This is a genomic window from Polaromonas sp. CG_9.7, assembly GCF_015752205.1.
GTDB lineage: Bacteria > Pseudomonadota > Gammaproteobacteria > Burkholderiales > Burkholderiaceae_C > Polaromonas.
In genome coordinates this window covers 1-110,155 of sequence record NZ_JADOVG010000005.1, presented here as the reverse complement: position 1 = coordinate 110,155, position 110,155 = coordinate 1, and the positions used below count along the sequence as shown (strand labels likewise).

The window sequence follows — 110,155 nt, the reverse complement described above, 5'->3', positions numbered from 1 at the left end:
ACCGACGGCCCCATCAGGCAACCCAGCCCTGTGTAGAACGTCGAGGTCATGGCGCCGTAGGGCACCAGCTTCGGGTCCACCGCTGCCAAACCGCCGCAGACGCCGCTGGTGGTGCCCATCATGCCGCCGAAGATCATCGCCGTACGGGGGTTGTCCAGGCCGATCATTTTGGCAAAGAAGGGCGTGCCGATCATCACCATCACCGACTTCACCAGTCCTGCGGCGATGCTCAGGGCGATCAGCTCGGAACTGGCGCCGATGGCCGCGCCAGTCACCGGTCCCACGATATAGGTCACTGCGCCGGCCCCGATGGTGGTGATGCTGACTGCGTCGGTGTAGCCGAAAGCCATTGCCACGGCACCGCCGACGACAAAAGACAAGACCACGCCCAGTAACAACGAAACAATGCCGCTGACACCGCACTTGCGCATGTCTGTCAGGGTGGCGCCATAAGCGGTTGACACAATGGCGAAGTCGCGCAGCATGGCGCCGCCCAGCAGCCCGACGCCACTCAGCAGCTTGAAGTCAACCACGCCATTCTTGCCGCCGGTCACGACGCCGCCGATGTAGGCCATCAGCAGTCCGAGCATGATGGCCAGGGCCGACCCCTGCAGGTGGCCACGCGTCAGCCGTGCCGACAGCACATACGACACCCACATCGTGACGCCCACGACGGCAAAAGCCGTCAGCAGCCCATTTTTGACCAGCGCGCTGGTCAGGATGTCCAGCGTGCTGGTCATGCCGTTTCTCCTGAACGGTGCTGGCCGGACGGCGGCTGATCTGAGGGTTGCAGTTTGGGCCTGCCGATCCGGTCGACGACCGGTATCAGCGCGAAGCAGATCACCGTTGCCAAAGCACCCGCGATGATTGCCATCGGGCCACCCTTGATCGCGCCAAGCACGTTTTGCTGCGCGGCCATGGCCACCACGATCGGGATGTACATGGCCGTCCAGAAAGCCACGCCTTGGGACGACTGCTGCACGAATCGTCCGGTGTTCTTGAGATGTTCTGAGAAAAACAGCAGCAGGATCATCGCAAAACCGACGCCCCCTACATTTGCCTTGACACCGATTGCCGCGCCCAGCAGGTCGCCGATGAGTACCCCGAGCAAGGTACAGATGGACAGCAGCGCTACCCCGTAGATGATCATGATGCTTGTCTCCTATTACACCGCCAGTATTCGGCCGAATGGTTAGAAACCGGGTCCCGCACAAGCCGGAAGGTTTGCCGCGTTGGTTTCTTGAGTGCGACTTTATCGGCGCCGGCAAGGCAGATCAATTAACGCGCAGGCGTCACGATTTCAGTGGGTGAAACAGTCGGGGGTTAACCCTGAAGTCACGCCAGCAATTGCCGCGACAGTCGGCAGACCGATGCCAGCGCCAGTAAATTCGGGTCGCGCTCGCGGGTGCGCAGGAAATTGAGAGCGATATGCTGGCGCATCAGGAACCTCGGCTGCAGCGGAATCAATTGCACCTTGTTCGGAATCACGTCGCGCACCCGGCCCGGCAGCAGCGTGCAACCAATGCCGCCGCTGACCAGATTCATGAGCGAGAAAATGTCGCCCACCTTCATGGCAATGCTGGGTGTGAAGCCAGCAACCCGAAAGGCTTCTACAAAGCCTGAATAGGTGGCAAAGCCCTCAGTCAGGCTGACAAAGCGCTCGTCAGCGCAGGCGCTGAGGTCTACAGAGTCCAGGTTCGCATAAGGGGAACCGACGGGCGCGGCAAAGTAGATGTCGTCATCGAACAGCGCAATGGATTCAATGTCGGCCTCGCCTTCGGAATCCGCCATCAGGGTTGCATCGACCAGACCCTGCCTGAGCTTTTGCAGCAGGTCCGCATTGGAGCCCAGTATCAGTTCGGTTTGCAACTCCGGCTTGCGCAGCTTGATGCCCATGATGAGCGTAGGCACAGTCTTGATGGTGAGCGAATACAACGAGCCTATCCTGATGCTGCCAGCCGCATAGCCTCCAGCCTGCCGGGTCGAGGTGATACCGTCGGCCATCAGTTTGAGCACGTCGCGTGCTACTTCGGCCAGCGCCTGCGCAGCATCGGTAGGCAAAAGGTTGCGGCCTTCAGGCCGGAAAAGGGTGCAGCGTACCCCTTCTTCGAGTGAGTGAAGCGCACGATGCACGCTGACCGTACTGACATCAAGCCGCTCGGCCGCACGCGTCAGGCTGCCGGTTTCCATGTAAGCCAGCAAAACTTCCAGCTTGCGGAAGGTGATCTCTTCGCTGATTCGTTGGTGCATTCTGGCCTTTCTGTTTTGCATTGTGCCAAACGTGCCGCCAAAACTTCGAAAACAAAGCAGCGCCTGCGCTCAACCGGGCTGTTGATCGGCGAGCTCGAATTACAGGCTGTTCACATCGGTCAGAATTTGATGCCGCCCGGATTGCTGCTGTTGGCAGGTGCCTGTACGGGGCGTAACGCAGGGGTTTTCTTCGCTGTTTTCGGCTCGCTGTTTTCGCCAGAAGGAGGCGATGCCGGCAAGAGCGACTCGGCTACCAACGGCACTGGCCTGGGCAATCGGTAGCTGGGCAGCAGGACCGAAGACTTTGGATAGTCCGCAGCATTTAGGAACTGGGTCCATTCCGCATCGGAAAAACCCTTGAGATGCTGGCCGCCAATGGTCAGAAAGGGCAATAAGGTTTCGCCGCTCAGACGTTGAAGCGCCTCGGTATCGGCGACCGTGATGACCGTTTTTTCATTGAATGGAACGCCCCGACGGGTCAGCAATGAACGGCCTGCGCCGCAGGGCGCGCAGTTTTCGCCGGTGTACAGGACCACCGGGTACTTGAGCACCACCTGGCGAAGTTCGAACGGCAGGCCGGCTGGTGTGTTGTCACCTGCGCCGCCAGATACATTGACTTCGCTGACTCGGGTATTGGGCGCCGACACTGGCGGTGGCCGGTCCGAAAAAATCAGCCTGCCATCCGGCCCGACGATGCGGTAAATCTGCTGCGCCTGCACCTGCAATGAAGACAGGGCGCTGGCTGCCAGCCCCAGCATCAACAGTGCCTTGAATCCGGAAAAACACAATGCGCTTGATTTCATGGTTCCGGTCCAGTTTTTCAAAGTATTTTCAGCATGGGTTTCAAGCCATGCCCTGATGGCGCAGCAAGGCGTCGAGTGAAGGTTCACGGCCTCGAAATGCCTTGAACGACTCCATGGCCGGGCGGCTTCCGCCCGATTCGAGAATCGCCTGGCGGTATTTTCTGCCAGCTTGCACGCTGACGGTTGACTTGTCGTTTCCTGCTTGGTCGTTGGCGGCTGCGGTTTCTTCAAAGGCCGCATAGGCGTCTGCCGACAGTACTTCAGCCCACTTGTAGCTGTAGTAGCCCGCCGCATAGCCGCCTGAAAAGATATGGCTGAAGGTGTGCGCTGTACGGCTGTAGGCTGGCGCAGAAATGACTGCCACTTCGCGGCGCACCTCGCCCAGCAGGCCCATCAGGTCCTCGTCCGGGTTGTGCGAGGTGTGCAGCAGCATGTCGAAGAGCGAAAACTCGACTTGGCGCAATGTCTGCATGCCGCTCTGGAAATTCTTGGCAGCGAGCATCTTGTCGAACAGTGCGCGGGGCAGTGGCTCGCCCGTGTCGACATGCGCCGTCATCTGTTTTAGCACGTCCCATTCCCAGCAGAAGTTTTCCATGAACTGGCTCGGCAACTCGACCGCGTCCCATTCGACGCCGCTGATGCCCGACACGTCGTGCTCGTTGACCTGCGTGAGCATGTGGTGCAAACCATGGCCGAACTCGTGAAACAGCGTGGTCACGTCATCATGCGTCAGCAGCGCGGGCTTGCCGCCGACGCTGTCGGCAAAATTGCACACCAAATGCGCAACAGGCGTTTGCAGCATGCCGGTGTCGGGGCGCAGCCAGCGGGCCCGCACATCGTCCATCCAGGCGCCACCGCGCTTGCCGTTGCGGGCTGGCTGGTCAAGGTAGAACTGGCCGACCAGTTGGCCATCGCGCTCGATGCGGTAAAACGCCACGCCCGGCTTCCACACAGGCGCTGAATCCTCGCGAATCTGCACCTCGAAGAGGGTTTCGACGATCTTGAACAGGCCCGCCAGCACCTTGGGTGCGGTGAAGTACTGCTTGACTTCCTGCTCGCTGAAGGCATAGCGCTCTTCCTTGAGCTTTTCACCAATGTAGGCATAGTCCCAGGCCTGGGGGGCCGACTGGTTCAGTTTCTCAGCCGCAAACCTGCGCAGGTCGGCAATGTCTTTTTCCGCATAGGGACGGGCGCGGCGGGCCAGGTCACGCAGAAAGGTCACGACTTCTTCGGGCGACTTGGCCATCTTGGCCACCACCGAGACCTCGCCGAAATTCTGGTAACCCAACAGCCGTGATTCTTCCTGACGCAAGGCCAGGATTTCCTGCATCACCGCGCTGTTGTCAAACTGGCTGAATTCAGCCGGAGCCTGATCGCTGGCGCGCGTGGTGTAGGCCTTGTAGAGCTTCTCGCGCAGGCTGCTGCTTTCGGCAAATTGCATCACCGGCAGATAGCTTGGCATTTTCAGGCTGAGCCGATAGCCGGCCTTGCCCTCGGCTTCAGCCTGCGCCTTGGCGGTTTGCAACACGTCTTCTGGAATGCCTTCCACTTCATCATCGGTGGCGTAGTAAGCAAACGCATCCGTAGCGTCAAGCGAGTTTTCACTGAATTTCTGGCTGAGTTCGGCCTGGCGCTCCTGAATAAGCGCGAATCGTTCCTTGGCCGCACCCGTCAGTTCGGCGCCCGAAAGCACAAAGTTTCGGATGGCATTCTTGTGTGCCTGGCGCTGCTCGTCATTCAGGCTGCCCGCGTCGATGGCCTTGTACTTGGCATACAGGCGTTCGTCAGCGCCCAGGCGCGTCCAGAATTCGGTGACGCGGGGCAGGGCGGCATTGTAGGCGGCACGCAACTCAGGTGTGTCCGCCACGCCGTTCAGGTGACTAACGGCGCCCCAGGCACGGCCAAGGTTTTCTGTGGCCACATCAAGCACGCCGGCAATACCACTCCACGTCGCCGGAAAGTCATCTGCCGTGACCTGCTCCAGCGCCGTTTCGGCTTTGGCAAGCAAATCGTCCATCGCCGGGCCGACATGCTCGGGCAGGATCTGGTCAAACAGGGGAAGGTCAGAGAAGTCAAGAAGTGGATTTTTCATCATATTTAACTGTGGGCGGCTGGGGTAAATCTAAAGGCCGCAAGTTTTTTTATACATGAAAAAGCAAAAACCGACCAGCGAAGTCGCAAGGTCGGTTCAGGGCTTGGAGAAAGTTCAGTCTTGTGACCGTTTCTTGACGCTGACTTGCTGGCGGGGCTTGGCGCGCTTGACGCTGCCGCCCGGTGTGAGGCGCTGGTTGCCCAGCACCCGCAGGGTCTTGACTTCTGGCCGCTGGCCATAGCGCGAACTGTTCTTCAGCACTTTCACGTCGCGCGGGCCGGCCATGCGGTCTTCGCTGACCTTTTTCTCTTTCTCGGGAACCGGCCGCCAGAACACCAGCAACTTGCCGATGTGCTGGATGGGCGCAGCGTCAAGTTCTTCAGCCAGCGAGCGGAACATGTCTTCGCGGCCTGCACGGTCGTCGGACTGGACCCGTACCTTGATCAGGCCATGGGCACTCAAGGCGGCGTCGATTTCCTTTTTTACATTGTCGGTCAGGCCGTCGGAGCCAATCATCACGACGGCATTGAGATGGTGCGCTTCAGCGCGGTGGTCTTTGCGCTGGGCAGGGGTAAGTTGTATTTGAGCCATGCGCAATTATCGGCGGTGTCGGGAAGACGACAATAGGCCGCATGAAAGTAAATGCCAAGTCAGACCACAAACTCCTCCCGAAATCGACCTCCAAGGTCGCCACCAAGGGTGATGCAAAAGGTAAAAAAGTCAACAAGGCGTGGCTACACGACCATATCAACGACCCCTATGTGAAGCAGGCCCGCAAGGAAGGCTATCGCGCCCGCGCTGCTTTCAAGCTCAAGGAAATGGACGAAACGCTGGGATTGGTCAAGCCCGGCGACTGCGTCGTCGACCTGGGCAGCACGCCGGGCGCGTGGAGTCAGTATGTCCGGCGCAAGCTCTCGCCAACCGGCGCCGCAGCGGGAGCGCTCAATGGCCGCATCATCGCGCTGGACTTGTTGCCCATGGAACCCATTGAAGGCGTGGCCTTTATACAGGGCGACTTCCGCGAACCCGACGTGCTGGAAAAACTGGAGCAAGCGTTGCGCTCAGAGCAGGGCGCTGTCAAGGTGGACCTGGTGATTTCGGATATGGCGCCCAATCTGTCCGGCATTGAGTCGGTGGATGCGGCGCGCATCGCCCATCTGGTCGAACTGGCGGTGGAATTTGCCCAGTCCCGCATGAAGCCGGACGGCTCACTGGTCGTCAAACTGTTTCACGGCAGCGGTTATGACGATCTTGTCAAGCTGTTTCAGGCCAGTTTCAAGGTGGTCAAGCGCATGAAGCCCAAGGCTTCGCGTTCAAATTCTTCTGAAACCTTCTTGATTGGCAAGGGTCTGAAAAATATGACATGAGGATGAAATTACGTTCGTAACGCTGAAATATCCGGTTAAATCCGTGTTCTGCACAGGGATGCAAAGCCTTAATCGCCGGTCTGGCCTCTTGAAACGCCTAAAATGAGTCTCATGTGCGATGCAATCGGTTTTGGATTCATATATCGGAGCAGTCCTTGAATAATCAGTGGTTTTCTAAAGTAGCAATCTGGCTTGTCATTGCTATGGTGCTTTTCACCGTGTTCAAGCAATTCGACACACGCGCCGGCACCGGCTCCAATTACTTGGGTTACTCCGAGTTTCTTGAAGAGGTGCGTGGCAAGCGCATCAGGACGGCAACTATCGCCGAAGGTCAGGGAGGCACTGAAATCGCCGCCACAACCATCGATGACCGCAAAATCCGCACTACGGCCACCTACCTTGACCGTGGCTTGATTGGCGATTTGATCGCCAACGATGTGAAGTTTGACGTCAAGGCGCGCGAAGAAAGCTCCTTGCTGATGACGCTCCTCGTCAGTTGGGGTCCCATGCTGCTGCTGATCGGGGTGTGGGTGTACTTCATGCGACAAATGCAAGGCGGCGGCAAGGGCGGGGCCTTCAGTTTTGGTAAATCCAAGGCACGCATGCTGGATGAATCCACCAACACCGTGACATTTGCTGACGTGGCAGGCTGCGACGAGGCAAAGGAAGAAGTCAAGGAGGTGGTCGATTTCCTGAAGGATCCGGCCAAGTTCCAGAAACTAGGCGGTCGCATTCCCCGTGGTTTGCTTTTGGTTGGCCCTCCGGGCACTGGTAAAACCTTGCTCGCCAAGGGTATTGCCGGTGAAGCCAAGGTTCCGTTTTTCTCGATTTCCGGTTCCGACTTCGTTGAGATGTTCGTTGGCGTGGGCGCCGCCCGGGTTCGCGACATGTTTGACAATGCCAAGAAAAATGCGCCTTGCATCATCTTCATTGACGAGATTGACGCCGTTGGCCGCCAGCGTGGTGCCGGTGTCGGTGGTGGCAATGATGAGCGCGAGCAGACCTTGAACCAGATGCTGGTTGAGATGGATGGTTTTGAAACCAATGTAGGTGTGATCGTCGTGGCGGCCACCAACCGCCCCGATATTCTGGACGCTGCCTTGCTCCGTCCCGGTCGTTTTGACCGCCAGGTGTATGTCACGCTGCCCGACATTCGCGGCCGCGAACAGATCCTTAATGTCCACATGCGCAAAGTCCCGCTGGGACAGGACGTGAATGCCAGTGTGATTGCCCGCGGTACCCCTGGCATGTCGGGGGCCGATCTGGCCAACCTGTGCAACGAAGCGGCTTTGATGGCCGCGCGTCGCAGTGCCCGCACTGTGGAGATGCAGGACTTTGAAAAAGCCAAGGACAAGATCCTGATGGGTCCCGAGCGCAAGAGCATGGTTATGCCTGAGGAAGAGCGTCGAAATACGGCTTACCATGAGTCTGGCCATGCTTTGCTCGGCAAAATGCTGCCAAAGTGCGATCCAGTCCATAAGGTCACCATTATTCCGCGTGGCCGCGCCCTGGGGGTCACAATGAGTCTCCCGGCGCAGGATCGCTACAGCTACGACCGCGAATACATGCTGAGCCAGATCAGCATGCTGTTCGGTGGCCGTATCGCTGAAGAAGTGTTCATGAACCAGATGACCACTGGCGCCAGCAACGATTTCGAGCGGGCTACCGGATTGGCAAGGGACATGGTGACGCGCTACGGTATGACCGATGCGCTCGGCCCCATGGTTTATGCGGAGAACGAAGGCGAAGTGTTTTTGGGCCGTTCTGTGACCAAGACCAACAACATGAGTGAAGCCACGCTGCAAAAAGTCGATAACGAAGTGCGCCGCATCATTGATCAGCAATACAGCTTGGCGCGCAAAATCATCGAAGACAACAAGGACAAGATGCACGCGATGGCCAAGGCTTTGCTGGAATGGGAAACCATCGACGTTGAGCAGATGGACGATATCATGGCCGGCAAGGAGCCGCGTCCTCCCAAAGACTGGACGCCACGCAATCCTTCCGTTGGCAGCGGGGGCTCTGGCCCGAGTGGTGGCAGTCCAGCGGTTACAACTGACCCGGCCCCTAACGCCGCCTGATCTAGACCCTTCAGTTCGCCAGATATTCTGAAAACCGGGGCCAGTCCCCGGTTTTTCTTTGGGCCTGTTGTTATCGTTATGCCCCATTTAATCGTTCAATCCGTAGTCACCCGCAAGGACCTTTCGTGATCTGGCAAACCGCGCGTTTTCAGTTGGACCTGTCGCAACCTCGCGTCATGGGCATTGTCAATGTCACGCCAGATTCATTTTCTGACGGCGCAAACTATTCCTTTGCTACTGATAATTTGTCGGTCGTGTTGGCCCATTGCGAAAAGTTGGTTCGGGATGGCGCGGACCTGTTGGACATCGGCGGCGAATCCACGCGTCCTGGCGCCTTGCCAGTGCCGCTGGAGCAGGAACTGGCCCGTGTGCTGCCGGTGGTTCGCCATGCCGTCACGCTGGGCGTGCCGGTTTCAGTGGACACCTACAAGCCCGAAGTCATGCGCGCCGTGCTCGATCTTGGGGCCGACATCATCAATGACATCTGGGCGCTTCGTCAGCCAGGAGCTCTTGAAGCTGTGGCGGCGCATGCGTCTTGTGGTGTCTGCCTGATGCACATGCATCGCGAGCCGCAAACCATGCAGGCAACGCCCATGCAGGGTGACGTGGTTCCTCAGGTTTTCTTGTTTCTGAAGGAGGCAGCACAAACCTTGCAAACGCTCGGGGTCGAAAAATCCCGTATCGTGCTGGATCCGGGCATTGGTTTTGGAAAAACAGTGGAGCAGAATTTTGTCCTGCTGGCACGCCAGCATGAATTGCTGGCAGCCGGCTATCCGCTGCTCGCGGGTTGGTCACGTAAATCATCGCTGGCCGCGGTCTGTGATGATCTGGCAACAGCTTCACCTCAGGGGCGCATGATTCCAAGCGTAGCCGCCGCCTTGCTCTCCATTGAACGCGGCGCACATATCGTGCGAGTTCATGACGTGCGGGAAACCGTGCAAGTATTGAAAGTCTGGAAAGCTGCCAGCCCATAGGACAATGCGCTTGGCACATGACGCATGATTGTTGCAGTGCACAAAAAATGGCAGTCGTTTGGTCCAAGCTCAAAAGACGGCCATAAAATCAGTGCCAAGTCGTGCTCTTAATGGGCTGAATACTGCACCACAACGTCAATAAACCACAACACCCATGACAAGAAAATACTTTGGCACCGATGGCATCCGCGGCACGGTCGGACAGGCGCCCATCACGCCTGATTTCGTACTTCGTCTCGCCCATGCAGTAGGACGCGTACTGCGCAGAACCGAAACGCGCCCGACTGTGCTGATCGGCAAGGACACCCGGATTTCAGGCTACATGCTGGAAAGTGCGCTGGAGTCCGGTTTCAATTCCGCTGGTGTTGACGTGGTGCTGCTTGGGCCCTTGCCAACGCCCGGTGTCGCCTACCTGACGCGGGCGCAACGTGCCAGCCTGGGCGTGGTGATCAGTGCCAGCCACAACCCCTTTGCCGACAACGGCATCAAGTTTTTCAGCGCCCACGGTACCAAGCTCAATGACGAATGGGAGTCCGCGGTGGAAGCCGCACTTGATGAGCCGCCGGTCTGGGCAGATTCAGCGTCATTGGGAAAAACCCGTCGGCTTGACGATGCTGCCGGACGCTACATTGAATTTTGCAAAAGCACTTTTGCCCACGACTTGACGCTCAAAGGCTTGAAGATTGTGGTCGACGGCGCACACGGGGCGGCCTACCACATTGCCCCCATGGTGTTTCATGAATTAGGTGCCGAGGTGATTGCCATCGGCTGCGCGCCCGATGGCCTGAACATCAACGATGGTTTCGGTGCAACCCATCCAGACGCACTGGTGGCTGCGGTGCTCGCCAATAAGGCTGACTACGGCATTGCACTCGACGGCGATGCTGACCGGCTGCAGGTAGTCGATGCCGAAGGCCGTCTTTTCAACGGCGACGAAGTGCTGTTTCTGATGGTTAACGAGCGTCTTGCGCGCGGCGAAAAAGTTCCGGGCACTGTCGGTACCCTGATGACCAATATGGCTGTGGAATTGGCGTTAAAAGCCAAAGGTCTGGAATTTGTGCGTGCCAAGGTTGGCGACCGCTATGTGCTTGAAGAACTTGAAAAGCGTGGCTGGCTGCTAGGCGGCGAGGGTTCCGGCCATTTGCTGGCACTGGACAAGCACACCACCGGCGATGGCCTGATCAGCGCACTTCAGGTGCTGCAGGCCTGCGTGCGCAGCCAGCAGACGCTTTCTGAACTGCTGTCCGATGTGGTACTGTTCCCGCAGACCCTGATCAATGTGCGGCTCAAGCCTGGTCAGAATTGGAAAGACAGTGCAGAACTGGCGACGCACACTGAAGCGGTACGGGTTGAACTGGGCGATACCGGTCGTATCCTGATCCGGGCCAGTGGCACAGAACCGTTGCTGCGTGTGATGGTGGAAGCACGCGATGCCGAGCAAGCCAGGGCTTGTGCTGAGCGGGTCGCCAACACAATACGGTCTTGAGCCGGATTGCGAGGAGAAATTTTAAGAAAAGAATGATTTCTCGCAATGCCATCAACAAGCTATAGCTATTAAATAAATAGCAATTTTCAAAGTGGTAACGGGGAATCAGAAACAGATTCCTGACAGTTAAATCGTCATTTCTCCTTCAATACCGCAATCAGCGGACACTTCACCCGACCGCTTGTAGTGCGGCAACGCTCGACAATCGTTTTCAGAGCCTCCTCGATTCTTTGCAAATCGGCAAGCCGCACTCGCACGTCTGTCAGTTTATGCTCGGCCTTCTCGCGCGCTTCGGCGCACTGTGACCCATCCTCAAGTTGGAGCAAGTCTGCGATCTCATCCAGACTGAAACCCAATCGCTGGGCGGACTTGATGAAGCGCACGCGGGCCAGAGCTGCGCTGCTGTAACGACGAATACCACCCAATGGACGGTCAGGCTCCAGCATCAGACCTTTGCGCTGGTAGAAGCGGATCGTCTCTACATTGACGCCGGCGGCATCGGCCAGGACGCCGATGGTGCGTGTTTTGGATGGTTCATTCATGGTGCTTGACTCCGTACTTGAGTACGGAGATAAGCTTACAGCATGAAAAAAGATTTATCAGCTGAATCTTCACGTGATGGCGGGCAAGGTGCGTTGCTGAGCGGCGGTCTGGCGGCCATCCTGGCCTCCACGTGCTGCCTCGGGCCCTTGGTGCTCCTCACGCTTGGTGTATCAGGTGCGTGGATCAGCAACCTGACCTTGCTCGAACCCTATCAGCCGATTTTCATTGGTGCGGCAGTCGTGTCGCTGTACTTCGCGTATCTGCGTATCTGGCGACCCGCAGCAAACTGTGCGCCGGGCCAGGTCTGCGCACTACGGCACATCAACCGCCGCTACAAGGTCTTGTTCTGGGCCGTGGTCATGCTGGTGTTCATTGCACTTGCGTTTCCGCTAGCCGCCCCCTGGTTTTATTGAAACGGCAACATGAAAAAAATATTTACGCTGGTCATGCTGGCCACACTGACCTCGTCTTTGTGGGCAGCCACGCAATCGGTCACGCTATTTATGCCGGACATGAACTGTGCGGCTTGCCCGATCACCGTCAAGATGGCCTTGGGCAAGGTGTCTGGCGTTGGCAAGACGGAGGTGAATTTAGAGCGGCGCGAGGCGAAGGTGACGTTCGACGATGCGAAAACGAACGTCGATGTACTCACCCGTGCCACCAAGAACGCTGGTTATCCCTCGACTGTGGTGGGTGCTGCCAAGTGACCATTGTTATGACGGAATCCACACTGACCTGTCCTGAGTGTGGACATGCCAAGTCCGAGACGATGCCCACCGATGCTTGTCAGTGGTTTTATGAGTGCGAGCAATGCCATGCGGTGCTCAAACCAAAGTCGGGTGACTGTTGTGTCTACTGCTCGTACGGCTCGGTGTCGTGTCCGCCAATTCAAGAGCGCGGCAAAGGCAGTTGTAGCAGCGGTAGCTGATCAGCCCGGTACCCCCGCCGAGTCCACAGCTGACCGTGCTGTTCAGCCAGCGATGGAAGGGCGCTCCCCCATTGCTGCACGCCATCGAAGCAGATGTTCCAGATCTCCTGCGGGTTTGAGCCGGACCACCCGCGCAAAGTCCAGTGCCACCACCGCCGTGATGTCTGCAATGCTGAACTGGTTTGCAGCGATGAAATCGCGCCCAGCCAATTGTTTGTTCAGAGTCAAAAAGAATTGCTCAACCCGGGCCAGACCACGCTGACCCAGTTCAGGAATTTGCGGATAGTCCACCGGACCTGGCAGGGCGCGATTCACCATGGCAGGGCTGCTGTTGCGAAATGCGTCGGCTACTGCCAGCAGGCCTTCAAACTCGACCCGCCACTGCCAGCTGGCGATTTCCGCCTTGTCTTGCGGCGTGCGGCCCATCAATGGTGGCTCAGGGTGAAGCGCTTCAAGGTAAGCGGCAATGGCGGCATTGTCGGTAAGCAATGAGCCTTCTTCTGTTCGCAGCGCAGGCACGGTGCACTGCGGGTTAATCTGGCGGTAAGCCTCGCCCATGTGTTCGGTGCCACGCAGATCGATCTCCACAGTTTCATGAGACATGCCTTTTTCAGCCAAAAAGATCCGGGCGCGGCGCGGGCTGGGTGCGGTGGCGCAGTCGTACAGGGTAATCATGGTTTGTCCTCCGTGGAAGGGGCGACTTTGTCCTGGGTCTGGGTTTCAAAGTCGCTGCCCTCGTGGCGTTCGAACAGCTGGCTTGAAGGCTCCCCCCAGGTTCGGTTGACCTTTCGACCTCGCTGCACGGCGGGACGCAACGCAATCTCGTCAGTCCAGCGCAGCACATGCTTGTACTCCTGCACGCCGAGGAACTCCCCTGCCTCGTAAAGAAGGCCCTTGACCAGCGTGCCGTACCAAGGCCAAACTGCAATGTCAGCGATGGTGTAGTCGTCGCCTGCCAGGAAACGGTGCTTTGCCAGCTGACGGTCCAGCACATCAAGCTGGCGTTTGACTTCCATGGCGAAGCGGTTGATGGGGTATTCAAACTTGGCCGGTGCGTAGGCGTAGAAGTGGCCAAAACCTCCTCCCAGAAAGGGCGCACTGCCCATTTGCCAGAACAGCCAGGACAAGCACTCGGCTCGTGCTGCGCCGCTTGCGGGCAAAAAGGCGCCAAACTTCTCGGCCAGGTACTGCAGGATGGCACCAGACTCGAACACCCGAACCGGTGTTTCACCACTGTGGTCCATCAAGGCCGGAATTTTTGAGTTGGGGTTGGCGCCAACAAAGCCACTGCCAAACTGGTCACCTTCATCGATACGGATCAGCCATGCATCGTACTCGGCGCCGCTGTGTCCAAGTGCCAGCAACTCTTCCAGCATGATCGTTACCTTGACGCCGTTCGGCGTGGCCAGTGAATAAAGCTGCAACGGGTGGCGTCCCAGTGGCCGGTCCTTGTCATGTGTGGCACCCGCCACAGGCCGGTTGATGTTGGCAAACTTGCCGCCGCTTTCTTTGTCCCAGGTCCAGACCTTGGGAGGGATGTACTCGTTTGCACTGGTCATTGGATAGCCTTGGTAACGTCGCGCAATTTGCTGCGCAGGATTTGTATGAAAAGATAATAGTACCAAAATTCTGGTACGATCGGTCCAGAATTTATGAAAAGGTATGCTGACGATGGCACGACAATTGGAGTTTGATCGTGGTGAAGCACTCACCCGGGCTGTTGATGCTTTCTGGAAAATGGGCTATGGGGCATTGCCTGCGCTTGAAATTGCGCAGGCAATGGGCGTTGCAAAGTCATCTTTGTACAACACGTTTGGTTCAAAGAAAAACCTGTTCATTGAATCGTTAAAGCACTATGCCGACGATCAGCGATCGAAGGTTTGTGCCGGCTCCAAAAGTGAAAATGTGGCAGTGCTGCTGCGCCAGATATTGCGAGAGGCAGCGTCCGATAACAACGCGGGGCGAGGCTGCTTGCTGGTGAATACGGCCGCTGAATTCGGGGCACGTGACAGCGAAGTACGTCAACACGTCAAGGCTGGTTTCGACGGGATGAGGGATGCTTTTTCGACCCTCATCCGCGCCGGGCAGGGCGCAGGCCATTTCAACACTGACGTGGACCCGTACCGGTACGCCATCATCCTCGTGACCGGCATTGCAGGCCTGCGCGTTCTTGCTAAAAGCGGATTTTCAGGGGTTGATCTCGATCCAGCTATTGAAAATATGGTGCATGGATTGGCGCTCTAATTTTTTTATTTAATTTGGACTGATCGGTCCAATATTTTTTTCTTTTTCCATTTTTTTAGGAGCTATCAATGCGTAACATTGCAAAACTTTCTCTTTCTCCCACCAGCCTCGAGACCGCGCAAGGCCGGACCAAAGAAGTGCTGGAGGCTGGCAAGAAATCGGCCGGCGGCATTCCCAACATGTACGCTGGAATGGCCAATTCGCCTGCGCTTCTGGACGGTTATCTTCATGGCTATCAACTTTTTCGTGACGAGTCCGGCTTCACCCCTGCTGAACAGGAACTCGTATTCCTGAGCATTGCCCGCGTCAATGAGTGCACCTATTGCGTTGCAGCGCACAGTTTCATAGCGGCTGCTGTTTCCAAGACGCCTGCTCAAGCCGTTCAGGCCGTTCGCGACGATGCGCCATTGGAAGATGCGAAGCTGGCAGCATTGAACCAATTCACGCAGACAATGGTTTCCTCGCGCGGAAAACCAACACCGCAGGAACTGTCGGATTTTTTGAACGCCGGCTATACCGAAAAAAACGTTCTCGACATTATTCTGGCAATTGCAGTCAAGACGATCAGCAATTATTCAAATCACGTGCTGCACACACCGGTTGACGCCATGTTCAAGGCACAAGTCTGGGCACCAAAGGTTTAAACAGGCTTGGCAGTCAAGCCCCGTCCAAGGCGGGTCTTCTTCAATTTGGCATCTTCATCAAGACAGGTGACTGCCAAACCATTGAGCACTCAGGTTGCTGCAGGCAACTTCTCCGCTTACTTGCGCGGGACCGTAGGATCGTGTTTCATCTTGCCCATGAACAGGCGAAGAAAGAACACGCCCATGCCCATCATGAAGACAATGCCGAGGATGCTCATCAAACCGTAGTCAGTTGAAAACAGGTCAGTCAGCAGTTTCATGGCGGTCACTCCCTTTGTTGTTTGGACTATTGCCTGTTAGCTACAGGCTCATGCTGATCCAGGTTAACAGTGGGTGGTTAAGGGCGAATTTCAGAGGCAGAAGGTTAATTTGCTGTGCAGTGCTGGCAAAAAAGCGGCACGGTCAAGCCTATGGCCGCGTGGCTGTGCATCTGATTTCGAATTGCTTTGAAAACGGAATCTGGCCAGAAGGCAAAAATTTCACCGCAACATTGGCGGCGGCCTTCAGCGGCTGCGCTTTCGCTTTATGTATCAAACAGGCCGCCAGCGCAATATTTGCCTGCGCAAGAAGCTATTTAAAACATAGCAAAAGAATCAGGATGGACCCGCTGGAATCAACGTTTAGTGCCCAGTGCCGCCAGCATCATTGGTCTGCTGCCCACCCGCCGCCCAGCGACTGGATCAGCGCCACTGCCGTCGTCTGGCGGTCGGCCATGGCTTGAACCAGTGCGCGGCGGGCGCTCAGTGCCGTGGCTTGGGCGGTGATGACTTCGGTGTAGCTGACCTGGCCGCTGCGGTAGCGGTTCAGCACCTGCTGCTCGACCTGGTCGGCGGATTCCGACGCCTGGCGCCGCAAATCCTGCTGGGTCAGCAGGACGCGGGTGGCCGCCAGTTGGTCTTCCACCCCCTGAAACGCGGTCAGTACGGTTTGCCGGTAACGCGCCACGGCCTGCGCATGCGCCGCTTCGCTGCCTTCGACCCGTGCGGTGGTGGCGCCGGCATTGAACAAGGTCTGCGCTGCCGACAAGCCCAGCGACCAGACACTGGTGGAAGCGCTGAACAGGTCGGCCACGCGGCTGGCGCCGAATCCATACGACGCACCCAGCGGCAGGTTGGGGTAATAGGCGCTTCTCGCAATCCCGATCTGTTCGTTGGCCACGGCCACGCGGCGTTCAGCCGCAGCAATGTCGGGGCGGCGTTGCAGCAGGGTGGATGGCACGCCGGTCGGCACTTCGGGCACCGATGGATTCCACGCGGCCGGCGTGAGCGAAAAATTACCCGGCGCTTCGCCCACCAGCACGGCGATGGCGTGTTCAAGCTGTGCGCGCTGGCGCACCAGCCCGGCATCGTCCGCCTGCGCATTGGCCAGCTGGGTCTGCGATTGCAGCACGTCGGTTTTGGCCGCAATGCCGGCGGCGTAGCGATTTTGGGTGATCTCCAGCGTGCGCCGGAACCCGGTCAGCGTGTTTTCCAGCAACGCTTTTTGTGCATCCACCTGGCGCAGCGTGAGGTAGTTGATCGCCAGTTCGCCTTGTGCCGACAGCCGGGCCGACGCCAGGTCGGCGGCGCTGGCCTGGGCGCTGGCCGAGGCACTGTCCACCGCGCGCTCCAATCGGCCCCAGACATCGGGCTCCCAGCTCGCGCCGATGCTGGCACTGAAGCTGTTGCCGGTGCGCCCGCCGCTGACGCTGGTGGAATTGTTGCCCGAACTGCTGTGCGAGCGGTTGGCGCCGCCATTCAGCGTGACGGAGGGAAACATCGAGGCCCGTTGCTCGCGCACCAGTGAGCGCGCCTTCGCATAAGCGCCCACGGCTGCCGCGACGTTCTGGTTCGACACTTCGACCCGCGCGGCCAGCTGGTCGAGCACCGGGTCGCCAAACAGGGACCACCATGGCCCGCGTTCCAGCGCATCGGCGGGGGCTGCACGCTCCCAGCCTGCAGCTTCCTTGTAGGCGCTGATGTCCGGCGTGGAAGGGCGCCGGTAATCGGGCCCGATGGCGCAGCCGCTGACCGCTAAAACCAGTGCGGCAACCGTCAGCAGATGAAAAGGCAGTTTTGAAGGCATGGGCGACTTGGTGAATTCGTCATTCCGGCCTTTGCGGGAACGAGGGTTGCGGGGCGGGGTGTGACAAGGTGGGCACAGGATTTTTCCATGCGGTTTTCGGTCCGCTGGCCCTCACCCCAGCCCCCTCCCAGAGGGCGCAAGAGGATAAGGCGCCGTATCGGTCATGTCTGCCGGACCGTGCGGATGTCGGCTCAGGTGGCGTTCCGAGGGGCTGCGGTGGCGCAGCTTGTCGAGCAGCACATACACCACCGGCGTGCTCAAGAGCGTCAGCAGCTGGCTGGCAATCAGCCCGCCAATGATGGTGATGCCCAGCGGCCGGCGCAGCTCCGCCCCTTCGCCAAAGCCGATGGCCAGCGGCAGCGCGCCCAGGATGGCGGCCATGGTGGTCATCAGGATGGGCCGGAAACGCAGCAAGCAAGCCTCGCGCACCGCCTGCACGGCTGTCAAGCCGCGCGCGCGTTCGGCGTCCAGCGCAAAGTCGATGATCAAAATGGCGTTTTTCTTGACAATGCCGATCAGCAAAAAGATGCCGATCAACGCGATGATCGACAGGTCCATCTTGAACAGCAGCAGCGCCAGCAGCGCGCCCACGCCAGCCGACGGCAGTGTGGAAATGACCGTCAGCGGGTGGATCAGGCTTTCGTACAGGATGCCGAGCACGATGTAGATCACCACCAGCGCTGCCAGGATCAGCAGCGGTTGTTCATTTTGCGACTGCTGCGCGCTGAGCGCCGTGCCCGAAAAACTGCCGCGCACATTGTTGGGCAGGCCGATCGCCGCCTCCGCTGCCTGGACGGCGGCCTGCGCATCACTGAGCGTGCTGCCGGTGGCCAGGTTGTAGGAAATCGTGGTGGAAAGCTCGCCGTCTTCATGGCTGATTGATGCCGGCGCCGAATTTTCGCTGAAGCTGGCAATCGCCGACAGCGGCACCATGGTGGTGACAGTGGTGCTCAGCGCCTGGCCGGCAGACGGGTCGCGCAGGGCAGGGTTCGCGATGGATGTGCCGGTAAGCGCTGCATTTTTTGCTGGCACATAGATGTCCTTGAGCGCCTCGGGACTGCCGATGTAGCGTGGCGCGACCTGCATGATGACCTTGTACTGGTTCATCTCGCCGTAGATCGTCGCGACCTGCCGCTGGCCGAAGGCGTTGTACAGCGCGTTGTCGACATCGCGCGAACTCACGCCAAGCCGCGCGGCGCTTTCCTTGTCCACGGTGACCATGGTTTCGACGCCGTTTTCTTCCTGGTCGGTGTCCACGTCGGTCAGCGCGGTCGACAGCTTCAACTGGTCGGCCAGCCGCGTTGCCCATCGTTTGAGATCGGCGGTGTTGTCGCTTTTCAGCGTGTACTGGTAGGTGGAATTGCTCTGCCGCCCGCCGCCGCGCAGGTCTTGTACCGGGTTCAGGAACAGCGTGACGCCGGTGACCTGCGCCAGTTTCGGACGCAGCCGCGCAATCACCGCCTGGCCTGACTCGCTGCGCTGCGCCACCGGCTTGAGGTTGATGAACATGAAGCCACCCCCGGCGCGCGAGCCACCGGTAAAACCGACCACGGTGTCGACCGCCGGATCGGCGCGGATGGTGTCCACCAGCTGCTTGAGCTTGCTTTGCATCGCCTGGAAGGAGATGCTGCGGTCAGCGCGTAAAAAGCCGTTGATCTGGCCGGTGTCCTGCTGCGGAAAAAAACCCTTGGGCGCGGCGATGTACAGGTAGACATTCAGCCCGATCACGGCCAGCAGGATCAGCATGACGAGCAATTTGGCCGAAAGCGCCCAGTCCAGTGCGGTTTCATAGCTCTTGAGCAGGCGATTGAAGGCGCTTTCAAAAGCGCGTGCCAAGCGTCCCGGCGGCTTGTTGTCGGCATGCGGCTTGAGCAGCCAGGCGCACATCATCGGCGTGGTGGTGAGCGAGATGACCAGCGAGATCATGACAGCTGCCGACAGCGTGACGGCGAACTCGCGGAACAGCCGGCCGATCTGCCCGCCCATGAACAGCAGCGGAATGAACACCGCCACCAGCGACAGGCTGATCGACAGCACGGTGAATCCGACCTCGCGCGCGCCCAGCAGCGCCGCCTTGAAGCGGTCCATGCCGGCTTCGATGTGGCGGCTGGTGTTTTCCAGCACCACGATGGCGTCATCGACGACAAAGCCGGTGGCAACCGTAAGCGCCATCAGGCTCAGGTTGTTCAGGCTGAAACCCATCAGGTACATCACACCGAAAGTACCCAGCAGCGACACCACGGTGGCGACGGCTGGAATGAAGGTGGCGCGCACGCTGCGCAAAAAGGCGCTGACCACCAGCACCACCAGCGCAATCGAGATCAGCAGCGTGACCTCGATTTCGTGCAGCGAGGCGCGGATCGAGTTGGTGCTGTCGGACGCCACCTGCACATCCACGTCCGGCGGCAATTGCGCCCGCAACTCGGGCAGCAGCGCGCGCACGCCGTCTACCGTGGCAATCACGTTGGCATCGGGCTGGCGCGTGACCAGCACGACGACCGCTGGCTGGCCATTGAACAGGCCCAGCGTGTTGGTGTTTTCCACGCCGTTGCTGACCTCCGCCACGTCGCTCAGGCGAATCGCCGCACCGTTGCGCCAAGCGACGATCAGCCCCCGGTAGTCGGCCGCGCGCAGTCCTCCCAATGCGGTGTTGCCGACAGCATAGATTTGCAGTCGCTGGCCGTTGCCTTCAATCGCGCCGCGCGGCCGGTTGGCGTTGGCCGCCTGCAGTGCGGCACGAACGTCTTCCATGCTGACGCCGTAGCGGTTCAGGGCGAAGGGCAGCAGCTCGACGCGCACGGCGGGCAGCGAGCCGCCGCCGAGTTCGACATCGCCAACACCCGGCACCTGGGCGATTTTTTGCTGCACCAGGCTGGACACCTCGTCGTAGATTTCGCCTGGAGAGCGGTTCTTGGAGGTCAGCGCCAGGATGATGATGGGTGAAGACGCGGGATTGGCCTTGCGGTAGGTCGGGTTGCTGCGCAGCGTGGCAGGCAAGTCGGCGCGCGAGGCGTTGATGGCGGCCTGCACTTCACGGGCGGCCGAGTCGATCTTGCGGTTCAGTTCGAACTGCAGGCTGATGCGGGTCGAGCCTGCGCCGCTGCTGGAGGTCATTTCGTTGACGCCGGCGATCACGCCCAGGCGCCTTTCGAGCGGCGTGGCGACGCTGCTGGCCATGGTGGCGGGGCTGGCGCCGGGCAGGGAGGCGCTGACCGAGATGACGGGAAAATCGACCTGGGGCAGTGGGGAGACGGGCAGGACGAAGAAGGCGCCTATGCCGGCCAGGGCGATGGCGATGGTCAGCAGGACGGTGGCGATGGGGCGCCTGACGAAGGGTTCGGACAGGTTCATGGTGTTGCGCCTGTCGATGGCGTTGCCTTGTTTTCGTGTTGGATTAGCTTGGCTGAGGCCGGCTGGCCGGGGGTTGCCCGGCGGCAACTCACTTTTCTTTGCTTCGCCAAAGAAAAGTAAGCAAAAGAAAGGCGACCCGGCTGTCTGGGTCCCTTCGCTTCGCTACGGGCAACCTGTAATGAGCGACAAAAGCGGGGGTCCGCGCAAACTCGCCTGCGGCTCAAACAGCGCGCGGCCCTGATCCCGCTTTTGCCGCTCATCACAGGCCCAGCCAGAACGGGACTGGCGGGAGCGGATGCGGATGCGGGTGCGGGTGCAAGAACCCGTGTCTGTGCATAAATAGTGCCACTTCCGCACGTAAAGACTGTGCAATTAGCTATCCAATTAATAGCGTCTTGAGCTAAGGGAGGCTGAAATTGCAAAAGTGCCTGTTTCAAATGTCTGTCATTGCGGGCTTGACCCGCAATCCATGGCCCCGAATTCATGGATGCCGGATCAAGCCCGGCATGACATGAAGACATCGGAATTGTCTGCCTCCCCAAAGCCTGAACGCGGTGGCTGTTTGGCTGTTCTGCTGTTCGGATTTCATTTCCCGCCTGTCCCGTTCTGTCTGGGCCTGTGATGACCTGAAAAAACGGGATCAGGGCGGCGCGCTGTTTGAGCGCAACGCAGTGAAGCGAGTTTGCGCCGACCCCCGTTTTTTTGGGGCAGCGCAGGTCGCCCGAAGCGCAGCGCAGGGACCCGGACAGCCGGGTCGCCTTTTCTTTGGTGACTTTATTTTGGCGAAGCAAAAGAAAGTTACTTGCCGCCGGGCAACCCCCGGCCAGCAGGCCCACGCAGCGTAAACCCAGCCTCAAATCAACCCCAAACCAAGCCAAGGACGAAGCCCCAAATCCACTATCAATTAAAGAGCTGCCAGCGCAAGCAGGATATGCGCAAACCGCATAAAAAGCATGAAAATCAGGCAACAGCAGCATCCACCCGCTCCTTGCGCCCAAACCGCCGCCCCAGCCGGTCAAACGCCAGATAGATAACGGGCGTCGTGAACAGCGTCAACACCTGGCTGACGATCAAACCGCCAAAAATCGCCAGTCCCAGCGGCCGCCGCAACTCCGCCCCCTCGCCAAACCCCAGCATCAACGGCACCGCCGCAAACAGCGCCGCCAGCGTCGTCATCAAAATCGGCCGAAAGCGCAGCAGCGCCGCCTGGTGAATCGCCTCCTGCGGCGACTTGCCCTCGTTGCGCTCGGCGTCAATCGCAAAGTCGATCATCATGATGGCGTTCTTTTTTACAATGCCAATCAACAAAATGATGCCGATGATGCCAATCACTCCCAGGGGAGAGCCGCTCAGCATCAGCATCAGCAGCGCCCCCACGCCCGCCGATGGCAGCGTCGAGAGAATCGTCATCGGGTGCACATAGCTTTCATACAGCACGCCCAGCACGATGTACACGCAAACCACCGCCGCCAAAATCAGCCACAACTGGCTGGAAAGCGACGACTGGTAAGCCCCCGCCGCGCCCAAAAACGTCATCGTCACGCTCGACGGCAGGGCGATGTCCCTGGCCGCCTGCCGGATCTCGTCGACCGCCTTGCCGAGCGACACGCCAGGCGCGGTGTCAAAGCCCAGCGTCGTTGCCGGGAACTGGGCGACGTGGGTGATCTGCAGCGGCGCGGGCTGCTCGGAAATGGTGGCAATCGACGCTAGAGGCGTGGTCGTGCCCGCACTGGTTTTCAAAGGCAGGTTGCCCAGCGATGCCGGCGTGGCACGCGCATCCGGCAGCGCTTCGAGAATCACCCGGTACTGGTTGGTTTCGGTGAAGATCGTCGAGACAATGCGCTGGCCAAACGCGTTGTACAGCGCATCGTCAATCACCGAAGCGGAAATGCCCAGGCGCGACGCCGTGTCGCGGTCCACGTTGATGAAAGCCGCCGTGCCCTGCGCGCCGGCGTCCGACACCACATTGCGCAGGCTGGTGGACAGCGCCATGCGCTCGGCCAGCTGGTTGGCCCACTGCACCACCACGGCGTTGCTCGCGCCTTCCATCGACACGCGGAACTGCGTCGGACCGGTCTCGGCGTCAATCGTCAGATCCTGCGTCGGCTGCAGGTACAGCGTCACGCCGGCGACCTGGCTGGCGCGCTGGCGCAGCCGGTCCATGGTTTCCTGCTGGCTGCCGATGCGCTCTTTTTTCAGGTTGATCAGCATGCGGCCGGTGTGCAGCATGGTGTTGTTGGCCGCATCGACGCCGATGAAGGAACTCAGCGCCTCAACGTCCGGGTCCTTCAAAATCTCGCGCGCCGCTGCCTGCTGCAGCTCCGACATGCGCGCATACGACACCGACAGGGCGGTTTCGACGCGCGCCTGCAACTGGCCGGTGTCCTGCGTCGGGAACAGGCCTTTGGGAATCAAGACATACAGCAGCACGGTCAGCACCAAGGTCGCCAGCGCCACCACCAGCGTCGCGCCCTGGTGCCTGAGCACCCAGGTGAGCGACTGGTCGTAGCGGACGATGACGTTGTCAAAGAAGCGCTGAAAGCGTGCGCCGATGGAGTTGTCCTGGCGGTTTTCAACCTTTTTGGGTTCTGCTTTCAGCCAGCGCGCTGACATCATCGGCACCAAAGTCAGCGAAACGACGGCCGAAATCAAGATCGTGATGGCCAGCGTGATGGCGAATTCACGGAACAGCCGGCCGACCACGTCGCCCATGAACAGCAGCGGAATCAGCACGGCAATCAGCGACACGGTCAGCGAGATGATCGTGAAGCCAATCTGCTTCGCGCCCTTGAGCGCGGCGAGCATCGGCTTTTCGCCTTCCTCGATGTAGCGCGAGATGTTCTCGATCATGACGATGGCGTCATCCACCACGAAGCCGGTGGCAATCGTCAATGCCATCAGGCTCAGGTTGTTCAGGCTGTAGCCGAGCAAATACATTGCGCCGCAGGTGCCGATGAGCGAGATCGGCACCGACAGGCTGGCGATCACCGTGGCGCGCAGGTTGTGCAAAAAGGCAAAGATCACCAGCACCACCATCAGCACCGCCAGCAGCAACTCGATCTCGACATGCAGCACCGAAGCCCGGATGCCGGTGGTGCGGTCGCTCAGCACATCGACGCGCATCGAGGTTGGCAGGCCGGCCTGCAACTCGGGCAGGCGCGCCTTGATGGCGTCCACCGTGGCAATCACATTCGCGCCGGGTTGGCGCTGAACATTTAAAATAATAGCGGGAACCATCCGCTGGCCCGGCGTTCCGAGGCAATCTTCCTGATTTTTTAAGGCCGCAGGAGCATTCGGTGTGCAGGCGATGCTGGCCCAGGCGCCCAGCTGGGTGTTCTCGGCGCTTTCGACCACCCGCGCCACGTCGGACACCCGCACCGCCGCGCCGTTGCGGTAGGCAATGATGAGCTTTTGGTAGTCCTGCGCAGCCAGCAACTGGTCATTGGAGTTGATCGAATACGAGCGCGTCGGGCCGTCGATGCTGCCTTTTGCGCCATTGGCGTTGGCGGCGCTGATCGCCGTGCGCAGCGCGTCGAGCCCCAGGCCATACGAGGCCAGCGCCCGGGTGTCGGCCTGGATGCGCACGGCCGGGCGCTGGCCGCCGCTGAGGGCCACCAGCCCGACACCGCTCACCTGGCTGATCTTCAGCGCCAGCCGGGTGTTGACGATGTTCTGCACCTCGGTCAGCGGCAGCGTGTCGGAGGTGATGGCCAGCGTGAGCACCGGCGCATCGGCGGGATTGACCTTGGCATACACCGGCGGCGCCGGCAGGTCGGCCGGCAGCAGCGAGCCGCTGGCGTTGATGGCCGCCTGCACCTGCTGCTCGGCAACGTCCAGTGCCAGCCCCAGTCCGAACTGCAATGTGACGATGGACACGCCCGCCGTGCTGGTCGAGCTCATGCGGGACAGGCCGGCCATCTGGCCCAGCTGGCGCTCCAGCGGCGCGGTGACGGTTTGCGCCATCACTTCGGGGCTGGCGCCGGGGTAGAGCGTCTGGACCTGGATGGTCGGGTAGTCGACCTGCGGCAGCGCCGACAGCGGCAGCAGCCTGAAGCCGACCAGGCCCGCCAGCACGATGGCCAGCATCAAGAGCGCGGTGGCCACCGGCCGCATGATGAAGGGCCGGGACGGGCTCAGCGTCGAGGCGGGCGCGTTGTCGCCAAAGGCGGCCGAAGGCCCAATGTCATCCCGCTGGCCGTCAGGTCCGCCATCGCCGGGGGGAACATCCGGCGCACTGGCTGGCGCGCGCGGGTTCATGCGCCCTCGGCTTGAGACGCGCGGCGGCGGCGTGGTGCGCTGGCCGCGCCCGAAGCCGGCAGGGTCGCTGGCGTTGCTGCATCGCCAGCGGCTGACGCGCCCGGCCGGGCGCCGTCGGCGGGTGCGCCCGGACGCTGTCGCTTGCCGGCACCTGCACCGTTCATGCCCCTGGGGTTGTCGCCGGGCAGCACCACCGGCGCGCCGTCCTTGAGCCGGTCGGCGCCTTCGGTGATGACCTGCTCGCCCGCCTTCAGGCCCGAGGCAATCTGTATCTTGTCGGCCGTGGCCTGGCCGCGCTGGACCGGCCGCAGGCTGACCGTGCGCTCGGCCGCATTCACCACATAGACATAATCGCCGGCATTGCCATGGCGCAGCGCCGCCACCGGCACCGTGACAGCGTTTTCAATGGTTCGCAGCTCCAGTTGCACATTGACGAACTGGCTTGGAAACAGCGCCAGCTGGGCGTTGGCAAAGCGCGCCTTGGCCTTGACCGTGCCGGTCTGCACATCGACCTGGTTGTCCAGCGAGGTGAACACGCCGGTGTCCAGCGCACTGGAGCGTGTCCGGTCAAGCGCCGTGACCTTCATCGACCGGCCGGACACGGCAGACTGCTGCAACTCCCCTGCGCGGTCTTGCGGAACGGCGAATACCACGTCAATCGGGGTGACCTGCGTGATCAGGGCAATGCCGTTGGCGTCGCTGCTGCTGACCACATTGCCGACATCCACCGTGCGCAAGCCGACACGTCCGCTGATGGGCGCGACGACGCGGGCATAGCCCAGGTTGAGCCGGGCGACGCCTTCGTTGGCCTTGTCGATCATCACCGTGCCTTCAAGCTGCCTGACCAGCGCGGCCTGGGTGTCGACTTCCTGCCGCGCAATCGAGTCCTGCTTGAGCAGCGTCTGAAAACGCGTCAGCGTGACGCGGGCGCTGGCCAATTGCGCCTCGTCACGCTGGCGCTGGCCGCTGGCCTGCATCAGCGCCAGCTCGAACTGGCGCGGGTCGATGGTGGCCATCAGCTCGCCTGCGCGCACCATCTGGCCTTCCTTGAACAGCACCTTTTCCATCACCCCTGACACCTGTGGCCGAACCTTGACGGTGGCCTGCGGCGTAACGGTGCCCAGTGCATCCAGAATGACCGGAATAGAGGTGCTTTCGGCGGTCGCCACGCCAACGGTGGTGGCCGGTGCGCCACGCCGCCCGCCTGCCGCACCGGCCTCTGGCGTATCGGGATGCGTCAGGTGCCAGGCCAGCCAGCCAGTGCCGGCCAGCACCGCCACCGCCAGCACGCTGCCAATCAGGCGTGCGCGGCGGCTCATGCGTTTGACGGGAGGGGTGTTGCTGTGGATGGGCGGGGATTCAACACGGGTATCCATCAGCGGTCCTTTTGCATGCGGCGACAAGTCGCTGGCGGCGGTATTTTTATTTCTACAGGAAGGAGGGCGCCCTGTCCGGCCCTGGCGAATGGCCCGGGCGCCTCTGGCAGGTCATGCGCTGGATAATTATCCCTGCAAGCCTCCGGGCGCAGGTGTCGCGCTGGAAATAGGCCGGTAAATGTCCGGTAAAGCAAAAGCTGTAAAAAAGCCGCTCCGCAGTCACCACAGGCGCTTGCCAGGATGGCGGCCGTGCGGTCCTTAAAATCAGGCCTCAGCCATCAGCCAAAGACTGCCCAGTGACCCATTTCACCCAATCGATTTCATCCCGTCTGCATGTCTGCCAGGCCGATTACCGCAATCCGGTCCACGCCGACGCGCTGGTCCATCTGCTCGACGCCTATGCGCAGGACCCGGCCGGTGGCGGCGAAGCCCTGAGCGCGTTTTCCAAGGCCAACCTGGTGAAAGAACTCGCCGCGCGGCCGCAGGCCTTCAGCGTGCTGGCGTTTTCAGGCGATGAGGGCGGTGAGGGCGGTCAGCCCATCGGGCTGGTCAACTGCATCGAAGGCTTTTCGACCTTTGCCTGCCGGCCGCTGGTCAATGTTCACGATGTGGCGGTGCTTGCCAGCCACCGGGGCCAGCGGGTGGGTGAGCAGATGCTGGCATTGGTGGAGGAAATTTCCCGCAAGCGCGGCGCCTGCAAGCTGACGCTCGAAGTGCTGCAGGGCAATGCCAGCGCTGTCCGGCTGTATGAACGCGTTGGCTTTGCCGGCTACCAGCTCGATCCGGCCATGGGGCAGGCGCAGTTTTTTCAGAAGTGGCTGAGCTGAGGGCGCAAAAACAGCCAGCTGCCGTTTGTTTTTGTTCCGAACGCCGGCGCCGCCTGAAAAGATATCCTGCAGTCCAGGCTCAAACCTCGCCTGTGAACTCGCCCCGAGCGGGATAGTTCTTGCTGATGGCAAAGTCCATCGCACCCAGCAAGTCCTGAAACTGTGGCCGGGCAAAAGGCATGGTCTGCACAGCGCCGTAATACAGCGTGCCATCGGGACGCACGATAAACACACCCGGCTCGCTGAACACGGCTGGCTCATCAATGCCGATGGACGTTTTTCCCAGCGAGGCGCTGAGGTACAAACCCCACTCGCGGGCGGCGCGCAGGCTCAAGCCGTAGCCCAGCTTCAACCCGTTGGCGCTGACCTTGGCCGCCATTTGCCCGGCACGGTCTTCGTCGTCGCTGCTGATGGCCACGACCTGCACGCCGCGCGCCGCGAACTCGGGCACCAGGCGTTCCAGTTCCAGCAGGTATTTGGCACAAATAGGGCAATGCAGCCCACGGTAAAACACCAGCAGGTCAAACTTGTCTCCGGGTTGCGCACCCAGCACAAAACGGCCTCCTGTCGTCAAGGCCACGTTGAGGGCCGGCACGGGGTAACGGGGCATAAGGGCTGAACTGCGCATGAAGATTTCCTGGGTTGATGGACGGAAACGGAAAGGAACAGGCATTGTTATGTACCCTGTGCAAAAATTGGTTCATAAAATATTGCCTTGCGTACAAAAATGAATATGCCTGTCAAACCTGACCGCCTTTCGGCCCTGCTGCGTGGCTTGGCACCGCGCGTCGAAATGTCCACCGTATTGCCGCAAAAAGATGGCGCCGCTGATGTGCACTTTGCCGCCTGCGGGGTGCCGATGCTTTATCTGCATGTCATCAGCAACGGCATGGCGCAACTGCTAAGAACGGGCGCAGCACCGGCCACCGCCCTGCAGGCCAGTGCGCCTGCTTTTTTGATTTGCCGTGGTGACCAGGCGCACGACCTCGTGCCGAGGGACGGCAATGCGCAAGCGCCGCTGATATCGGCCAGGGTGTTTCTGGAAGGGCCGGTGGCGCCCTTGCTGCTGGCCGAATTTGTCCAGCCCCGGGCTGTGCCGCTGGCAGCGGAAGAGTCCTTGCTGCAGCATCTGCTGGCGCTGGTGCGCAGCGAGGTGCGCGAGCCGCGCTGCGGCCAGGGGGCGCTGATCAATCGCGTCGGCGAAATTATTTTTATTGCCTTGCTGCGCCATCTGGTGGCACATCCTGCCGCGCATGGCGGCTTGTTTAACGGACTGGCCGATCCGCGCATTGCCAGCGCGCTGGTGGCCATGCACGATGCGCCGCAAAACGACTGGACGCTGCACTCCCTGGCGCAGCACGCAGGCATGTCACGAACTGCGTTTGCCGTGCGCTTTCGGGACACCATGAACAGCCCTCCGGGCAAATACCTGAATACGTTGCGGCTGCAGATTGCACAACGCGCGGTCCAATCGGGCCAGGGCCTCAAGGCGGCGGCCAGTGCCTCGGGTTTTTCCAACGTGTCAGCCTTGTCTCGCGCGCTCTCGAAAGCGCGGACGCTTTCCCGGCCCCGGGCCCAGGCAGACGCATGAAGGAATTGCCGCAAAAAACGCCTTCAGAAGTGAAGCGATTTCAGGCCCGGCGGCATGCTGCCGGGCTTGCAGGCAGGCTTCATGGGTAAAATGCATCGATGCAAAGATTCATTGCCACGCTTTCCACGTTCCGGGTTTCCTACCCTGGCAGCGGGTTGCCGCGTGGCTATTTTTGCTCGGTGACACCGCCCTGAGTCGTCACCCTGGGCGCAAATCGTCCCGATGTTCACCGAGTCAGGCCGCTTTTCGCGGGTCCTGCCTGATTTTCCATTTCCCTTTGACTCACGGTTGTCCGGTCATGCCTGACGCCGCTTTTATCCATTGAAAACAATTTACGCATCCCTCCGCCAAGACTGGTTTTCCAATATCCGGGGCGATTTGCTGGCCGGTCTGGTGGTCGCGCTGGCCCTGATTCCCGAAGCCATCGCCTTTTCCATCATCGCCGGGGTCGATCCCAAGGTCGGCCTGTATGCGTCGTTCAGCATCGCCGTGATCATCGCCTTCACCGGCGGCCGTCCCGGCATGATTTCGGGCGCCACCGGCGCCATGGCGCTGGTGATGGTGCTGCTGGTCAAGCAGCATGGTTTGCAATACCTGCTGGCCGCCACCGTGCTGACCGGTGTGCTGCAGATCGTGGCCGGCTTGCTCAAGCTGGGCGCGCTGATGCGTTTTGTCTCGCGCTCGGTCATCACCGGCTTTGTCAATGCGCTGGCCATTCTGATCTTCATGGCGCAGCTGCCGGAACTCACCAACGTCAGCTGGGTGGTGTATGCAATGACGGCGGCGGGCCTGGCCATCATTTACGGCTTTCCCTACATCACCCGGGCGGTGCCGTCACCGCTGGTCACCATCGTCGTGCTGACCGGCGTGGCCATGCTGCTCAAGCTGGACATTCGTAACGTGGGCGACATGGGCCAGCTGCCCGACAGTCTGCCGGTCTTTTTACTGCCCGATGTGCCTTTGACGCTGGAAACGCTCCAGATCATCTTTCCGTATGCCCTCACGCTGGCGACCGTCGGCTTGCTGGAGTCGATGATGACCGCTTCGATTGTTGACGAGCTGACCGACACCCCCAGCAACAAGAACCGCGAATGCGTCGGGCAGGGCGTCGCAAACATCGCCACCGGTTTCATCGGCGGCATGGCCGGCTGCGCCATGATTGGCCAGTCGGTGATCAACGTGAAATCGGGCGGTCGCGGGCGCCTGTCTGCGCTGGTCTCAGGGCTTGCGCTGCTGGTCCTGATCGTGTTCCTTGGCCCCTGGGTCAAGCAGATTCCGATGGCAGCGCTGGTGGCGGTGATGATCATGGTCAGCATCGGCACCTTCAGCTGGGACTCGATCCGCAACTTGCGCCAGCACCCGCCCAGTTCAACAATCGTGATGATCGCCACCGTGGTCATTACCGTGTCCACGCATGACCTGGCCAAGGGTGTGTTTGTCGGCGTGCTGCTGTCGGGAATTTTCTTTGCACACAAGGTCGGCAAGGTGCTGCGCATCGACCGCCGCCTGGATGCCGAGGGCCGCCTGCGCACCTACAGCGTGGTGGGACAGGTGTTCTTTGCCTCGTCGGAAACCTTCATCAACAGCTTTGATTTCAGGGAAGCGGTGCAAAAAGTTTGCATCGACGTGAGCCGCGCCCACTTCTGGGACATCACGGCGGTCGGCGCGCTGGACAAAGTGGTGCTCAAATTCAAGCGCGAAGGCACCGAGGTGGAGGTGCTCGGCCTTGACAAAGCCAGTACGACGATGATGGACCGCTTTGCGGTTCACGACAAACCCGGTGCTGTTGAAAAACTCATGCACTGACGGCATCATCCACATTAACGGGACAAAAGGAACACTCCATGAACAAGGTTTATGCCTGCATCGACGGTCTGGACAACACCGCTTGCGTGATCGACTGGGCCGCCTGGTCGGCGCAGCGGCTGGGTACACCCCTGGACCTGCTGCATGTGCTGGAGCGCGCCGATCGGCCGCTGCTGAGCGACTTCAGTGGGTCCATCGGGTTGGGCGCGCAGGAGGCGCTGCTTGAAGAACTGAGCGTGCTCGATGCCCAGCGCGCCAAGGTGGCGCTCGAAGCGGGCAAGCGGATGCTGGCCGATGCCCAGACGCGCGCCACGGCGGCCGGCGTGGCGTCCGTTGATGTGCGCCTGCGCCATGGCGAACTGCTCGACAACGTGCTTGAAATGGAGCCGGACGCGCGCCTGTTTGTGCTGGGCGAGCACTACCGTGCCAGCGATACATCGATGATTCACCTTGACCACCATGTTGAGCGCGTGATCCGTTCGGTGAAACGCCCGGTGCTGGTGGTCACGGGGGCACCATTTACGCCGCCCACGCGGGTTGTCATCGCCTTTGACGGCAGCCCGACGTCGCGCACGACTGTCGAGACCGTGGCGCGCAGCCCGATGCTCAAGGGCCTGCCGGTGATTGTGGCGATGGCGGGCGACGACACCATGCAGGCGCAACGCCAGCTTGAGGAAGCCTGTCACTCGCTGGCGACGGCGGGTTTTGAGGCGTCGATAGCGCTGCTGCCCGGCGAGCCGGAAGACGTGCTGCCAGCCTTTGTCAAGGCGCGGGGTGCCTCGCTGCTGGTGATGGGCGCCTATGGCCATTCGCGCATTCGCCAGTTGATCGTCGGCAGCACGACGACCACGCTGCTGCGGCTCAGCGAGGTGCCGGTGCTGATCCTGCGCTGACGAGTGAAAACCTTTTTCCTGTTCCTGGCGACCGCGCTGGCCGAGATCGTCGGCTGCTACCTGCCCTACCTGTGGCTGGTCAGGCAGGCGTCGATCTGGCTGCTGGTTCCGGCGGCTTTCAGCCTGGCGCTGTTCGCCTGGCTGCTGACGCTGCACGAAGCCGCCGCCGGGCGGGTGTATGCCGCGTATGGCGGGGTTTACATCAGCGTGGCGCTGGCCTGGCTGTGGGCGGTGGACGGTGTGCGCCCGACGGCCTGGGACGTGGCCGGCGTCGCCCTGAGCCTGACCGGCATGGGGCTGATCATGTACCAGCCAAAATAAGTTGCCGCACAGGCTCAGGGCAATGCTTTGGCAACCGCCGGCAACTTGAACGCCGCAAAGCCCTGCAGGCCGTTTCAGCAAGCCAGTGGCCGTTCATGCCGGCAATCACAAGCCCAGGCGTATTGCCAGCGCAGCCAGCGTCACCAGCAACACGGGAACGGTCAGCACGATACCGACCTTGAAATAGTAGCCCCAGGTGATGATCGTGCCTTTGCGCGCCAGCACATGCAGCCACAGCAGGGTGGCCAGACTGCCAATCGGGGTGATCTTGGGCCCCAGGTCGCAGCCGATCACATTGGCATACACCATTGCCTCCTTCACCACCCCGGCGGCACTGCTGGCATCGATGGACAAGGCAACCACCAGCACCGTTGGCATGTTGTTCATCACCGAGGACAGCAAAGCCGCCAGCAGGCCGGTGCCGAAGGCCGCGCCCCAAACCCCGCCTTGCGCAAACAGGTTCAGCAACGAAGCGATTTCGCCTGCCAGGCCGGCGTTGCGCAGGCCGTACACCACCAGGTACATGCCCAGGGAAAAAACCACGATCTGCCAGGGTGCGCCCCGCACCACCTTGCGTGTCGAAATGACCTGGCCCCGCCCGGCGACGACCAGCAACACCAGCGCACCGCTTACGGCCACCGCACTGACCGGCACGCCCAGGGGTTCCAGCCCAAAAAAGCCGACCAGCAGCAGCGCCAGCACAACCCAGCCAGCCCTGAAGGTGGTGGCGTCGCGTATAGCGTCTTGCGGCGGTCTGATCTGCGCCGTGTCGTAGCGCACCGGAATGCTGCCCCAGAAGTACCGCATCAGCATTCCCAGGCTGGCGGCAATCGCGGCCAGGTTGACCCAGCCCATGACCGATGCGTAACGGTCAAAGCCGATGTTGAAAAAATCGGCTGAAACAATGTTGACCAGGTTGGACACCACCAGCGGCAGGCTGGCGGTGTCTGCAATGAAACCGGCTGCCATCACGAACGCCAGCGTCGCCCCGGCGCTGAAACCGAGTGCCAGCAGCAGCGAAATCACGATGGGCGTGAGGATCAGTGCCGCGCCGTCATTGGTAAACAGGGCCGACACCGCAGCGCCCAGCAGCACGATCAGCGCAAACAGCAGCCGGCCGTTTCCTTTTCCCCAGCGCGCCACATGCAGCGCGGCCCACTCGAAAAAACCCGATTCGTCGAGCAGCAGGCTGATGATGATGATGGCGATGAAGGTGGCGGTGGCGTTCCAGACGATAAGCCAGACCGTCGTGATGTCGCTCACCTGTACAGCGCCCGTCAGCAGCGCAAGCACTGCCCCGAGCGAGGCGCTCCAGCCAATTCCGAGGCCGCGTGGTTGCCAGATGACAAGAATCAGGGTGAAGATGAAGATGAGCAGGGCAGTGAGCATGTCGGGCAGGTTTTATGAATCTTGTGGCGGGGTTCAGTGCTTGATCAGGACGGGTTCAAATCGCAGGCTTTGCTTTGCAGCAGGATCGTTCGGGTTTTTTTAGTGGGCAGGCTGACCCGCAGGGTCAGCCTTCGGTGCATGAAAAGTATTTGCTATGAAATAAATAGCTGATTAAGCTCGCCGCCATTGCGAAAATGGCTGAAATACCTTGAAAAATCAGCAAACAAGCGCTGTAACGGGGCTGCAAGCCTGGCCTTCGCAGCAATGCTCGGTCAGGTAGGCCAGCAACGCATTCATGTGGCCGATGTCGGCGCGGTAGATCAGGTGGCGGCCGCGCGGCTCGCTGCTGACCAGGCCGGAATGCGCCAGCTCCTTGAGGTGAAACGACAGCGCGCTCGGTGCCACGGCCAGTTGTTCGGCCATCACGCCGGGCGTCAGCCCGCCCGGACCGGCCACCACCAGGGTCCGGAACACCCGCAGGCGCTGTGCCTGTGCCAGTGCGGCCAGCGCCTTGACGGCGGACAACTCGTCGAGAGGTGAAAGTTCAGTCTGTGTAATCGTTTCCATGTTTCAAATATAATTGAACAATTGAAACATTGCAATTTTTCAATTGTGCAAGCGTCTTTTAATTTCAACAGGAGTATCCAAACCATGGCGGACATCACCATTTACCACAATCCGAACTGCGGCACGTCGCGCAATGTGCTGGCGCTGATCCGCAACACCGGCGTTGAGCCTGTGGTCATCGAGTACCTGCAAACGCCCCCGACGCGTGCAAAGCTGCTCGAGCTGATCGCGCAGATGGCGGTTCCCGTCCGTGAAGTGATGCGGCACAAGGAAACGCTGTATGAAGCGCTGACGCTGGCCAACCCGGGCCTTGACGACAACGCGCTCGTCGATGCGATGCTGGCCCACCCCATCCTGATCAACCGGCCCATTGTGGTGACACCGCTGGGCACCCGGCTTTGCCGTCCGTCAGAAGCGGTGCTCGACATCCTGCCGCTGCCACAGCGTGCCGCCTTCCGCAAGGAAGATGGCGAAGTGCTGGTCAATGAACATGGAGAGCGTGTTGCCGGCCGCTAAACCTTTCATCCATGACCTACCGAACATCGACAGCGCACAGTTTGACGCGCCCGCCAGTGTTCTCCTGCAGCCACAAGCCCTCAGCACGCATGCGCCGCGCATTTTGCTGCTCTACGGATCGGTGCGCGAACGTTCCTACAGCCGGCTGCTCAGCGAGGAGGCCGCACGCATACTGAATGCAATGGGTGCCGAAACCCGCACCTTTGACCCGCGCGGCCTGCCGCTGCCCGACGACGTGCCCGATACCCATCCGAAGGTGCAGGAGTTGCGCCAGCTGGCGCAATGGGCCGAAGGCATGGTCTGGACATCGCCTGAACGCCATGGCGCGATGACCGGCGTCATGAAAGCGCAGATCGACTGGATTCCACTGGCAGACGGCGCGATGCGGCCGACGCAGGGCAAGACGCTGGCGGTGATGCAGGTGTCGGGCGGCTCGCAGTCGTTCAATGCCGTCAACCAACTGCGCGTGCTCGGCCGCTGGATGCGCATGCTGACGATTCCCAACCAGTCGTCTGTCGCCAAGGCTTTCCTCGAATTTGACGAGGCCGGTCGCATGAAGCCTTCGAGCTATTACGACCGCGTGGTCGATGTCATGGAAGAACTCGTCAAGTTCACCCTGCTGACCCGGGGCGTGTCGTCGTACCTGACGGACCGCTACAGCGAGCGCTGCGAAAGTGCCGAAGCGCTGTCAAAACGGGTGAACCAGCGTTCGCTCTAGCCAGCACGCCGAAAAATACATCAAATCGACTTCTGTCGCATACTTGGCGAGCGATTGCAGCTCTTGATTCAATAGCGCCCGGTGCGCTGGGTCTGCGCCGTTTCAGCTGTCACGCAACTGCCACAGAACTGACATGGCGACGTCACGCACAGCGCCCAGAATTGCGCCATGACCGCTTGAAGGAGCATGCCATGGCCATCGATCTGAACCTTGCCGGCGAGCCCGGACCCACCGCAGGCCGCTTTGACGGCGTCCCTCCTCACGACCTCGACCGGCAGCGGCTGCGCATTCTTCGCTGCACCGCTCACGCCATGGCCAGCAGCCCCGGCGGTCTGCGCTTCAAGCCGGGCACCCGGCCGTGGCTTGAAGGCCTGCCCTCAGCGCCAGGCAGCGGCCAAGGCCGGCATAAGGGCGCCAGACTGCAGCCTGCCGCGTGTTGAATTGCCGCCTGTTTCAAGCCCCGTCTCCGGGGCTTTTTCACATCCCGCACGCCCCACACCCAGGAGCCGGCCAGGTGTTGTGTGATCGACCGGACAACCAGGAAGACGCCATGAAAGAACTGCCCATTCCAACCTTTGCGTTTTCGCCGGTCGCAACGCCCCAAAGGTCGCTTCATCCGGGCGTTCATGCGCTTGCTCCAGTTCAGCGGCCAGGGAAAATTTTGGTCAGTTGGGCGCGGCACCAGGATGAAGTCCGGGAAGCGCAGCGGTTGAGGTACCAGGTGTTCGCGCTGGAAATGGGTGCAACCCTGCCCAAAACGCTGGCCGGCCACGACGTCGACCTGTTCGATGACTACTGCGAGCATCTGCTGGTGCGCGACGCGGCCAGCGCGCAGGTCATTGGCACGTACCGGGTGCTGACGCCTACCCAGGCCAGGCGCGTCGGCGGCACCTACAGCGACACTGAATTCGACCTGGGGCGGTTGTGGTTTTTGCGCGAGCGCATGGTCGAGCTGGGCCGCAGTTGCGTGCACGCCGACCACCGCCACGGCGGCGTGATTTTGGCGTTGTGGGGCGCGCTGGCCGAGTTCATGGGGCGCAACCGGCTGGACACCATGATGGGCTGCGCCAGCATTCCGATGCAGCACCAGGGCGTTCCGGGTGGGCATGCGGCCGCCAGCATCTGGCGCCAGGTCCGGCAGACGCATCTGGCCGGGATTGAATTCCGGGTCACGCCACGCCTGCCCCTGCCAGTGGAGCATCTGGACGATTCTCTGGTGGTCGAGCCGCCAGCCCTGATCAAGGGTTACCTGCGCCTGGGGGCCCGGGTGCTGGGCTCGCCGGCGTGGGATCCGGACTTCAACTCGGCCGATCTGCCGATGATGATGCGACTCCCAGACCTGCCAGCGCGCTATCTCAGGCATTTTTCCGCCAATGCGGCCGGGACCTGATACCGCTCAGTTCACCATCACCAGTTTGCCTTTGACGGCACGCGAGCCCATGCGCGCATAGGCGGCCTTCAGGTCCGCCATGGGCAGGGTGCCGTCGATCACCGGCTTGATCTTGCCTTGCGCATACCACTGAGCCAGTTCGGCCATTGCGGCTGCGTTGGCCTTGGGCTCGTTCTTGGCAAAACCGCCCCAGAACACACCGACGATGGACGCACCCTTGAGCAGCGTCAGGTTCAGCGGCAGCGCCGGAATGCTGCCTGCCGCGAAGCCGACCACCAGGTAGCGCCCGCGCCAGGCAATCGAGCGAAAGGCCGGCTCGGCCAGGTCGCCGCCCACCGGGTCGTAGATCACGTCAGGGCCTTTGCCGCCGGTCAACAGCTTGAGGGCTTCGCGCAGGTCCTGCGTGCTGTAGTTGATGGTGGCATCGGCGCCGATGGACCGGCACAACTCGCATTTTTCATCGCTTGACGCGGCGGCAATGACACGCGCCCCCAGTGCCTTGGCAATCTGGATGGCCGACGTGCCGACGCCGCCAGCCGCGCCCAGCACCAGCACGGTTTCGCCGGGCTTGAGTTGCGCCCGGTCGGCCAGCGCATGGTGCGAGGTGGCGTAGATCATGATGAAGGCCGCGGCATCGACAAAGGGAAAACCTTCAGGCAGGGGCATGCACTGCGCGGCCAGTGCAATGGTGTGCGTGGCAAAGCCGCCGGTGCCTGACAGGCAGGCGACATGTTGGCCAACCGTGATGTGCGTCACGCCGTCGCCCACGGCCTGCACCACGCCGGCATATTCCGAGCCCGGAACGAAAGGCAGCGGCGGCTTCATCTGGTACTTGTTCTGCACAATCAGCAGGTCGGGGAAATTCAGGCTCGCCGCCTTGATTTCGATCAGCACCTCGCCGGCCTGGGGTTTGGGCGTGGGCAGTTCGGTCCAGGTCAGGGCGTCAACGCCGGTGGGATTTTCACAAAGCCAGGCATGCATGGACAGGTCTCCAGAAATGAAAGGGTAAAAGCCGGGTGGGCGCTGCTTGGGCGGCCCGGCAAAAAGGTCAAGCTGTCATCATAGGCAAACCCGCTGACGGGGCCTTCCTGAAAACCCGCAGGCCCTGTCACGACCGGGACCGTAGAATCAAAGCATGAAAATCCTGATCTGCAACGACGATGGCTACCAGGCCAGCGGAATCGTGGCGCTTTACGAAGCGCTGAAAACCATTGCCGATGTCGAGGTGGTCGCCCCAGAACACAACAACAGCGCCAAATCCAATGCCTTGACCTTGCACACGCCGATGTATGTGCAGACGGCGGCCAACGGCTTTCGCTACGTCAACGGAACGCCCGCCGACTGCGTGCATATTGCCCTGACCGGTTTGCTCGGCTACAGGCCGGACCTGGTGGTGTCGGGCATCAACAACGGCGCCAACATGGGCGACGACACGATTTATTCCGGTACCGTCGGGGCGGCCATGGAAGGCTATCTCTTCGGCATCCCGGCCATCGCCTTTTCACAAACTGAAAAAGGCTGGGCGCACATCGACGTGGCGGCGCTGCAGGCGCGTAATCTGGTCCAGCAGCTCATGCCTTCACTGGAAGCTGTGGCCGAAGGCGCGCAGCCGAGCGTTCCGCCCTGGCTCCTCAATGTGAACATTCCCAACTTGCCCGCCGGGCAGGTCGAGGGCTTCAAGGTCTGCCGGCTGGGGCGCCGCCATGCGGCCGAGCGTGTCATCATGCAGACCAGCCCGCGTGGCGAGACCATGTACTGGATTGGCGGCGCCGGCCAGGCCAAGGAAGCCGGCGAAGGCACTGATTTCCATGCCACCGCGCAGGGCTACGTGTCCATCACGCCCTTGAAGGTGGACCTGACGGACCATGAACGACTGCCTTACTGGGCACAGACAGCGGCCAAGCTGAGCCACAAGCACTGAAAAAGGGATACGCATGAAGTCACCGCTGAAGCCGCCCCTTGATTCCACGGGAAAACTGTCTTCTGCTGGCGTCCGCCCTGCGTTTCCGGTGCAACTTCATCCCGACAGGGATAATCCGTTTGCCGCAAAAAAAGTAGCAATAGCTGCCCGTGCTACGGGCGCTTCAGGCCTTAATGAACTGAGAAGGGCGTTTCAGCCGGGGGCTTCGAGCGGATTGGGGCTCGACTCGGCGGTGCGCGCACGCATGGTTCGCCGCCTGGCCGAGCAGGGTGTGGTTGATGTGCAGGTGCTGGCCGCCATGGGCGCCGTGCACCGGCATCACTTTGTCGATACCGCGCTGGCCAACCTGGCCTACGAGGACACCAGCCTGCCGATCGGCTTGGGCCAGACCATTTCCAAGCCCAACGTGGTGGCGCGCATGCTCGAATTGCTGCAGCAGGGCGTTCATGATGCCAGTGGCAGGCTCGGCCGGGTACTGGAAATTGGCACCGGCTGTGGCTACCAGGCGGCTGTGCTCAGCCACCTGGCGACCGAGGTCTACAGCATGGAGCGCCTGCGCGGCCTGCACGAAAAAGCCCGGGAGAACCTGCGAACCCTGCGCCTGGCCAATGTGCATCTGCTGTTTGGCGACGGCATGAACGGCTTTGCCAAGGGCGCGCCTTACGCCGCCATCATTGCCGCGGCGGGCGGCGAGGCGATCCCGACGGCGTGGACCGAGCAACTTGCCATCGGCGGGCGCCTGGTCGCGCCCCTGCAGGATGCCAGCGGCGCACAGGCATTGGTGGTGATCGACAGGACATCGCAGGGAATTCGCCAGACTTTACTGGAGGCGGTGCACTTTGTCCCTTTAAAATCAGGAGTCGGATGAGCTGGGCTGACATGTCATGCCCGGTGCCAATCAGGCAATGGTTAAAGATGAAGGAATCAATGAGCAACAGCACCTGGTCGTATCGCATGGAATCTTTTCCTGCTTCTGAACCCCCCAAGCGCACCGGCTGGACTTCGCGCCTGGCGCTTCCCTGTGCGGCCGTCGCCGCCTTGCTGCTGGTGGTCGGTTGCGGATCCCGCACGCTGAACAGCGCACCGGTCGAGGACCGTGGAACCGGCATGATGCGGCCGGCCGACGCGGTCAAACCCATGCCCGGTGCCGAGAACGCCGGGAAACCGGGCTACTACGTGGTCAAGCCGGGCGACACCATGATCCGCATCGGCCTGGAAAATGGCCAGAACTGGCGTGATGTGGCCCGCTGGAACAGCCTTGAAAACCCGAACCTGATCGAAGTTGGTCAGGTGCTGCGGGTGGTACCGCCGGTCAGCGAAAGCGCTGCAGTTGTGACCCGGCCGGTTTTGCCGGGAAGCGTGGCCATCACACCGCCCACGACCGCCACGGCTGTGCGACCGGGCTCTGCCGCGCCCACGGGAAGTGACGAGGACATTGACTGGCTCTGGCCAGCGCAAGGAACGCTGGTGGGTGGATTTGACGAAGCCAAGAACAAGGGGCTGGACATTTCAGGCAAGTCTGGCGATCCGGTGGTGGCGTCAGCCGATGGCCGCGTGGTGTATTCGGGCTCTGGTCTGCGCGGCTATGGCAACCTGATCATCCTCAAGCACAACAACACCTTTTTGACAGCCTACGCGCACAACAAGCTGCTTTTGGTCAAGGAAGACCAGACCGTCAAGCGCGGTCAGAAAATTGCCGAAATGGGCAACAGCGACGCTGACAAGGTCAAGCTGCATTTTGAAATCCGCCGCCAGGGCAAGCCGGTCGATCCCGCCAAATACCTGCCAGCGCGCTAAGCCGCTGAAGTCTGAAAAAAGGAATCAAGCCTTGGCCTGGTTCCTTTTTTTGGTTAAATATCCTTCTTGCGCTTGATGCGCCTGCATTATTTGCTATAAAAATATGAGTAAATGGTGGACGGCGATGCGCCGCAGTCTGCCTCAGATGTGCACCAGTTCCTCGCAGCTGTAGCCCTTGAACGCCAGTAAATCGAATCTGTGACCGAACGGATCGGCCAGACCGCCATCCGTCTGCAGTTGCCGCGATGTCCAATAAAGGGATGCTGCAGCCTGAGACAATGCAGGATGACCGAAAAGACGCAAGACCCTCTCATTCAACTGCCTTCCGAGCCCAGGGAATATCCGATTGACCTGCTGACCGTCGAATCGCTCGACATTGAAGCGCAGGGCATCGCCCACCGCGCCGACGGCAAGGTGGTGTTCATCGAAGGCGCACTGCCTTTCGAGGTAGTGACCGCCAATGTATACCGCAAGAAAAGCAGCTTTGAAAAAGCCACGCTGCTGGTGGTGCACCACGAATCGTCCCAGCGCGTGCGTCCGGCCTGTCCGCACTTTGGCATGCACACCGGCGCCTGTGGCGGCTGCAAGATGCAGCACCTGCACATCGGTGCGCAGGTCGCCGTCAAACAACGCGTGCTTGAAGACAACCTGCGTTTCATCGGCAAGCTGAAAGCCGACAACCTGCTCCGGCCGATTGAGGGCCCCGCCTGGCGTTACCGCTACCGTGCGCGCCTGTCGGTGCGCTACGTGCGCAAAAAAGGGACCGCGCTGGTCGGTTTTCATGAGCGCAAGAGCGCCTACGTGGCCGACATGCGCGAATGCCATGTGCTGCCGCAGCATGTGAGCGACATGCTGCTGCCGTTGCGCGGGCTGATCAGCAGCATGGATGCACGCGAAACCATTCCGCAGATCGAACTGGCCTGCGGCGACGATGTGACGGCGATGGTGCTTCGCCACATGGAGCCGCTGAGCAACGGCGACCTGGCGCGGCTGCGCGCCTTTGCCGGCGCGAACCCGGGACTGCAGTGGTGGCTGCAGCCAGGCGGGCTGGACACGGTGAAGCTGCTTGACGAGGTGAGCCTTGAACTCAACTACGGCCTGCCCGAGTTCGGCATCACCATGCCATTCAAGCCGACCGATTTCACGCAGGTCAATCCGCACATCAACCAGGTGCTGGTGTCGCGCGCGCTACGCCTGCTGGACGTGCAGCCGAGCGAACGGGTGATTGACTGGTTTTGCGGCCTGGGCAATTTCACGCTGCCGCTGGCGACCAAGGCGCGCGAGGTGCTCGGCATTGAAGGCAGCGAAGTGCTGGTTGCCCGCTCGCGTGAAAATTATGAGCGAAACAGGCCAGCTTCGCTGGTGCGGCCCGCGCTGGCAGCTACCAAATTTGTAGCGCGTAATTTGTTCGAGATGACGCCGGCCATGCTGGTGCGGGACGGCGCTGCCGAAAAATGGCTGGTCGATCCGCCGCGCGAAGGCGCGTTCGAGTTGTTCAAGTCGCTGGCCGCGTTGCACCAGCAGATCGTGACCGGCGTGCCGTGCGATGACGGCGTGCATCAGCAAAGTCTGGCGCTGGACGGCTGGACGTTGCCCAAGCGTATCGTATATGTCAGCTGCAACCCGGCCACGCTGGCGCGCGATGCCGGCGTTCTGGTCGAAAGCGGTGCCTACCGCTGCACGGCGGCGGGTGTGGTCAACATGTTTCCGCACACGGCGCATGTCGAGTCGATGGCGGTGTTTGAACGCATGGAACCTTGAAACAGCCGCAGACATGAAAAAAGGGCCTAAAAAGGCCCTTTTTTGTATCCGTATCAAAAAGCTCAGTCGCGTTCGCCGCCCATGATGCCCAGCAGGGCCAGCAGCGCCTGGAACACGTTGAAAATGTCCAGATAAAGCCGCAGCGTGGCGCTGATGTAATTGGTTTCGCCGCCGTCCAGGATCTGCTTCAGGTCATACAGCATGTAGGCGCTGAAAATGCCGATCACGGCCACTGAAATGGCCATCATGCCGGCGGTTGAGCCGACAAACACATTGACCACGGCGCCTACCATGACCACCAGTGCGCCGACGAACAGCCACTTGCCCATGCCGGAAATGTCGCGTTTGATGACGCTGGCCAGCGTTGCCATCACGAAGAACACACCGGCCGTGCCACCCATGGCCGTCATGATCAGCTGCGAGCCGTTGCTGAAACCTAATATCGCGCCAATCATGCGTGACAGCATCAGCCCCATGAAGAAGGTAAAGCCCAGCAGCACAGGAACACCAGCGGACGAATTCTTGGTCTTTTCGATGGCGTACATGAAGCCGAAAGCCCCGCCCAGGAAGACAATCAGACCCAGTCCGCCGGTCAATGCCTGCGTGATGCCTGTGGCCACGCCCAGCCAGGCGCCTGCCACTGTGGGCAGCAGGCTCAGCGCCAGCAGCCAGTAGGTGTTGCGCAGTACCCTGTTGCGCTGCTCGGCCGACTGCTCGACTCCGCCGTAGCCGTAGGTCCGTACGTTGTCAGTCATAATTTCCACTCCTTTAAAACCCGCGTGTGCGGGCGATGCATCCATTTTATGGGCCAAGCCGATTTTTCCCAACCATTGGACCCGTGCAGCTCCTACTATTTGTAAGGGCTCTTTTGACTGTATTCGAGTCAATGGCACTGTCGGGGTTCCCCAAATATGCGTATGCTCGACACCTTTTACAAAAACTACGGAAAGTACCCTCCCATGAAATCCAAATCGCTGTTAGATCATGCCGACATCAAGGCCATTGCCGCCGCTGCCGAAGCCGAGGCGCTGAAGAACAACTGGGCCGTGACCATCGCGATTGTCGATGACGGCGGTCACTTGCTGCATTTGAATCGCCTTGATGGTGCCGCACCCATTTCGGCGCACATCGCACCGTCCAAGGCCAACACCGCCGCGATGGGTCGCCGCGAAAGCAAGGTCTATGAAGACATGGTCAATGGTGGCCGCATGTCCTTCCTGTCAGCACCCCATCTGGCTGGTCTGCTCGAAGGCGGCGTACCCATCATCAAGGACGGCCACTGCCTGGGCGCCGTAGGCGTCAGCGGCGTGAAGTCGAACGAGGATGCCCAGATTGCACGCGCCGGAATTGCTGCCATCGGTCTGTAAAAGCGCAGATCACTGCCGGTCAGGCTACACGCCTGACGGAAAAAAGCCGACGCAATGACCGTCGGCTTTTTTTGTGTCCGTGATGAAATCATTGTCTCTTTGCGGTAAAAAAAGCCTGGCTATTCGACCTGTTCAAGGTCCGTGGCTGGCAAAAACGACCTTGGGGCAGTTAGCCCGGATCGTCCCACGATGAAACTGGTTGAAATGAAAATGCAGGGAAGTGCTGTCCTCTTCTATTTGGTCAGGATCAGCTTGCCCAGGCGCGTGGCCTGCAGGCGGTAGGTCGAGCCGTTGTGGCTGATCTCGACCGTTTTTTGCCCACGCAACAGCTCGGTGCTGTCCACGCAGACCGAAGGCGAACCGGCTGCCTGAGGGCTTGACGCCTTGCCTGCTGTCATGGCGCCCGGGTGCTGGTCTTTGCTGGCGGGGTGGAATGGCGTTTTGTACATGCAGACTCCTCAATTCTTCGGTTCGGTAATGAAGCCGATCTTGCGCAATCCAGCTTGTTGCGCTGCCGCCATGGCCTGCGCCACGCGCTCGTAGCGTACCGCCTTGTCGCCGCGGATATGCAGGTCAGGTTGCGGATTCTGCGCTGCTGCAGCCTTTAACCGGGGCGCCAGCGAGTCGTCGGCGATTTTGTTGTCATTGATGTAATAGCTGCCATCGGCATCCACGCTGAGCCTGACCGTTTCCGGCTTGACAATCTCCTGCTCGTTGCTGGCGCGTGGAAGGTCGATGTTGACCGAATGCTGCATAACGGGTACGGTGATGATGAAGATGATGAGCAGCACCAGCATGACGTCGACGAGCGGCGTCATGTTGATCTCGTTCATCACCTCGTCGGTGTCGTCCTGGGTTCCAAAGGCCATGGTTAGCTCCCTTTTTTCATGGCCAGGACGTTGGCGGCGCCAGGATTGCTGACCCGGGCGCCGGTGACGAAGTAGGCATGCAGGTCATGGGCAAAGCGGTTCAGCTTGCCGCTGACCGATTTGTTGCCGCGCACCAGGGCGTTGTAGCCCAGCACGGCAGGAATCGCCACGGCCAGTCCCAGCGCCGTCATGATCAGGGATTCGCCGACCGGGCCGGCCACCTTGTCAATGCTCGCCTGGCCGTTCAGGCCAATCGCCAGCAGCGCGTGATATATACCCCAGACCGTGCCAAACAGGCCGACGAACGGCGCGGTGGATCCGACCGATGCCAGCACGGCCAGACCGGACTGCATCCGGGTGGTGATGTCGTCAATGGAATTGCGCAGGCTGCGGGAAACCCACTCGCTCAGGTCCAGTGCGTCATGCAACTGGGGCTTGGCATTGCCATCCTTGTGCAACACGTGGGCCGTGGCCTCGCGTCCTTCCAGGGCCAGCAAGCGAAAAGGATTGGCCGGGTCAGCGCCGAACTTGGACAGGCCATCGGCAAAGTCGGCGCTGTGCCAAAAGCTTTCAGTCGCCTTGGCCTGGGCAGAGAGCCGGCGCACGTCCAGCGCCTTGGTGATGATGACGATCCACGAGGCCAGCGACATGAGCAGCAGCAGCACTGCGACGCTTTTGGTGACGATATCGCCTTGTGACCAGACATTGGCAAGGCCGAATTGGGTTTCCATTGACTTAGCTACTCCAGGGAATTAATTATTCAAGAACAAAATTGATGGGCACGTTGAACCACATTTCCTCTGCCACGCCACCGCGTTTGCCAGGGACATAGCGCCATTTGAGGGCGGTATTGAGTGCCGTTTGGTCAAGGCGATCAAAACCGCTGGACTGGCGAAGTTCAGCTTTTCGAGGTGTGCCGTCGGTACCAATCAGCACGCGAACAATGACCTTGCCTTGCTCGCCCAGGCGCTTGCTGAGCGCAGGGTAAGGCGGTTTCGGGTTTTGCAGGTAATCGGCGTTGCTGGAAGGCAACTGGACGCTGGGCGGCCCGGGCGCGGCAGTGGCAGGCGCGGCTTGTGCTGCAGCCGCTTCCATGGGTGCTGGGGTGACTGCAGGGGCGGGTATGAAGCTGCCAGTGGGCGCGTCGGGCGACGGAGTCGGGTCGGCCATGGCCAGCGGCTGTGCTTGTGGCCGAGCCACTGGCTTGGGAACGGATTTTTTCTGTACCGGCGCTGGCTTGACGGGTCGCGCTGGCGCAGCAGGCGGCGCAGGGGGTGCGGGTGGCGCAGGTGGCGCGGGTTCAGGCTGGGGCTGGGGCAACTCGATCAGTTGCGCCAGCACCTCGACCGGCACGATCAATTCGGCCGTGCGCAGCAGCAACCCGCTTTGCAGCGCCCAGATCAGCCCCACATGCAACACCACCACGGCCACAGCAATCACGGCAGTGCGGCTCAGGCGCGTCGGTGGCTTGGGGGGATCGTAGGGAGAACCTGAGAAAGTAGCGTTCATTAAAAATTGGTTTTCAGGGGAAGCCATGCTTCACTGGACCACCAGTGTTCAACAAGCCGTGGACAGGTCTAGCGGCGAAAAATCCACCATGCAAAGCCAATCACCAGGATCAGGCTGACAGGCAGGATTGAGATCAATTTGGCTGGATGTTCCATGACAGAGTTTGCGCAATGTCTGCAGCCTGCGAAATATTGGCGCTTGGGCAGGTACCACTGCACTGCGCCACCACATCGCGGGCGCTGCCTTCGCACCGGCCGCACTGGGTGGCCACGCCGAGCTCGAACTGGATGTCGTCAAAGCCCATGCCGGCACGTGCATGACGGGCAATTTCACGGTCAGAGATTCGACGGCAGACACAAATAATCATGATGGATAAATGAGTTGGCAGGCTGATGAACAAGGAATGAGGTTTAGTATAAATGCGAATCGATCTTATTTGCAATAGCCTTGAATTTTGTTGGCTGCTTTTTTGTATCCGGGTTGAATTGACAGTCTGCTCAACCTGGAACAAATTCTTGCTTGAGCAGGCCTGCAGCCCAGCGTCAAGCTATGCCTTGCGTGAAGACTTCGGCATCAATGTCCAGTGATTGTCCAATCGGACCGTGTCTGGGCTCAGCGTGAGGGTTATGTTTGCCGCCTTGGTTTCGCCGATGGTCCACAAGGCCTCATCCTGGCCGCCCGCCCAGCAGCCATCCTCCACCGTGGCAACGGCGCAGGCATGGGGCAGGGCGACCAATTCGCGCCACGAACCGTCGTTGCCAAACAGGGCAACGCCATTCGCCCGCGGACAGCCCACTGCCCAGCCGTCTTGCATGGCACAAATGGCGCCGCCATAGCCCGCAAGGCTGGTGGTGGTTTGCACCGGTTTGAGCATGGTGCCGTCAAACAGGGCCAGCACTGGCGCCCGATTTTTTTGCGCGGCGTTGTCGTGCTCGGCCTGAAGCGCGATGCCCAACAGCGGATTTTTCCCAGCCGGTGCGCTTTGCCAGGCCAGATGCCGCAGGCTCAAACGCTGGTCCGCCAAGCGCCATTGGCCAAGCAGTGCGCCGCTGGCGGCATCGAGCCTGACCAGAGAGGAGTCCATCTGGTCAAGGTCAAGTTTCGCGCGTCCTGTTTCGGGCTGCGTCAGAACGCCGCCGTTGGCCACCATCAGCGTTGCGCGACCCGGCTCGCTCGTGTCCCACAGCAACTCGTGCGCATCAATGCCGAAAGTCGGCCACTCGTCCAGCTTGTGCAAGGAACGTGCATCCCTGACGCCCACCAGGCCGGCGCCAGTTTCCAGGTTGGTCTCGGTGGTGGAAAAGCCGTTTGCCATCAGGGCTGGCAATCACATGCCCATTGAAGGCCCGGCTCGATTCGATCCACTGCCATTGCTCCGGCTTGCTGCCACCGGGCGACCAGCGCAGCAGCCAGTCGCCGGGCCGCCGGGCCACCACCAGCACATTGTCGTCCGCCAGAGCCAGCAGACCGTGCGCCCGGGTCGGCACGTCAATCGATTGTGCGGCGCGCATTACGCCCTGCGTTTGCGCTGCCAGCACGCCAATCCGGAAAACGTCAGCGCTTTGCCAGGCGGCAACAAGCCGGGCGGAAGGTTGCGAACTGGCGCCGTGCGTGGCGGCGCCGGTCAGCCATGGCGCCAATCCCAGACTGCCCAGCATGCGCAGCATGTCACGCCGGGCGGTCATGGCCTAATCTCCGTCCGCATCCGAAAAGCCCATGCCAATGTCCAGTGCAGGCGCCACCTGGCCCTCTGTTACCCGCTTGAGCGCGGCCAGCGAACGGGAGGCGTCCAGCACCTGCGGATGGCCGGGTGCACGGCTGCCAGCCAATTTTTGAATGCGTTGGTTTGAGTGCTGCGTTGCGGCCAGCAATGCGTTGGCCACCGGGTTGAGGCCCATGCCGCGCAGGTAGGTTTCCAGCGGCACCAGACCCCGCCCCAGCGCAGGCGCTTCCTTGCCCTGCAACACGCCCAGCGCTTGCAACGACTCCCATTGTGCCGTCCAGCTTTGCACTGTCTGGCCGCTGGACGCGCGGGGCCACTCGGGCGCTTCCTTGTCGCCAGCCGCGCGCAGCGGTTTTTCCATTTGCGCCCAGCGCAAGCGTTCCACGCCGCCTGCCCACTGGTTGACCAGTTCACTCATGCCGGCCGCCACTGTTGCGAGCTCGGCATTTTGCCAGTCGGTTGCCGCCAAAGTCTTGAAGTCCTGCTGCAAGGCCAGCGCTTCACGCTCGATGTCATGTGCCACTTCCACGGCATAACGGCAGGCGGCAGAGCCGGGCGCGACCGGACGTGTCCAGAGCAGCCATTCGAGTGCTGGCAAACCCTTGCCGGGCGTTCCGACCAGTTCCATGGCTTGCGGCCCGACCGGTGCGGACTTGATCGCCCGTTCAATAAGCGCCGGGCGCGTCGGCGAGAAGTCGATTTGCCGCTGAGAGCGGCGTGTGATCAGTGGCCCGACAGCCACTGCCGAAAGCCGCTCCCAGGCATGGGTGGTGGCCTGCCATTGCCCGCGTGCCACTGCCTGTGCCTGTGAGGCGGGCGATGCGGCTTCGCACAGCGCCATGACCGCCACCGGCAAAGCCTGTGCTTCTCGTGCAAAGTCGTCAGACCGGGGCAGCGTCCAGTACTGGTGCAGGCCTTGCAGGACGTGGGTGGGGCTGTAGGCCGGAACCGCCACTTGCGACCAGTTGGTCTGCGCCATGGCCGATCCGCTGGCGAACAGGCCTAAGCCAAGCGTCAGCGCCAGGACAGGCTGAATTAACAATTTCATAAGGATTCCACGAATTTAATCAGCGCTTCACGCTGGGATTTGTTGAACTTCAGCACCTGCTGCTTGCTCTCCTCAGCCTCGCCGCCGTGCCACAGGATCGCTTCAAGCGTGCCGCGCGCGCGCCCGTCATGCAGCAGCCGGTTGTGGCTGTTGACATCCTTGATCAGGCCAATGCCCCACAGGGGTGGCGTTTTCCACTGGCGGCCGCTGGCATGGAAGTCGGGGCGGCCATCGGCCAGACCGTCGCCCATGTCGTGCAGCAGCAAGTCGGTATACGGCCAGATGCGCTGGCCGTTCAGCGCTTTGCTGGTCAACTGCGCAAAAGGTCCGGCCGCAGTGACGTAACTCGGCCGGTGGCAAGCGACGCACTGGGCCTGGGTAAACAGTTGCTGGCCGCGCACGGTTTGGAGGTCTTGCGCGTTGCGCCGCGCCGGCGGAGCCAGCGTGGCCTGGTAGAACACCACGTCGCCCAGCGTCTTGTCATCGATTTCCGGGCCTTCGCCCTGCGCACCGCGTGGTGCCTGAAGGCAGTCGGTTTGAGTCGGGGTGCAGCTTTCGTCGGGCGCGTGTGACGATGTGATGCCGACATCGCCCCGGAACGCAGCAGCGGTCTGGTGCGCAATTGTGGCCACATTGGCCTTCCAGCCAAAACGGCCCAGCATTTCCCGTTGGGCAAACTCGTCCCATACGCGATTGACCTGGCCCTTGATCGGGCCGGGCGCCGCAGCTTGTCGGGCTGCATTGCCCAGAATTTCCGATTCTGCAATCGCTTCGAGCAGGCCGACGCCAATGATCTGAGGCGCGATGCGCGGCCCGATCATCACGCCCGGCTGCATGGGGCCGTAATTCAGGTGGTCGAAACTGTAGGCTGGCTTTTGCAAGGTGTAGCGGGTGCCATCGGCAAAATGGCCGGTGACCGGCGTGTGGCGAATCACGACGCTGCCTTCGGGCTTGACGCCATGCACCGCCGCATTGTTGAACTGGTCGCCGTACACCGGCTCAGGCACCACGCCAACCCGAGGGTCAGCTTTTCCGGGCACCGACAGGCGCATCAGCAGTCCCACCGCCGGGTCTGCCTTGACCAGCTGGTTGAAGATTTGCGGCGGCTCGCCCCGGCCGTCTGTCACATGGCAGCCACCGCAAGACCGTGCGATGAAGTGTGGCCCGAGTCCGTCGCGCGCCGTCGTGGACGCAGGCGCTTCGACCCAGTTGCGCTTGAAAAACGAGTTGCCAATGACAAAGCGCGTGCGCTCCTCGTCATCCAGGTTGGCCGCCGGAAACGAAAAGGCATTGCGCCCGGTGGCATAAACCGTGGTGTCGCCGCCGGTTCTTTCATCGTCCAGCGGTTTGGCTGCGCTGCTCCCCAAGGCAATTGCAAGCCCGACGCTGCTGCACAGCAGCGCCGCGGCAAAACGTTTTCCAGTCATGGTGCTCGGTGTTATTTTGCGGGCGCACTGATTGCAAGCCGGGTGATGCCCAAGGCCTTGGCTGATGCGGCCAGGTCCTTGCTTTGCTGCGTCAGGCTGTCGATGGTGTTCTGGATGCGCAGGCGGCCCGGTGCCTCCTTGGCACCAATGATTTCACGGTCAAACGGCGCCTGGATGGCTTGTGCCGCCAGGACCGATGCGTTGATCCGCTGGGTCGTCTGCCCGGCCAGCGCCGGGTCCTTGGCAGCGACCAGCTCGCGCAAGGAGGCGCCCTTGAGCAGGCTGCCGTCGGCGCGCTTGTATTCCCCCATCCAGACGTTCTGGATGCCCAGGGCGTTGTTCACCACGTCGCGGTGGGTGTTGTCGGAAAAGCAGGAATGCTCGTCTTCCTGGTCCTGGCTGTTGATCGCCACTTCCAGACGTTCACCGGCCAACTCGCCGCGCGAGAGCGAGCCCAAGCCCAGCAGCATCTTGCGAACCGATTCCTGGCCGACTTTTTCAAACTTGGCGCGGTAGTTGTTTTTAACGCCAGGCGCCCAGCCCTTGGCCACACCGCCCAGATCGTCGGTCAACAGGTCCGTGACCACCGTCAGGTATTGGCGGCGGCGGTCGGCATTGGGCGCCTTGCCATCGACGAAATCCTCAAAGCTGCGGTCGCCCGGTCCGGTGTCCGAGACATCCTGGCCCCACAACAAAAATTCGATGGCGTGCCAGCCGGTGGCAATGTTTTCTTCGCCGCCGCGCTCGTTTTGCGCCGACAAGTTCTTTTTGCTGATGACGAATTTGCGATTGCTGATCAGGCCACTGTCGGGCTTGCCTTTTGTGCCATCAACATAGGATTCGTCCATGGGCCAGGCGTTGATTCGGCCTTCGGGGCCGTTGGCGTCGTCAATGGGACCGCCATAAAAGCGAAAGGCTTCGGTCTGGCCGTAGAACTCGCGCGCCGCCAGCCAGGTCTTGCGCGCCGCCGCCAGGGTGTCGGCAGAGGGTGATTTGACGAAAGCGGCAATCGACTGCTGCATGGTTTTCGTTGCCGCCAGGGTGTCGGCGTAGCTGGCATTGACCAGGACTGCATAGTTCGAGGCGACGGTATTGAACGACGCCGCGCCCACCGACGCGTTGACGGCTGCAGGTGCGCTGGCCGTCTGGGCCAGGACGGCCTGCGAGGTGCCAAGCAGCGCCATCAGGCTGGCTGCGATCACGAGTTGCTTCATCTGGTGTCCTCTATAAATACGATGGATTAAAAAATAATTGCGAATGAGAATTATTTTTATTCTAATACTAGGGCCGGACTTGGATGTTCAACTTGGCGCGCAGCGACGCAGGCAGTCGTCCAAGCGTCACGCATTGCCATCAAACATCGGCCCACATGCGCAACAGGTTGTGATAGCAGCCGGTCAGCTTGACGACCTCGCTGCTTTCGGCGCTGCCGGGCGCGGATTGCGCCATGTCTTTGCGCCGGAGTGAAGTGATTGCCATGTCCATTTCGTACAGCAGCCTGCGCTGCGAATCGGCGCGAACCATGCTCTCTATCCAGAAAAAGGAGGCCAGCCGCTCGCCTCGCGTGACGGGCTCCACCCGATGCACCGATGTGCCCGGGTACATCACCAGGTCGCCCGCTTCAAACTTGATGCGCTGCTCGCCATAGGTGTCCTCCACCACCAGGTCACCGCCGTCGTAGCTGGCCGGGTCGCTCAGAAATAGCGTGCAGGAAATATCGGTGCGCACATGGCGCGCTGTGGCCGCATGGGTGCGCACGGCGTTGTCGATGTGTTTGCCAAAGTGGTTGGTGGCATTGCCACCGCCGTAGCGGTTAAACAGCGGCGGGTAGACTGATTTGGGGAGCGCGCCGGTCACGAACATCGGGTTGCGGGCCAGTGCCATGGAAACAAGGTGGCGAGCCTGCTGGGCGGCCGGCAGCTCTTCTGAAAGTTGAAGGTTGTTCTTGACGGAACTGGACTGGCTGCCGGCGGTGATGCGGCCATCAGACCAGTCTGCACCGAGGATGAGGTGGCGGACTTGTGCGAGTTCGTCAGGCGCAAGGACTTGTGGAATGCGAAGCAGCATGTGTAATTCCAAATGGAATCGGACATTGCGGCGTGAATCCGAAATGTCCGAGGTTCTGGGGGGCGCCTGATGGCAGGCGCTGCAGGTTAAAACCGGCTGGTCAGCGTCAGGCGCACACTGCGCTCATCGCCCGGCGCGGCAAAGCCCCGGTACAGCGTGTTGTAGTACACCTTGTCAAACAGGTTGTCGATGTTGAACTTCACGCTGTTGCCTTCATTGATACGGTACTCCAGCAGCGCATCGGCCTTGACATAACCTGGTGCGCGGTTCAGTGAAGTGACGCTGTTGGCTGGCTTGTTCTGGCTGACCGCCGTGAAGCCGCCTCCCACGCGCCACTTGTCGCCAATTCGGTAGGTGGTGAACAAGGTCGCTTGACGGCTCGGGCTCAGGCCCGGGTTTTTCCCGACTTCAGCCTGACCGGCGGCATTCGAGCCCGATTGGTCAATCACCGCTTTCATGAAACCAAGGCCCGCAAAAACATCCCACTGCGGCGTGATACGACCGGCAATCTCGAACTCCAGCGCATCGGTATGGCGCTTGCCTGAAAGCAGGTAGGAATTGTTGGCCGTGTCGATGTCGGTGTTGCGTTCGTTGAATTTTTCGGTGCGTGCCAGTGCGGTGCGGAACGACAGGTCACCGCCATACAGTTCCCACTTGGCGCCGATTTCCATGTTGCGGCTGCTTTCTGGATCGGTATTGGCCGAGGTCGGGTCAAACTGGTAAAGGTCGCCCGATGTGTTGAACGATGTGCCATACGAGGCGTAATAGCTCACTTCTTCGTTTGGCTGGAACATCACGCCCAGGCGTTTGCTCAGCAGCGTGTCCGAGCGCGACAGCGGCGTGTTGTTGGGTGCGGTATTGCCCGTGCGTTCGTAGTCGCCCTTGAAGTTGTCAATGCGCAAGCCGCCGACCAGTTTCCAGTAAGGCGCAATGTCAATCGTGTCCTGCAAATACAGGCCCAGCGTGCGCGCCTGGAATTGCGTGGCCAGCCGCTCGGTCAGGTCGCCGCTGATGCCCGCACTGTCCGGATTGCCAGCCGTTGTCGCGAGTTTGTTGCGGATCAATGAAGGATAGGTCGATCGTTTGGCCTTTTCCAGCGCATATTCTGCGCCGGCCAGCAAGCTGTTCTTGCGGCCAAACCAGTTGGTCGTGGTCAGATAGTCGGTCTGTAAAAAGGTGTGATGTTCTTCGCCCGACTTGGCATTCGTGCGCCGGTTCACCACCGTGTTCGGGTTAACGTTCAGGCCGGTCGTGCCGGCGGCAAAGCTGGACTGCGTGGCCCACATGGCGCGTGAATAGTAGCCGTCGCGCGCGGTGGTTTTCAAGGTGCTGCCGTCGCTCCAGCGGTGGGTATGCGACAGGGTCAACACATCAGCCTTGTCTTTCTGGAAGTCGCTGTCCAGGCCATACCAGTATTTGTTGGTGGGCGAGGGCGCCGGCTTGCCTTCCAGCCACTGGAAACCCCAGTCGGGCTTGTCGTTGTAATGCAGGTGGTAATAGCTGACAGCGAATTCGTTGGCGGTGCCAATGCCGAAGCGGTAGTCAAGCGCCAGGCCGCGTCGATGGGTGGAGGCGCCGGCATTGTCGCCGCGTCCGTCGCCGTCGGTCGCCATGGCATTGATGCGCAGGGCGGCCTCGTCATCAAGCTTGAAATTGAAATCGCCTTGATAGCGCTGGTAGCCGTTGGTGCCAATCGTCGCGTTGACCTCTTGCTCGGTGATCAGGCGCGGCTGCTTGCTGACCTGGCTCACGATGCCACCGGTGGAGCCCCGGCCAAACAGCATGGACGCCGAACCGCGCAACACTTCCACCCGGTCGATGTTGAACAAATCGCGGTTGTACTGCGCAATGTCACGCATGCCATCAAGGTAGATGTCGCCCGCCGCGCTGAAGCCGCGCAGCCGGATGTTGTCACCAACACGGCCGCCTTCGCCGGCTTCAAACGTGATGCCGATGACATTTTCCAGTGCGCTTTTAAAGCTGTCCTTGCCTTGGTCATGGATCAGCTTGTCATTTATCACGGTCAGCGACTGCGGAATGTCCTTGGCCGCCACTGGCATCTTGCCGACGCTGGTGACCCCGCTTTGGTAGGTTTGCGCAGCGCGGTCGCGAGTACCGGTAACCGTGACAGGGGTCAGGGATTTGCCTTCGACCTGCGTGGTTGTGGCAATGCCTGATTCAGGCGAAGGTGTCGTACTTTGTGCCCAGCCGGACACCGAGGCAGCAAGCATCAGCGCACCCAAGGGCATCAAAACGCATTCGGATGACAAGCCGGCAGATGTGGTTTTTGTGACCGGAGAAAATTTTTTCAAACTGTCACAGCTGGACAGGCGGTGGCGCGCAGGGCGGGCGGAAAGGTTTGCCAAAAGAGAGAGCTCCAAGCGGTATCCGGCCTTGGGGGCAACGGATCAGATTTAAATATTGGCTTGGCTGGCTCGAAGCTGTCCTGCAGGACGTGAGTTGGCTGGCTGCTGAAATGCGTTCACGATTGTATTGATAAATGAGAATTATTCGCGATACCGTCAGTCAAATCTTTCCTCTTTACAGGCGCTTGTGTTTGAAAACAACAACGGGGCTTAAAAGCCCCGTTGTGTATTGCCTGTGTTCCGGCACCGCTCAGGTGCCGGGGTGTTGCGTCAGCCCTTAGCTGAGTTCGCCCATCTGGCTTTGCATGTAGTTCTGGATGCCGACCTTGCCGGCCAGGTCGATCTGGGTTTCCAGGAAATCGATGTGCTCTTCGGTGTCGTTCAGGATGTCCTGCAACAGATCGCGCGAAACATAATCGCGCACCGCTTCACAGTGGGCCATGCCTTCTTTCACCGTGATTTGCGCGGCCGATTCCAGCTTCAGGTCGCAATTGAGCACTTCCAGCACATCCTCACCAATCATCAGCTTGCCCAGGTCCTGCAAATTGGGCAGGGCGTCAAGCATGAACAGCCGGTCCATCAGCCGGTCGGCATGCTTCATCTCGCCGATGGATTCGTCGTATTCCTTCTTGGCCAGCTTGTCCAGGCCCCAGTGCTTGTACATGCGGTAATGCAGGAAATACTGGTTGATAGCAGTCAGCTCGTTTTTGAGCTGGGCCTGCAGGTATGCAATGACTTGTGCGTCGCCTTTCATGGCAATCCTTTGTTGGTTTAAAAATGCATTGTCGCAATCTCCGGGGAAGCCGCAACCTAAAGTGCAATCGCATGGCGGCTGTCATAAGCCGTTGAATAAAAAAAGTGCCATTTTTTTGAATGAAAATGCACTCATGAGCAGTTTGCAGCACCTTCGCATCAAGATGTACCGCACCGTCGCCCGCCAGTTGCATGGCGTGGTGCCGTGCTGGGTGTGCGGCCAGCATGTCACGCCCGAGGCGGCAACGCTGGAACATATCCAGGCGCTGTGTGATGGCGGCAACAGCCATGCCGAAAACCTGGCCATCAGCCATGAAGTGTGCAACGGCCAGCGCCATGCAACCGGCCCGGTGCCTGCTTCCAGCACCTTGCCGGGTCAGGTGCAACGCCGGCCAGCGCAGGCGTTCAACGGCAAACCGGCGTGACGCCTGAGCACAGGAATATGCTCAATAGACCTTCTTGCGCAATCCCGGTGGGCACATTCAGCTATCAAAAAAGTAGTATCAACGCATGACCTCCAGCCTGCCTCCACTTTCCCTTCGGGCCAGTTTCCTGCCGCCCGACGACCCGCAGCGCAGCGCGCTGCACAACGAAGTGCATGCCCGTCCTTCCGCGCGGGTGCGGCTGCCGGCGCTGGTCGTGCAGGTGGCCGTGCTCAACGCCGGCATCACGCGTGAAGACGAGTGCGCGCACCTGCGGCGCCTGAACGGCCAGAGCCTGCTGCCGTTGGAGCGCCTGAGCGGCAATTTCCTGCGGCTGCCGTGCGGTTACTTCACCGTGAAATGGGAGCGGCACAGCGAATTTACCCGCTATTCCATCGTGCAGGCGCTGCCAGACGGTGCGCTGCTCGGCGCGTCCGAGCCTGAACTGCTCACTGGCCTGGCCGTCACGCCCGAATGGCTTTGCGGCATTCCGGGGCGCACCGTGTCGGCCATTCAGCTGGTCATGCTGGAAGGGCTGCTTGGCGATGCGCCCGCGCTGATGGCGCAGGCGCAGTCCTGGTTTGGCGGTCGTTCGGTGATTGCCTCGCAATTGGGTAACGGCCATTCCTGGGCGGTGACCGACTTCCGGATTGGCGCCGACGGGTTTGAGCGCATGCTGGTGGTTGCCGTGCCCGGCACCAGTGAAAGCCGTGCCGGCCGCATTTCGCAGCGCCTGCTGGAAGTCGAGATTTACCGCTTGATGGCCTTGCGCGGCCTGCCGGTGGTCAAGCAACTTGCGCCCATGCTGTCAGAAGCCGAAAGCGCGCTGGCCGACATCACGGCCCGGCTGGAAGGCAAGTCGGCATCCGACCAGGATCTGCTCGACACGCTGGTGTCACTGGCCGCACGCGTCGAGCGCGCCACCGCCGAGCACAGCTACCGTTTTTCCGCCACCCAGGCCTACAACACGCTGGTCGGCCAGCGCTTGATCGAATTGCGCGAAAAGCCCATTTCCGGTACCCAGACACTGAGCGAATTCATGCAGCGCCGGTTGTCGCCTGCCATTGCCACCGTGGCCGCCACTGCGCAGCGCCTGAATTCGCTGTCGGAGCGCATCACGCGCACCAGCGCCTTGCTGCGCACCCGGGTGGACATTGCCACCGAAACGCAAAACCAGGTGCTGCTGGAAAAACTCACGCGCGGGCAGGAGCTGCAACTGCGCCTGCAATCAACGGTCGAAGGCCTGTCGATTGCCGCCATTTCCTATTACGTCATCAGCCTGCTGCTTTACGCCGGCAAGGCCGCCAAGGCGGCGGGCGCGCCGGTGAATCCGGAAATGCTGGTCGGCGCTGCGATTCCGCTGGTGCTGTGGCTGGTCTGGCGCAACATCCGCCGCATTCATGCCAAACTCAATGGCGGGCACTGAAGACCTGCGCCTATTCCTCGTCGGTCTCGTCAGGCAGAAAACCGCCGCTCTGGTGCGCCCACAGCCGCGCGTACACACCGCCCAGGGCCAGCAGTTCGCGGTGACTGCCTTCTTCCGCGATGCGGCCCTGGTCCAGCACGATCAATCGGTCCATCGCCGCAATGGTTGACAGGCGGTGCGCAATCGCAATCACGGTCTTGCCCTTCATCAGGGTGTTCAGGCTGGTCTGGATGGCAATTTCCACTTCGGAGTCCAGCGCGCTGGTGGCTTCGTCGAGCAGCAAGATGGGCGCGTCTTTCAGCATCACGCGGGCAATGGCCACGCGCTGGCGCTGGCCGCCCGACAGCTTCACGCCGCGCTCGCCGACATGCGCATCAAAGCCCGTACGCCCTTGCAGGTCTGTCAGGCCGGCAATAAAACCGTCGGCTTCGGCTTGCTGCGCCGCCAGCCGCATGGCGTCCTCGGTCGCGCCGGGCCGGCTGTAGGTGATGTTGTCGCGCACCGAGCGGTGCAGCAGCGACGTGTCTTGAGTGACCATGCCGATGTGGCTGCGCAGGCTGTCTTGCGTGACGTTCGCAATGTTCTGGCCATCGATCAAAATCCGCCCGGCCTCGACATCATGAAAGCGCAGCAACAGGTTGACCAGCGTGGATTTGCCCGCGCCCGAACGGCCAATCAAGCCGATTTTCTCGCCAGGCTTGACCGCCAGGTTAAGCTTTTCAATCACCCGCGTTCCCTGGCCGTAGCTGAAGCTCACGTCTTCAAAGCGCACTTCACCGTGCGGCACCGTGAGCACCCTGGCCTGGGCGGCGTCCTCGATCACGCGCGGCCGCGACAGCGTGTTGATGCCGTCCTGCACCGTGCCCACGCTTTCAAACAGGCTGGTCATTTCCCACATGATCCAGTGCGACATGCCCTGCAGCCGGAGCGCCATGGCGGTAGCCGCCGCCACCGCGCCAACCCCGACCTCGCCCAGCTGCCACAACCACAGCGACGTGCCAGCCATGCCGAGAATCAGGCCCATGCTCAGCGCATGGTTGACGACTTCAAACGCACTGACGAGCCGCATCTGGCTGTGGCCGGTGTCCATGAACTCCTGCATCGCCGAGCGGGCAAAGGCGGCTTCTCGGTGGGTGTGGGAAAACAGCTTGACGGTGGTGATGTTGGTGTAGGCGTCGGTGATGCGGCCGGTCATGAGCGAACGCGCATCGGCCTGCTGCTTGCCGACATGGCCCAGCCGGGGCACAAAGAAAAACAGAGAGCCGATATACAGCAGCAGCCAGACCAGAAACGGCAGCACCAGCTTGAGGTCAAATGCACCCGCCAGCACTGTCATGGTGGCGATGTAAATCACCATGGCCACCAGCACATCGGCCAGCACAAACAGCGTGTCGCGCACCGCCAGCGCCGTCTGCATGACCTTGGTGGTCAGGCGCCCGGCAAATTCGTCCTGGTAAAAGGCCATGCTCTGGCCCAGCATCAGGCGGTGAAAATTCCAGCGCAAACGCATCGGAAAATTGATGGCCAGCGTCTGGTGCTTGATGACGGTTTGCAGGGCCACCACCGCAATGCTGGCAACCACCAGGCCAGCCAGCACTTTCAGCGTCGTGCCCTGCTCGATCCACAGCCGGGCCGGTGGCGTGCGGCCCAGCCAGTCCACAATGCGGCCCATCATGGCGAACAGCAAAGCCTCAAAGGCGGCCAACAAGCCGGACAGCACAGCCATCCCCAAAATGAAGCCGCGTGCACCCTGGCTGCAAGCCCAGATAAAAGCAATGAAACCCTTGGGCGGCAGCGTTGGTTCTGCTTCGGGGTACGCGTGCAGCAGGCTTTCGAATTTTTGAAACAGGTTCATGAGGGAGCGTAGCCGTTCATCGAAGATCGCTTCATCGCTTCATCGCAGCAGCTCCAGCAGCCGGTCCAGCCCGCCTTCGTTGATCGCCACCATCGCCTGCTCGCGCACCTTGGGCTTGGCATGGTAGGCCACCGACAGGCCGGCTGCGCCCATCATGGGCAGGTCGTTGGCGCCGTCGCCCATGGCAATCGCCTGCAGCGGGTTGATACCCAGCACGCCGCAGGTTTCAAGCAGCGTGCGGCGCTTTTCCTCGCCGTCGCAGATGTCGCCCCACGGCTGATCGACCAGTCGGCCGGTCAGTATGCCGTTGTCGATTTCGAGCACGTTGGCGCGCAGGTAGTCGATGCCGAGCGTTTCTTGCACCCGGTCGGCAAAAAAGGTGAAGCCGCCGCTGACCAGCAACACCTTCATGCCGGCGGCCTTGCAGGCGTGCACCAATTCCGCCGCACCCGGGTTGAGCTTGAGGCGCTCGCGGTAAACCGATTCCATGCTGTTAACGCTCACGCCCTTGAGCAGCGCCACGCGCCGGCGCAGGCTGTCCTTGAAGTCGGTAATCTCGCCGCGCATGGCGGCTTCGGTGATGGCCGCCACTTCAGCCTTGCGGCCCACCGCGTCGGCAATCTCGTCGATGCATTCGATGTTGATGAGTGTCGAGTCCATGTCAAAGGCGATCAGCTTGAAGTCGCTGAGTTTGAGGTCGGGCGTGGCAATGTTGACAACTAGGCCGGGGGAGGGTTCGATGGGGTTCATGATTCTTGTTACTATGGTTTTGATAGCTGTTCGCGCAGATGGAGCGTGCACTAGCGGCCTATTTGATATTGAAAATATGTCAGGTAGCAGGCGCCGAGTCGCGCATCCATTGCCGCAGGCGCGCCAGGTTGTCAAAGTCCACCACTTCACCCAGGCTGCCGCTGTCGTCAACAATCTTGAAGCGCTGGGCGTCCTTGGTCAGAAACAAGACTTTCCCATAGGTGCTTGACTGGTGCTTGCCCTTGCGGCTGGCGTCCTTCACATCGTGCTTGGTCTCGACCAGGCGAATCAGCGGCTCGTCGTCCAGCTCATGCTGCAGGCAGACCACGAAGTCGGGGTAGAACATGTGGCGGCTGTCGCTGCGCATCAGCGCAATGCTGTAGGGCTTGCCCTGCGGGTTGCGATGCCACCAGGCAACAAAATCGGCCCGATCCAGCGACTGCGCAAAGGCCAGCTCCTGGGTGTTGAATTCAAACGTCGCATCCAGTCGCGCCGTTGAAAACACGTCGCCCGACGGCTGGCCGCCGGCATCCTGCGCAAATACATACGTTTCGTTTTTAAACAGAGGCTGGGCTTGCAGCGGCAACGCGCCGGCCGCCAGCGCCACGCTGTCGGTTTCGGGGAACAGCACGCCGTAAATATTTTTTCTCGATCGCGCCAAGGGTTTGCCGGCAGGCATCAAGAGTGCATCGGGCAGCGCCTGCGCCGGGGCTTCGCGCGCCTTGCTGGCCCATTGCGCCTGCAAGGCTTCCTGCAATTCGGGCAACTGCTTGTGAATCACCCAGCAGGCGGCGTCGCGCGCCTGGGTGCGCAGCACGCCGGACGGCGGGGCTGCTTCATGCTCGCGGTAGGCGTGGGCGCGCTCGATTTCGGGCAGCAGCCGCCGCGCCAGTTCACCAATAAGCTCGATGTGGTCCTGCTCTTCAAGCCCCATCTTTTCCAGCGCCGCCTGGGTGTGGTGCATCAGCGCCGTGCGGTCCGTCACGACCTGAACCCGGTCTTCACTGCTAACGCCCGTGAACAGTTCGGTGCGCACTTCCCATTCCGTCAGCAGGTTCAGCGCCGCGCGCGTGGCCATGCTTTTGACCTCTTCGGGCAACGGCAATGCACGCGCCGCCGCTTTAATGTCGAGTTCCAGCACGTCAAACACCGGCTTGGTTTCGGTGATGAACTGTCTGGGCGTCGCGCGCTGCGCCACCCGGTCCAGCCGGGGGTAGGCGCGCAGCCCGCAGGCGTCCAGCGCCTCCAGCAACTGGGCCTGGTTGGCTGGGGCGTTGCGCGTGGATGAGGGCCGGTTGCCGCTAACCGCCTCCATGAAGTCCAGCGCATCGAACTCGCCGCTTTGCGCCATGGCGCCGAACAGTTCGGGTGTCGTGCCAATGTCGGCCAGCGGCGGTGCGGCCACGACAGCCGAGTCACCCGGCAGCGGCGCGGCGGGCACTACCGGCGCTTGCACCGTGCCATCCAATCCCAGCGTGGCCAGCAAGCCCATGTCATAACCCAGCGGCGGCTGGTTGGTGGCGTGGTTGCTCAAGGCAATGCCGCCGTGCGCGGTGCGCCGCACCACCAGTTCCTCGATCTGGCCTTCGAGCTGCGAGATCACCGCTTGCGTCGAAGCCGCTGCTTCTGCAAAACCCGTCTGCGCCTGTTCGTTAGCCAGAAAAACATAGGCCGTGTCCAGTTCCGGTGGCGCGGTGTAGGGCACTGGAAAAGCCCTCTGCAATTCAGCCGGCACCCGCATCACGCGGCCGATGAACTGCATTGCAAAGTCTTCATCGCTCACGTTTTTCGTCGAAGCCAGCACAAAGGCACGCGGCGCGTCAAAGCCCGTGCCCGCCGACTGCTTGAACACCAGCACCTCAATACGCGTGTCCACCGCAATTGCCGCCATCATCACCGGGTCGGGCTCGTCGGCCGAGTGCATGCCAATCGCCTCCGGGGCAATGCCTAACTGCTGCGTCAAAAATGCAAAGGCCTCCCGAATCGCGTCCTCCCCATTGGCCACCTGCACCAGCATCAGCGGCACCGTGGCCAGGCCCCGGTTTTTCAGCATCCGGCCGATGTGCTGGTTGCGCAGCCAGGCGCGGCGCAGCACCGTCAGTTTCAGGTCGGTGACGCCTTGCATCGACTCGCTCATGGGGTAGATCACGGTTTCCAGCCAGGGCTTGTTCAGCCGCTCGGCCACCACGTCGGCGCGGCTGACGCTGAAAGCCTTGAAGGCGATGTTGCCCGCGCTGGCGATGAATGCGTTGAGCCGCGCATCCTTGGGCGTGGCGCTGGCCATAAGCAAATAGTCGGCCTTGAGCCATTTCACAAACTTGCCGAACTCGGTGGCGCTGTCCAGCGCAATGTGCACCTCGTCCACCACCAGGCCAATTTCCAGCCCGCGCGCCCGGGCCAGTTCAAGGTAGGTGGCCAGGCTGCGCCGGTCGTCGTCGCTTTTGTCGGTGTAGCCGGCCTTGTGCGACTTGGCGCTGGCCACGCCCTGCAAGGTGGACACCAGCACCTGGCCTGCTTCGGGCGCTTCGTTTTGCGCCATGGACAGGTGTTTGGCAATCAAGCCGGTCTCGGTGGTCTGGTTGTCCAGCGTGTCCACGGTTTGCGCCACCAGGTTGACGTAAGGCACAAACCACAGCCACAGCACGGGCGTTGCCTGGGAGATGTTGGCCAGAATCCGGGTCAGCACGAAGGTCTTGCCCGACCCCGTGGGGCTGCGCAGCAGGCAGGGCGGGCGCGGCTGGCGGTCCAGGGCGTCGCACACGTTCTTGATGATCTGCGCCTGAAAGGATTTGGGAACCAGCCCGGCGGACTGCGGGGCGGTGATGGGGGCGAGGGCGCTCATGAGCTGGCGCTTTCTGAAGGGGTTGCGGAAGGATTTTCAGTGCCATTTAGGTCTGTTGCGCTTGCTGCGTCTGCGTGAGCAGCTATTGAATCCGTAGCGTCTGGCGGCAAGGCGACCGGCTTGCGCCGCGCCAGTGGGCTTTGCTGGCCGTGCAGCAGCGCTTGCGCCAGCGACAGGCTTTCGACCTCGCGGCCCAGCGCCTGGAAGTGCTCGCGCACCGTGGCCGGGCGCGCCGAATAGACCCGCAACTGGCGGCACGGCAGGGCGGCCAGCACGTCGAGCGTGGCGCGGGTCAGCGTGTGGCACAGCACCGTGAGCGCGCCGTTGCCGGTGTTTTGTACCAGCACCTTCACGCCCCGGTCGGTGGCAGGCACGGGCCGGGCCACTTGTCCCAGACGCAGCGTGAGCAACTGGAATGCATGCGCGCAACTGGAATCAAATGGTGCATCGCCGGGCGCGAGTTTGTCGAGTTGCAGATAGGCAAAGCTGTTGCCCGCCAGCGCCGCGTCGGATTCGATGACCTTGCGGATGCGCGCCGCGCAGACGTCGCGGCAGACATTTTTGTTTGGCTCTTTGACGGTTGCTTCCGTGCTGGAACAAAGAATGAACTTTCGATTGCCGCCGTCCAGCGCATTGAGCGCTAGCACCGCATGGCCCGTGGTTCCCGTGCCAGCAAAAAAATCTAAAACGGTGTCGTCGGCTCGACTGGCTTGGTTTAACAGACCAAAAAGTATCGACAAGGGCTTTGGGTAAGGGAAATCTTTGTTGCCCAAAAGCGCTTTGACTTGAGAGGTTCCCTCGCCCGTCGCGCCGACTGTCAAGCTGACTACGTTGTCGTCTTCGTCTTCCTCTGTGAGTGTCTGCGCTGCAGCGTGCAGCCAAGATGAAAGCGGCGTCACTTCGCGAAGCAAATGCTGGCGAAACCGTTTATAGCGTGGTTTGCCATAACCAATCTTTCGTCCTATCCAGCTTTCTAGTGGTTCGATGTAAGTCAAAAGTCGCGCAACTTTGGCATCACTTTCAGCCGCCTTAGTCAGTTGTTTGAGTTCAAGGTAAATCTTCAGCTGCTTTGGGGCCGTGCCCTGCTTGATAGCTTTCAAAATCTCGTCAGCACTCGCATAACTTACGGTTTTGTCGTTGCCGGGCCAAAGGATGCGTTTCTCCGCAAGAATAGTTTCAATTGGGTCTGATTGAAGCTTTTTCTTGAGCGGTCTGGATATCGAAGAAAAGCGCCACACGCTGTCTGGGTCGCAGGCATACCAAGTGTTGGTTTCCACGTTGTGAATCGGGTAGTAAGCCTCGGGTCTCTGCTTGGCGTTATGCGCCTTTACGAGGTTGTCGTTTTGCCATTCACCGCGCGGGTCGTTGTCGGGGTTGCTATAGGCCGATTCGTCGCGGCCTTCACCTTTGAACTCAAAACCTGTATTTGCATACACCAGTACATGCTCGTGGTTGTCCGAGAGGAGTGCACCCTTGGTGTCATTACCGCCTGAGCGCACCCTCCAGACAAAACTGCCAACCCGCCGTCCCGGAAACACCTCGTCCATCAGCAACTCCAGCCGCGCCCGGTTTTCGTCGTTGATGCTGACCATGATCACGCCGTCCTGCGTCAGCAAATCCTTGGCCAGCAGCAGTCGCTGGTACAAAAATTCGAGCCACTGGCTGTGCCGCCAGCGGTCGTTTGCGCCGACATAACGGTCGTTGTAGACCCAGTCCTTGTTGCCGGTGTTGTAGGGCGGGTCGATGTAGATCACGCGGATTTTGTCAGCGTGCGTGCTTTTGAGCAGGCGCAAACTGTCGAAGTTGTCGCCCTCAATGATCAGGTTGGGCGTGCCGCTGCCTTCAACCTGATCGAGCCCGTGGGAAAAATCCGGCACCAGACGGGGCAGCACGATGTCGGCGTTCAGCGCCGCATCGCGGGCAATGGCGCTGCTTTCCCAGTACAACCCGAGTTTTTGCTTCGTCAAATGTTCGGTCAGCAGGCGGCGCAGTTGCGGGGCGCTCAGGTTTTCCAGGCTTTTCAGCAGGTCGTCGGGAATGCTCATGGCGGATGGTTGCTCTTGTTTTTATAGCTTCTAGTGCCCGTATGGCGTGCGCTAGAACCCTATTTTCTATAAATTTCAGGTTTTAAGCCTGGCTGCCGTCACGCCTCGCCGTCTTCACCGCTTGCTGCCCAGCCTTGCAAGCGCGCAGCAATTTGCTCAGGACTGGGCAGATCGTTGCGGTAACTGACGGGCAACTGCGGTGTGACGGTATAGGTGGCAATGCCCAGCGGCCGCGTCATGGTGCGCAGGGCGTATTCGACCATCGTCTTGGTTTTACTGCGGCAAATGACGATGCCAATCGGCGGGTTTTCGCCTTCCAGTCGGTGCTGCTGATCCAGCGTGTCAAGGTAAAACTCAATCTGTCCCTTGTGCTCGGGCTTGAAGTCGCCAATTTTCAGCTCAATAGCGACCAGGCAGCGCAGGCGGCGGTGAAACAGCAGCAGATCGATGAAGTATTCCTTGCCATCCACTTCCAGCCGGTACTGGTTGCCAACAAAGGTGAAGGCACCGCCCATTTCGCTCAAAAAGCCGCGCAGGTTGCGCACCAGCGCTTGCTCCAACTCCCGCTCGGAGTGTTCTTCAGCCAGCCCCAAAAAGTCGAAAGTGTAGTGATCTTTCACCGCCAACAGAGCTTGGGCCTTGATGGTGTCCGGCACGGCGGCGTCAAAGTTGGTTTGTCCGTTCAGGTATTGGGCGTAGCTGTGGTTGTCGATCTGGTGCCGCAGCACGTTGGTGGTCCAGCCGAAGCGGGCGGTCGCGCGCAGATAAAACTCACGCTCGAGATCGCCCTTGCAACGCGCCATGACCAGCAGATTTTTCGCCCAGCTGATTTCTCCAATCAACGATTGGAGTTTTGGCTTGTCACTGTATTCGTTGAAAAACTGGCGCATCAACCAGAGGTTTTGCGCTGAAAATCCGTTGCGTCCCGGAAACTCGACCTGCAGGTCACGCGCCAGATTTTCCACCACGCCTTTGCCCCAGCCCAGTGCGGCTTGGCGCTGGCTGATGTTTTCACCCAGCCACCAATACAGCGCCAGAAGTTCTCGATTGGCCGCGCGTAAAGCCTGAAATTGCCGCTGCCGAATCTGCGACTTGATTTCTACAAGAAAGTCGCCGTAACCTGGCGCTTGCGCTGACAAGCTGGACGAGTCGACAGCTTGCACAACTGCCAGATTTTTTTCCTCCGCATTCATAGCGCCAGCATGGCCTCTTCTTTTTGCGGCTGTCCCAGACTGCGCAGCACATCGCGCACCATTTGCGCCCGGTCTTTGGCGTCGGGCAGGGCGCGCTCGATGCGCAGCTTGTCGTTGCCAGCCAGCTTGATGTGCTTGTTTTTCTGGATCAGGTGGATGATGGCCATGGCGTCAATGGGGGGGTCTTTCTTGAAGGTGATGGTGATGGCGGCAGGCGATGCATCGACCTTGACCACGCCGTAGGGCTTGGCAATCACGCGCAGGCGGTGCACGTCGATCAGCGTCTGGGCCTGCGCGGGCAGCTTGCCGAATCGGTCGACGATTTCTTCCAGCAACGCGTCGATCTGCTCGGTCTTTTTGGCCGTGGCGAGCTTTTTGTAGAACGACAGGCGCAAATGCACGTCGCCGCAAAAGTCGTTTGGCAGCAACGCCGGGGCATGCAGGTTGATCTCGGTCGTGGCGCCGAGCGGCGACAGCAAGTCTGGTTCGTGGCCTGCCTTCAGGGACGCCACCGCTTCGCTCAGCATCTCGTTGTAGAGCTGAAAGCCGATTTCCAGCATGTTGCCGCTCTGGTTTTCGCCCAGCACTTCGCCGGTGCCACGAATTTCCAGGTCGTGCATCGCCAGGTAAAAGCCCGAGCCAAGTTCTTCCATCTGCTGAATCGCGTCCAGCCGCTGACTGGCTTGCTTGGTCAGGCCTTCAAGATCCGGCACCATCAAATAGGCATAGGCCTGGTGGTGGCTTCGGCCGACGCGGCCGCGCAACTGGTGCAACTGCGCCAGGCCGAACTTGTCGGCGCGGCTCATCAAGATGGTGTTGGCGCTGGGCACGTCAATGCCGGTTTCGATGATGGTCGAGCACAGCAGCACATTGAAGCGCTGGGCCACGAAGTCCTTCATCACGCGTTCCAGTTCGCGCTCGGGCATCTGGCCATGGGCGACGGCAATGCGCGCTTCGGGCAGCAGCAACTCAAGCTTCTCGCGGCGGTTTTGAATCGTGTCGACTTCGTTGTGCAGGAAATAAACCTGGCCGCCGCGCTTCAACTCGCGCAGCACGGCCTCGCGGATCACGCCGTTGCCTTCGGTGCGCACAAAGGTCTTGATCGCGAGCCGGCGTTGCGGGGCGGTCGCAATCACGCTTAAATCCCTCAAGCCTTCAAGCGCCATGCCCAACGTTCGCGGAATTGGCGTGGCGGTCAGCGTGAGCACATCGATCTCGGCGCGCATGGCTTTCATGGCCTCTTTGTGGCGCACGCCAAAACGGTGTTCCTCGTCAATGATGAGCAAGCCCAGTTGCTTGAACTTCACGTCCTGGCTTAGCAGCTTGTGCGTGCCGACGACAATATCGACCGTGCCTTCTGCCAGGCCCTTGATGGCGGCGGTGATTTCCTTGGCCGAACGGAATCGGCTCATTTCGGCGACCCGGACCGGCCACTTGGCAAAGCGGTCCACCAGCGTCTGGTAATGCTGCTCGGCCAGCAGCGTGGTCGGGGCGAGCAAGGCGACCTGCTTGCCGCCGGTGATGGCAATGAAGGCGGCGCGCAACGCCACTTCGGTTTTGCCGAAACCCACGTCGCCGCAAACCAGCCGGTCCATCGGGCGCGGGCTGATCATGTCCTGGATCACGGCGTGGATCGCAGCGCGCTGGTCGGGGGTTTCGTCAAAGCCGAAGTCGTTGGCAAAAACCTCGTAGTCGCCCGGCGAATAACGAAAGGCGTGGCCTTCGCGCGCGGCGCGGCGGGCATAGATGTTGAGCAGTTCGGCGGCGGAATCGCGGATTTGCTCGGCGGCCTTGCGCTTGGCTTTTTCCCACTGGCCGCTGCCCAGCCGGTGCAATGGCGCTTCTTCGGCACTGACGCCGGTGTAGCGGCTGATTTGGTGCAACTGGCTGACCGGCACGTACAGCGTGGCCTTGTCGGCATATTCCAGATGCAAAAATTCCTGCACCGCAGGGGATCCGTCCGAATTTTTCTCGCCCAGGTCCAGGTTGATCAATCCCTGGTAGCGGCCAATGCCGTGGGCGCTGTGCACCACCGGGTCGCCGATGCGAAGTTCGGACAAGTCCTTGATCAGCGCTTCGACGTCGCTGACCTGCTCCTGCCGTTTGTTGCGCCGGCGTGTTGTGGGGCCTGCGGCGAACAGCTCGGTCTCGGTGACGAAATCAATGCTTTCTTCAAGCCAGCTGAAACCGGTGTTCAGCGCGGCGGTGGCAATGCCGATCTTCTCGCTACTCGTCTGGAAGTCTTCGAGCGAATCGAAGGCCGGTGGGCTGAGGTTGCTTGCGCGCAGAAAATCAAGCAGGCTTTCGCGCCGGCCGGCGCTTTCGGCCAGCACCAGCACGCGATGGGCGGTGTTTTTGGCGTGGCGCTTGAGGCCGGCCAGCGGGTCTTCGGCGCCGCGCACCACGGCCATTTCACTGAGCTTTTGAATCTGCGCGTTGTCGGCAACGTCTTCAACCGTGCCGCGCAACGCCAACTGCGGATAGTCATTGGCGCGCGAATAAAACTGCTCGGCGCTTAAAAACAGCGACTCGGGCGGCAGTGCGGGGCGGTCGGGCGCGTCTTTCACCAGCCGGTAGCGGTCCTTGGTGTCTTGCCAGAAGCGCTGAAAGGCCGGCTCCAGGTCGCCGTGCAGCACCACCGTGGCATTTTTGCCAAGGTAGTCGAACACGGTGGCGGTTTCTTCGAAAAAAAGCGGAAGGTAATACTCGATGCCTGCCGTGGCGACGCCGTTGCCCATGTCCTTGTAGATGCGGCTCTTGGTCGGGTCGCCCTCCAGCAGTTCGCGCCAGCGGTTGCGGAATTTGGCGCGCGCATCGTTGTCCATCGGAAACTCGCGGCCCGGCAGCAGTCGCACTTCGGGCACCGGGTACAGGCTGCGCTGGGTGTCAGGGTCAAAGGTGCGGATGCTGTCGATCTCGTCGTCGAACAGATCGACCCGGTAGGGCACCAGCGAGCCCATCGGGAATAAATCAATCAGCCCGCCGCGCACCGCGTATTCGCCGGGGCTGACGACCTGGGTGACGTGGCTGTAGCCGGCCAGCGTGAGCTGCCCTTTGAGCTTGGCTTCGTCGAGCTTTTGCTTGACCTTGAACTCAAAGGTGTAGCCGGCCAGAAAGCTGGGCGGCGCCAGGCGGTACAGCGCCGTGGTGGCCGGCACGATGACCACGTCGGCGCCAGTGTCCTTGTTGCGCTGCTGGATGCGCCAGAGCGTGGCCAGCCGTTCGCTGATCAAATCCTGGTGCGGCGAAAACGCGTCGTAAGGCAGGGTTTCCCAGTCGGGAAACAGCGCGCAGCGCAGATCAGGCGCAAAAAACGCCATCTCGTCCATCAGGCGCTGGGCGGTGGCGGCGTCCGAGGTGACGATGGCGGTGAGCTTGCCAGCCGCTTTTTCGCGTTGCCCGAGGCGGGCCAGCAGCAGGGCATCGGCAGAACCAATGGGTTGGGGCAGGGTGTAGCGTTTGCCGGTCACGAGTGAAGGAAGGTGCATCGCCCCGATTTTAGAATCTATGATGAAGTAATGATGACAAGCGCAGCCGAAAACCGTTCCAGCACCCGTTTTTTCGCATTGATTCCCTGTGCTGGCCAGGGCAGCCGGGCCGGCACTTCACTTTCAGGCCAAGCCAAGCAATACCAGAAAATTGCCGGCCTGCCGATGGTGCTGCACACGCTGGCGGCGTTCCGTCAGGTCGTGCGGCTGGCGCAAACACTGGTGGTGGTGGCACCTGGCGACTGTTTTTTGGATTCCATGGCCGAGGCGGGTTTCGACGTGTCAGCCTGCGGTGGCGCCAGCCGCGCCGACAGTGTGCGCCAAGGATTGGAGGCGCTGCTTAAAGGCGGGGCTGAAGCGCACGACTGGGTACTCGTACACGACGCCGCGCGCTGCCTGGTGACGCCAGGCCAGATCAACCAGCTGATTGACGCCTGCCAGCACGATGCCGTCGGTGGCCTGCTGGCACACAAGCTGCCGGACACACTGAAAAGCGAAGGCACGCTCGAACGCAAGGGCCGAGTCGCCGCCACGCTGGACCGCAGCGACAAATGGCTGGCGCAAACGCCACAGATGTTTCGCATCGGCCTGTTGATGCAGGCGCTTGCGCTGGCTGGCGCATCGGTCACCGACGAGTCCAGCGCCATCGAAATGCTGGGCCTGGCCCCCCGGCTGGTGGCCGGCAGCGCGCAGAACTTCAAGGTGACGTACCCGGAAGACTTTGCACTGGCCGAAGCAATCTTGTTGAACCGCAGCCAATCGGTCTGACTGCTGCCGCGTTTCCCCGACACTCTTGACCCCACGAAAGCCCAATCCATGAATTCCGACCCCATTGAGCCGCTTACTCCGTTCCGCATCGGCGAAGGCTGGGACACGCACGCGCTGGTGCCCGGCCGCAAACTCATCCTGGGCGGTGTTGAGGTACCCCACACGCTGGGCCTGCTCGGCCATTCGGACGCTGATGTGCTGCTGCACGCCATCATCGATGCGTTGCTGGGTGCGGCGGGAATGGGCGACATCGGCAGCCATTTCCCTGACACTGATGCCCGCTACAAGGGCGCCGACTCGATCGTCCTGCTGCGCGAGACCGGGCGCATGCTGGCTGAACGCGGCCTGCGCATCGGCAATATTGACAGCACCATCATTGCGCAGTCGCCCAAACTGGCATCACATATTCCGGCGATGCGCTTGCGTATTGCGCAGGCACTGGGAATGCCGCAAGACCGGATGAACGTAAAGGCCAAGACCGCCGAAAAGCTGGGTCCTGTAGGCCAAGGCCTGAGCCTGGAAGCACGCGCTGTAGCGCTACTTTATTGATAGCTGTAAATACTTGTGCAGATTGCGGAAAAGCCTTTTTTACTATAAATTCAGCCAGGCCTGAAGGTTCGGTCTGTGCTTAACCCCGGCGCAGCTTGATATGCGCTGCCAGGCCGCCGGAGCCGGTGTTGGACAAGCTGAACAGACCCCCCATGCGGAGCACGGTTTTTTCGGCTATCGCCAGCCCCAAACCTGCGCCGGTGGCCTCGGTACGGGCAACATCGCCCCTGAAAAATGGATTGGTAAGCCGGGACAACACATCAGATGCCACGCCATTGCCATGGTCGCGGATTTTCAGCAGCACCCAGGCCTCGCTGATGCGGGCAGAGATGTCCACATGCGCCATGCCGGTGTCGCTGCTCCTGCCATAACGCCTTGAATTTTCCAACAGGTTGGCAATCACCCGCGACAGATCAACCTTGTCGGCCAGCACCCGCGTGTTTTCCGGAATGCTGACGGAAACGTTCATGTCCGGGTAATCGGCCACCGAATACAGCGATTGCGCAATCACATCATTGAGCACGATAGGCTCCAGATGGGCCGGTTCAGGCCGGGCGTAATCGAGAAATTTGTCGATGATGGCATCGAGCTGGGCAATGTCTGCCACCATGTGCTGGCGCGCGTCAGGGTCAGACACACTCATTTCGGTTTCCAGACGAAGCCGTGCCAGCGGGGTACGCAAGTCATGCGAAATGCCTGCCAGCATCACCACCCGGTCCTGCTCGATTTTGGACAATTGCGCGGCCATTCGGTTAAAGCCAATATTGACCTCCCGGACCTCGCTGGTTGCCACCTGCTCATCGAGCCGGCTGGCATCGAAATCGCCATCGCGCATCCGGCTGGCTGCAAAAGACAGTTGTTTGAGCGGCTGGTTGATCAAGCGCGCAATCACTGCCGCACCGGCCATCGACAAGGCCGCCGCCGTGACCAGCCAGATCGCCCAGGTGCTGGTGCGCGACGGTCCCAATTGGGAAGGATCGGTCAGCAGCCAATACGCTTGGTTATCAATGGAAAAGCCGATCCACAAACCTTCCTTTTTGTTCATGGCACCGGCTACCACTGTGCCAGTGCCAAGACGCCGGGTCAGTTCATTGGCAATCCTCTCACCGAATTCATCACTGATGTAAGGCTCGAAAGCGTCCTTCGGACTGCGCGCCATGATGCGGACATGCTCTTCCTCTGCCAGTGTCTTGATCAATAAGCCGCGACCAATCGGATCGGTATAGCGCAGCGCCACACGGGCCGTATTGACCAGGGTAGCCAGTTGCTGTGCACTTTGAATTGCCCGAGGCCCGGTTTCGAGGGCACGGAATGTCTGTACCCAGGCAATGATCGAGCCGAACAGCAGCAATGCCAGATAGAAAAAAGTCCGCCAAAACAGGTTGATTCGTCGGCGCGGGCGAGCTTCCAGCGGTGCAGGTTCGGTTTCAAGCAGGGACGGACGAGAAGTTTGCATGGCAAAGGGGGGAGCGTCATCGGAGTTCAGACTGAACCGTGAACCCGGCACGGCGCGCTGGCTGGAGATTAGACGATTATCACTCGACCAGCACGCTTGATCTGACCCTCCGCAGACCAAGACCGGAATTCAAATGAAGGCGGATGGAGTTCAGTTGTTGCCGTCCGGCACGAACACGTAGCCGATTCCCCAGACGGTCTGGATGTAGCGCGGGACCGCAGCATCGGTTTCAATCAACTTGCGCAGGCGCGACACCTGCACATCCAGACTGCGGTCAAAAGGCTCAAATTCCCGTCCGCGTGCCAGTTGCGCCAGTTTTTCACGCGACAGCGGCTGACGCGGATGGCGTACCAGGGTCTTGAGCATGGCAAATTCGCCGGTGGTCAAAGGCAGTTCCTCGCCATTTTTCTGCAGCGTGCGCAGGCTCATGTCGAAGGAAAACGGACCGAAGGTGATGACTTCCTGGTCGTTCGACGGCGCGCCAGGCACTTCAGCGGTCGGCCTGCGGCGCAGCACGGCGTGGATACGGGCGAGCAGTTCGCGCGGGTTGAAAGGCTTTGCCAGGTAGTCGTCAGCGCCGACTTCCAGTCCAACGATGCGGTCCACATCCTCGCCTTTGGCTGTCAGCATGATGATGGGCGTGCGGTCATTGGCCGCGCGCAGGCGACGGCAGATCGACAGGCCGTCTTCGCCCGGCATCATCAGGTCGAGAACGATCAGGTCTACCGCGTCGCGCAGCATGATGCGGTTCAGCGCCTTGCTATCCTCTGCCAATATCACGTCAAAACCCTCTTGGGCCAGGTAGCGGCGCAACAGGTCGCGAATTCGTGCGTCGTCATCAAGAATGAGGATTTTGTCGGCGCGAGCATTGGATTGGGCTTGAAGCATGATGGTCTTTTAATTTGTAACAGAGGCCATTTTGAGGGCGGAAAAAAACGAATATCTCTTTTTTTAATCAATTAAACTTTTTATTACTAATATTTCTATTTATATCATTTAAGCCGTCGGGGCCCATGATGGTGGTTTCTTTGTGGCCAATGTTTCTTTTTTAGAGGCAGAAATGGGGGTGTTTAGCGTTGACAGTAGCATTTTGAAAGGGGCTGCAGGGTCGAGCAGCCTACCGGGTTTCAGTGGGTTTATGCTGGATGGTTGCACGCACAAGGGCCGCCAGGCAGCGACATGCTGTTTGGCTTCCTGTGGGTTTGGGTCTTCACCACAGACTTGCCTTCAATGACTCGAACGTGTTTTTTAACTTTGTGAAAGGCAGACGAATATGCTGAATGCTACTAAATCAATAGCGGCTTGTGCATTGGCAGTATGCGCAACTGGCGCATTTGCTCAAAATTTGTCAAATGAGACACTGAAAAACGTGGCTCAGCTTTCTGCCAGCGGTTCGGTTGAGGTGCAGCAGGATTTGTTGTCGATTTCGCTGACCACCAGCCGTGATGGACTGGATGCTGGCTCCGTCCAGACGCAACTCAGGCAGGCGCTTGAGGCCGCGCTGACGCAGGCCAGGCAATCTGCATCACCCGGACAGATGGACGTGCGCACTGGCAATTTCAGCCTGTACCCGCGCTACGGCAAGGACGGCAAGATCAACGGTTGGCAAGGCTCCACCGAACTGGTGCTAGAGGGCAAGGATTTTCCGCGCATCACCGCCGCAGCAGGCAAGATACAGACACTGAGCATGGGCGGCGTCAGCTTTGCCTTGAGCCGTGAACAACGCGCCCGGGTCGAAGGCGAGGCGCAGGCACAGGCGATTGAGCGATTCAAGGCGAAGGCGAGCGAAGTATCCAGCGCTTTTGGCTTTGGTGGCTATGCCCTGCGCGAGGTCTCGATCAACACCAACGACCAAAGTCCAATGCCGCGCATGCGTGCCATGACCATGAGTGCCAAGTCCGAAATGGCCGATGCGCCGGTGCCGGTCGAGGCGGGAAAGAGCACAGTGCTGGTCAATATCTCGGGATCCGTGCAGATGCTGGCTTCACCAGCCCGGCCTTGATCGTGGCACACAAAGGCAAGCTTCAGGACCTGCTTGAAAAGCGGATTTTGCTGACAGCGTGAGCACTATCGCCGGTTTATTCTTCCGGCATGACCGACCCCCAGGAAATTGCCCGCCACGGCCCGCTTTTCATCGTCTTCAACGCAGGCTCGGGCCGTCGGGACGCCGAGGAGGAAATGCAGACCATCAGCCGCGTGCTTCAAGAGGGCGGTCGCGAATTTGAATTCATGCGGTGCGAAGGCAGCGAGTCGATTGACACACTGGCCAGGCGCGCCGTGGACCAGGCCAAGGCCCGCCACGGTGTGGTGGTGGCCGCAGGCGGCGACGGCACCATCAATGCCGTTGCCAATGCGGTGCTCGGCAGCGGTTGCCCTTTTGGCGTGATTCCCCAGGGCACCTTCAATTATTTCGGTCGGGACAATGCAATTTCTCAAGACAGCAGCGAAGCCGCCCGTGTCCTGCTCCGAGGCCGCGTTTTGCCGGTCCAGGCTGGCAAGGTCAATGGCCGGTTGTTTCTGGTCAATGCCAGCGTGGGCCTTTATCCCAAGCTGCTGGAGGACCGCGAAGCCTGGAAGCAGCAGTTCGGGCGCAGCCGCTTTGTGGCCTTGGTCTCCGGCATTGCGACGCTACTGCAGGCCCGTGGCCAGTTGAACTTGCGCATTGAATCGGCGGGCAAGGCCACGTCCTTGCGCACACCCACGCTGTTCGTCGGCAACAACCGTCTGCAACTTGTCCAGGCTGGCATTGATGCGCAGCAAGCCGAAGCTGTGAGGCAGGGACAAATGGCTGCGGTGGCGGTTCGACCAATTGGCGCGCTGGCCTTGTTTGGCCTGTTGCTGCGCGGCGTTCTCGGGCGGCTTGGGGAGGCGGAGAACATCCGCAGCTTCACTTTTCGCCGCCTGACGGTGACGCCGCGCCGGATGAAACGCATCAAGGTGGCCACTGATGGAGAAATCGTCTGGATGCAGTCGCCGCTGGTTTTTGAAGTGGCGCCTGAGCCTTTGCTGCTGCTGGTGCCCTTGCCGCAAGACGAGGCGGAGATTGAATGAGCGATGACCTGAGCCGGGCTGACGCATGAGCAGCGTGCTGCAAATTTCCGATCCGCATTTCGGTACCGTTCAGCCGGCCGTGATGCATGCACTGGCGCAACTGGCCAGTGAACAGCGGCCCGATGTGCTGGTGCTGTCTGGAGACATCACGCAACGCGCCAAAGCGTTGCAGTTTGCCGAAGCATGTGCCTTTTGCGACAGCCTGGCAATTCCGCAGTGGCTGGTCATACCCGGAAATCACGATATTCCATTGCTCAACCTCTACCAACGCTTCTTCACCCCGTATGCGCACTTTCGCCAGGCGTTTGGCCCGGTGGTCGAGCCGGTGTTGTCCACACCCTGGCTGCATGTCGTCGGCGTGAAGACGACGCGCCGCTGGCGGCACAAGAACGGCCAGGTATCAGGCGCGCAAATTGAGCGGGTGGTGGCCGAACTGAACCGTTCCGTGCCGGGGCAGTTGCGCATCGTCGTGGTCCACCAGCCGGTCCATGTCATGCACGTCGAGGACCAGCATGACCGCCTGCGCGGCTGGGAACCTGCCGTGCGCGCATGGTCAAGGGCAGGCGCCGATATCGTCATGGGCGGGCATATTCACCTGCCTTCACTGTGCGATCTGTCAGCGCGCCTTGATGGGCTGGAGCGTCGGCTCTGGTGCGTTCAGGCGGGCACTGCGCTTTCCAGTCGGGTGCGTGCCGGAATACCCAATTCGGTCAATCTGTTGCGCTGTCATGGTCCTGGCGAGCAACCGTCCTGCCGCGTGGAGCGCTGGGATTTCCAGGTTGCCCGCGGCTGTTTTGAGTGCGTCGAGTCCAGCGAACTACCACTTGGACGCATTGTCAGGGGCTGATGCGCTGCGAGGCTCAGGCCTGGGCGCGCCGGATTTTTCGGGCAATGAAGCGTGCCCGCAGGACGTCATACGTCCAGTTGAAGAAAAACGTATACGGCAGGAAGAACAACGCAATGCCGATGTCCAGCATGAAAGCCTGCCACAGGCCAATGCCAAGCCACCACGCAGCCAGCGGCACAATGGCCAGCAGCAGTCCGATTTCAAAAAGAACGGCATGAGCGACGCGTGCTGCTACCGTCTTTTCGAAACCCATGCGACTCTGGGCTCGGTCGAACAGCAGGTTGAACAGCATGTTCCAGCTCATGGCAATCAGCGAAATCATCAGCGTCAGCCACCCGATGTACACCAGTGGGTAGTCCAGCAGCCAGGCCCCGAGTGGCGCGCAAATGGCAATAGCAAGGGCTTCGAACATAAAAGCCTGGAAAAAACGTTCATTGACTGACTTGACGGGATGCATGGGAGGGTGCTCTGGATTCAAGGAAAAGCGGGATGAGCATGAAGCGCTGGACGAACGCTTATTTTGGCTGATCCGGACACGACGCCTGAAATGCTTCAGCTGGTCGGATTTCATTCCCGAGTTTGATTTCGTTTTCAAATGCTTTGAAGATTTTGTGTTAGGCCCAAAACGTGCCAATGCATGTCAAGTCACCGCGAGGGCACACTGGATTTGTCTGGAGACAGCACCACTTAAAAAAATAGCCACTGGTTAAAAACAAGTCGCTTCATCGATTCGGAGGCGAAGCGGCGACGGTTCCTGAAAGAGAGTTGATTAGAAGTTTTTTTGCGGTACAGCTGTTTTGTCAGGCGGACGCATTTTTAACCAACAGCTTGGCCGGGCCAGTGGCGACGGGTTCGATGGCGGCCCGCTTGAGGGAATACAACGTTTCATTCATGGTTTGCAGGCGAATGATTTCGTCGTGGCCAAAGTTGTTCATCCCGCTTGGAAGCAGCGCATTGGCCGTTGCATGGTTTGACAGCCCCAGCGCCAAGGCAGCGTCACGCAGGCGACAAAAAGCGCGGTGCATCAGCAGCTACCCGAATGCGGATAAAACGCACTCGGGTTAGCCTGTGCGGACTTTCTTCTGCCTGGAGCACTGCCTTGACCCGTCCTTCGACTGCCGATCAAACGGTATCCGGCGCGCCTGCACGCCACGACCTGCATTACCCGTTCTGGCCCAAGCGCCTGCCACGCAGCATCACGCCGCCGCAAACCTCGCTGTGGCACAACCTGGCGGTCAGCGCGCTGCGCTTTCCGGACAAGCCCGCGCTGGTGTTCTTCGACCAGTCGCTGAGCTATGCCGCTGTGATGCAGCAGGCCGAGCGACTGGCCGCCACGCTGCATCGGCTCGGCGTCCGCAAAGGTGACCGCGTGCTGCTCAACCTGCAAAATTGCCCGCAATGGGTGGTGGCGCATTTCGCCATCCTGCGGATCGATGCGGTGGTGGTGCCGGTGAACCCGATGAACCGCGCCGAGGAACTCAAGCACTACATCACCGACCCGGACGTCAAGGTCGCCATCACCGCCGCCGACCTGGCGCCCGAACTCGCCAAAGCCAGCGACTCGCTGCCGCCGGCCGTCCGTCTGGCGCACCTGATCGTGACGCATTACAGCGACGCCTTTGAGGGCAGGGCGGGCACCCCCGACGACAACGCCATGCCGCAATCCTGGCGCGACTGGCTGGGCAGCCGGCACGAGTTGCCGGTGTTGCAAGACGGCTCAGTGCTGGTCTGGACCGATGCACTGGCCGCCAGCGACATCAGCTACCTGCCCGAACACACCAGCGCGCCGCAGGACCTGGCTGTGCTGCCTTACACCAGCGGCACCACCGGCCTGCCCAAAGGCTGCATGCACACCCATGCCAGCCTGATGCACAACGCGGTCGGCAGTTGCCTGTGGGGCAACAGCACCTCTGAAAATGTCGTGCTGTCGGTGGTGCCAATGTTCCATATCACCGGCATGGTGTCGGTGATGCATGCGTCAATCTACGGCGGCGCCACGCTGGTCATCATGCCGCGCTGGGACCGCGAGCTGGCCGGCCGGCTGATTTCAACCTGGCGCGTGACGCACTGGACCAACATCCCGACCATGGTGATCGACCTGCTGGCCAGCCCGAACTTTGCCGCTTTTGATTTGAGCAGCCTGGTGTATATCGGCGGCGGCGGCGCGGCCATGCCGCAGGCGGTGGCGCAGCGGCTGTGGGAGCAGTACGGCCTGCGCTTTGCCGAAGGTTACGGCCTCACCGAAACCGCTGCGCCTTCGCACAGCAACCCGCCCGACGCCACCAAGCAGCAATGCCTGGGTGTTCCATTTATAAGCACCGAATCACGCGTCATCGACCCGCTTACGCTGGAGGAAATGCCGCAGGGCGAGCAGGGCGAAATCATCATGAGCGGGCCGCAGAATTTTTCGGGCTACTGGAAGCAGCCCGGTGCCACAGAGGCCGCCTTCATCGAACGCGACGGCAAGCGTTTCTTTCGCTCCGGCGACCTGGGGCATGTGGACGCCGAGGGTTACTTCTTCATCACCGACCGGCTCAAACGCATGATCAACGCGTCGGGTTTCAAAGTTTGGCCTGCCGAGGTGGAAGCGCTGATGTTCAGGCATCCGGCGATTCAGGAGGCCTGCATCATTTCCACCCGCGACGCCTACCGGGGCGAGTCCGTCAAGGCTGTCGTGGTGCTGCGCGAAAAGTTCAAGGGCCAGGTCAGCGAAGACGAGATCATCCACTGGTGCAAAGACCATATGGCCGCGTACAAGTACCCGCGTGTTGTCCAGTTCGTCGATGTATTGCCCAAGAGCGGCTCGGGCAAGGTGATGTGGCGCGCGCTGCAGGAAGCCGAAGGCGGTCAGCCTTCAGAATCCTGAGAGTTGAATGAAAAATGGCTTTTGCGCAAGGCAGGCAAGCGCAAGAAGCTATAAATAAAGGAGCGTTCATCGATGGGATGGCAAGGGCGCTGACTGGCCTCAAGTTTCGTCGCAACGTTCTGGCTGGGTTATCCTGCCGGTCTTCTGAATCAAAACAAAGACGCTTGACCGCATGAAGCCATCTGCCACCACGCGTCCGGTTCCTGCGCTAGAAAAGCCCCTGCAAGGCTGGCGCCTGCGCTGGTACACCATCATTTTCGAGGCCGACACCCGCGCCGGACGCATTTTTGACCAGACGTTGATCGGCGTCATTTTGCTTAGCATCGGCGTGGTCATGGCCGACAGTGTGCAGGCGATTCACCAAGTCCATGGCCGGACTTTAATGTGGCTGGAATGGATTTTCACCCTGCTGTTCACCGCCGAATACCTGGCGCGCCTGCTGTGTGTTCGCAGGCCGATGCAATATGCCACCAGCTTTTATGGCGTGATCGACCTGATTGCCGTGCTGCCGACTTACCTCGCGCTGTTTGTTCCCGGTCTGCATGCGCTGATCGATGTGCGCGTGCTGCGGCTGCTGCGCGTGTTCCGGGTGTTCAAGCTGACCGCCTATGTGGCCGAATACCAGTCACTGGCGCGGGCGCTGAGTTCAAGCCGGCGCAAGATCATGGTTTTTTTGTCAGCAGTGCTGATGCTGGTGCTGATCATGGGCACGGTGATGTATGTGGTTGAAGGCCCGACCAACGGTTTCACCAGCATTCCCACCTCGGTCTACTGGGCCATCAGCACCGTGACGACCGTCGGCTTTGGCGACATCACGCCCAAGACCGACCTGGGGCGGCTGATTTCTTCCTTCATGATGCTGCTTGGCTGGGGCACGCTGGCCGTGCCGACCGGCATCGTGACAGCGGAAATGGCGGCCCACCGGGGCGGAATCCTGTTTCCGGTCACCACCCGCACCTGCCACGAATGCCTCACCGAGGGCCATGCGGCCAATGCCGATTTCTGCTTTCATTGCGGCGCCCGGCTGCCGGCCTACAAGGCCGAGGAACAGGAGAAAAAAGACGGGCTGCAGGCAGAGCGGCCGCGCGAGTCCCGTTAGCCGGTCTAGCCGCCGGCCGTCAGGCGGCGCGGGGTGATTTCCACCGACTCGCTGCCGGTGCTCATCCACACCGTGCCATCCTGGATCGTGATTTGCAGTTGCATGCCACGTTCGGCCAGTTTGGCCAGCGCCTGGCTTTGCGTTGCCTCAACCTGCCAGACGACCAGATTGGCCGCACGGGTCAGCTTGCTTTCAATGCCTTTCCACCAGACCGGCGTGCTGCTGGAAAAGCTGATCACCGTGACGCGTTCGGCCCGGCCGGCGGCGCGCATCAGGCGCTTTTCGTCGGGCTGGCCGACATCGATCCAGTGCAGCACCGCATCGGTGTAATCCTTGTGCCAGAGCGCCGGTTCGTCCACATCCCACAGGTCCTTGGCGAATTCGAGGTTGCCGCGCTTGTCGTCGCCCTGCACGTTGAGCGCGAACGCCAGCAGGCGGATCATCATGCGTTCGTCGGTTTCGGACGGATGGCGGGCAATGATGACGTTGTGGTCGCCATAAATGCCGCGGTCCATGTCGGCGATCTGCAATTGGGCTTTATGAATGGTGGCTTTGATGGCCATGGGAATCGTTCTCGGGTGGCAATGCCCGGCTGCCTGACAGCCAACCGGGCGTGTTTGCGTTAAACCGCCTATTGGAACAGCCTTTTGGCCGGCCCTTGTTGCATGGAGAGCGATCAGATCAGCCTGGAATAGGCCGCTGTGGTCTGCTGGGTCAGGTAGCTGTCGAACACCATGCTGCTGGCGCGAACAAACATGCGGCCCTTGGGCGTGATCCGTATCGCCTGCGGGTCGATGGTGATCAGGCCGGCTTCTTCACACTGCCTGAGCAGCAGCAGTTCCTGCGCGAAATAGCGATGGAAGTCGATGCCGTGGGCGCGGTTGACGGCCTCGAACTCTACCGGCGCGCTGCACAAGGTGGCTTTGGCAAGACTGTTCGCTGAATCCGGCGTGGAACCGGTCTGCGGTCGGGTAAGAGGTGTAGCGCGGCTCGAGTGTGTCGAACCTGCGGATCAATCCTCAGACAGTTCAATATCGGGCGCGGGAGAGGTCATGCAAAAGCCAGGCAAAAAAGGACGGGATAAAGTTTGTTGCAAACTGGAGGGCCTTTTTCATGGGCGCCGGCTGCCTCAAAGTGGTAATTCCGTCAGGCGGACAAGGCGGACAAGGCGGATAAGGCGGTAAATATTTTTACAGACAAGCAATAATTGTCTGCATCAATCACCTTATCCTACGCTGCACCAGCCTCCTGGCTGTTACAAATGCGCTATCTGCCTAACAAACTCCATGCTGGCGGCAGGCAAAATGAATGCTGCCAGTGCCAGCAAAACCTCAATCGAACATCTGGAAGAAAAAGACATGAAGGCTATCTGGAATGACGCAGTCATTGCGCAAAGCGACAACACCGTGGTGCTTGAAGGCAACCATTATTTTCCCGAAGACTCGCTCAACCGTGACCATGTGACGTTCAGCAACCACCACACCATGTGCTCCTGGAAAGGGCAGGCGAGCTATTACTCGCTGCTGGTCAATGGTGAAATGAACACCGATTGCGCCTGGTATTACCCCGATCCCAAGCCAGAGGCAGACAATATCCGCGGGCACGTCGCTTTCTGGAAAGGCGTGCGGATTGAGCCCTGATCAGGCGCAACGCAAACCCCTGCGCATCGCGCCAGGCCACTTAACTGTTTTGCAAGTCGCGGAGCTGGCCTTATGTTCAAGCATATTCTTGTTCCTGTAGACGGCTCGCCGGTTGCCCATCACGCGGTCAACAAGGCGAGGGCCATTGCGTGTGCATTCAGGAGTTCAGTGACGCTGATCCATGTCATCGACCCCTATGCCTTAACCGGCAACGGTGCTGTTGTTTCCTCTGACCCGTCCGACTATTTGCGGGCTGCCACGGTGCAGGCAAACGAAGCCATCGGCGCGGCGCGGCAGGTTTTTGAAGCCCAGGGCATGCTGGTCAATGGTTCGGTGGTCGAAGGCCATTCGGTTTACCAGGCCATCTTGCAGGCAGCCGAAACACTGGAGGCCGACCTGGTGGTGATGGGCTCGCACGGCCACCGGAGCATGGAAAAACTGGTGCTTGGCAGCGTCACGGCGCAGGTGTTGTCGCATGCCCACCTGCCGGTGCTGGTGGTGCGCAATGAAGGCGCCTGAATTTTTGTTGTTAAAGGAGTTGAGATGGAATTGTTGAACCACGATCTGGCGCATGAGTTTCCTGAATACCTTGAAAAAATGAACCAGCTCAAGGCTTCAGACGCGCATTTTTCAAGCCTTTGCGAGCATTACGCTGCCGACAATCAAGCCATTACCCAACATGAGCAGGGCAAACTGCCGATTGCCGATGAAGTGCTGGAAGTGTTGAAGAAAAAACGGCTTGAGCGCAAGGACGAGATTTACCAGATCCTGAAATCCGAGTGACATGCTGACGACCTTTTTTCAAGCATAAAATTGATTTAGCGCACGATGGATAAGAATACAGTGCTATTTTAAAAGTAGCAATTCAGCACTTTCATCACGCTGCCTTTACTTTCCGTGCAAGCGGGTTAAGCTTTTCATCAAACTGAAACATTGCATTGCTACGCTGCCAGGTTCAACCAACTCGCAGTGTCAGGAACGCACCATGAATTCAATTGACGAAGAGGTGATGCGGCGGATCCGCCACGACCTGATCGACAGCTACGACGAAGAGCTGGAGATGGAGCTTGAGGACCAGACCGTTGCCCAGTTGACTGGCGAAGCAACCGACACTCCAGGCGCGCAGGACCGGGAGCGACGCCGCCAGTATTTTCGCGAACTGTTTCGCCTTCAGGGCGAGCTGGTCAAGCTGCAGGACTGGGTAATTGCCACCGGCCACAAAGTGGTAATCCTGTTTGAAGGGCGCGATGCAGCCGGCAAGGGCGGCGTCATCAAGCGCATCACACAGCGCCTGAACCCCCGCGTTTGCCGTGTGGCAGCGCTGCCCGCACCCAGTGACCGCGAGCGCAGCCAGTGGTACTTTCAACGTTATGTGGCGCATTTGCCGGCGGCCGGTGAAATGGTGCTCTTTGACCGCAGCTGGTACAACCGCGCCGGCGTTGAGCGGGTGATGGGCTTTTGCACTGACGCGCAGTACGAGGAATTTTTCCGCACCGTGCCGGATTTTGAAAAGATGCTGGTTCGCTCGGGGGTGCAGATCATCAAGTACTGGTTTTCAATTTCCGACGACGAACAGAATCTGCGCTTCCTGGGCCGTATCCACGACCCGCTCAAGCAATGGAAACTCAGCCCGATGGACCTGGAGTCGCGCCGCCGCTGGGAGGAATACACCCGCGCCAAGGAAGTCATGCTGCAGCGCACGCACATTCCCGAGGCGCCATGGTGGGTGGTGCAGGCCGACGACAAGAAAAAAGCCCGGCTGAACTGCATTCACCATCTGCTGGCGCAAATGCCCTACCAGGAAACAGAGCATCCGCCCGTGGTGCTGCCCGAGCGGGTTCGCCATGACGACTATGTGCGCCAGCCGGTGCCGCTGGACATCGTCGTTCCCGAAGTGTATTGACTGGTTTTCAGTCGCGCACGTCGGCAACCGGCTGCGCGCCAAAATCCGGCCGCGCCAGGCAGGCCAATACGCGCCGGGCGGCTTCGTCGGGCGAGGTCAGCTGGCCGCTGGTCTTGAGCCGTTCAAAGCTGTCGCGGTCAGGAAAGGCTTCTGAATCAGCGCTGCGCAAGTGCAGCTGCATCTCGGTATCGATGACGCCGGGTGCCAGGGAACAGATTTTTGCGCCACCGGTCTTCAACGCTTCTTCGAGTGCCACGCAGCGGCTGAAATGGTCCATGCCCGACTTGGCCGCGCAATAGGCAGCCTGCGACGCCATCGGTTTGCGGCCCAGGCCCGACGAAATATTCAGCACCTTGCGTGTAGCCGTCCAGCTTTCAGTAGCGCGCAGGAAGGCTGACGTCAGCAGCATGGGCGCCTCCAGCCCGACGCGCAGGGCCTGCGCCAAGTCGTCCGGATCGGCCTGGCTCAGCGGACCAATGTGTGAGATGACGCCGGCGTTGTTGATCAGGGTGGCGCTGCGCCAGGAGGTGCTGCCTTGTTCATGCAGCCAGCTTTCCAGCCGTGGGCCGAGCGTGCGGCTGTCGGCCAGGTCGTGGCACCACTGAACCAGCGCGGCGCCGGCCTGTTGGGCATGCTGCGAAAGCGCAGGCGATTCGCTGCGCGAGATGCACAGCAGCGTGTGTCCGGGCACGATCAGCTGGCGCGCCATTGACAGACCCATGCCGCGTGAAGCGCCGGTCAGGATGTAAAGGTGAGAAGTTGTCATGAGGCGCATGGTAGCGCCAGGCATTGCGGCTGGCAGTCGCGAACGCACCAAGGGTCAAAAATCGGGCGGGCTTTCAACTGACAGCAGGGTACCGGTTGCCGGGTGAATCAGGCGCAGCGCGGTTGCGTGCAGCAGCAGGCGCACAGAGCGGGCCCGGACCGCGTCGGGCGCATACAGCGCATCGCCCAGGATCGGATGGCCCAGCGCCAGCAGGTGCACGCGCAACTGGTGCGAGCGGCCGGTGACCGGCTCCAGTTCGACACGCGTGCAATGGGCCTCCGAGTTGAACGCAAGGCTGCGCCAGCGCGTCTGGCTGGGCTTGCCGGCAGCGTCGATGATGCGCAGCGGGCGGCGTGGCCAGTCCACCGCAATCGGCAGGTCGATCAGGCCCCTGCCGTCAGCGGTGGGTGCGGGTTCCAGCTGTCCATCCACCAGCGCCACATAAAGCTTGTTAACCTCGCGGCGCTCGAACAGCAGGCTCATGGCACGTTGCATGGCTGCGCCGCGTGCCATCAGCATCAGGCCCGAGGTCGCCATGTCCAGCCGGTGAACGACCAGCGCGTCAGGGTAGAGGGATTGCACCCGGCGGCTCAGGCAGTCCTGCTTGTCCTCACCGCGCCCGGGCACGCTGAGCAGGCCGGAGGGCTTGTTCAGCACCAGCAGGCTGTCGTCGGCATGGAGGATTTGCAAAGGGGTGAGCGGCTGCGCGCCAGGGCACGCGACGTCCCTGACAGGGTTCAAGGCCTGGGCGGGGGAAAGTTGTGAACCGGCGGGCTGCTGCGCCGGATCTCGCGCAGCATGAAAAGGTAAAGGCTTTCGACCTTCTCGCGCGCCCAGGGCGTCTTGCGCAGGAATTTCAGGCTCGACGCCACGCTGGGTTCGCTGGTGAAGCAGCGGATGTTGATGCGCTGGCCCAGGCCTTCCCAGCCGTAATGGGCAGCCAGTGCGGCGACGATGGTTTCCAGCTTGACGCCGTGCAGCGGATTGCCCGGCTGGCCGCCTGCCGGGGCAGGCTCTGGCAGCAGGGCGGTGGACGGAGCGTCAGGCAACACCATGAAAAGCTTATTTGTTCTTCAGCTTGCCGCGAATCGGAACCTGCGTCACCACAGTAGGGCGAACCGCGTCGGGCGACACCAGCTTGGGCGGCGAGCTGTCCTTCTTGGGTTTTTTCACCATCTTGTCGTTGTTTTGCTGACCTTTGGCCATGTCGTTTCTCCATTAAGTTAATGCCTGAATTATCGGCGCAACTTTGTCTGTGAGCAGTGCGTCCTGGCAATCATTTTGGAGCGCACGATCGGCTGGGAATTACAGGTTTCGCTGCGCCCGAGTGATGATGAATGCGTTTGATTTTCAAGCTAAAAAAGTCTTTTGCGCAAGCACACCGGACATGAACAGCTATTGAATAAATAGCGCGATGTGGCGGTGAATGCTGGCTTGCACGCATTTGGATGCGCGCTGGTAAGCTCCCGCCCCATGTCCACCCCCAGTTTTGCTGAACTCATTGGCCAGCGCGCCTTCATGCGCATGTGGTTTTCCCGGCTGTTCGGCACCACCGGCAACCAGATGCTGATGGTCGCCGTCGGCTGGCAAATGTACGAGCTGACCGGAAGTGCGTGGGACCTGGGGCTGGTCGGCCTGTACCAGTTTGTGCCTGCGCTGCTGCTGACGCTGGTGGCCGGGCATGTGGCCGACCGGCTGAACCGGGCGCATATTGTGGCGGCCTGCCTGCTGACGCAGGGCAGCGTGGCGCTGCTTTTGGTGGCTGCAACGCAGGGCTGGGGCGCGCCGGCAGGCTGGGCGTCGCGCGAACTGCTGCTCGGCGTATCGGTGATGCTGGGTGTGGCCCGTGCCTTCCAGATGCCGGCACAGCAAGCCCTGACGCCGATGCTGGTGCCGGCGGTGATGCTGCCGCGCGCCATGGCCTTCAGCTCTTCGGGCATGCAGGCCGCCGTGATCAGCGGCCCGGCTCTGGGCGGCGTCATTTTTGTCGCCGGTGCCACGGCGGTGTATGCGACCTGTGCGTTGTTGTTTGCCGTCGGCTGCGCGCTGGTCGCGGCAGTGCGCTACGACCATGTGCCGCCGCCGCGCGAGCCGGTGTCGATGCGCACGCTGCTGGCCGGGGTCGAGTTTGTCTGGCAACGCAAGGCGTTGCTGGGCGCGGTGTCGCTGGATTTGTTCGCGGTGCTGCTGGGCGGCGCCACGGCTTTGTTGCCGATGTTCGCGAAAGACATCCTGCATGTTGGCCCCTGGGGCCTGGGCCTGCTGCGCGGGGCGCCGGCGGCAGGCGCATTGGTGCTGTCGGTGGCGCTGACGCGCTGGCCGCTGGAGCGGCGCGTCGGCCGCACGATGCTGATGGCCGTAGCCGTCTATGGGGTGTGCATGCTGGTGTTCGGCCTGTCGACCCACTTTGTGCTGTCGTTGGTTGCGCTGGCAGTGTCCGGCGGTGCCGACATGGTCAGCGTTGTAGTGCGCCAGACGCTGGTGCAGATCGAGACGCCGAACGACATGCGCGGCCGCGTCAGCGCGGTCAATTCGGTGTTCATTGGCGCGTCAAACCAGCTGGGCGAATTCGAATCCGGTGCCACTGCGGCTCTGCTCGGGCCGGTCGGGTCGGTGGTGGCGGGCGGTGTGGGAACATTGCTGGTGGCCGTGCTCTGGCTCAGGGGCTTTCCGGCGCTTGCCAACCGCGACCGCATGACCGATCCACCAGCGCCACCACCAACATGATGGCGAGGCTGACAGCCAGCGTTCAATGCGCCTGGTTGGACCGGGCGCGGGTCACTTCCAGCGGTGTGACGGCGCTGGCTTGGTTGCCCCAGGAGCTGCGGATATGACTGATCAGGCCGGCCACTTCGCTGTCGTCCAGCACCAGCACGAACGGCGGCATGCCAAAGGGCCGGGGGTTGCCCCGGGTGGCGGGCGCAAACCCGCCATTGAGCACCATCTGCACCAGGTTGTCGGTGGCGTCCATCGTCACTGCGCGGTTGCCGGCCAGCGGCGGGTAGGCATTGGGGATGCCTTGGCCCTTGTCGCCGTGGCACTGCGCGCAATGCTGCTCATAGAGTTTTGCAGTTTTTTCCAAGTTGGCCGGGGCGCGCTCCGTGCGCGGCGAGGCCGGTGCTTTGGGCGCCGGGCTGGCGCCGGGAAGCGCCTTCAAGTAAGTTGCCATGGCGCCCAGGTCCTGGTCCGTCAGGTGCTGGGTGCTGCGCATTACCACCTCGGCCATCGGGCCGCTGACCGAGGCACCTGGCGCCACGCCGGTCTGAAGCAGTTGCACGATGTGCTGCTTGTCCCAGTTGGCCATGCCGGCCTCATGCGGTGAGGTCAGCGACGGCGCATACCAGTTCTGCATCGGGATCAGCCCGCCGGCCAGTGCCAGGCTCTGCCGGCTGCCGCCCAGTGCATCGCGCGGTGAATGGCAGGCGCTGCAGTGGCCGAGGCCGCCCACCAGGTAGGCGCCCCGGTTCCATTCGGCATCTCGGCTGGCGGCGGGCTGGTACACGCCCGGCTTGAAGTACAGCGCGCGCCAGACAGCGAGCGCAGCCTGCGAGTTAAAGGGAAATTCAAGCGCGTGCGGCCGGTTTGGCTGGTTCACGGCGGGCTGGCTGCGCAGGAAGGCGAAGATTGCGTCGGAATCCTCGCGCGTCACCTGGGTGTAGCTGGTGTACGGAAAGGCCGGGTACAGCAGGCGGCCGCTCTTGGACCGGCCGTTGTGCATGGCGCGCCAGAAATGCGCTGGCGACCAGCTGCCGATGCCGGTATTGGCGTCGGGCGTGAGGTTGGAGGTGAACACCGTGCCGAAGGGTGTCGGAATGCCCAGTCCGCCGGCATAACCGGCACCGCCGCGCGCCGTATGGCAGGCCATGCAGTTGCCCGCGCGCGCCAGGTAGGCGCCACGCGCGACCACGCTGTCGGTGGGGGCAAAAGCTGCCGTGGTCCGGACATCGGTCTCGTCCTGCACATTGAGCGCCCAGATGGCGCCAACAGCACCCAAGGCCAGCACGGCAATGCCCAGTGCCCATCGGGTGGTGGTTTTCATTTTTTTGCTTTCGTGTCAGGCCTGCCGGCGGCAGGCAGCAAAGCGCTGCCACAGCGCAGGGATTCGTTGCCGGGCGCTGCGGCCGGTGGGGCGCTGACCGCATGGGTGTTCTCCGGCAGCGGCTGGGCGGCGACCCAGCTGGCTACCGCGTTGATCTCTTCCAGGCTCAGGCGGGACACGATGTCCTGCATGCAGTCGGGCGCGTGGGCGCGGCGCTGGCCGGCCTTCCAGGCCCCCAGCTGGGCATTGAGGTAGTCACGCGGCAGCCCGAGCAGGCCGGGAACCGCAGGCACCACGCCGGTCATGGCCTGGCCGTGGCACTGGACGCACGCGGGCAGCTTGCGGCCGCTGTCGCCGTGCATCACCAGCTGCTCGCCCCGGCGCAGCACCGCGGCTGTCGCCTGCGCGGGTAGCGGCGCCGGGTAGGGCACGTCCAGGCTGGCGAAATACTGCGCCATTTCCAGCAGGTAGGCGTCGCTCAGCGGATCGATCAGTCCGGTCATCAACCCGTAGTGCCGGCGCCCTTCACGGAAATTGAGCAGCTGGTTGTAAAGGTAGCCGGCCGGCTTTCCGGCCAGTCGCGGGTAGTAGCCGCCGGGCGCGGCACGGCCTTGCGGGCCGTGGCAGGCGGTGCAGGCCAGCGTGCGCTGGGCCATGGTGTCTTCGAACGGCAGGGCGCCAGCCGGCATGCTGACGCCAGCCATCAGCAAGGTGCCGCCAGTCAGGGTGGCTGCAACAAGCCGGCGCGCCAGGGATTGCAATTGGGTCATCTTCATGCGGCCATCATGCCTTAGCCCCATGCGCTTTTGCATAACGTGCGCTGCCATGCAAAAGCGCTGGCGTTGGAGAATCAGAAAAGCGCTTCAATCACCACATCGGAAGCCGGGTACGCCACGCAGGGCAGGATGAAGCCCTCGCGTTTTTCATCCAGGCTCAGCCCCGGCCAGTCGATGCGGTACACCACCTGGCCGCTGACCAGCCGGCAAATGCAGGTACGGCAGGTGCCGTTGCGGCATGAACTGTCCCGCAGCCACACGCCCGCATGTTCGGCGGCGACCAGCAGCGGCAGCGCTGCAGACACTTCAAACACCGTGGCATCGCCTGCGATACACGCGTTGAAGATTTGGCTGCTGGATTCTTCCAATGTGGTCGGGCTCTTCGGTTGGGGGTCTGGCATAAGGTGGTAAGCGCGAACACCTTGAAGGCGCAAAGCAAAAAGTTGAATTTAACCCAAGCGCATCGGACGCCAATTCGAATTGCGCGACAATCCGCCCTCCCGGGCCTTCCCCTGACTTTCACAAGCGATTTTTTCTATGTCCAGCTATTCCGTCCGCCCTGCCGTTGCCCGTGATGCCAAAGCCATTGCCGAAATCCATGTTGCCACCTGGCAAGCCGCCTACAAGGACTTGATGCCCGAGGACTATCTGACCAAGATGACCGTGGACAAGCGCCAGGCCTACTGGCGTGAAGCAATCGAGTACAGCGAGCCGCAGGTGCTGGTGGCCACAGACGGCGAGCAGATCGTCGGCTTCGTCGGTTTCGACCGTTCACGCGACCCCAAGACCCGCTCCAGCGTGGGCGAGATCTGGGCGCTTTACGTGTCGCCCGATCACTGGAGAAAGGGCGTGGGCCTGCAACTGTGGGACGGTGCCCGCGATGGCCTGAAAGATGAGGGCTGCACACAAGTCACCTTGTGGGTGCTGCTGGGCAATGAGCCTGCGCTGGAGTTTTGTGAACATGCTGCCGGTTTCAAGCGTGAAATGCCGTCGCTCAAGACGGTTGATTTCGGCAGCGTGAAACTCGAAGAGTTGCGCCTCAAACGGGCGGTGGACTGACCGCATCCACGGCAGCCGAAAAAGCGGCTGCCGGCCAGCCGACGGTTTGCGATAAAAGTATCTGGTGATCGGCCTGAAGACCCATCGCTTCGGAAAGTGCCTGGCGGTCAATCCAGGCCCGAATCACGGTTCCCAGTCCGGCGGATACACAAAACAGGTAGACGGTTTGCGCCATGGCGCCCGCCGCCACTGACGCATACGACTCGCGCTGCGCCGCAGGCACTGCGGTTTAAGCTGGCCGATCATTCCCCTGACCAGTTTTGTCAGTGTGTTCATGGGCCTCCTTTTTTGCCGTGACAGCAGCATTTCATGCTATGTCAACAAGCTCGTCAGCGCTTGTATTGAAGCATGCGCTTTCATGAGAGGCAAGGGATAGAGTACCCAGGAACGCTGGCCGGGCCTGGTTTCAGCTCAAAGTTGAGGCCGCCCCAGACCTGGCCGCCGGCGCAAGCGTCAAGCCGGTATCGCGATGTCGCCTTGCTCATCCGGAATCAGCGGTATTCCCTGGTCAGGGTTCACCGGCAGTTCCAGGCCTTCTTCCTCTTCCTGGGCCTCTTCGCCAGGCCCGTTGCGGGTCAGGCTGTGGCCGGCAGGGCCTGCGAAGTAGCGTTGAGTAGCAATATTTGAAAAACCATGCATGTTGAATTCCTTCGGTTGTCGACGCGGCCGGGTGGGGTGCAGCCATGCGTCAATATTCGATTATTGGCCCAAACCAGGCTCAGTTTTAGCCGGGTAGGCTTTGTCTTTCCTGTCCTACAAAGGCATCGTGCAGCGCCGCACATTTGCCAAAGCGGCCAGCCCCTTAAACTTGGCTGTCAAGTCCTCGGGGCGTGATTCGCGCATGGCAGCCAAGCTGAACAAACACGGCACGGCTATTGGAAAACTTCAAATTTTGCTGAATTTTTTTAAGGAAACAAGATGGAAAACTCGACTTCACACAATGGCGATCACAACCCTGACACCACTGCCAGCAACGCACTCAAGCGCAGCGTGGAATCTGCAGGCTCGACGCTGCACGATTCCATCGACAAGGTAGTGGACCCGGCGCTTGACGCGGTCGGTCATGCCGGCAGTGCGGCGCATGACGCGGTCAACCGTCTCTCCAGCGGTGCTACCCATGTGGCCGACCGTGTTTCCGAACAGGTCAGCCGGGTCTACGAGGCGCCGGGTTATGCGGTTGAATGTTCCAAGTCCTGGATTCAGGACAAGCCGCTGGAAGCCGTTGGACTGGCGCTGGCCTTGGGTTTTATCATCGGCCGCCTGACGGCTCACTGATCAACGTCGGGCGTAAATACTTGCGACCGAAAACCGCCTGATGGCGGTTTTTTCCTGTCCCGACAGTTCGAAAAATTCGGTACGCTGGAGTTTTCCGATTTTTTTTGTTTTTGCTTCTTAACCCCGGCATGCCACCACATGCCCTGAAAACCCATGGCCACCAGCCTTCTTGCCCTGATTGATGACATTGCCAGCGTGCTGGACGACGTGGCTTTGCTGTCCAAGGTCGCAGCCAAAAAAACCGCCGGCGTGCTGGGCGACGATTTGGCCCTGAATGCGCAGCAGGTTTCAGGCGTCAAGGCAGAGCGCGAACTGCCGGTGGTCTGGGCGGTTGCCAGAGGCTCTTTCATCAACAAGGCGATCCTGGTGCCAGCAGCGCTGGCGATCAGTGCATTTGCGCCGTGGCTGGTGACGCCGCTGCTGATGGTCGGCGGCGCTTTCCTTTGCTATGAAGGGTTTGAAAAACTGGCGCATAAGTTCATGCACAGCGCTGCCGAGCAGGCGGCCGAGCATGAAAAGCGGGTGAATGCACTGGCTGATCCAGCGGTGGACTTGTGTGAAGTCGAAAAAGACAAGATCAAGGGTGCGATTCGAACAGACTTTATCTTGTCGGCGGAAATCATCGCCATCACGCTCGGCACGGTACAAGGCAGCCCTTTCACCACCCAGTTGGTGGTGTTGAGCGGTATTGCCGTGGTCATGACCGCCGGGGTCTATGGTCTGGTGGCCGGTATTGTCAAGCTTGACGATGCTGGGCTGTACCTGAGCCAGCTTCCCGGCGACGGGGCGTGGACCGGTTTTCAGCACGGCTTGGGACGCGTCATCCTGTTTACGGCGCCGTGGCTGATGAAGTTTCTTTCGGTTGCCGGAACTGCCGCGATGTTTCTGGTCGGTGGCGGTATCCTGAGCCACGGTTTTACCTTTCTTCATCATCCTGTTGACATCGCCACCCAGTGGGCCAGTGATGTCGATGGCATCGGGGCAGTGCTGGGCACCCTGGCAACATTTGTCATCGATGCCATCGTGGGAATCGTGGCCGGAGCCATTGTGCTGTTGGGTGTCACCGTGTTCAAACGCCTGAAGTCAAAAGCGCATTGAAATTCAGAGGACTTTTTTCCGCGTTCGGACACTGCCGCCCACCTGACTTTCCAGAAGCCCACCCATGCAGACTCGTGTGGCGTTAATCTGAAGGTTTTTCTTCGTGCGAAGGAACTGCCGACGGGCGATCTGTGCGAACAGCAAAAATTTGCTTGTTGGCTGAAAATGGCCAGCCGCCTTTTTGCTCTGGCGCCGCTGGGCGGGTGGCTTCGCGGGAGCGCTGCTCCAGCATTTTGCGGCTGTCGCCATTGGGGGGCGAGGCATTGAATTTTGGCATGTTGTCGTTTCCCTTGAGTAAGTCCAAACCTTAAACCTCGAGAGCCGTTCCGGGCTGTAGTCGCCATTTCAAGCTGTGCGTAGGAGTCCTTTGGCCTTTGTCCCCGGTAATTCCGATGGGTTGAAAGACAAATCCTAGGGCATGGCTTTTGCATCTTGAGGGCACTCCCTGTTGGCTGATGCCGTGCGTTCTTGCCGTGTTCTGCTTTTTTTTCAGGGATTGCCTTGGAAATTCACCCATGGTCTTTAATTCATCCTCCAGCGTTGCCGGCATCGACTTTCTGGCCGCCTCCAGCACCGTGGCGCGCCAGCTGATCGGCATGCTGCTGCTGGTCGATGGCGTGGGCGGTGTGATTGTCGAAACCGAAGCCTATGACCGCGACGACCCGGCGTCGCACAGCTTCAGCGGCCCGAGCGAACGCAACGCGGCCATGTTCGGCCCTCCGGCGCGCATCTACGTGTACCGCTCATACGGCATTCACTGGTGCATGAACCTTGTCTGCCGCCAAGCCGGACACGGCGCAGGGGTGCTGCTGCGCGCGATCGAGCCCACCGAGGGGCTGGAGCGCATGCGCGAGCGGCGCGGTCTGGACGATGTCCGGCTGCTCTGCGCCGGTCCTGGCCGGCTGGGGCAGGCACTGGGGATAGACCGCAGTTTCAACGGCTTGCGTCTTGGCCAGCCGCCGTTTGAGTTGCTCCCCGCCGCGCCGGGGCTGCAAGCGCAGGTGGTGTCCGGGCCGCGCATTGGCATATCGAAAGCCGTTGACCAGCCCTGGCGATTCGGCATGGCGGGTTCGCGCTTTCTCAGCCGTCCATTTCGCTAGCTACTGTATTCATAGCTGCTTGCGCCCGTGCAGCATGCGCTACAGCCTTATTTTTATCAAGAAACGTAGGCAGCAGGGTTTTTTGCCGGGAAAGCGTCGGCCATCTGTTAAAACACGGGGTCTTTCTTTCTGACCTTTCTGACTGCCTTGCCCATGCCTACCTTCTTTTCCGTGACCTCCACCGCACTTACTGAATCGGCCACCCCGGCCTCGACCCTTATTGAATGGAAAGAAGCGGGTGTGGCGCATTCGGCGCTGTGGCGTTCCGAGCGTGGCGCATTGCCGCCCCGGCGGATCGTCGAGGCCGACGACACCATGGCCGCCGACACCGCCTACCGGCTGGCCTGCGAAGGCACCGGCCTGCTCTGGCGCGGCGACTTCCAGAACGCCCGGCAGATGGTGCAGGCGCTGGCCCGGCGCATCGACAAGCCGCCAAAGGCCTCCAAGCTGGCCCGCGTCAAGCTGAAAAAAGATGCCGACAACGCTGTTTCTGGCGTTCCGGCCGGCCAGGAGTTTCACCTGCACCGCCAGGCGCAATCGCAGCGCGCGCGGGTGCTCGGCATGGTGCTGATCGAGTTTGGCGCCGACTATGGCGTTGACCTGCGCCGTGCGCCCGACGCCAAACAGGCGTGTGCCGAAGCCTGGGGTGCGCCCGCCCAAGATGCTTTGCCCAGCGTGGCGTCGCTGCGCGAACTGATGGGCGTGATCAGCGCGCATGAGTGGCGCAAGAAGGGCGTTGAAATTGCGGCCCTGGGCAAGGCGCCGAACAACCGCATTCACCCGCACTACGGCGTGTTTTCGCCGGTGCGCGGCGAATATGTGGATCTGGTGGCAAATGCCCCTTTGCCCGCCAGTCCAGCTTCGAAATTTGTGGCCTTCGACATTGGCACCGGCACCGGTGTGCTGTCGGCCGTGCTGGCGCTGCGTCCGGAAGTAGACCAGGTCGTGGCCACCGACCTTGACCCGCGCGCGCTGGTCTGCGCCCGGGAAAACATCTACCGGCTGCGCCTGCCCAACCCGGTCAAGGTCATGGAGGCTGACTTGTACCCTGAGGGGCTGGCGTCGGTCATTGTCTGCAACCCGCCGTGGCTGCCGGCCCGCCCCGGTTCACCGCTCGAAGGCGCGGTGTACGACGAAGGCAGCCGCATGCTGCTGGGTTTCCTCAAGGGACTTCCGGCTCACCTGGCGCCCGGCGGCGAAGGCTGGCTGATCCTGTCCAATTTTGCCGAGCAGCTGGGTTTGCGCACCCGCGCCGAATTGCTCGCCGCCATCAAGGCCAGCGGCCTGAAGGTGCTGGGCCGTATCGACGCCAAGCCCGAGCACCCCAAGGCGGCCGACACCAGCAACCCGCTGCACAAGGCCCGCGCTGCCGAAGTGACGTCTCTCTGGCGCTTGGGCGCGGTTTAAACCAGCGCCTTGCCGGCTCTCCCGCCTGCGCGGGAATGACTTATGAACAGTGATGATTTTTTGACTGTGGGGCGACCTGTCAAGCCATCGGCCCCGGCCCCGATGATCCTTCTGGCGCCCATGGAAGGGCTGCTCGACTTCGTGCTGCGCGACATTTTGACGCGTGTCGGCGGCATTGACCGCTGCGTGTCCGAATTCATCCGCATCACCGACCAGCTGCTGCCCGAGCGGGTGTTCACCCGCATCGTTCCCGAACTGCACAACGGCGGGCGCACGCTGGCCGGCGTGCCGGTGCGCGCCCAGCTGCTGGGGTCAGACCCGGTGTGCCTGGCTGAAAACGCCGGGCGGCTGGCCGAATTGGGGCCGGCAGGCATCGACCTGAATTTTGGCTGTCCGGCAAAAATCGTGAATCGCCATGGCGGCGGCGCGGCGCTGCTTGACGAGCCCGACACCATCGCCGCCATCGTCGCCGCTGTGCGCCGTGCCGTGCCACGCCACATGCCGGTGTCGGCCAAGATGCGGCTGGGCTTCAACGACGATTCGCGCGCTGTGGAGTGTGCGCTGGCGATTGCCGGCAGCGGGGCCGACGAGCTGGTGGTGCATGCGCGCACCAAGGCACAAGCCTACCGTCCGCCCGCCTACTGGGAACGCATTGCCGACATTCGCGCCGCCGTGCGCATTCCGGTGGTGGCCAACGGCGAAATCTGGACGGTCGAGGATGCGCGGCTCTGCCGCCAGGCGTCGGGCTGCGAATCGCTGATGCTGGGCCGTGGCGCGGTGACCGACCCGGGGCTCGGGCTGGCGATCAAGGCGTCGATGAATGGCCCGGCAACCGGGGCAAGCGGGGCAACCCGGACGGCAGCGGGAATCGCCTGGCCTGAACTGCTGCCTTTGCTGGCCGAATTCTGGCTTGTTGTCTGCGCCCGGCTAGACGCCAAGGCACGCGCCGGCCGGCTCAAGCAATGGCTGAATTTTTTGCGCCGGCGTTTTCCTGAAGCCGAAACCGCGTATCAGCAACTCAAGACGGTGAATGACCTGGCGCTGATTGATGCCTGGCTGGCCGGCGTGGTGCGGCAGCAAAGCCAAGCCAGCCAGCTTGATCCAATCCCAACGCACTGAACCGGCCTGCGTGGTTCCGGCAAGGCAACTGCCAGGCGGGGCAGACGTTGTTGCCGGATTTCGGCGGTCCGGGTGAGGCATTGCAGCTGTCGATTTATGAAAAGGTTCTACCGTGAACCTTGGGTTCACGGATGTGTCAATAGGCCGGACGCTGATTGACGAGGCGCCGGTGTTCTTTTAAAAGACAGGGCCATGTCCATTAAACGCTGGAATTGTCCCTGCCGTCCAGCCAAGATCAAAACAGCCCATCACCGATTTCCACGGAGAAAACATCAATGCACAGGCGAGAATTTTCACAGGCTGCCGCTGCCATGGCGGCCTTTGGACTGTGGGGCGGGCAGCCAGCGCTGGCGGCCGGACCGTCCGAGGCAAAAGCGCCCGCGGTCACTCCGGTGGCCCTGGGTACCAACCTTTCCGGCCTCGAATGGGCTGCACCCGGCCTGCGCCACGGCCTCAGTTCCTCCCCCAACATTCATTTCACCGTCCCGCGAAAATCGGATGTGGCCTACCTGGCCGCCTGCGGATTTACCAAAAACCGCCTGCCCATCCAGTGGGAACTGCTGCAGCCGATGCTTCCCGGGACTGTGGCAAATGCCGCTGCCCGGTCGCTGATCGGCGAGCCCGGTGCCTTTCATGCCGGCTATGCGTCCTACATCACCGGCTTGCTCGATGCCCATGCGGCCTCAGGCACGCGCTGCATCATTGACCTGCACAACTACGCCCGCTACACGGACTTCATCTACCAGCCCGATGGCGCGGTTATCGGCCTGAAGGCTGCTCCGGATCCCCTGCTCAGGCCCTACACCACCGACCGGTCGCAGATTCAGCGGCGGATTTTTGCGCTGGAAAAAGGCGCCACCCTCACACCGGCCCTGTTTGCCGATGTCTGGCGCCGCGCGGCGACGCTGTGGAAAAACCATCCCGGCCTGGGCGGCTACGGCCTGATGAACGAGCCCCACGAGATGCCCGAGCGCGACAGTATTGTCGAGAGCAAAAGGGGCCGCGACGACCTGATGATCCTGCCGGTGTTCATGCAGGCGGCCATTGATGCCATCCGCGCCATCGACAAGGAAACGCCCATTTATGTGGGGGGCAACGAGTGGAGCAGCGCAGGCAGTCTGGCGACGAAAAATCCTGGCTATCCGTTGAGGGGAGAAGGACTGATTTATGAAGTGCATGCCTATCTGGACCGGCGCAGCACCGGCCATGCCTTCGACTGGGACATTGAATCGACGCCCCGGAAATTCGGCAGTGCCCAGGCCGAGCCGATCAGTCGCAGCACCGGACGTGACCGCATCCGGTCGGCTCTGGACTGGGCCAAGGCCAAAAAGGTCCAGCTTGCGCTGGGCGAAGTCGGCATGCCCATTGACGACCCGCGCTGGGCTGAAAGCTTCAGGAACACGGTCGATCTGGCATTGCAAAACGGCGTCGAGGTGTACAGCTGGATGGCCGGCAACCACTGGCCGATACGCAGCAATGCCTTGAATCATGTGGCGGGCTGGCACCAGAACAAAACGCTGGAGCCGCTGGTCTCTGGCGTCATGAAAGCTTCGGCAGGCATTGCGCAGGCCATGCTGTTCGACGACGGCCCGGGCCATGCGCGCGCGGGCACGCCCACCACCATCACGGTGTATGCGCGGGGCAACCTGGCCCGGCCCGTGCGCCTGACGGTGGCGGTCAAAGGACGCGGCAAGCTCAGCAAGGAAGAACTGACGATCCCGGCGGGTCCGAACGGGCAGGACTCCTTCAGCTACACGCCGGCTGACAATCAGGTGGCCGTGCTGAGTTACACCAGCATCGGCTCGCCAGCTGTGCCGGTGCCGCCGCCGCGCAAGGTGTTCTCGCTGAACGATCCGGTGGCCCACGCATCCACCAGTCTGGAAGACGCGGCCATGGCCATCATCGCCCGCTATGGCGCCTGCAAATGGGACATGGCCGACGCCTACACCGACTACATGCTGGGTGCGCCGTCAGGCAGCGGCCAGGTGGTGCGCGCCGTGTCCGACTCGGGCTATGGCTCAAGCCCGGGCAATCCGATGGAAATGCTCAACTGGACCAACACCGAAACCCCTGCCATGGGGCGCATGTCGCTGCCGGTGCTGCGCGTGGCCAATGGCCGGAAAAGTTCGGGCCACCAGGCCGAAACTTCGGGCTTCTGGTGCAAGAAGGCGGTGCCTGAAGCTGACATACGGCCCAACCCCGTCAATCGCGTCCCCTACAACATTGAAGACCGCTACTTTGCCATTGCCGCCGTTGGTATCGCCGCAAAAGACAGCAGCGGCCTGGTTTTCCAGGCGTCCCAGACTGAAGCCAGCCACGCCTGTGAACTGGCGTTTTCGAACGGCCAGCCGGTGGTCCGGTGGGAAGATGCCAAAGGCCGGAAGGCAGAACTGACCAGCCCCGACAAGCTGGCACCCAACAAGCTGTCGGTACTGACCTTCACCTGTGCGCCCGAAGACCAGTCGTTGCGCGTCAATTCGGCGCTGGTGGACAGCGGCAAGGCCACGTTTGCACCAGGTCATTTCAACCAGATGCTGCTTGGCTGGGGATTCAAGGATTACTACCCACAAGAGGGTTTCAGCGGCAATATTTATGCGGTCATCACCGGCAAAGGTGTACCGACAACAAGCGAGCTGGCGATTCTGGAGCGCTACCTGCGCGGTTAGACACCAAGCCAGTCGTGGCATGCAGGGCTTCTGACAGGGTGGGCCAGGGCCGAATGGCCGCAGCGGCCGGGTTTTACATGCCGGTGAAACCGGCCTGCCCGCGTGTGGCGATTATTTCAAAAGCAGCGCCAAGCGTTGATGGCAGCGAGAATGCCGGGTCTTGCAGTTTGCCAGGCATGGCAAACTGCGGTTCCGTTGACATTCCCTGATGAAAGAGCCCATGACCAGCCCGATTTACACTGCTTCGATTCCCGTTTTCAAACAGATGCTGGGTGGCCTCAGCGGCGTCCTGAGCAAGGCCGAAGCCCATGCGGCTGCGAAAAAAATCGACCCCAACGCCTTGCTGCAGGCGCGGCTTTACCCCGACATGTTTGCGTTGCTGCGCCAGGTTCAGGTGGCCAGCGATTTTGCCAAGAGCGTCTCGGCCCGGCTGGCTGGCGTGGAAGTGCCCAAGCTGGCCGACGACGAGCAGACCTTTGCCGACTTGCAGGCGCGAATTGCCACCGTACTGGCGTTTATTGAAGGACTCGATGCGTCACTATTCGCCGAAGCCGCCACACGCGAGATCGTCACGCAGGCCGGCACGCCCAAGGAAAAGCGCTTCACCGGCGAGTCGTACATCTTCAACTACGGCCTGCCGCATTTCTTTTTCCACACCACCACGGCCTATGCCATCCTGCGCCACAACGGCGTGGAAGTGGGCAAGAAGGACTACATCGGCACGTATTGAAGACGCCAACCGGGGTCATCTGATGAGCCCGGTTGTTTGATTTTCTAACCAAATCGGCCTTTTGCGCACGCAGGGCGGGCGCAAGCAGCTATTGAATTCATAGTGCATGGAAAATCTGCCCGGTTTTATTCCAGCGCGCTGGCGGGGCCGAAAAACTCGAAACGGGTTTGCGATTCAGGCACGCCCAGCTCGCGCAGCTGCTTCTTCACACGACGCATGAAGGGCTTGGGCCCCAAAAAGTAGGCGTCCACATCGCGTGAAGCCGGCAGCCATTCGGCCAGTTGCGCGCTGCTGCGCAGGCCGATGGCGTGCGGTGCCTGCGCTTCGCCTGCATGCTCGTCATAGACATAAAAGCGCTTGAGCTGCGCATGCCGGGCTTGGCGCGCCTCGATGGCCGCGCGAAACGCATGCGCCGATCGGTTGCGCGCAAAGTGGATGAAGTGCACTGGCCGCGTTCCCAGCAAGGCGGCATCCAGCATCGCCAGCGTGGGCGTGATGCCGACGCCGCCGCTGATCAGCACCAGCGGCTTGTCGCTGTCTGCCAGCACGAATTCGCCAGCGGGTGGTGCCAGCTCCAGCACATCGCCTTCATGCAGCTGATCGTGCAGGTAGCCTGACGCCACGCCGCCCGGCTCGCGCTTCACGCTGATGCGGTAGTCGCTGCCGTTCGGCGCGGCCGACAGCGAGTAATTCCGGCGTATTTCCTGGCCGTTCACCACCAGTCGCAGCCCGATGAACTGGCCGGGCTGGAAGCTGACCAGCGCGCCGCCGTCTTGTGGCTCTAGGTAGAAGGAGGTGATCTCGGCGCTTTCCGCCTCCTTGCGCACCACGCGAAATGGGCGCGTGCCGCGCCAGCCGCCCGGGGCTGCCGCCACTTCGGCGTAAATCTTTTCTTCAGCGCCGATCAGGATGTCGGCCAGTTGCTGGTAGGCCGCCGCCCAGGCAGCAATCACGGCGTCGGTGGCAATCTCGGCCCCCAAGACCTCGCGGATGGCGCGCAGCAGGCAGCTGCCCACTACCGGGTAATGCGCCGGTTCGATCTGCAGCGAGACATGCTTCTGGATGATCTGGTTAACCAGTCCACCAAGCTGCTCCAGCCGGTCAATGTTGCGCGCATACATCAGCACACCGTTGGCCAGCGCACGCGGCTGGTCGCCATTGGCCTGGTGCGCCTGGTTGAAAAACGGCCGCACCTCGGGGTGCTCGGCCAGCAGGATCCGGTAAAAATGGGTGGTCAGCGCTTCGCCGCTAGTCTCCAGCAGCGGGACAGTGGACTTGACGATGGCGCGTTGTTCTGGGGTCAGCATGAATTCTCCGTTGTGGGCAGTTGCCGCCTCGCACGCTGCGAAGCGGGGCAAACAGCCGATAACCTGGTTACTCAAGAGTCGTGCCCGCCTGGCAATTCATATGGATCAAGCACTTGCGCGATTTTTGACTAAAAAAGAGTCAAAATGACATGGATGAAAAGTAGTCAAAATGATGCTTTAAGGAGTCAATTTGATCGCCAACCCGATGCTGCATGTTCTGGTGCCCCTGGTCGATGACCTGTCGCGTGAACTGCCGGACAGCGAGCGCTACCGCCGTTTGCTCGAAGCCATGCGCGCCTTGCTGCCCTGCGACGCGGTGGCGCTGCTGCGGCTGGAGGGCGTCTGGCTGCGGCCGCTGGCGGTCAATGGCCTGAGCCGCGACACGCTGGGCCGGCGCTTCAAAATCGACGAGCATCCGCGCTTTGGCTTGTTGCTGGCGGCTGGCGGGCCGCTGCGCATTGCCGCCGACAGCACGCTGCCCGACCCGTATGACGGCCTGGTCGAAGGCTTTCACGGCCAGCTGGAGGTGCATGACTGCATGGGCTGCCCGGTGCAGGTCGGCGAAAAGCCCTGGGGTCTGCTGACGCTTGATGCGCTGGCCAGCGAGCGCTTGTCCCAGGTCAATTTGCAAGACCTGCAGGCCTTTGCCAGCCTGGCAGCCGCGACGGTCAGCGTCGTGCAGCGCATCGAGGGCCTGGCGCTGCGGGCCGAGGACGAGCGCCGGCGCGCCGACATCTTTGGCGCGCTGATGGCCGAGAAAGGTGCACGACCCACGCTCATAGGCCAAAGCCAGGCGCACCTGCGGCTGCTGGAGGAAATCGCCATTGCCGGCAACAGCGCGCTGACGGTGCTGCTCACTGGCGAAACCGGCGTCGGCAAGGAACTGGTGGCGCAGGCGCTGCATGCTGCGTCACCGCGCGCCGCACGCCCGCTGATCAGCCTCAATTGCGCGGCCCTGCCCGAGACGCTGGTTGAAAGCGAACTGTTCGGCCATGTGCGCGGAGCATTTTCAGGTGCGGTGGCCGATCGGCGCGGCAAGTTCGAGCTGGCCGATGGCGGCACGCTGTTTCTGGACGAAGTGGGCGAGTTGCCGCTGGCGGTGCAGGCCAAGCTGCTGCGCGTGCTGCAGGGCGGGCAGCTGCAGCGACTGGGCTCGGACCGTGAACACCAGGTCGATGTGCGCGTGATTGCCGCCACCAACCGCGACCTGGCCGCCGAGGTGCGCGCCGGACGTTTTCGCGCTGATTTTTACCATCGGCTCAGCGTTTATCCCCTGATGGTGCCGCCGCTGAGAGCGCGTGGCCATGACGTGCTGTTATTGGCCGGCAACTTTCTGGAGCAGAACCGTTCACGCCTGGGGCTCGGCAGTTTGAGGCTTGACGCCAGCGCGCGCGCTGCGCTGCTGGCGCACGACTGGCCGGGCAATGTGCGCGAACTTGAACACCTGGTGAGCCGCAGCGCGCTGAAAGCTCTGGCCGGCCAGTCGCCACGGCCGCGCATCGTGAGCCTGAGCGCACGGCATTTTGACTTTTCACTGACGCCTGAAAGCGGGGCGGCAGCAGTGCTGGCGGCTGTCGATGCGCCTGCCGCCAGCACTGCGGTGCCCGTTGATTTGCGCACTTCAACCGAGGCGCACCAGCGCCTGTGCATACAAGCCAGCCTGGAGCGCCATGGCCACAACTGGGCGTCAGCCGCACGCGAACTGGGCCTGCACCGCGCCAACCTGGTCCGGCTGGCCCGAAGGCTGGGGCTGGCGGACAAAGGGGCGGGTGGGTGAAGGGGTAAGAAGCACGGACGCTTTTATGCCAAAACCAGCGTTTCCGCTTTATCCACAAGCGCTGACAGCTATTGAAACAATAGCTGTCAGGATGTGTCCGTTCAAGCCATGCGTCCCTTGTTCGGAATCACCTGGCAACCGGTGATGCGCCAGGACTTGTCTTTTTGCCGCTGAACGCTGTAAAGCGCAAGCCAGGCCTTGCCGTCTTCATCCATCAGTTGCACCCGCTGGATCACCTGGCCGTGGTGCTCTTCAGGCTGGAGGAACGCCGTGGAGGCAGGGCGGTAGATGGCCGGGTAGCTGCTGCGCACCATGTCCATGAAACGGCTGGCCGTGCCGACGGATGCACGCACATTCGGCGCCGCAAACGAAAACGCTGTGGCGGCGTCGTCCCGGGCCAGCGCCTCCAGTTGTGCCGTAACCACGGCGCGCACGCCTTGCGCATCCGCCGCAGACAGCGCCCACGATGGCAATGGCGCCAAAAGCATGAGGGCTGCGGCCAGCCAGCCTGTCAGGCGGGCAAGAAAAATAGACGAAAAAGCCTGGCTGTTTTTCATGGTGACACTTTTCATTAAGGCCCCGCAAATGCAATCATCACATCATGCCGCAAACCTTGCTGAAAAGTACGCAACAGATGACCAAACAGATTCAAGCGGCTGCAACTCGCGCTTGCGTCCTACCCGGTCATCCGGCGGCCACAATAGGAGCGCGACAGGCGCGGTGTTAAAACAACGCATTCCCACTTCAGACACGTTTCAATATGGACAACACCAGCAGCGCTGCTTGGTACGCGCAACTTGTCAAACCCTTTTTTGCACCGCCCGCCTGGGTGTTCGGCCCGGTCTGGTCCGTGCTGTATGTTGTCATCGCCATCAGTTTCGGGTTTGTGCTGTTTCAGACGATCAAACGCCGCCTGCCTTTTGCCGTGTTGCTGCCCTTCATCCTGAACCTGCTGTTCAATGCCGCCTACACGCCAATCCAGTTCGGCCTGCGCAACAACCTGCTGGCCAGCATCGACATCGTGCTGGTGCTGGGCACTCTGGTCTGGGCCATGCGGGTGATCTGGGGGAGGGCACGCTGGGTGGCGCTGGTGAACATTCCCTACCTGCTGTGGGTCGGGTTTGCCACGGTGCTGCAATTGAGCATTACCTGGCTCAACCGTTGAACCGTTGAACCGATGAACATCGATTCGATCCAACCAAGCTGCCTGCCATGACTTCACGGTTTTTCTCGACGCGCCGTCTGCCTGCTGCGTTGTGGACGTTCGCTGCGCTGGTTGTTGCGGCCACTGCCGGGCATGCCGCATGGCGTATCAAACAATCCGTTGAACTGGCGCGCCAGAGCGAGCCGCTCCAAGCGTCGCCGACCGGCGCCACCGCCAGCTTGCTGATCGCCGGTGACAGCACGGCGGTCGGCACCGGCGCGTCTTCTGCGGCCAGCAGCGTGGCAGGCCTGATCGCGCGGGACCATCCTGGTCTGCGCATTGTCAACCGCGCCCAGGATGGTGCGCGCTTTGCTGACATTGTTCGCCAACTACAAGGCGACGAGCGCTTTGACGCGGTTCTGGTGATGGGCGGCGGCAACGACGTGATTCGCCTGACGGGTGAAGAGGCGCTGGCGCAGAACATTGCCAGAGTCGCCCAATTGGCCGCAGCCCGCGCGCCGTTGGTGGTCCTCATGCCGCCCGGGAATGTCGGCAATGCACCTTTTTTCATGCCGCCACTGTCGTGGCTGATGGCCAAGCGCTCCCGGACGCTGCATGGTCTGGTGCGCCAGTCCGCCGCAGACCACGGCGCCATTTATGTGAACATGTACAAGAGCAAGGCTGAAGACCCGTTTGCGCAGCGGCCCGGTGAACTCAATGCCCGCGACGGCCTGCACCCGAGCGATGCCGGCTACCTGCTGTGGTACGACGCGCTCAACACGCAAGCGGAGCTGGGCCGTCGGCTAAGGTCTCTCAAGGCACATTAAAATCTGTTCCTTGATGCGGTCCGGAAAGCTGTGCTTTGCCGGACTTTTATTTTTTTTCTTTCTCCTTTTTATTGGCCAACGCATGTCTCTTCAGATCATTGAAGCCCAGAGCGGCGAAGACCCCGTCGCCACCATTCTTATCCTGCACGGCCTGGGTGCCGACGGACGCGACTTCGTGCCGATTGCCGAGCAACTCGATTTGTCCAGCATCGGGGCGGTCCGTTTTTTGTTTCCCAGCGCACCGCACATGCCGGTGACCATCAATGGCGGCTACACCATGCCCGCCTGGTACGACATTCTGGGCGCCGACCTCGTCAGCCGCCAGGACGAAGCCGGTATGCGCCAGACCCAAGCCGCCATCGAAGCCATTATTGCCAATGAAAAAGCGCGCGGCATTCCGGCCCATCGCATCGTCGTCGCAGGTTTTTCACAAGGTTGCGCCATGGCATTGATGGTCGGTTTGCGCCACACCGAACGGCTGGCGGGTATTGCTGGCCTGTCAGGCTATTTGCCGCTGGCCGAAAAAACCACCGCTGAAGGCAGCGCCGCCAACAAGGACGTGCCGATCTTCCTGGCCCATGGCTCGCGCGACGGCGTGGTCGCACTGCCACGCGCCGTGGCCACGCACGATGCGCTGACCGCGCTGGGCTACCCGGTCGAATGGCACGAATACCCGATGGAACATTCGGTTTGCCCGCAGGAAGTGGCCGACCTGCAGCAGTGGCTGCTGCGCGTGCTGGCTTGAGCCGGATTTATCAATTAAATAAGCCGTTTGCGCATGGTGGACGTGCACAGTCAGCTATTGAAAAAATAGCACGATGAAGGGCTGGACAAAGCACTTGCCGCCGATCCTGGCGGGTGCACATGCTTTTTTTGTCCCTTCAGGCCGTGCCTGTGCCGTGGCATTGCTTTTGAACGGCATGCAAACTGCAAGTTTTTCCAGGCCCATGCTGGCTTGATTTTCAGCATTTTGCTGGCGACTTACCCCTCCCGCCTGCTGACAGTACAGGCAAACAACCTGCGACAGCGCAAAGCATCGGTGTGTGATAACTTCCACGCCAATCCCAAGAATCCGAGAGAACACTGTATGACCCCATTGCAGGCCCATGCCGACGCAATTTTGCAATCACGCCTGAAGGCGTTGACTCCCCAGCAGCTCCAGGGCATACGCCGGGGCATTGAAAAGGAAAGCCTGCGGGCCCGGCCCAGTGGCGCGCTGGCGCTGACGCCGCATCCGGCTGCCCTTGGCTCGGCACTGACGCATCCCAGCATCACCACCGATTTCAGCGAGTCGCAGGTCGAGCTGGTCACCAGCGCCCACGCCAGCCCCGAAGCCGCGCTGGACCAGCTCACGCAGCTTCACCAGTTCACCTACCAGGCGCTGAAGGAAAACGGCGACGAAATGCTCTGGGTGTCGAGCATGCCCTGCGGCCTGCCGACGGATGAAACCATTCCGATTGCCCGCTTCGGCTCGTCCAACGTCGGCCGCGCCAAGAGCGTGTACCGCGTGGGACTGGGCCACCGCTATGGCCGGCGCATGCAGACCATTTCGGGCATTCACTACAACTGGTCGCTGCCCGGTGTCAGCAACGAGCAGTACTTTTCGCTGATCCGCAATTTCCGCCGCCATGCCTTTTTGCTGCTTTACCTGTTCGGCGCCTCGCCTGCGGTATGTTCGACCTTTGTCGCCGGCCGCCAGCATGAGCTGCACAAATTGACCGACACGACCATGTACATGCCGCATGGCACTTCGCTGCGCATGGGCCGGCTCGGCTACCAGAGCGATGCGCAGGCCTCACTGGCGGTCAGCTACAACAGCCTGGAGGGCTACGCTGCTTCGCTGCAGGACGCCCTGACCCGGCCCTATCCGGCCTACGAAGCCGTCGGTATCCGCAACCCCGGCGGCGACTACAACCAGCTGGACACCACGCTGCTGCAGATTGAAAACGAGTTCTACGGCACGATTCGTCCCAAGCGCGTGATTCATCCTGGCGAGCGGCCGCTGCATGCGCTGCGTGAACGTGGCGTCGAGTACATCGAAGTGCGCCTGATGGACCTGGACCCGTTCGAGCCGGTGGGCATCAACGCGCAGACCATGCGTTTCATCGACGTATTTCTGTTGCATTGCCTGCTGTCCGACAGTCCGTCCGACACGCCTGCCGAAATTGCCGAGATCAAATACAACCAGCACCAGACCGCAGCGCGTGGCCGCGAACCCGGCGTGCAGCTCCAGCGGTCCGGCGGCGAAGTCGCGCTGGTGGCATGGGGCGCGGAAATTCTGGCCGGGTGCGCGCCGATTGCCGCGGCGCTCGATGCCGAGCATGGCGGCACGCAATACCGCGATGCGCTGGCCGCTGCCAGCATCGGCCTGGCAGATGCCGACACGCTGCCGTCGGCCCGGGTGCTGGCCGCCATGGCGAAGGATTTTGACAACTCCTTCGTTCAGTTCATCAAGGCCCAGTCGCTGAAAACCCAGACCGCGCTGCAAAGCCTGCCGCTGACCGACGAGCAACTGGCCCGCTCGCTTGACATGAGCCGTCAATCCGTCGAGGCGCAAAAGGCGATTGAGTCGGGCGACAGCATGCTGTTCGAGGACTACCGGCAGCAGTATGTGTCGCCCGAGCACCTGGAAGTTCGGGTGCCGGAGGCGGTGCACGGCTGAACCGAGGGATGTTTACACGCCTTGCAATTGAAGCAAGGCCTGTTGCCGCCAATAGGCTGCTGCGCTGTAAAAGCCCTCCCATACACAGCCGTTGCAGCCGCGCCCGCAGCAACTCGTGGGTTCAGCCGGCGCAGGGCGCAGGCGTATACCTGAATCATGGGCGCGCTGCTGCAGTGCGCTGAACAGCCTGTGCCAGTCCCCGGGGCTGGCAGGCAGGCGCAGCAGGTCATCAAACGACGTCATGGCTTGGCTGCAAGCGTTCAGGGCTTGCTTTGCGCCGACAGGCGCCGCTTGGCATACAGCCCCAGGAAGGCCCAGCCCAGCACCAGCGCAAACCAGCCGACCAGCGAAGCCTGGGCGACGATGCCCTGCATGCCGGGTGAGGTGATGTAGTGGGGTGACACCAGCACGCCCAGCCCGATCAGCGTGCACAGCACGCCCTTGATCAGCAGGTCGTTGTTGGCCTTTTTGTCAGCCTGGCGGGTGTTGGAGTTGTTCGGGCGGCGGGTGGGGGCATTGGGTAAAGGCATGAGGTGGATTTTCCCCTATTCGTCCGGCCTGGCCAGGCCGCCGCACCGATCGGCGTCTGAACAGGTGACAATTCGGCATTCGGTGCCAGGCGGCTGATAGTGAAATGCCTGCCGCCGCCTTGGCTGCAATCACGCAGCCTGGCCTGCACCCGCAACCCAAGAAAGAAACATCCCGATGGCCATCCAGTGGTTTCCCGGTCACATGCACCTGACCAAAAAAGCTATTGCAGAGCGCATCAAGGAAATTGATGTGGTGATCGAGCTGCTCGACGCCCGCCTGCCCGGCTCCAGCGCCAATCCGATGCTGGCCGAACTGACCGGCGCCAAGCCGGCGCTCAAGGTGCTGAACAAACAGGACCTGGCCGACCCGGCGCGCACCGCGCTCTGGCTGGCGCACTACAACAGCCAGCCAGGCACCCGCGCCATTGGCCTGGATGCCAGCATGAGCACGCCGGCCAAGGCGCTGATTGAAGCGTGCCATGCGCTGGCGCCAACGCGGGGCAGCATGGTCAAGCCGATGCGCGTGCTGATCTGCGGCATTCCCAACGTCGGCAAATCGACGCTGATCAACACGCTGACCGGCAAGCGCGCCACCAAGACTGGCGACGAGGCCGGCATCACCAAAGTCGAGCAGCGCCTGGTGCTGGCCGATGGGTTTTACCTGTGGGACACGCCGGGCATGCTGTGGCCGCGCATCATCGTTGCCAAGAGCGGCTACAACCTGGCCGCCAGCGGCGCGATTGGCCGCAATGCGTTTGAAGAGGAAGAGGTTGCGCTCGAACTGCTCGACTACCTGATTCCCAACTACCCCGACATGCTGGCATCGCGCTACCGGCTCGACCTGGAACCCGGTATTACCGACGAACAGGTGCTGGAAGAAATTGGCCGCAAGCGCGGCGCGGTCTTGACCAAGGGCCGCATCAACCTGCAAAAAGCCGCCGAAATCGTGATTTATGAATTTCGCGCCGCCACGCTGGGCCGCGTGACGCTGGAAACGCCCGAGGAGTTTGCCCGCTGGACAGCCGCGGGACAACTGCTGGATGCCGAGCGTCAGGTGAAAAAAGACAAGATTGAAACCAGCCGTTTGATCAAGCAGAAAAAACTTCCCCGTCCCGTCAAGTTCGGTTCGCGTTAGGCGGTTAGGCGGTTAGGCGGTTAGCGGTGCTGATGGCGATATTCGGCAATACACAAGGTGCCCGACTGTCTTGCCTTGGCGCGCATTTCGCCGGCTTGTCCCACACGGTGCCAAGGCTGTACGAACTGTCTTACGCCAAAGCGCGAAGCTTGTTGGCTGCATTGCCCCGCTAGAGCGTCTATCTTGTAGTTGTTCAGGCAGGAGTTGATACCTGTCCTGATGGCTTTCGAGAAAATCGCAGCAGCAACAGGGGATACGCATGACTGAAAAACATCCACCATCCAGCACCGACGGCAAGACTCAAGTTTCGGGCCCTGCAACCAATGGCAACCTCGACAGCCAGTCGGTGGCAGGTGAGGAAGACCCGGGTGCCTCGCTGGATACATCTGGCAGTTTGCCGCCCAAACTGTTCGGAGCCACGGTTTCCTTGCCTTCCGACGCTGTGAATCCGGGCGACGAAGCGCCTGAAGGAATGTCCGGGACTGGCGAGGGAATCTGCCGCGCATGCGGTGGTTCAGGCCGCTTGGGCGACGCGGCCTGTCCGTCATGCAAAGGCAGCGGCAAGGTGATTGTCGGCATCGGCGGAGCATAACGGCCACTGGCAGATGCACCTTTTGCTGTCTGCAATTCTTAAATGCATGGATTCAATATTACCTACTAAGGATGCCCCATGAACTCAATCGCCAGTGCCTTCATGCCCAATGCCACCAACATGATTCGGCTGGACCACACCCACACGATGGCCACCTTCCATCAATACAGGATCAGCAGCAAACCACAGGTCAAGCGGGGGCTGGTCAACACCGTCTGCCTGGCGCTGGAAGTGCATGCACAACTGGAGGAAGAAATTTTCTATCCTGCAGTTCGTGAAGTCAGCGACAACGAGGCCATCAAGAAAGTGCTTCCCGAGCATGCAGAAATGAAGCGGCTGATAGCTTTGCTGCGCAACATGGAGCCTGGAGATGCCCGATATGACGACACCTTCATGGAGTTGATGCGTGACGTGATTCACCATGTGGCCGACGAAGAAACCCTGATTCTTCCCGAAGCCGAGCGGCTGCTGCAGGATCAGCTCGGTGAACTGGGCACCAAAATGATGAAGCGAAGGCTCGAGCTGGTGGCACCGCGCACCGCAGACATCGCGGTGAACATGGCGCGTGCCATGCCTGCACCATCGATTGCGATGTTGGCGGGTGCCGCCGCTGCCGGCGCACTGATTGGTCGGCGTTTGCTGCGTCGCTGAGCCACAAGCTTATTCGGTTGATACTTTGAGCAGCTGCTGGTACGGACTGACAAACATGATTTATTAATAGATTTCCAACAGCAGGAAATGTTCGCTAGCGAACATATCAAATTGACTAGTAGACAGTCAACCTGATTCGTTAATTAAAGTCTAAATTTTTCTGCTGGGTTACTTTTGCCAGTTTTGTGGGCGATATTCTCCGAAACCAC

111 protein-coding genes (1 of these 111 cut by a window edge) are annotated in these 110,155 nt (G+C 61.0%); 53 read left to right on the top strand and 58 right to left on the bottom strand.

Annotation, left to right across the window (positions count from 1 at the left end; genetic code table 11):
• The 6 genes from madM to IWX87_RS06870 all read right to left on the bottom strand — a co-directional run.
• On the bottom strand, positions 1-740 hold the 5' portion of the coding sequence (madM, locus tag IWX87_RS06895) for a malonate transporter subunit MadM (protein WP_196862783.1). Its footprint begins 34 nt before the window's first position; only the first 740 of its 774 coding nucleotides appear in the window; it begins with the start codon at positions 738-740; its stop codon lies beyond the left edge, outside the window.
• The gene (madL, locus tag IWX87_RS06890) at positions 737-1,150 is read right to left on the bottom strand and encodes a malonate transporter subunit MadL (protein WP_196862782.1); all 414 of its coding nucleotides are present in this window, start codon (positions 1,148-1,150) and stop codon (positions 737-739) included. The genes madM and madL overlap by 4 nt, the downstream gene beginning before the upstream one ends.
• Before the next feature lie 185 nt (positions 1,151-1,335).
• Positions 1,336-2,250 (bottom strand): LysR family transcriptional regulator, encoded by a 915-nt coding sequence (locus IWX87_RS06885; protein ID WP_196862781.1) that lies wholly within the window; start codon positions 2,248-2,250, stop codon positions 1,336-1,338.
• Between the two features lie 119 nt (positions 2,251-2,369).
• On the bottom strand, positions 2,370-3,053 hold the full coding sequence (locus IWX87_RS06880; protein WP_196862780.1) for a glutaredoxin domain-containing protein: 684 nt from the start codon (positions 3,051-3,053) through the stop codon (positions 2,370-2,372).
• 40 nt (positions 3,054-3,093) lie between these two features.
• Positions 3,094-5,145: a M3 family metallopeptidase gene (locus IWX87_RS06875; protein ID WP_196862779.1), complete on the bottom strand. Its 2,052-nt coding sequence runs from the start codon at positions 5,143-5,145 to the stop codon at positions 3,094-3,096.
• Between the two features lie 114 nt (positions 5,146-5,259).
• Entirely contained in the window at positions 5,260-5,736 is a 477-nt protein-coding gene (locus IWX87_RS06870; RefSeq protein ID WP_029525222.1) for a YhbY family RNA-binding protein, read from the bottom strand.
• A gap of 41 nt (positions 5,737-5,777) precedes the next feature.
• On the opposite strand from IWX87_RS06870, the gene IWX87_RS06865 reads away from it, so the two are divergent.
• The 4 genes from IWX87_RS06865 (at position 5,778) to glmM (ending at position 11,053) form a co-directional block, all read left to right on the top strand.
• A complete protein-coding gene (locus IWX87_RS06865; RefSeq protein WP_196862778.1) occupies positions 5,778-6,512 on the top strand; it encodes an RlmE family RNA methyltransferase in 735 nt (244 codons plus the stop codon).
• A gap of 155 nt (positions 6,513-6,667) precedes the next feature.
• Positions 6,668-8,593 (top strand): ATP-dependent zinc metalloprotease FtsH, encoded by a 1,926-nt coding sequence (ftsH, locus tag IWX87_RS06860; protein ID WP_196862777.1) that lies wholly within the window; start codon positions 6,668-6,670, stop codon positions 8,591-8,593.
• Between the two features lie 125 nt (positions 8,594-8,718).
• Positions 8,719-9,567 carry a dihydropteroate synthase gene (gene folP, locus IWX87_RS06855; protein WP_196862776.1) on the top strand — a complete coding sequence of 283 codons (849 nt, stop codon included), beginning with the start codon at positions 8,719-8,721 and terminating at the stop codon, positions 9,565-9,567.
• A 154-nt stretch (positions 9,568-9,721) separates the two neighbouring features.
• Positions 9,722-11,053 (top strand): phosphoglucosamine mutase, encoded by a 1,332-nt coding sequence (glmM, locus tag IWX87_RS06850; RefSeq protein WP_196862775.1) that lies wholly within the window; start codon positions 9,722-9,724, stop codon positions 11,051-11,053.
• Positions 11,054-11,187: 134 nt separating this feature from the next.
• Here the strand turns inward: glmM and merR are convergent, their stop codons facing one another.
• Positions 11,188-11,595 carry an Hg(II)-responsive transcriptional regulator gene (merR, locus tag IWX87_RS06845; RefSeq protein WP_196862774.1) on the bottom strand — a complete coding sequence of 136 codons (408 nt, stop codon included), beginning with the start codon at positions 11,593-11,595 and terminating at the stop codon, positions 11,188-11,190.
• 42 nt (positions 11,596-11,637) lie between these two features.
• Here merR and merT point away from each other — a divergent pair, with 42 nt between their 5' ends.
• The 3 genes from merT to IWX87_RS19605 are packed head-to-tail and all read left to right on the top strand — an operon-like array spanning position 11,638 to position 12,524.
• A complete protein-coding gene (gene merT, locus IWX87_RS06840) occupies positions 11,638-12,009 on the top strand; it encodes a mercuric ion transporter MerT (RefSeq protein WP_196862773.1) in 372 nt (123 codons plus the stop codon).
• 9 nt (positions 12,010-12,018) lie between these two features.
• On the top strand, positions 12,019-12,303 hold the full coding sequence (gene merP, locus IWX87_RS06835; RefSeq protein ID WP_196862772.1) for a mercury resistance system periplasmic binding protein MerP: 285 nt from the start codon (positions 12,019-12,021) through the stop codon (positions 12,301-12,303).
• Positions 12,304-12,311: 8 nt separating this feature from the next.
• Complete coding sequence (locus IWX87_RS19605; RefSeq protein WP_231374649.1) at positions 12,312-12,524, top strand: GDCCVxC domain-containing (seleno)protein; 213 nt, start codon at positions 12,312-12,314, stop codon at positions 12,522-12,524.
• 42 nt (positions 12,525-12,566) lie between these two features.
• On the opposite strand, the gene IWX87_RS06830 is transcribed toward IWX87_RS19605, so the two are convergent.
• A complete protein-coding gene (locus tag IWX87_RS06830) occupies positions 12,567-13,199 on the bottom strand; it encodes a glutathione S-transferase family protein (protein WP_196862771.1) in 633 nt (210 codons plus the stop codon).
• Complete coding sequence (yghU, locus tag IWX87_RS06825) at positions 13,196-14,083, bottom strand: glutathione-dependent disulfide-bond oxidoreductase (RefSeq protein WP_196862770.1); 888 nt, start codon at positions 14,081-14,083, stop codon at positions 13,196-13,198. The genes IWX87_RS06830 and yghU overlap by 4 nt, the downstream gene beginning before the upstream one ends.
• Positions 14,084-14,186: 103 nt before the next feature.
• On the opposite strand from yghU, the gene IWX87_RS06820 reads away from it, so the two are divergent.
• A complete protein-coding gene (locus IWX87_RS06820; protein WP_196862769.1) occupies positions 14,187-14,768 on the top strand; it encodes a TetR/AcrR family transcriptional regulator in 582 nt (193 codons plus the stop codon).
• Between the two features lie 68 nt (positions 14,769-14,836).
• A complete protein-coding gene (locus tag IWX87_RS06815) occupies positions 14,837-15,412 on the top strand; it encodes a carboxymuconolactone decarboxylase family protein (protein ID WP_196862768.1) in 576 nt (191 codons plus the stop codon).
• Between the two features lie 116 nt (positions 15,413-15,528).
• Here IWX87_RS06815 and IWX87_RS06810 read toward each other — a convergent pair whose 3' ends face one another.
• From IWX87_RS06810 to IWX87_RS06790, 5 genes are all read right to left on the bottom strand, one after another.
• On the bottom strand, positions 15,529-15,672 hold the full coding sequence (locus IWX87_RS06810; protein WP_196862767.1) for a DUF3149 domain-containing protein: 144 nt from the start codon (positions 15,670-15,672) through the stop codon (positions 15,529-15,531).
• 382 nt (positions 15,673-16,054) lie between these two features.
• Positions 16,055-17,476, bottom strand: a complete 1,422-nt coding sequence (locus IWX87_RS06805) for an efflux transporter outer membrane subunit (RefSeq protein WP_196862766.1) — start codon at positions 17,474-17,476, stop codon at positions 16,055-16,057.
• Positions 17,477-17,587: 111 nt separating this feature from the next.
• Positions 17,588-20,827: an efflux RND transporter permease subunit gene (locus tag IWX87_RS06800; protein WP_196862765.1), complete on the bottom strand. Its 3,240-nt coding sequence runs from the start codon at positions 20,825-20,827 to the stop codon at positions 17,588-17,590.
• Between the two features lie 960 nt (positions 20,828-21,787).
• Complete coding sequence (locus tag IWX87_RS06795) at positions 21,788-24,964, bottom strand: efflux RND transporter permease subunit (RefSeq protein ID WP_304609486.1); 3,177 nt, start codon at positions 24,962-24,964, stop codon at positions 21,788-21,790.
• Positions 24,965-25,080: 116 nt separating this feature from the next.
• Positions 25,081-26,460 carry an efflux RND transporter periplasmic adaptor subunit gene (locus tag IWX87_RS06790; RefSeq protein ID WP_196862764.1) on the bottom strand — a complete coding sequence of 460 codons (1,380 nt, stop codon included), beginning with the start codon at positions 26,458-26,460 and terminating at the stop codon, positions 25,081-25,083.
• A 296-nt stretch (positions 26,461-26,756) separates the two neighbouring features.
• On the opposite strand from IWX87_RS06790, the gene IWX87_RS06785 reads away from it, so the two are divergent.
• Positions 26,757-27,287 (top strand): GNAT family N-acetyltransferase, encoded by a 531-nt coding sequence (locus tag IWX87_RS06785; protein WP_280757465.1) that lies wholly within the window; start codon positions 26,757-26,759, stop codon positions 27,285-27,287.
• Between the two features lie 79 nt (positions 27,288-27,366).
• Here IWX87_RS06785 and IWX87_RS06780 read toward each other — a convergent pair whose 3' ends face one another.
• Positions 27,367-27,915, bottom strand: a complete 549-nt coding sequence (locus tag IWX87_RS06780; protein ID WP_196862763.1) for a peroxiredoxin-like family protein — start codon at positions 27,913-27,915, stop codon at positions 27,367-27,369.
• Positions 27,916-28,020: 105 nt separating this feature from the next.
• Here IWX87_RS06780 and IWX87_RS06775 point away from each other — a divergent pair, with 105 nt between their 5' ends.
• The 4 genes from IWX87_RS06775 (at position 28,021) to IWX87_RS06760 (ending at position 31,898) form a co-directional block, all read left to right on the top strand.
• Positions 28,021-28,878: a cupin domain-containing protein gene (locus IWX87_RS06775; RefSeq protein ID WP_231374648.1), complete on the top strand. Its 858-nt coding sequence runs from the start codon at positions 28,021-28,023 to the stop codon at positions 28,876-28,878.
• 330 nt (positions 28,879-29,208) lie between these two features.
• Positions 29,209-30,684, top strand: coding sequence for a SulP family inorganic anion transporter (locus IWX87_RS06770; protein ID WP_196862922.1), 1,476 nt, complete (start codon positions 29,209-29,211; stop codon positions 30,682-30,684).
• A gap of 38 nt (positions 30,685-30,722) precedes the next feature.
• Positions 30,723-31,577, top strand: coding sequence for a universal stress protein (locus IWX87_RS06765; protein ID WP_196862761.1), 855 nt, complete (start codon positions 30,723-30,725; stop codon positions 31,575-31,577).
• A gap of 3 nt (positions 31,578-31,580) precedes the next feature.
• Positions 31,581-31,898 (top strand): YnfA family protein, encoded by a 318-nt coding sequence (locus tag IWX87_RS06760; protein ID WP_196862760.1) that lies wholly within the window; start codon positions 31,581-31,583, stop codon positions 31,896-31,898.
• A gap of 105 nt (positions 31,899-32,003) precedes the next feature.
• Here the strand turns inward: IWX87_RS06760 and IWX87_RS06755 are convergent, their stop codons facing one another.
• Positions 32,004-33,287: an arsenic transporter gene (locus IWX87_RS06755; RefSeq protein WP_196862759.1), complete on the bottom strand. Its 1,284-nt coding sequence runs from the start codon at positions 33,285-33,287 to the stop codon at positions 32,004-32,006.
• 216 nt (positions 33,288-33,503) lie between these two features.
• Positions 33,504-33,854 carry a helix-turn-helix transcriptional regulator gene (locus tag IWX87_RS06750; RefSeq protein ID WP_196862758.1) on the bottom strand — a complete coding sequence of 117 codons (351 nt, stop codon included), beginning with the start codon at positions 33,852-33,854 and terminating at the stop codon, positions 33,504-33,506.
• An 84-nt stretch (positions 33,855-33,938) separates the two neighbouring features.
• Here IWX87_RS06750 and arsC point away from each other — a divergent pair, with 84 nt between their 5' ends.
• From arsC to IWX87_RS06730, 4 genes are all read left to right on the top strand, one after another.
• The gene (gene arsC / locus IWX87_RS06745) at positions 33,939-34,370 is read left to right on the top strand and encodes an arsenate reductase (glutaredoxin) (RefSeq protein ID WP_196862757.1); all 432 of its coding nucleotides are present in this window, start codon (positions 33,939-33,941) and stop codon (positions 34,368-34,370) included.
• Positions 34,345-35,088, top strand: coding sequence for an arsenical resistance protein ArsH (gene arsH, locus IWX87_RS06740; protein WP_196862921.1), 744 nt, complete (start codon positions 34,345-34,347; stop codon positions 35,086-35,088). The genes arsC and arsH overlap by 26 nt, the downstream gene beginning before the upstream one ends.
• Positions 35,089-35,279: 191 nt before the next feature.
• A complete protein-coding gene (locus IWX87_RS06735) occupies positions 35,280-35,528 on the top strand; it encodes a hypothetical protein (protein WP_196862756.1) in 249 nt (82 codons plus the stop codon).
• A gap of 110 nt (positions 35,529-35,638) precedes the next feature.
• The gene (locus IWX87_RS06730; protein ID WP_196862755.1) at positions 35,639-36,478 is read left to right on the top strand and encodes a GNAT family N-acetyltransferase; all 840 of its coding nucleotides are present in this window, start codon (positions 35,639-35,641) and stop codon (positions 36,476-36,478) included.
• 6 nt (positions 36,479-36,484) lie between these two features.
• On the opposite strand, the gene IWX87_RS06725 is transcribed toward IWX87_RS06730, so the two are convergent.
• The gene (locus IWX87_RS06725) at positions 36,485-37,459 is read right to left on the bottom strand and encodes an NADPH:quinone oxidoreductase family protein (RefSeq protein ID WP_196862754.1); all 975 of its coding nucleotides are present in this window, start codon (positions 37,457-37,459) and stop codon (positions 36,485-36,487) included.
• Between the two features lie 154 nt (positions 37,460-37,613).
• Here IWX87_RS06725 and surE point away from each other — a divergent pair, with 154 nt between their 5' ends.
• The 4 genes from surE to rlmD all read left to right on the top strand — a co-directional run bounded on the left by surE (position 37,614) and on the right by rlmD (position 41,957).
• Positions 37,614-38,399, top strand: a complete 786-nt coding sequence (surE, locus tag IWX87_RS06720) for a 5'/3'-nucleotidase SurE (protein WP_196862753.1) — start codon at positions 37,614-37,616, stop codon at positions 38,397-38,399.
• A gap of 13 nt (positions 38,400-38,412) precedes the next feature.
• Entirely contained in the window at positions 38,413-39,267 is an 855-nt protein-coding gene (locus tag IWX87_RS06715; RefSeq protein WP_231374646.1) for a protein-L-isoaspartate(D-aspartate) O-methyltransferase, read from the top strand.
• 59 nt (positions 39,268-39,326) lie between these two features.
• On the top strand, positions 39,327-40,196 hold the full coding sequence (locus tag IWX87_RS06710; RefSeq protein ID WP_196862752.1) for a peptidoglycan DD-metalloendopeptidase family protein: 870 nt from the start codon (positions 39,327-39,329) through the stop codon (positions 40,194-40,196).
• Positions 40,197-40,481: 285 nt separating this feature from the next.
• Entirely contained in the window at positions 40,482-41,957 is a 1,476-nt protein-coding gene (rlmD, locus tag IWX87_RS06705) for a 23S rRNA (uracil(1939)-C(5))-methyltransferase RlmD (RefSeq protein WP_196862751.1), read from the top strand.
• 62 nt (positions 41,958-42,019) lie between these two features.
• Here the strand turns inward: rlmD and IWX87_RS06700 are convergent, their stop codons facing one another.
• Positions 42,020-42,712 carry a Bax inhibitor-1 family protein gene (locus tag IWX87_RS06700; RefSeq protein ID WP_196862750.1) on the bottom strand — a complete coding sequence of 231 codons (693 nt, stop codon included), beginning with the start codon at positions 42,710-42,712 and terminating at the stop codon, positions 42,020-42,022.
• Between the two features lie 204 nt (positions 42,713-42,916).
• Between IWX87_RS06700 and IWX87_RS06695 the strand changes: the two genes are divergently transcribed.
• Positions 42,917-43,324 carry a heme-binding protein gene (locus tag IWX87_RS06695; RefSeq protein WP_196862749.1) on the top strand — a complete coding sequence of 136 codons (408 nt, stop codon included), beginning with the start codon at positions 42,917-42,919 and terminating at the stop codon, positions 43,322-43,324.
• A gap of 233 nt (positions 43,325-43,557) precedes the next feature.
• Here the strand turns inward: IWX87_RS06695 and hemP are convergent, their stop codons facing one another.
• The 13 genes from hemP to bfr form a co-directional block, all read right to left on the bottom strand.
• Positions 43,558-43,722, bottom strand: a complete 165-nt coding sequence (hemP, locus tag IWX87_RS06690; RefSeq protein WP_196862919.1) for a hemin uptake protein HemP — start codon at positions 43,720-43,722, stop codon at positions 43,558-43,560.
• Between the two features lie 60 nt (positions 43,723-43,782).
• Positions 43,783-44,193, bottom strand: coding sequence for a biopolymer transporter ExbD (locus tag IWX87_RS06685; RefSeq protein WP_196862748.1), 411 nt, complete (start codon positions 44,191-44,193; stop codon positions 43,783-43,785).
• A gap of 2 nt (positions 44,194-44,195) precedes the next feature.
• Positions 44,196-44,924 carry a MotA/TolQ/ExbB proton channel family protein gene (locus IWX87_RS06680; protein ID WP_196862747.1) on the bottom strand — a complete coding sequence of 243 codons (729 nt, stop codon included), beginning with the start codon at positions 44,922-44,924 and terminating at the stop codon, positions 44,196-44,198.
• A 25-nt stretch (positions 44,925-44,949) separates the two neighbouring features.
• Positions 44,950-45,702 carry an energy transducer TonB gene (locus IWX87_RS06675; RefSeq protein ID WP_196862746.1) on the bottom strand — a complete coding sequence of 251 codons (753 nt, stop codon included), beginning with the start codon at positions 45,700-45,702 and terminating at the stop codon, positions 44,950-44,952.
• Between the two features lie 133 nt (positions 45,703-45,835).
• Positions 45,836-46,069, bottom strand: coding sequence for a bacterioferritin-associated ferredoxin (locus IWX87_RS06670; RefSeq protein ID WP_196862745.1), 234 nt, complete (start codon positions 46,067-46,069; stop codon positions 45,836-45,838).
• A 180-nt stretch (positions 46,070-46,249) separates the two neighbouring features.
• Positions 46,250-47,017, bottom strand: coding sequence for a DUF1513 domain-containing protein (locus tag IWX87_RS06665; protein ID WP_255532138.1), 768 nt, complete (start codon positions 47,015-47,017; stop codon positions 46,250-46,252).
• Complete coding sequence (locus tag IWX87_RS19865; RefSeq protein ID WP_255532137.1) at positions 46,902-47,387, bottom strand: DUF1513 domain-containing protein; 486 nt, start codon at positions 47,385-47,387, stop codon at positions 46,902-46,904. The genes IWX87_RS06665 and IWX87_RS19865 overlap by 116 nt, the downstream gene beginning before the upstream one ends.
• Before the next feature lie 3 nt (positions 47,388-47,390).
• Positions 47,391-48,473 (bottom strand): imelysin family protein, encoded by a 1,083-nt coding sequence (locus IWX87_RS06660; protein WP_196862744.1) that lies wholly within the window; start codon positions 48,471-48,473, stop codon positions 47,391-47,393.
• Positions 48,470-49,900, bottom strand: coding sequence for a di-heme oxidoredictase family protein (locus IWX87_RS06655; RefSeq protein ID WP_196862743.1), 1,431 nt, complete (start codon positions 49,898-49,900; stop codon positions 48,470-48,472). The genes IWX87_RS06660 and IWX87_RS06655 overlap by 4 nt, the downstream gene beginning before the upstream one ends.
• 11 nt (positions 49,901-49,911) lie before the next feature.
• Positions 49,912-51,114 (bottom strand): imelysin family protein, encoded by a 1,203-nt coding sequence (locus IWX87_RS06650; protein WP_196862742.1) that lies wholly within the window; start codon positions 51,112-51,114, stop codon positions 49,912-49,914.
• Between the two features lie 139 nt (positions 51,115-51,253).
• Positions 51,254-51,967, bottom strand: a complete 714-nt coding sequence (locus IWX87_RS06645; protein ID WP_196862741.1) for a Fe2+-dependent dioxygenase — start codon at positions 51,965-51,967, stop codon at positions 51,254-51,256.
• Positions 51,968-52,053: 86 nt separating this feature from the next.
• Positions 52,054-54,237: a TonB-dependent siderophore receptor gene (locus IWX87_RS06640; protein ID WP_196862740.1), complete on the bottom strand. Its 2,184-nt coding sequence runs from the start codon at positions 54,235-54,237 to the stop codon at positions 52,054-52,056.
• 373 nt (positions 54,238-54,610) lie between these two features.
• Positions 54,611-55,087 (bottom strand): bacterioferritin, encoded by a 477-nt coding sequence (bfr, locus tag IWX87_RS06635; protein ID WP_196862739.1) that lies wholly within the window; start codon positions 55,085-55,087, stop codon positions 54,611-54,613.
• A gap of 133 nt (positions 55,088-55,220) precedes the next feature.
• On the opposite strand from bfr, the gene IWX87_RS06630 reads away from it, so the two are divergent.
• Positions 55,221-55,511, top strand: coding sequence for an HNH endonuclease signature motif containing protein (locus IWX87_RS06630; RefSeq protein ID WP_196862738.1), 291 nt, complete (start codon positions 55,221-55,223; stop codon positions 55,509-55,511).
• Between the two features lie 85 nt (positions 55,512-55,596).
• A complete protein-coding gene (locus IWX87_RS06625; protein WP_196862737.1) occupies positions 55,597-56,934 on the top strand; it encodes a DUF3422 family protein in 1,338 nt (445 codons plus the stop codon).
• A gap of 10 nt (positions 56,935-56,944) precedes the next feature.
• Here the strand turns inward: IWX87_RS06625 and IWX87_RS06620 are convergent, their stop codons facing one another.
• The 6 genes from IWX87_RS06620 to mfd all read right to left on the bottom strand — a co-directional run bounded on the left by IWX87_RS06620 (position 56,945) and on the right by mfd (position 69,107).
• Positions 56,945-58,789, bottom strand: a complete 1,845-nt coding sequence (locus IWX87_RS06620) for an ABC transporter ATP-binding protein (protein WP_196862736.1) — start codon at positions 58,787-58,789, stop codon at positions 56,945-56,947.
• Between the two features lie 39 nt (positions 58,790-58,828).
• Positions 58,829-59,539 carry a phosphoserine phosphatase SerB gene (gene serB, locus IWX87_RS06615; protein ID WP_196862735.1) on the bottom strand — a complete coding sequence of 237 codons (711 nt, stop codon included), beginning with the start codon at positions 59,537-59,539 and terminating at the stop codon, positions 58,829-58,831.
• A 79-nt stretch (positions 59,540-59,618) separates the two neighbouring features.
• Positions 59,619-62,381, bottom strand: a complete 2,763-nt coding sequence (locus IWX87_RS06610) for a DEAD/DEAH box helicase (RefSeq protein WP_196862734.1) — start codon at positions 62,379-62,381, stop codon at positions 59,619-59,621.
• On the bottom strand, positions 62,378-64,426 hold the full coding sequence (locus IWX87_RS06605; RefSeq protein ID WP_196862733.1) for a site-specific DNA-methyltransferase: 2,049 nt from the start codon (positions 64,424-64,426) through the stop codon (positions 62,378-62,380). Before IWX87_RS06605 ends, IWX87_RS06610 begins: the two co-directional genes overlap by 4 nt.
• Before the next feature lie 98 nt (positions 64,427-64,524).
• Positions 64,525-65,589 (bottom strand): YhcG family protein, encoded by a 1,065-nt coding sequence (locus tag IWX87_RS06600; RefSeq protein ID WP_370583791.1) that lies wholly within the window; start codon positions 65,587-65,589, stop codon positions 64,525-64,527.
• 26 nt (positions 65,590-65,615) lie between these two features.
• Complete coding sequence (gene mfd / locus IWX87_RS06595; RefSeq protein WP_196862731.1) at positions 65,616-69,107, bottom strand: transcription-repair coupling factor; 3,492 nt, start codon at positions 69,105-69,107, stop codon at positions 65,616-65,618.
• Between the two features lie 33 nt (positions 69,108-69,140).
• On the opposite strand from mfd, the gene ispD reads away from it, so the two are divergent.
• Positions 69,141-69,875: a 2-C-methyl-D-erythritol 4-phosphate cytidylyltransferase gene (gene ispD, locus IWX87_RS19600; RefSeq protein WP_231374645.1), complete on the top strand. Its 735-nt coding sequence runs from the start codon at positions 69,141-69,143 to the stop codon at positions 69,873-69,875.
• Between the two features lie 48 nt (positions 69,876-69,923).
• The gene (ispF, locus tag IWX87_RS19595; RefSeq protein WP_231374644.1) at positions 69,924-70,424 is read left to right on the top strand and encodes a 2-C-methyl-D-erythritol 2,4-cyclodiphosphate synthase; all 501 of its coding nucleotides are present in this window, start codon (positions 69,924-69,926) and stop codon (positions 70,422-70,424) included.
• 79 nt (positions 70,425-70,503) lie between these two features.
• Here ispF and IWX87_RS06585 read toward each other — a convergent pair whose 3' ends face one another.
• Both IWX87_RS06585 and ompR read right to left on the bottom strand, forming a co-directional pair.
• Complete coding sequence (locus IWX87_RS06585; RefSeq protein WP_196862730.1) at positions 70,504-71,880, bottom strand: ATP-binding protein; 1,377 nt, start codon at positions 71,878-71,880, stop codon at positions 70,504-70,506.
• A gap of 150 nt (positions 71,881-72,030) precedes the next feature.
• Positions 72,031-72,768: a two-component system response regulator OmpR gene (ompR, locus tag IWX87_RS06580; RefSeq protein ID WP_196862729.1), complete on the bottom strand. Its 738-nt coding sequence runs from the start codon at positions 72,766-72,768 to the stop codon at positions 72,031-72,033.
• Positions 72,769-73,153: 385 nt separating this feature from the next.
• On the opposite strand from ompR, the gene IWX87_RS06575 reads away from it, so the two are divergent.
• The 3 genes from IWX87_RS06575 (at position 73,154) to IWX87_RS06565 (ending at position 75,778) form a co-directional block, all read left to right on the top strand.
• The gene (locus IWX87_RS06575) at positions 73,154-73,882 is read left to right on the top strand and encodes an SIMPL domain-containing protein (protein WP_196862728.1); all 729 of its coding nucleotides are present in this window, start codon (positions 73,154-73,156) and stop codon (positions 73,880-73,882) included.
• Between the two features lie 89 nt (positions 73,883-73,971).
• On the top strand, positions 73,972-74,931 hold the full coding sequence (locus IWX87_RS06570; protein ID WP_196862727.1) for a diacylglycerol kinase family protein: 960 nt from the start codon (positions 73,972-73,974) through the stop codon (positions 74,929-74,931).
• Between the two features lie 25 nt (positions 74,932-74,956).
• Positions 74,957-75,778 carry a metallophosphoesterase gene (locus IWX87_RS06565; RefSeq protein WP_196862726.1) on the top strand — a complete coding sequence of 274 codons (822 nt, stop codon included), beginning with the start codon at positions 74,957-74,959 and terminating at the stop codon, positions 75,776-75,778.
• A 13-nt stretch (positions 75,779-75,791) separates the two neighbouring features.
• Here the strand turns inward: IWX87_RS06565 and IWX87_RS06560 are convergent, their stop codons facing one another.
• Together IWX87_RS06560 and IWX87_RS06555 are read right to left on the bottom strand one after the other, a co-directional pair.
• A complete protein-coding gene (locus tag IWX87_RS06560; protein ID WP_196862725.1) occupies positions 75,792-76,235 on the bottom strand; it encodes a multidrug/biocide efflux PACE transporter in 444 nt (147 codons plus the stop codon).
• 343 nt (positions 76,236-76,578) lie between these two features.
• The gene (locus IWX87_RS06555; RefSeq protein ID WP_196862724.1) at positions 76,579-76,803 is read right to left on the bottom strand and encodes a hypothetical protein; all 225 of its coding nucleotides are present in this window, start codon (positions 76,801-76,803) and stop codon (positions 76,579-76,581) included.
• Positions 76,804-76,877: 74 nt separating this feature from the next.
• Here IWX87_RS06555 and IWX87_RS06550 point away from each other — a divergent pair, with 74 nt between their 5' ends.
• The gene (locus IWX87_RS06550) at positions 76,878-78,644 is read left to right on the top strand and encodes a long-chain fatty acid--CoA ligase (protein ID WP_231374643.1); all 1,767 of its coding nucleotides are present in this window, start codon (positions 76,878-76,880) and stop codon (positions 78,642-78,644) included.
• Positions 78,645-78,816: 172 nt separating this feature from the next.
• Complete coding sequence (locus tag IWX87_RS06545; RefSeq protein WP_196862722.1) at positions 78,817-79,743, top strand: ion transporter; 927 nt, start codon at positions 78,817-78,819, stop codon at positions 79,741-79,743.
• A gap of 5 nt (positions 79,744-79,748) precedes the next feature.
• Here the strand turns inward: IWX87_RS06545 and IWX87_RS06540 are convergent, their stop codons facing one another.
• A complete protein-coding gene (locus IWX87_RS06540) occupies positions 79,749-80,306 on the bottom strand; it encodes a YaeQ family protein (protein WP_196862721.1) in 558 nt (185 codons plus the stop codon).
• 113 nt (positions 80,307-80,419) lie between these two features.
• On the bottom strand, positions 80,420-80,659 hold the full coding sequence (locus IWX87_RS06535) for a hypothetical protein (protein WP_196862720.1): 240 nt from the start codon (positions 80,657-80,659) through the stop codon (positions 80,420-80,422).
• A gap of 442 nt (positions 80,660-81,101) precedes the next feature.
• Here IWX87_RS06535 and IWX87_RS06530 point away from each other — a divergent pair, with 442 nt between their 5' ends.
• The 4 genes from IWX87_RS06530 to ppk2 all read left to right on the top strand — a co-directional run bounded on the left by IWX87_RS06530 (position 81,102) and on the right by ppk2 (position 83,286).
• Positions 81,102-81,383, top strand: coding sequence for a DUF427 domain-containing protein (locus tag IWX87_RS06530; RefSeq protein ID WP_196862918.1), 282 nt, complete (start codon positions 81,102-81,104; stop codon positions 81,381-81,383).
• Positions 81,384-81,455: 72 nt separating this feature from the next.
• Positions 81,456-81,902: a universal stress protein gene (locus IWX87_RS06525; protein ID WP_196862719.1), complete on the top strand. Its 447-nt coding sequence runs from the start codon at positions 81,456-81,458 to the stop codon at positions 81,900-81,902.
• Between the two features lie 24 nt (positions 81,903-81,926).
• Positions 81,927-82,166, top strand: coding sequence for a YdcH family protein (locus tag IWX87_RS06520; protein WP_196862718.1), 240 nt, complete (start codon positions 81,927-81,929; stop codon positions 82,164-82,166).
• A gap of 202 nt (positions 82,167-82,368) precedes the next feature.
• Entirely contained in the window at positions 82,369-83,286 is a 918-nt protein-coding gene (ppk2, locus tag IWX87_RS06515; protein WP_196862717.1) for a polyphosphate kinase 2, read from the top strand.
• Between the two features lie 7 nt (positions 83,287-83,293).
• On the opposite strand, the gene IWX87_RS06510 is transcribed toward ppk2, so the two are convergent.
• Genes IWX87_RS06510 through IWX87_RS06495 form a run of 4 tightly spaced genes read right to left on the bottom strand, consistent with a single transcriptional unit; the run spans position 83,294 to position 85,258 of the window.
• Positions 83,294-84,052: an SDR family NAD(P)-dependent oxidoreductase gene (locus IWX87_RS06510; RefSeq protein WP_196862716.1), complete on the bottom strand. Its 759-nt coding sequence runs from the start codon at positions 84,050-84,052 to the stop codon at positions 83,294-83,296.
• 54 nt (positions 84,053-84,106) lie between these two features.
• The gene (locus IWX87_RS06505) at positions 84,107-84,793 is read right to left on the bottom strand and encodes a pseudouridine synthase (RefSeq protein WP_196862715.1); all 687 of its coding nucleotides are present in this window, start codon (positions 84,791-84,793) and stop codon (positions 84,107-84,109) included.
• Complete coding sequence (locus tag IWX87_RS06500; RefSeq protein WP_196862714.1) at positions 84,790-85,107, bottom strand: VF530 family DNA-binding protein; 318 nt, start codon at positions 85,105-85,107, stop codon at positions 84,790-84,792. Before IWX87_RS06500 ends, IWX87_RS06505 begins: the two co-directional genes overlap by 4 nt.
• 7 nt (positions 85,108-85,114) lie before the next feature.
• Positions 85,115-85,258 carry a hypothetical protein gene (locus IWX87_RS06495; protein WP_196862713.1) on the bottom strand — a complete coding sequence of 48 codons (144 nt, stop codon included), beginning with the start codon at positions 85,256-85,258 and terminating at the stop codon, positions 85,115-85,117.
• A 267-nt stretch (positions 85,259-85,525) separates the two neighbouring features.
• Between IWX87_RS06495 and IWX87_RS06490 the strand changes: the two genes are divergently transcribed.
• Positions 85,526-86,779, top strand: a complete 1,254-nt coding sequence (locus IWX87_RS06490; RefSeq protein ID WP_196862712.1) for an MFS transporter — start codon at positions 85,526-85,528, stop codon at positions 86,777-86,779.
• Between the two features lie 22 nt (positions 86,780-86,801).
• Here IWX87_RS06490 and IWX87_RS06485 read toward each other — a convergent pair whose 3' ends face one another.
• The 3 genes from IWX87_RS06485 to IWX87_RS06475 all read right to left on the bottom strand — a co-directional run bounded on the left by IWX87_RS06485 (position 86,802) and on the right by IWX87_RS06475 (position 89,268).
• The gene (locus tag IWX87_RS06485; RefSeq protein ID WP_196862711.1) at positions 86,802-88,091 is read right to left on the bottom strand and encodes a cytochrome c; all 1,290 of its coding nucleotides are present in this window, start codon (positions 88,089-88,091) and stop codon (positions 86,802-86,804) included.
• A complete protein-coding gene (locus IWX87_RS06480; RefSeq protein ID WP_370583800.1) occupies positions 88,088-88,861 on the bottom strand; it encodes a cytochrome c in 774 nt (257 codons plus the stop codon). Before IWX87_RS06480 ends, IWX87_RS06485 begins: the two co-directional genes overlap by 4 nt.
• Positions 88,862-88,941: 80 nt before the next feature.
• Positions 88,942-89,268, bottom strand: coding sequence for a 2Fe-2S iron-sulfur cluster binding domain-containing protein (locus IWX87_RS06475; RefSeq protein ID WP_196862709.1), 327 nt, complete (start codon positions 89,266-89,268; stop codon positions 88,942-88,944).
• A gap of 136 nt (positions 89,269-89,404) precedes the next feature.
• On the opposite strand from IWX87_RS06475, the gene IWX87_RS06470 reads away from it, so the two are divergent.
• Complete coding sequence (locus IWX87_RS06470; RefSeq protein ID WP_196862708.1) at positions 89,405-89,926, top strand: GNAT family N-acetyltransferase; 522 nt, start codon at positions 89,405-89,407, stop codon at positions 89,924-89,926.
• On the opposite strand, the gene IWX87_RS06465 is transcribed toward IWX87_RS06470, so the two are convergent.
• On the bottom strand, positions 89,907-90,149 hold the full coding sequence (locus tag IWX87_RS06465; protein ID WP_280757470.1) for a nitroreductase family protein: 243 nt from the start codon (positions 90,147-90,149) through the stop codon (positions 89,907-89,909). The genes IWX87_RS06470 and IWX87_RS06465 overlap by 20 nt on opposite strands.
• A 230-nt stretch (positions 90,150-90,379) precedes the next feature.
• Entirely contained in the window at positions 90,380-90,565 is a 186-nt protein-coding gene (locus IWX87_RS06460) for a hypothetical protein (RefSeq protein ID WP_196862707.1), read from the bottom strand.
• A 279-nt stretch (positions 90,566-90,844) separates the two neighbouring features.
• Here IWX87_RS06460 and IWX87_RS06455 point away from each other — a divergent pair, with 279 nt between their 5' ends.
• The 7 genes from IWX87_RS06455 to IWX87_RS06425 all read left to right on the top strand — a co-directional run bounded on the left by IWX87_RS06455 (position 90,845) and on the right by IWX87_RS06425 (position 99,321).
• A complete protein-coding gene (locus tag IWX87_RS06455) occupies positions 90,845-91,201 on the top strand; it encodes a YqjD family protein (RefSeq protein ID WP_196862706.1) in 357 nt (118 codons plus the stop codon).
• A gap of 153 nt (positions 91,202-91,354) precedes the next feature.
• Positions 91,355-92,299, top strand: coding sequence for a DUF808 domain-containing protein (locus tag IWX87_RS06450; RefSeq protein ID WP_196862705.1), 945 nt, complete (start codon positions 91,355-91,357; stop codon positions 92,297-92,299).
• A gap of 515 nt (positions 92,300-92,814) precedes the next feature.
• Positions 92,815-93,399: a DNA-3-methyladenine glycosylase gene (locus IWX87_RS06445; protein WP_196862704.1), complete on the top strand. Its 585-nt coding sequence runs from the start codon at positions 92,815-92,817 to the stop codon at positions 93,397-93,399.
• Positions 93,400-93,552: 153 nt separating this feature from the next.
• Positions 93,553-94,806 (top strand): class I SAM-dependent methyltransferase, encoded by a 1,254-nt coding sequence (locus tag IWX87_RS06440; protein ID WP_231374642.1) that lies wholly within the window; start codon positions 93,553-93,555, stop codon positions 94,804-94,806.
• A gap of 102 nt (positions 94,807-94,908) precedes the next feature.
• Positions 94,909-95,925, top strand: coding sequence for a tRNA-dihydrouridine synthase (locus IWX87_RS06435; protein ID WP_196862915.1), 1,017 nt, complete (start codon positions 94,909-94,911; stop codon positions 95,923-95,925).
• 275 nt (positions 95,926-96,200) lie between these two features.
• Entirely contained in the window at positions 96,201-98,591 is a 2,391-nt protein-coding gene (locus tag IWX87_RS06430) for a glycoside hydrolase family 5 protein (RefSeq protein WP_196862703.1), read from the top strand.
• Between the two features lie 220 nt (positions 98,592-98,811).
• Entirely contained in the window at positions 98,812-99,321 is a 510-nt protein-coding gene (locus tag IWX87_RS06425; RefSeq protein WP_196862702.1) for a DUF1993 family protein, read from the top strand.
• Positions 99,322-99,446: 125 nt separating this feature from the next.
• On the opposite strand, the gene hmpA is transcribed toward IWX87_RS06425, so the two are convergent.
• Positions 99,447-100,628, bottom strand: a complete 1,182-nt coding sequence (hmpA, locus tag IWX87_RS06420) for an NO-inducible flavohemoprotein (RefSeq protein WP_196862701.1) — start codon at positions 100,626-100,628, stop codon at positions 99,447-99,449.
• Between the two features lie 190 nt (positions 100,629-100,818).
• Here hmpA and norR point away from each other — a divergent pair, with 190 nt between their 5' ends.
• A complete protein-coding gene (gene norR / locus IWX87_RS06415) occupies positions 100,819-102,405 on the top strand; it encodes a nitric oxide reductase transcriptional regulator NorR (RefSeq protein ID WP_196862700.1) in 1,587 nt (528 codons plus the stop codon).
• A 101-nt stretch (positions 102,406-102,506) separates the two neighbouring features.
• On the opposite strand, the gene IWX87_RS06410 is transcribed toward norR, so the two are convergent.
• The gene (locus IWX87_RS06410; RefSeq protein ID WP_196862699.1) at positions 102,507-102,962 is read right to left on the bottom strand and encodes a DUF4864 domain-containing protein; all 456 of its coding nucleotides are present in this window, start codon (positions 102,960-102,962) and stop codon (positions 102,507-102,509) included.
• A gap of 203 nt (positions 102,963-103,165) precedes the next feature.
• On the opposite strand from IWX87_RS06410, the gene IWX87_RS06405 reads away from it, so the two are divergent.
• From IWX87_RS06405 to IWX87_RS06395, 3 genes are all read left to right on the top strand, one after another.
• Positions 103,166-103,570, top strand: a complete 405-nt coding sequence (locus tag IWX87_RS06405) for a TspO/MBR family protein (protein ID WP_196862698.1) — start codon at positions 103,166-103,168, stop codon at positions 103,568-103,570.
• A gap of 47 nt (positions 103,571-103,617) precedes the next feature.
• Complete coding sequence (locus IWX87_RS06400) at positions 103,618-104,376, top strand: GDSL-type esterase/lipase family protein (RefSeq protein ID WP_196862697.1); 759 nt, start codon at positions 103,618-103,620, stop codon at positions 104,374-104,376.
• A gap of 82 nt (positions 104,377-104,458) precedes the next feature.
• Positions 104,459-105,121 (top strand): alpha/beta hydrolase, encoded by a 663-nt coding sequence (locus IWX87_RS06395; RefSeq protein ID WP_196862696.1) that lies wholly within the window; start codon positions 104,459-104,461, stop codon positions 105,119-105,121.
• Positions 105,122-105,175: 54 nt separating this feature from the next.
• Here the strand turns inward: IWX87_RS06395 and IWX87_RS06390 are convergent, their stop codons facing one another.
• Positions 105,176-105,484 carry a hypothetical protein gene (locus IWX87_RS06390; protein ID WP_196862695.1) on the bottom strand — a complete coding sequence of 103 codons (309 nt, stop codon included), beginning with the start codon at positions 105,482-105,484 and terminating at the stop codon, positions 105,176-105,178.
• Between IWX87_RS06390 and gshA the strand changes: the two genes are divergently transcribed.
• Positions 105,464-107,038 carry a glutamate--cysteine ligase gene (gene gshA, locus IWX87_RS06385; RefSeq protein ID WP_196862694.1) on the top strand — a complete coding sequence of 525 codons (1,575 nt, stop codon included), beginning with the start codon at positions 105,464-105,466 and terminating at the stop codon, positions 107,036-107,038. The genes IWX87_RS06390 and gshA overlap by 21 nt on opposite strands.
• A 12-nt stretch (positions 107,039-107,050) precedes the next feature.
• On the opposite strand, the gene IWX87_RS06380 is transcribed toward gshA, so the two are convergent.
• Both IWX87_RS06380 and IWX87_RS06375 read right to left on the bottom strand, forming a co-directional pair.
• Positions 107,051-107,281 carry an oxidoreductase-like domain-containing protein gene (locus IWX87_RS06380; RefSeq protein WP_196862693.1) on the bottom strand — a complete coding sequence of 77 codons (231 nt, stop codon included), beginning with the start codon at positions 107,279-107,281 and terminating at the stop codon, positions 107,051-107,053.
• Between the two features lie 17 nt (positions 107,282-107,298).
• Positions 107,299-107,568: a hypothetical protein gene (locus IWX87_RS06375; RefSeq protein WP_196862692.1), complete on the bottom strand. Its 270-nt coding sequence runs from the start codon at positions 107,566-107,568 to the stop codon at positions 107,299-107,301.
• A 175-nt stretch (positions 107,569-107,743) separates the two neighbouring features.
• Here IWX87_RS06375 and ylqF point away from each other — a divergent pair, with 175 nt between their 5' ends.
• The 3 genes from ylqF (at position 107,744) to IWX87_RS06360 (ending at position 109,946) form a co-directional block, all read left to right on the top strand.
• Complete coding sequence (gene ylqF / locus IWX87_RS06370) at positions 107,744-108,703, top strand: ribosome biogenesis GTPase YlqF (protein ID WP_196862691.1); 960 nt, start codon at positions 107,744-107,746, stop codon at positions 108,701-108,703.
• A 259-nt stretch (positions 108,704-108,962) separates the two neighbouring features.
• Positions 108,963-109,295, top strand: a complete 333-nt coding sequence (locus IWX87_RS06365; RefSeq protein WP_196862933.1) for a hypothetical protein — start codon at positions 108,963-108,965, stop codon at positions 109,293-109,295.
• A gap of 78 nt (positions 109,296-109,373) precedes the next feature.
• Positions 109,374-109,946: a hemerythrin domain-containing protein gene (locus tag IWX87_RS06360; RefSeq protein WP_196862690.1), complete on the top strand. Its 573-nt coding sequence runs from the start codon at positions 109,374-109,376 to the stop codon at positions 109,944-109,946.
• The last annotated feature ends 209 nt before the right edge of the window (positions 109,947-110,155 follow it).

What these genes read in the sequence shown, in the direction of transcription:
- IWX87_RS06410 (WP_196862699.1), bottom strand. Translation starts at nt 102,962, where the DNA reads ATGAAAAACAGCCAGGCTTTTTCGTCTATTTTTCTTGCCCGCCTGACA.
- IWX87_RS06480 (WP_370583800.1), bottom strand. Translation starts at nt 88,861, where the DNA reads ATGACCCAATTGCAATCCCTGGCGCGCCGGCTTGTTGCAGCCACCCTG.
- IWX87_RS06445 (WP_196862704.1), top strand. Translation starts at nt 92,815, where the DNA reads ATGGTCTTTAATTCATCCTCCAGCGTTGCCGGCATCGACTTTCTGGCC.
- IWX87_RS06700 (WP_196862750.1), bottom strand. Translation starts at nt 42,712, where the DNA reads ATGACTGACAACGTACGGACCTACGGCTACGGCGGAGTCGAGCAGTCG.
- IWX87_RS06790 (WP_196862764.1), bottom strand. Translation starts at nt 26,460, where the DNA reads ATGGATACCCGTGTTGAATCCCCGCCCATCCACAGCAACACCCCTCCC.
- IWX87_RS06830 (WP_196862771.1), bottom strand. Translation starts at nt 13,199, where the DNA reads ATGATTACCCTGTACGACTGCGCCACCGCACCCAGCCCGCGCCGCGCC.
- IWX87_RS06375 (WP_196862692.1), bottom strand. Translation starts at nt 107,568, where the DNA reads ATGCCTTTACCCAATGCCCCCACCCGCCGCCCGAACAACTCCAACACC.
- IWX87_RS06520 (WP_196862718.1), top strand. Translation starts at nt 81,927, where the DNA reads ATGGAATTGTTGAACCACGATCTGGCGCATGAGTTTCCTGAATACCTT.
- IWX87_RS06475 (WP_196862709.1), bottom strand. Translation starts at nt 89,268, where the DNA reads ATGCCAGACCCCCAACCGAAGAGCCCGACCACATTGGAAGAATCCAGC.
- hemP (WP_196862919.1), bottom strand. Translation starts at nt 43,722, where the DNA reads ATGACAGCAGGCAAGGCGTCAAGCCCTCAGGCAGCCGGTTCGCCTTCG.
- IWX87_RS06430 (WP_196862703.1), top strand. Translation starts at nt 96,201, where the DNA reads ATGCACAGGCGAGAATTTTCACAGGCTGCCGCTGCCATGGCGGCCTTT.
- IWX87_RS06750 (WP_196862758.1), bottom strand. Translation starts at nt 33,854, where the DNA reads ATGGAAACGATTACACAGACTGAACTTTCACCTCTCGACGAGTTGTCC.
- IWX87_RS06800 (WP_196862765.1), bottom strand. Translation starts at nt 20,827, where the DNA reads ATGAACCTGTCCGAACCCTTCGTCAGGCGCCCCATCGCCACCGTCCTG.
- IWX87_RS06450 (WP_196862705.1), top strand. Translation starts at nt 91,355, where the DNA reads ATGGCCACCAGCCTTCTTGCCCTGATTGATGACATTGCCAGCGTGCTG.
- IWX87_RS06730 (WP_196862755.1), top strand. Translation starts at nt 35,639, where the DNA reads ATGAAAGAACTGCCCATTCCAACCTTTGCGTTTTCGCCGGTCGCAACG.
- IWX87_RS06530 (WP_196862918.1), top strand. Translation starts at nt 81,102, where the DNA reads ATGAAGGCTATCTGGAATGACGCAGTCATTGCGCAAAGCGACAACACC.
- IWX87_RS06820 (WP_196862769.1), top strand. Translation starts at nt 14,187, where the DNA reads ATGCTGACGATGGCACGACAATTGGAGTTTGATCGTGGTGAAGCACTC.
- IWX87_RS06470 (WP_196862708.1), top strand. Translation starts at nt 89,405, where the DNA reads ATGTCCAGCTATTCCGTCCGCCCTGCCGTTGCCCGTGATGCCAAAGCC.
- glmM (WP_196862775.1), top strand. Translation starts at nt 9,722, where the DNA reads ATGACAAGAAAATACTTTGGCACCGATGGCATCCGCGGCACGGTCGGA.
- hmpA (WP_196862701.1), bottom strand. Translation starts at nt 100,628, where the DNA reads ATGCTGACCCCAGAACAACGCGCCATCGTCAAGTCCACTGTCCCGCTG.
- IWX87_RS06605 (WP_196862733.1), bottom strand. Translation starts at nt 64,426, where the DNA reads ATGAGCATTCCCGACGACCTGCTGAAAAGCCTGGAAAACCTGAGCGCC.
- IWX87_RS06815 (WP_196862768.1), top strand. Translation starts at nt 14,837, where the DNA reads ATGCGTAACATTGCAAAACTTTCTCTTTCTCCCACCAGCCTCGAGACC.
- IWX87_RS06360 (WP_196862690.1), top strand. Translation starts at nt 109,374, where the DNA reads ATGAACTCAATCGCCAGTGCCTTCATGCCCAATGCCACCAACATGATT.
- IWX87_RS06780 (WP_196862763.1), bottom strand. Translation starts at nt 27,915, where the DNA reads ATGCGCAGTTCAGCCCTTATGCCCCGTTACCCCGTGCCGGCCCTCAAC.
- IWX87_RS06510 (WP_196862716.1), bottom strand. Translation starts at nt 84,052, where the DNA reads ATGACAACTTCTCACCTTTACATCCTGACCGGCGCTTCACGCGGCATG.
- IWX87_RS06570 (WP_196862727.1), top strand. Translation starts at nt 73,972, where the DNA reads ATGACCGACCCCCAGGAAATTGCCCGCCACGGCCCGCTTTTCATCGTC.
- madL (WP_196862782.1), bottom strand. Translation starts at nt 1,150, where the DNA reads ATGATCATCTACGGGGTAGCGCTGCTGTCCATCTGTACCTTGCTCGGG.
- IWX87_RS06715 (WP_231374646.1), top strand. Translation starts at nt 38,413, where the DNA reads ATGAAGTCACCGCTGAAGCCGCCCCTTGATTCCACGGGAAAACTGTCT.
- arsH (WP_196862921.1), top strand. Translation starts at nt 34,345, where the DNA reads ATGGAGAGCGTGTTGCCGGCCGCTAAACCTTTCATCCATGACCTACCG.
- IWX87_RS06365 (WP_196862933.1), top strand. Translation starts at nt 108,963, where the DNA reads ATGACTGAAAAACATCCACCATCCAGCACCGACGGCAAGACTCAAGTT.
- IWX87_RS06435 (WP_196862915.1), top strand. Translation starts at nt 94,909, where the DNA reads ATGATCCTTCTGGCGCCCATGGAAGGGCTGCTCGACTTCGTGCTGCGC.
- IWX87_RS06575 (WP_196862728.1), top strand. Translation starts at nt 73,154, where the DNA reads ATGCTGAATGCTACTAAATCAATAGCGGCTTGTGCATTGGCAGTATGC.
- IWX87_RS06755 (WP_196862759.1), bottom strand. Translation starts at nt 33,287, where the DNA reads ATGCTCACTGCCCTGCTCATCTTCATCTTCACCCTGATTCTTGTCATC.
- IWX87_RS06620 (WP_196862736.1), bottom strand. Translation starts at nt 58,789, where the DNA reads ATGAACCTGTTTCAAAAATTCGAAAGCCTGCTGCACGCGTACCCCGAA.
- IWX87_RS06495 (WP_196862713.1), bottom strand. Translation starts at nt 85,258, where the DNA reads ATGGCCAAAGGTCAGCAAAACAACGACAAGATGGTGAAAAAACCCAAG.
- IWX87_RS06680 (WP_196862747.1), bottom strand. Translation starts at nt 44,924, where the DNA reads ATGGAAACCCAATTCGGCCTTGCCAATGTCTGGTCACAAGGCGATATC.
- merP (WP_196862772.1), top strand. Translation starts at nt 12,019, where the DNA reads ATGAAAAAAATATTTACGCTGGTCATGCTGGCCACACTGACCTCGTCT.
- IWX87_RS06490 (WP_196862712.1), top strand. Translation starts at nt 85,526, where the DNA reads ATGTCCACCCCCAGTTTTGCTGAACTCATTGGCCAGCGCGCCTTCATG.
- IWX87_RS19605 (WP_231374649.1), top strand. Translation starts at nt 12,312, where the DNA reads ATGACGGAATCCACACTGACCTGTCCTGAGTGTGGACATGCCAAGTCC.
- IWX87_RS06670 (WP_196862745.1), bottom strand. Translation starts at nt 46,069, where the DNA reads ATGATTATTTGTGTCTGCCGTCGAATCTCTGACCGTGAAATTGCCCGT.
- ispF (WP_231374644.1), top strand. Translation starts at nt 69,924, where the DNA reads ATGAATTCCGACCCCATTGAGCCGCTTACTCCGTTCCGCATCGGCGAA.
- IWX87_RS06765 (WP_196862761.1), top strand. Translation starts at nt 30,723, where the DNA reads ATGAACAAGGTTTATGCCTGCATCGACGGTCTGGACAACACCGCTTGC.
- IWX87_RS06560 (WP_196862725.1), bottom strand. Translation starts at nt 76,235, where the DNA reads ATGCATCCCGTCAAGTCAGTCAATGAACGTTTTTTCCAGGCTTTTATG.
- IWX87_RS06735 (WP_196862756.1), top strand. Translation starts at nt 35,280, where the DNA reads ATGGCCATCGATCTGAACCTTGCCGGCGAGCCCGGACCCACCGCAGGC.
- yghU (WP_196862770.1), bottom strand. Translation starts at nt 14,083, where the DNA reads ATGACCAGTGCAAACGAGTACATCCCTCCCAAGGTCTGGACCTGGGAC.
- IWX87_RS06500 (WP_196862714.1), bottom strand. Translation starts at nt 85,107, where the DNA reads ATGGTGTTGCCTGACGCTCCGTCCACCGCCCTGCTGCCAGAGCCTGCC.
- arsC (WP_196862757.1), top strand. Translation starts at nt 33,939, where the DNA reads ATGGCGGACATCACCATTTACCACAATCCGAACTGCGGCACGTCGCGC.
- IWX87_RS06485 (WP_196862711.1), bottom strand. Translation starts at nt 88,091, where the DNA reads ATGAAAACCACCACCCGATGGGCACTGGGCATTGCCGTGCTGGCCTTG.
- ispD (WP_231374645.1), top strand. Translation starts at nt 69,141, where the DNA reads ATGACAAGCGCAGCCGAAAACCGTTCCAGCACCCGTTTTTTCGCATTG.
- ppk2 (WP_196862717.1), top strand. Translation starts at nt 82,369, where the DNA reads ATGAATTCAATTGACGAAGAGGTGATGCGGCGGATCCGCCACGACCTG.
- ompR (WP_196862729.1), bottom strand. Translation starts at nt 72,768, where the DNA reads ATGCTTCAAGCCCAATCCAATGCTCGCGCCGACAAAATCCTCATTCTT.
- IWX87_RS06655 (WP_196862743.1), bottom strand. Translation starts at nt 49,900, where the DNA reads ATGACTGGAAAACGTTTTGCCGCGGCGCTGCTGTGCAGCAGCGTCGGG.
- IWX87_RS06625 (WP_196862737.1), top strand. Translation starts at nt 55,597, where the DNA reads ATGACCTCCAGCCTGCCTCCACTTTCCCTTCGGGCCAGTTTCCTGCCG.
- IWX87_RS06875 (WP_196862779.1), bottom strand. Translation starts at nt 5,145, where the DNA reads ATGAAAAATCCACTTCTTGACTTCTCTGACCTTCCCCTGTTTGACCAG.
- IWX87_RS06665 (WP_255532138.1), bottom strand. Translation starts at nt 47,017, where the DNA reads ATGGCAAACGGCTTTTCCACCACCGAGACCAACCTGGAAACTGGCGCC.
- mfd (WP_196862731.1), bottom strand. Translation starts at nt 69,107, where the DNA reads ATGCACCTTCCTTCACTCGTGACCGGCAAACGCTACACCCTGCCCCAA.
- IWX87_RS06405 (WP_196862698.1), top strand. Translation starts at nt 103,166, where the DNA reads ATGGACAACACCAGCAGCGCTGCTTGGTACGCGCAACTTGTCAAACCC.
- IWX87_RS06400 (WP_196862697.1), top strand. Translation starts at nt 103,618, where the DNA reads ATGACTTCACGGTTTTTCTCGACGCGCCGTCTGCCTGCTGCGTTGTGG.
- ylqF (WP_196862691.1), top strand. Translation starts at nt 107,744, where the DNA reads ATGGCCATCCAGTGGTTTCCCGGTCACATGCACCTGACCAAAAAAGCT.
- IWX87_RS06460 (WP_196862707.1), bottom strand. Translation starts at nt 90,565, where the DNA reads ATGCATGGTTTTTCAAATATTGCTACTCAACGCTACTTCGCAGGCCCT.
- IWX87_RS06380 (WP_196862693.1), bottom strand. Translation starts at nt 107,281, where the DNA reads ATGACGTCGTTTGATGACCTGCTGCGCCTGCCTGCCAGCCCCGGGGAC.
- IWX87_RS06555 (WP_196862724.1), bottom strand. Translation starts at nt 76,803, where the DNA reads ATGCACCGCGCTTTTTGTCGCCTGCGTGACGCTGCCTTGGCGCTGGGG.
- merR (WP_196862774.1), bottom strand. Translation starts at nt 11,595, where the DNA reads ATGAATGAACCATCCAAAACACGCACCATCGGCGTCCTGGCCGATGCC.
- IWX87_RS06390 (WP_196862695.1), bottom strand. Translation starts at nt 105,484, where the DNA reads ATGGGCCTGCAATGGGGTCATACAGTGTTCTCTCGGATTCTTGGGATT.
- IWX87_RS06630 (WP_196862738.1), top strand. Translation starts at nt 55,221, where the DNA reads ATGAGCAGTTTGCAGCACCTTCGCATCAAGATGTACCGCACCGTCGCC.
- rlmD (WP_196862751.1), top strand. Translation starts at nt 40,482, where the DNA reads ATGACCGAAAAGACGCAAGACCCTCTCATTCAACTGCCTTCCGAGCCC.
- IWX87_RS06695 (WP_196862749.1), top strand. Translation starts at nt 42,917, where the DNA reads ATGAAATCCAAATCGCTGTTAGATCATGCCGACATCAAGGCCATTGCC.
- IWX87_RS06725 (WP_196862754.1), bottom strand. Translation starts at nt 37,459, where the DNA reads ATGCATGCCTGGCTTTGTGAAAATCCCACCGGCGTTGACGCCCTGACC.
- IWX87_RS06610 (WP_196862734.1), bottom strand. Translation starts at nt 62,381, where the DNA reads ATGAGCGCCCTCGCCCCCATCACCGCCCCGCAGTCCGCCGGGCTGGTT.
- IWX87_RS06870 (WP_029525222.1), bottom strand. Translation starts at nt 5,736, where the DNA reads ATGGCTCAAATACAACTTACCCCTGCCCAGCGCAAAGACCACCGCGCT.
- IWX87_RS06545 (WP_196862722.1), top strand. Translation starts at nt 78,817, where the DNA reads ATGAAGCCATCTGCCACCACGCGTCCGGTTCCTGCGCTAGAAAAGCCC.
- IWX87_RS06660 (WP_196862744.1), bottom strand. Translation starts at nt 48,473, where the DNA reads ATGAAATTGTTAATTCAGCCTGTCCTGGCGCTGACGCTTGGCTTAGGC.
- IWX87_RS06585 (WP_196862730.1), bottom strand. Translation starts at nt 71,880, where the DNA reads ATGCAAACTTCTCGTCCGTCCCTGCTTGAAACCGAACCTGCACCGCTG.
- IWX87_RS19865 (WP_255532137.1), bottom strand. Translation starts at nt 47,387, where the DNA reads ATGACCGCCCGGCGTGACATGCTGCGCATGCTGGGCAGTCTGGGATTG.
- IWX87_RS06710 (WP_196862752.1), top strand. Translation starts at nt 39,327, where the DNA reads ATGAGCAACAGCACCTGGTCGTATCGCATGGAATCTTTTCCTGCTTCT.
- IWX87_RS06650 (WP_196862742.1), bottom strand. Translation starts at nt 51,114, where the DNA reads ATGAAGCAACTCGTGATCGCAGCCAGCCTGATGGCGCTGCTTGGCACC.
- IWX87_RS06645 (WP_196862741.1), bottom strand. Translation starts at nt 51,967, where the DNA reads ATGCTGCTTCGCATTCCACAAGTCCTTGCGCCTGACGAACTCGCACAA.
- surE (WP_196862753.1), top strand. Translation starts at nt 37,614, where the DNA reads ATGAAAATCCTGATCTGCAACGACGATGGCTACCAGGCCAGCGGAATC.
- IWX87_RS06880 (WP_196862780.1), bottom strand. Translation starts at nt 3,053, where the DNA reads ATGAAATCAAGCGCATTGTGTTTTTCCGGATTCAAGGCACTGTTGATG.
- IWX87_RS06565 (WP_196862726.1), top strand. Translation starts at nt 74,957, where the DNA reads ATGAGCAGCGTGCTGCAAATTTCCGATCCGCATTTCGGTACCGTTCAG.
- IWX87_RS06805 (WP_196862766.1), bottom strand. Translation starts at nt 17,476, where the DNA reads ATGCCTTCAAAACTGCCTTTTCATCTGCTGACGGTTGCCGCACTGGTT.
- IWX87_RS06540 (WP_196862721.1), bottom strand. Translation starts at nt 80,306, where the DNA reads ATGGCCATCAAAGCCACCATTCATAAAGCCCAATTGCAGATCGCCGAC.
- merT (WP_196862773.1), top strand. Translation starts at nt 11,638, where the DNA reads ATGAAAAAAGATTTATCAGCTGAATCTTCACGTGATGGCGGGCAAGGT.
- IWX87_RS06775 (WP_231374648.1), top strand. Translation starts at nt 28,021, where the DNA reads ATGCCTGTCAAACCTGACCGCCTTTCGGCCCTGCTGCGTGGCTTGGCA.
- serB (WP_196862735.1), bottom strand. Translation starts at nt 59,539, where the DNA reads ATGAACCCCATCGAACCCTCCCCCGGCCTAGTTGTCAACATTGCCACG.
- IWX87_RS06525 (WP_196862719.1), top strand. Translation starts at nt 81,456, where the DNA reads ATGTTCAAGCATATTCTTGTTCCTGTAGACGGCTCGCCGGTTGCCCAT.
- IWX87_RS06885 (WP_196862781.1), bottom strand. Translation starts at nt 2,250, where the DNA reads ATGCACCAACGAATCAGCGAAGAGATCACCTTCCGCAAGCTGGAAGTT.
- IWX87_RS06440 (WP_231374642.1), top strand. Translation starts at nt 93,553, where the DNA reads ATGCCTACCTTCTTTTCCGTGACCTCCACCGCACTTACTGAATCGGCC.
- gshA (WP_196862694.1), top strand. Translation starts at nt 105,464, where the DNA reads ATGACCCCATTGCAGGCCCATGCCGACGCAATTTTGCAATCACGCCTG.
- IWX87_RS06675 (WP_196862746.1), bottom strand. Translation starts at nt 45,702, where the DNA reads ATGAACGCTACTTTCTCAGGTTCTCCCTACGATCCCCCCAAGCCACCG.
- IWX87_RS06395 (WP_196862696.1), top strand. Translation starts at nt 104,459, where the DNA reads ATGTCTCTTCAGATCATTGAAGCCCAGAGCGGCGAAGACCCCGTCGCC.
- IWX87_RS06455 (WP_196862706.1), top strand. Translation starts at nt 90,845, where the DNA reads ATGGAAAACTCGACTTCACACAATGGCGATCACAACCCTGACACCACT.
- IWX87_RS06685 (WP_196862748.1), bottom strand. Translation starts at nt 44,193, where the DNA reads ATGGCCTTTGGAACCCAGGACGACACCGACGAGGTGATGAACGAGATC.
- IWX87_RS06865 (WP_196862778.1), top strand. Translation starts at nt 5,778, where the DNA reads ATGAAAGTAAATGCCAAGTCAGACCACAAACTCCTCCCGAAATCGACC.
- IWX87_RS06425 (WP_196862702.1), top strand. Translation starts at nt 98,812, where the DNA reads ATGACCAGCCCGATTTACACTGCTTCGATTCCCGTTTTCAAACAGATG.
- IWX87_RS06810 (WP_196862767.1), bottom strand. Translation starts at nt 15,672, where the DNA reads ATGAAACTGCTGACTGACCTGTTTTCAACTGACTACGGTTTGATGAGC.
- bfr (WP_196862739.1), bottom strand. Translation starts at nt 55,087, where the DNA reads ATGAAAGGCGACGCACAAGTCATTGCATACCTGCAGGCCCAGCTCAAA.